The sequence below is a fragment of the Thalassospira povalilytica genome, from assembly GCF_002844235.1.
Taxonomy (GTDB): Bacteria; Pseudomonadota; Alphaproteobacteria; order Rhodospirillales; family Thalassospiraceae; genus Thalassospira; species Thalassospira povalilytica.
Window position 1 is genome coordinate 115,344 of the sequence record NZ_PGTS01000004.1, and the last position, 115,343, is coordinate 230,686.

Here is a 115,343-nt window from a genome sequence, read left to right on the forward strand (position 1 = left end):
AGGCGGGTCAACTGCGGGACAACATCGACGTCATTTGATTCAAACTTTTCGATCCCGGCATGGGTCATGCCACGTTTTTCCAGCGCCTTGAGCAAGCCCTTCTCGTTGGACTCCCCCCACGGGTTGTTGATCAGGATCATGCCCGGTTTTTTGGCACCGTAATTTGCAATCAGATATTCGGTGATTGCTTCGTCGACATATTCATCAACGGCCGAAACGCGGAACACATAGTTTTCTTCGGCACCGTTTTTGGTGATGCCGGTGCCAGCAGCCCAAGGGCCGATGAACGGAATTTTCTGCTGATTGGCATACGGGACAATGGCAAAGGATACCGGCGTATCAAGACCGCCAATGATCGCAGCAACGCCTTCGCGCTGTGCCAGTTCACGGGCCGCGACCAGACCTTTGCCCGGGTTGCTTTCATCGTCGCGCGATACAAGTTCAAGCGGCTTGCCAAGAACGCCGCCCTCGGCATTGATCTTGTCAATCGCAAGAGTAATGCCGCGCGTGATTGCTTCGCCGGATTTGGCCGACTGGCCACTCAGCGCAGCAACAAGGCCAAGCTTCACGGTGTCTTCGGCACGGGCGTTATGGATGGGCAAGGTGGCAGCGAACATCATCGCAGCAGCGGCCCCCAAAAGGGCGGCACGGCGCGTCAGTTTCGGAATAGGCGAAGAAATAGGCATGTGAGACTCCCTGATTATGTGACTTTCGTATTCCGGTCGCATTCGGTCGTCGCAGTTTCACGATACGCGCCGAACAACCACCGCACTGCAGCAAGGCCCGTGCCAAGAATAAGAATTGATAAGTTTCAGATACTTACGGGAATACAGGTCAATTAACGAAGCGCATTTGCCTCATGTATACGCAAATTGCATGCAATTATTGCATAAAATTAGTGCATGCAAATTTTCTGCCTGCGTATTATGCTGATCACAAATCAATTGCAGTGAATGAGGAATTCCAGATGACCGATCAGACTGCGGTAAATGTGCTTGCTACACTGCCGCCCGAAGCCCGGACCGTGCGCGATTTTCTTGATGCATCCATGAAGCCCGACCCCGAACTGGCGGCGACTTTCATGTCTGATGATGTCGTCATCACCTTTACCGATGGTCAGAAATACGACCATCCGTCGGGGACCACGGCCTTTAACGCCGCGCGCTATAAATGGGTGAAAAAGAAGTTCGGCCAGTTTGATGTCGCCAATACCAACGGCCAGACCGTGGTTTACAGCACCGGCTGGCTTTATGGCGAATGGCCCGACGGAACGCCGTTTGAAGGCAATCGTTATGTCGACCGTTTCGTGATTGAAAACGGCAAGATCGTCAAAATGGATGTCTGGAATGAAAGTGCCGAACGCATTCTGGTGCGCAAAGGCATCAAGGCCTGATCCCCGATGCATATCAGGCGATGCGGCGTACCAATCCTTGATCACATTTGCGGAACTGACCGCCTGTTCTTGCAGGCGGGCGGTTATGTCCGCGCACGTACTGTTGCGTTAGGCCCCGCCGTCACGCACCTTTTTGGCATAGGGTTCCAACGCATCCAGATACAAAAGCGGCCCGCCTTCTTCGGTCGTGAACAATGCACGGTCGGCCACGGCGGTCAGGTGATGCCGCATCAATTTGCGCGCGGTTTCTTCATCCCCGGTTTTCAGGGCTTCGATGATCTGTCGATGTTCCTGAATGCCGCAATCGGTCGAATGCGGCCTTGCATACAGCGACAGCGTCAAACCACAGCGATATCCGATTTCCTCGACATAGCGCAGCAAAACCGGGCTTCCCGAAAGCTTGGCCAGCAGGATATGGAACTCGGTGGCAAGCCGGATCGAAATCGGCTCGGACGCATGTTCGGCGGCGACTTCCTTGGCCAGATGGGCTTCGAGCTCGGCCAGAAGTTCCGGGCTCATATTCTTGATCACCCGGCTGATCACAAGGTCTTCGATCTGGGTGCGCAATTCAAAAAGATCGCGCGCTTCTTCAAGACTGGGCTTGGCGACCATGGCGCCCTTGTTGCGGCGAAGTTCAACCAGACCTTCGGCAGCAAGTCGTTCAAGGGATTGACGAATAAGCGTGCGACTGACACCGAAACGTTCGCCAAGGGAATCCTCGGGCAATTTCATGCCGGGCATCAAAACGCGTTCAAGGATTGCCGAACGCAATGCCGAACTGATCATGTCCGTGCGGTGTTTAACCTTGTCAGATGCCTTCATGCCTGCCCGCCACGTTTCCCGATGCATACAATAAACTGTTTGCGTTTGTATAATTGATTGCATGCAATTTCGCCACAGCTGATCCGAACTTTGCCTGATCCCGCCCCATCATTTGAAATCGCAGAAAGAAATCCGACCATGTCCGATCCCGCATCCATCCACCGCCATCGCGCCATGATCACAAGCCCAAGTACAGCCGCCAGCGAGGCCGGGGCAGAAGTCCTGCGCGATGGGGGCACCGCGATCGAGGCGGTGGTCGCAACAGCGGCAATGTTAGCGGTAACATACCCGCATTTCTGCGGCATTGGCGGGGACGCGGTCTGGATGGTGTCGGACGGATCGGGCAAGGTACAATCCTTTTTGGGCATCGGACAGGCCGTTCAAAATCCGGGCAGCTTTGCCGATGCGGGTAAACCGATCCCCCTGCGCGGTGCGGGTTCAACCCTGACCACTGCCTGCACGGTTGATTCCTGGCAACATGCGCTGGATCATTCGGCGCGTCATTGGGACGGCAAAAAGACGCTTTCCGATCTGATTGCGCCCGCCATTGATCTTGCCGAAAACGGCTTTCCGGTCAGTGCATCACAATGCTTCTGGCTTGATTTCCGCAAAGAAGACATCGCCAACTGGCCGGGCTTTATCGATATCTTTGCCCCCAACGGCAAAATGCCGGTAGCGGGCGAGATGTTTTATCAGCCGCAACTGGCCGAAAGCCTGAAACTGATCGCGCAAAACGGCGCGCGCGATTTCTATGAAGGCACCCTGTCGGATCGCATTGTTGCCGGGCTTTCCGCGGCCGGATCACCAATCACCAAGGCGGATCTTGCCAAAACCCGCACCCGCACGGTTGATGCGGTTTCCCTTGATTATGGTGATGTCACCCTGTTTGCCCCGCCTGCCCCGACACAGGGACTGGCAACGCTGATGACCATGGGGGTTTTGCGCGAACTCGGCCCCAAAAACTGGGCCGAAGGCAATGCCGATCATTTCCATCTGGTGGTTGAGGCCATCAAGCAGGCATTTCTCGAACGCGATCAGATCGGTGATCCCGATTTCGCCCAAACCGACTTTACCGCAATGCTAGATCCCGCAAATCTGGCACGCGCAGCCAGGTCCGTTTCGACTGAAACCGCCTTGGACTGGCCCCATCCGTTCCGACATGGCGATACGGTTTTCCTTGCCGCCAGGGACGCGCAGGGCAATTGCGCAAGCGTTCTGCAAAGTACGTATTTCGATTGGGGCAGCGGGGTGGTTGCCGGTGATACCGGCATCGTCTGGCAAAACCGGGGTGCGGCATTTACCACCAATACCGATCACCCAAACTGCTTTATTCCCGGCAAACGCCCGTTCTATACACTTAATCCCGGTTTGGCCATTAGGAACGGTAAACCGCATCTGCTGTATGGGACCCAGGGGGCGGATGGACAGCCGCAAACATTGGCGATGTTGCTGACCCGTGTTTTTGATTTCGGCCTGTCACCAGCCGACGCCCTTGCAAAGCCACGCTTCCTGTTGGGCAAGACATTTTCCGACAGCAATGACAGCCTGAAACTGGAAGTCGATGCCGGCGATGACGTGTTTGATACGCTGTCAAAGCGTGGTCACATCCTGCGCGCGATTGAAGCACAAAGTGCGCTTGCCGGTCAGGCCGGGATCATTCGCATTGACGAAAACGGCTTTGTTGACGGCGCCCATGATCCGCGAAGCGACGGCATGGCAATCGGGGTTTAAGCCCAGAACCGGCAGGATTTAAGCACCCGCGCCATTAGCGCGGGCACTTGTCAGGATGGGCATTGGCAAAGGCGTCTATGGCGAGACAGCTTTGTTCGATCGCCCTGATTCGCGGAAAGTGAGAAAGGCTCACATTCCAGCGGCGTGCGTTGTAAAGCTGCGGGATCAGGCAGATATCGGCCATGGACGGGCGATTGCCATGGCAAAATTTGCCACCGTCTGTCTTGTTGCCATCGCCGCCTTCATTGGTGCTCGTTGCCAGCATGGCCTCGAGCGCGGCCAGGCCACCGCCGATATATTTCTCCATCCAGTCATGCCGGAACATATCGGCGTCTTCGCCACTGGCGGATGCCAAATCCATGACATGACGCACCACCCCCAGATTGCAAATGGGATGAATATCCATGGCAATAACATGTGTCAGGGCGCGCACGCGTTGCCGGGCAAGGGTTTCGGATGGAAGCAATCCCTGCCCCGGCCTTGTTTCATCAAGATATTCGATGATTGATACCGACTGGGTCATCATGATCCCGTCAATCTCAAGGGCTGGCACCAGCCCCTGGGGATTGCGTTTGAGATAGTCCGGGACTTTGTGAATCCCGGCCAGAAGATCAATCGGCACCGTCCGATAGGGAATATTCATCAGCCCCAACGCAATCCGCACCCGGTAACTTGCCGATGATCGCCAGTAATCATACAGGACGACTTCGCCCATATTCGGTCCTTATGGCTTGTATTGACGAACGGTCTGATCAATCGCACCAAAGATTGACCGGCCATGATCATCAAGCATTTCAATTTTGACCCGGTCGCCAAATTGCAGGAACGGGGTTATCGCCGCACCGGTTTCAATCGTTTCGATCATGCGGATTTCAGCAATACAGGAATACCCCGCCCCGCCTTGATCGACCGGCTTGCCTGGTCCGCCATCAAGTTTGTTTGATACCGTCCCCGACCCGATAACAGTGCCTGCCGCCAGCGGGCGTGTGCGTGCAGCATGGGCAATAAGCTGGGCAAAATCAAATGTCATGTCGATCCCGGCATTGGCCCGTCCAAACGGCTTGCCATTAAGATCAACATGAAGCGGCAGATGAAGCTTCGCCCCATCCCAGGCATCACCCAATTCATCTGGCGTTACCGCAACCGGCGAAAATGCCGAAGACGGTTTGGACTGGAAAAACCCGAACCCCTTGGCCAGTTCGCCGGGAATAAGACCGCGCAGCGATACGTCATTGACCAGCATGATCAGCCGAATGGCAGAACGGGCCTGATCAAGGCTTGCGCCCATCGGAACATCATCGGTGATGACCGCAATCTCGCCTTCCATATCGATGCCCCAGGCGGTATCGGCCATCAGGATATCGTCGCGCGGCCCAAGGAAACTGTCAGACCCGCCCTGATACATCAGCGGATCGGTCCAGAAGCTTTGCGGCATTTCGGCCCCGCGGGCCTTGCGCACCAGTTCCACGTGATTGACATAGGCCGATCCGTCCGCCCACTGATAAGCGCGCGGCAATGGGGAATGAAGGTCTGCCATATCAAGCGTGACGCGCCTGGCAATCGTGGAACCGGCTTCGATTTCATCGGACAGTTCGCGCAAACGCGGTGCGATCACCGACCAGTTATCAAGGGCGGCCTGAAGGGTTGGCGCGATCGCGCTGGCATCGACATAGGATTCCAGATCACGGGTTACCAGAACCAGCTGACCATCACGGGTGCCGTTTTTAAGGGATGCAAGTTTCATCTTATCGTTTTGCCTTTATTTCCGGCCTTCGGGTGTGCCATCAAATTTGCGTTCAAGCCCGGACCAGCAATCAAGATAATCATCCTGAAGGGTTTCAAGTTCGGCGGCGAATTTGGTCAATTGCTGCGGAAAGCGGGTTTCGAACATAAACGCCATGGTGCCATCAAGTTTCTGCGGGCCGAGTTCGGCATTTGATGCCTTGTCAAAGCCGAATGCATCGGGACCATGGGCAAGCATCATGTTGTGCAAACTCATGCCGCCCGGAACAAATCCCTTTTCCTTGGCATCATATTGCCCGCAAATCAGGCCCATGAATTCCGACATGATGTTGCGGTGATACCATGGCGGGCGGAATGTATGTTCGGCCACCATCCAGCGCGGCGGGAAAATCACGAAATCGACATTTGCCGTGCCTTCCTCGCCCGAAGGTGCGGTCAGAACCGTAAAGATCGACGGATCGGGATGATCAAACAGGATCGCGCCAACCGGCGAGAATGTCCGAAGATCATATTTGAACGGTGTGTAATTGCCATGCCACGCCACCACGTCGAGTGGCGAATGACCAATCGACGTTTCGTGAAACTGCCCACACCATTTCACCCGCACCCGACACGGGGTTTCCTTATCCTCGTAGGCGGCAACGGGTGTTTTGAAATCACGCGGATTGGCCAAACAGTTCGCCCCGATCGGCCCGCGGTCGGGCAGCGTGAATTTGGCACCGTAATTTTCACAGACATAACCGCGCGCCCCGCCATCAATCCCGGCATCAAGGATGCTGACCTTGAACATCATGCCGCGCGGGATCAGGGCGATTTCAAGGGGACCCACATCCATGATGCCAAGTTCGGTAAATATCCGAAGCGTGCCGGATTCCGGCACGATCAGAAGTTCACCATCAGCATCAAAGAAATAGTCATCAACCATGTCGGCATTGCAAACATAGGCATGGCTTGCCATGCCCGATTGCGACATCGCATCGCCCGCCGTCGTGATGGTGCGCATGCCCGAAATGAAATCGGTTGTGTCCTTTGGCAACGGCACCGGATCCCAGCGCAATTGCCCAAGGGCAAGACTGTGATCATTCAGGCACGGGGCGGTTTTCCAATGCGGGTGATCAAGGGCGGTAAATCGCCCGTTATGTTTGACACTGGGCCGGATACGATACAGCCATGACCGTTCATTGGTGCCGCGCGGCGCGGTAAAGGGCGAACCGGAAAGCTGTTCGGCATAAAGCCCATAGGCGCATTTTTGCGGGCTGTTTTGCCCCTGTGGCAGGGCACCGGGCAGGCTTTCGGTTTCGAAATCATTGCCGAAACCGGGCATATATTTCAGATCGGTTTGATCCACGGCCGGATTGGCCGGGTCACGGGTCGGTTTATCAAGCATGGCGGTCAATCCAACTGCGATAACAACAAACCGTCAGGGCCGCGTACCACACGGCCCTGAACTGGATATGGGGTTGGCGGACCTATTCCGCAGCATCAACTTTCAAAACGCCACGGCGGATCTGGTCTTCTTCGATGCTTTCAAACAGAGCACGGAAATTGCCCTCGCCAAAGCCTTCGTCGCCTTTGCGCTGGATAAATTCAAAGAAGATCGGCCCGATCACGGTTTTTGAGAAAATCTGGAGCAGGATCTTGGTCATGCCGCCATCAACGACCCCTTCGCCGTCGATCAGGATGCCATGCTTTTTCATCCGTTCGATCGGTTCGTCATGCCCATTCACACGGTCATGGGATTTCTCGTAATAGGTTTCCGGCGGACCGGGCATGAATTTCAGATCATTGGCCGCAAGCTTGTCGGTGGCGTCATAGATACCATCCGTACCGACTGCGATATGCTGAATGCCTTCGCCTTTGTATTTGCGAAGATATTCTTCGATCTGGCTTTTATCGTCAGTCGATTCATTCAGCGGAATGCGGATTTTGCCGCAGGGCGATGTGATCGCACGGCTGACCAGGCCGGTGATTTTACCGGCAATGTCAAAGAAGTGGATTTGCTTGAACCCGAACAGATCGCGATAGAAGTCCCACCATTTATCCATATTGCCGCGATAGACGTTATGGGTCAGGTGGTCGAGATAATAGAAACCGACACCTTCGGGCTTGGGATCGCGTTCACCCAGCCAGTCAAATTCCGCGTCATAGGCCGATCCGGTATCGCCATACTTATCGACGAAATACAAAAGCGACCCACCAATCCCGACAATCGCCGGGACATCAATGGCTTTGTCATCACCCAGATACGGTTCCGCCCCCTTGGACACCGCATGATCAAAGGCATGTTTGGCATCAACCACACGCCATGCCATCGACGGTGCGCAGGGGCCGTGTTTTTCAACGAACTTCATCCCATGCGAGCCTGGTTCGGCATTAAGGATGTAGTTGATATCGCCCTGACGCCAGACGGTGATGTTTTTGGTCTTGTGTTTGGCCACCGGGCAATAGCCCATGCGGGCAAACAGGGTTTCGAGTTTTTCGGCATCCTCATGGGCGAATTCGACAAATTCGAACCCGTCGGTTCCGGCAGGGTTATCATCACTGATGGTGGCACGGGGGGCATCATGCGGGAACGGACCCATCGGAAGTCTCCTTTGATTGAAACATTCGAATTTCTGGAACTGTTCGAATTCTTGTTATGTCCCAATCGTGCGCCAAACCGCATGCAACGTGCATGCATTTTGGGTTGATTTCCGCCAGCTAATGCACACATCATGCATGATTGTGTAAATGGACGCGGACATCATGCAACTTGACCGACTTGACCTTAAACTGCTTGCGGAATTGCAGCGCGACGGGCGTCTGACCAATAACGATCTGTCAGAACGGATCGGGCTGTCGCCGTCGCAATGTTCGCGCCGTCGTGCCCGGCTTGAAGAAGACAAGGTCATTCGCGGATATCGTGCCGATATCGACCGTCAGAAGATGGGTCTGGGGTTGCTGGTGGTGATTTCGGTGACCCTTGCCACCCATAACCGCGACAATGCCAAACGGTTTGCCCGTCTTCTGGCCGATTTACCCGAAGTCCTTGAAGCCTTTTCCCTGACCGGGGAAATGGACTATCACCTGAAAGTCGCGACCAAAGACCTGGCCGCACTGTCGCATTTCGTCAACGAGGTGCTGCTGCCCCATGATTCCGTGCAACATGTCAAAACATCGATTGTTTTAAATGTGTTAAAGGATTTCGAAGGGCTGGCCGTCAGCCCCGATCTTTAGGATCAAAATGGCAAAGGCCGCACCTGCTGGCGCGGCCTTACCTGTCCCGAAGCCCCCCTTACAACAAAGCCTCGGCGACACCCCCCTATTTTTCGGAAATCAGATGGCCAGATACTGGTCACGCAATTCCGCATCATCAAGAACAGCCTGGGCTGTTCCGTCAAAGACGATTTCGCCGCTATCCATGATGATGGCGCGATCGGCAAGCTTCAGGGCCGCGATTGCATTCTGTTCAACGATGATGGTGGTGATGCCCAGTTTCTTGACGTTTTGAAGCGTCTTTTCGATTTCCTGAACAATCACCGGTGCCAGACCTTCGTACGGTTCATCAAGCAGCAATATCTTGATATCGCGTGCCAAAGCCCGCCCGATCGCCAGCATCTGCTGTTCACCACCCGAAAGCGTGATGGCTTCCTGTTCCGCCCTTTCGCCAAGGCGCGGGAACAGCTCATAGATGCGTTCGACCGACCAGCCGATCGGTTCGGCAATCTGGGCCAGCTCAAGGTTTTGCTGAACCGTCATGCCCGGAATGATCCGGCGGTCTTCGGGGACAAGCTGCAATCCGAGACGGGCGGCCTGCCACGCCTTCATGGTGTGCAATGGCTGATGATCAAGCCAGATTTCCCCATGTTTGACTTCCGGGTCGGACATGCGGGCCAGCGCACGCAAGGTCGATGTTTTCCCCGCCCCGTTTCGGCCAAGAAGAGCCAGAATTTCGCCTTCGCGGATGTCAAAGGACACCCCCTGAACGATATAGCTTTCACCATAATAGGCATGCAGGTCATAGACCGAGAAAAAGGCCGGGTCGCCGCCCTGTTTGCGGACAGGTTCCTGTTTTGGCAGCGCGTTCATACTGCTTCCCCTCCGAGATAGGCTTCTTTTACTCTGGGATCATTGCGGACTTCTTCGGGCGTGCCTTCGCAAATGATCGCCCCCTGTGCCAGCACACTGATACGGTCAGCCAGACTGAAGACAACATGCATGTCATGTTCAATGATCACTTTGGTCATGCCGCGTTCCTTGATCCGTTTGAGCAGATCAATCGTGCGGTTGGTATCATGACGCGACATACCCGCCGTCGGTTCATCAAGCAGGAACAGCTTGGGATGCTGTCCCAGACACATGGCCAGTTCGAGACGCCGTTTGTCACCACGCGACATCGATCCCGCAACATTGTCCTTTTGCGAAATCAGCCCGACATCTTCCAGCAGATGTTCGGCATGTTCGCGGATCTCGTTTTCGGCAAACAGGCTTTTGAGGAAGCCCAGCTTGAACTCGCCATCGCGCTTGGCAAAGGCAGGAACCATCACATTTTGCAAAAGCGAGAGTTCCGGGAAAATTTCCGGGGTCTGGAACACACGCGCCACACCAAGCTGGTTGATTTCGTGTGGCTGCTTGCCGGTCAGAACCTGATCGCCAAGCAGTACCCGCCCGCGATTGGGGGCAAGGCGCCCGACAATCACGTTCAGCAAGGTCGATTTCCCGGCACCGTTCGGTCCGATAATGGCGTGAACCGTACCTTCCTTGACCCGAAGATTGATGTCGGAAAGCGCACGCAAACCGCCAAAATTCTTGTCTACATCGGTTACATCAAGAATGTATTCAGACATTGATCAGACCTCCCCCGCCGATGCTTGTTCTTTTTCTTTGTTTTCATGTGCGCCGGATTTCGGTTCGGCCTTGTTGCGGTTGGTGATCAGTCGTGCAAGACGGCTGATCCCTTCCATGATACCACCTGGCAGGAAGATCACGATTAGCATGAAGACCAGACCAAGGGTCAGGTGCCAGCCTTCGCCAACGAACAACCCGACCACAGCCGCAACCGGATGCGCCAGCCAGTCCGGCAGGAACGAAAAGGCATTCAGAAGCACCGTCTCGTTAAAGGCCGAAAAGATGTTTTCGAAATACTTGATGATACCCGCACCAAGCAGCGGACCGATCAGGGTGCCGACGCCGCCAAGAATGGTGATCAGAACCACCTCGCCCGAGGCCGTCCACTGCATGCGTTCCGCACCGGCAAGCGGATCGGTCACCGCCAGAAGGGACCCGGCAAGCCCGGCATACATCCCCGAAATGACAAAGGCCGTCATCAGATAGGGTCGGGTATTGTACCCGGTATAGCCCATGCGGTTCTGGTTGGACTTGATCGCGCGCAGTTTAAGCCCGAAGGGCGAACGGAAAATGCGCAGATAGATAAAGAACGAAATCAGCATCAGGGCCGCACAGATATAAAAGCCCGAATAGCCGATCCCTTCGATCCCGAACAGGTTCGGGGTCGGAAGCGACGCATCGGCTTCGATCCCGGCCATCCGGTCGAGAACACGCGCATCACCCTGGGTCAATTGCAGACCGGTTTCACCATTGGTGATCGGGGTCAGCACCGAATAGGCCAGGTTATAGGACATCTGCGCAAAGGCCAGCGTCAGGATCGAGAAGTAAATCCCCGACCGGCGCAAGCTGACAAACCCGATGGCAAGAGCAAACAGACCCGAAAGGATGGTGCCAAAGATCAAAGCCGGAATGACATTCATCGACAGCAGCTTGAACGACCAGACAGCGGTGTAGGACCCCACCCCGAGAAAGGCCGCATGCCCGAATGACAGATAACCGGTCAACCCGAACAGAATGTTATAGCCGATGGCAAAAATGCCAAAGATCATGAATTTCTGCATCAGATCGGGATAGGCCGCACCAAATGGCTGCAACCAGATCGGCATGGTCAGGACCACCACCGACAGGATCGCCATGTAAAGAAGGTCCTGCTTGGGGGAGACGATTTTTGTGTTTGTCATTTTAGCTCTCCATCACGCCCCGACGACCCATCAGACCACGCGGGCGGGTCAGCAGAATGACGACGGCAACAAGGTAAATGATGATCTGGTCAATGCCCGGGAAGATGTCTTTCACTTCGGTCATGGACGAGAAGGATTGCAGAATGCCAAGCAGGAAGCCTGCAAGCACCGCACCGGGCAAGGAGCCCATACCCCCGACAACCACCACAACAAATGACAGCACAAGGAAGTCCATGCCCAGATGATAATCCGGTGGCAGGACAGGCGTGTACATCACCCCGGCAAGACCGGCGACCACCGCCGCGATGCCAAACACAATCGTAAATCGCCGTTCGATATTGATGCCAAGAAGTTCGACCGTTTCACGGTCTGCCATGCCCGCACGCACCACCATCCCATAGGTGGTGAAATGCAGGAACGAAAAGACAAGCCCGATGGTCAGAAGCGAGAAGGCCAGATAAATCAGACGCCACCACGGATAGACAACCGACTCACCCAATCCGAAAACCGCACCAATTGCCGCAGAACCCGCCACAATATCAGGGGCACCTTGCGGGATCGGGTTGGCCCCGAAGAAGGATTTGACCAGTTCCTGCAACACAATGGCCAGACCAAAAGTCACAAGGATCTGTTCGGCGTGCGGACGCTTGTAGAAATACCGGATCAGACTGCGTTCCATCACAATACCGATCAACAGCATCACGGGTATCGCCAGTATGATCGAAAGCGGCACGGACCAGTCAATGATAGCCTTGCCGGTTTCACCGAACCAGACTTCGAGATAAGGGGTTTCCTTATAGGCATCAAAGAAGGTCACGGACTCATCCTTGACCCGCACAGACAGGGTCAGGATTTTTTCGAGCGTAACAGCACAAAAGGCGCCCATCATGAAAATGGCGCCATGGGCAAAGTTCACCACGCCAAGCGTGCCGAACACCAAAGTCAGGCCAAGTGCAATCAGCGCATAGGCCCCGCCCTTGTCCAGACCGTTGAGAATTTGAAGAAATATAGCGTCCATCAGTTATCCGCCGCGTATTCGTAAAGGACTTAATGAAAAGACCGTTGGGACATCTTGAGGGGCAAAATGGGCCGACCACTGGGAAATGGCCGGCCCTGCTTGCATCACTTGGGCTGTATCAGACCTGATACGGGCCAAGCTCCCCACCGAACATGTCGGCCGGATACTCAACCTGCGAACGCGGTACCTGTTTGACGACTTCAAGAAGGTCAAAGTTGGACTGCGGTTCCTGTTTACCACGCACCACAAGAACATCCTTGAAGCACTGGTGATCTTCCGCACGGTACAGGGTCGGGCCATTGCCCGCGCCATCGAACTCGAACCCTTCGAGCTGCTTGATGACTTCCCAGGGTGCGAACGTACCGGCCATTTCACAGGCGTTTGCATAAAGCAGCGTCTGGACATAGCAGGTGTGTGCAGCCTGGGACGGCGGGAAGCCGTATTCCTGACCGAAGGATTTGACAAAGGCCTGCGAACCCGGATCGGTCAGCGACCAGTGCCAGTTGGTGGTCCCCAGAATGCCCTTGGCGGCATCACCGGCACCCTGTGCCATCAGGCGCGAATACAGCGGAACAACGATTTCGAAGTTCTTGCCATTGACCTGCTTGTCACGCAGACCGAACTGAACCGCCTGGGTCAGGGAGTTGACCATGTCCTTGCCATAGTGGTTCAGGATCAGAACATCCGCACCCGAGTTCAGAACCGGCGTGATATACTGCGAGAAGTCACCCGCACCAACCGGGGTCCGGACGGTGTTGACGGTTTCCCAACCGATATTCTCGGTCGCGGCCTTGATCGATTCTTCCTGGGTCCAGCCCCAGGTATAATCTGCCGTCAGGTGATAGGCGCGGCGATCGGTGCCATATTCATCCTTGAGCACCGGCGCAATTGCCTGACCGGACATATAAGCGTTGAAGAAGTGGCGGAAGCCATAACGCTTTCTGTCCTTGCCCGTGGTGTCGTTGGAGTGGGTAAGACCCGCCATGAAGATGACGCCCATTTCCTGGCAAAGACCCTGAACGGCAATCGCAACACCCGATGACGAACCACCGGTAACCATTGCGACATTGTCTTTTTCGATCATGCGCTTGGCAGATGCACGTGCGGCATCGGACTTGGTCTGGGTATCGCCGGTCACGAACTCGACCTTCTTGCCGAGAATACCGTTTCCTTTGAGTTCAAGCGGCTTGATGGTGTTGAGCATGCCGCCGTCACCTTCACCATTCAGGTGCTTGACCGCAAGCTGATAGGCACGCAATTCGTCAGCGCCTTCGTCGGCATACGGACCGGTCTGCGGTACGTTGAAGCCGAGTTTCACACTGCCTGAACTACCCGGATCGCCACGGAAAGTCTGGGCGTGGGCATTCTTGATGAAATGCATCGGGAACGTGCCACCGATCAGCGCCGCACCGGTCGTCGCAGCTGTCCCCTTCAGGATCGTACGACGAGTTACATTTCGGGTATTTTTAGTCTCCGACATGGTTTTCCTCCCCAATGTCTTGGGATCTGTTTCAGAGAAATCTGAGGTCTGTTTTCTGGTTGGTTTTTTTCACGACCTGTCAAAACAATGGGCACGTTCTGAAAACTAATCAACACTGAGTTGATATATAACGATTTTTTTGTAAATATATCGGCGAGAGAGATGAAAATTTGTAAATTTTGTCAAGATTGAGGTTGCCACATGTCCCGCCAGGCCCCCATCGGACACCGCATTCGCGGCCGCCGCAAAGATATCGGCATGACGCAAAATGCCCTGGCAAAAGCCGCCGGGATTTCGCCGAGCTATCTGAACCTGATTGAACATAACCGCCGATCAATCGGCGGCGGGTTGCTGATGCGGATCGCAGCCATTCTCGACATCCATCCCCACACCTTGTCGGGATCAGAAGAAGGCCGCCTGCTTGCAGATCTGAGCGAAGCCGCATCCGATCCGGTTTTTTACAATACCCCGATCGAAAGCCGCGAATTCCCTGCGATGATTGCAGCCGCACCGGGAATGATCAGCGCGTTTCTTGCCCTGTACCGTGCCTATCGCAGCGGCCTTGACGAGGTCGACGCCCTGTCGGAACGCCTGAGCCATGATCCGTTCCTGACCGAGGCCAGCCATTCGATCCTGACGCGGATCACATCGATCCGCACAGTTGCCGAGATTTTTGATGATTATGACAACCTGTCACCGCAACAGCGCGCCCGGTTCAACGCGACACTGGTCAAGGAATCCCATCGGCTGGCGGAATCCGCGACCGAGATTTTCAACTTTCTTGAACGCGGAAATGCCGGACGCCCGGCCAACAACCCGGCCGAAGAAGTCGATGATCTGCTTTATGACAATGCCAACTACTTTCCCGCCCTCGAAGACAGTGCCGCCAGACTGCGCCCCGAGATTGATCCCGATGGCGGGCTTTATCTGACCGATTTGATCAATTACCTTGAAAGCGCGCATAATATCCGGGTCGAACGCCTGCCGTCCGAAGACTTTGCCACCAACGGATATCACTGGGACACAGAACAAAAAACGCTGCGCATTTCGCGCGCCCTTCCCATCACATCGGCCCGGTTTCAGGCCGCCCGCACCATCTGCAAACTTGAAGCAGGCGATACGGTCAATGCGGTTCTTGCCACCGCCAATATCAGCAGCGATGCCGGACGCATGCGCGCCTATGAGGCGTTGATATCCTATTGCGCGGCGGCACTTATCCTGCCCTATGATGCGTTTCTGGCCGATGCGCACGACCTGCGCCACGACATCGAATTGCTTCAGCAACGCTATGCGGCAAGCTGGGAGCAAATCTGCCACCGGCTGACCACATTGCGACGCCCCGGCGCAGAAGGCGTGCCTTTTCACCTGATCCGCACCGACATTGCCGGCAATATTTCCAAACGGTTTTCAGCATCCGGCCTGCAATTGCCACGATATGGCGGCGCCTGCCCGCGATGGGCCGTGCATGAGGCATATCTGGCGCCGGAACGGGTGATTTCGCAATTCGTGCGCCTGCCTGACAACAGCGAATATCTGTTTGTGGCCCGGGCCTTGCGCACCGGGGCTGGTGGCTATGGCACGCCGCAATCGGTTCATTCGGTCATGATCGGCTGCGACACGGCATTTGCCAATGAAGTGATCTATGCCGATGCCTTGCCGCTTGAACGTCCGGAATCCGCCGTTCCGGTCGGCATTGCCTGTCGCCAGTGCCCGCGTGAAGATTGCGCACAGCGCGCCTATGAAATGTCTGACACCGCCGATGGCCGGTCCAGTCGGGCGTAATGGCGCGCACGGTCGGAACCGCGGGTTGTTTTCACCGGCATTTTCCCGGCTGGCAACCGCACAAACCCGCCAGATTTGCCCCCACCCAAAGTAGCATTATAATTCCTTAAATTAACAGATAGGATTACCATCATAAGAATCAGAAAAATCGGGGAGAATGTCCTTGAATGAGAGACCAAAGGTCCTGATTGCTGAAGATGAGGAAACCATTGTCGAATCCCTAAGCTTTCTTATGGAAAAGGAAGGCTATGACGTGCGTGTGGCCACCGACGGCCAGACCGCGATTTCCATGATCGCCCGCGATGCGCCAGACATGGTTTTGCTTGATGTCATGATGCCCGGCTGTGACGGGTTCGAAGTCGTGCGCGCGGTGCGCAGTGATGCCAATACCAAACTGATCCCGATCATGATGCTGACGGCCAAGACCCGCGAAGTCGACCGGCGCAAGGGGCTGGAACTTGGCGTTGACGATTTTGTCACCAAGCCGTTTTCGACCCGCGATGTGGTGTCGCGGGTGCGCGCCCTGCTTGAACGGGCAGATAACTGAAAACACCGCAAAAAGACCGTTTTCCGACCGACAATCAGGAGACATTCCCATCACGCCACCCCGCAGACTGACAGAACGTGCGCTTGCCTTGATGCTGGTCGCCCTGTTTCTCTGGATACCACCACTTGTCGGGATGTTTTCCCTTGATGGCATGGTATTCGGGTTGCCGATCCTGTTTGTCTATTTCTTTGCCGGCTGGGGAATTCTGATCATATTTTGCGCGCTGTTGACGCGGGCCTTGCGCAACGCGGCACAATCCGAGGGGCGATAAAAAATGCTGTCCTCGGAACTGGTGATTTTCGTTTCGCTGTTTTATGTCGGGCTGCTTTACACCATTGCCTGGTGGGGCGACAAACGGGCCCGTGATGGGCATTCCTGGGTCCGGAATCCGACGGTCTATACCCTGTCGATTGCGGTTTACTGCACATCCTGGACATTTTATGGCGCGGTCGGAACGGCGGCACGCAACGGGCTGGAATATCTGACGATCTATCTTGGTCCGACAGTGATTTTCCTGGGCTGGTGGTTTTTGTTGCGCAAGATGCTGCGCATTTCCAAGGCCCATCGCATCACCTCCATCGCCGACTTCATTTCATCGCGTTACGGCAAAAGCACCCAGCTTTCCGTGCTTGTCACCCTGATCGCTGTTGTTGGCACCACGCCCTATATCGCGCTTCAGCTCAAGGCGATTGCAACCAGCTATACGGTTTTGACCGTCTGGGACCATGGTATGGTCGATACCGCGCAGCACAGTCTTTCGATCTTTTCCGATAGCGGCTTCTGGGCGGCCCTTGGTCTCGCGCTATTTGGCATTCTGTTTGGCACGCGCTTCATTGATGCCGACGAACATCACGAAGGCATGGTTGCCGCCATCGCCTTTGAAAGCCTGGTAAAGATGTTCGCCCTTCTTGCGGTCGGTATTTTTGTCTGCTTTGTGATGTATGGCGGGATCGGTGATCTGTTTGCACAGGCCGCGGCCAATCCCGATACGGCGCAATTGCTGCTTTTGCGCGAAGACAGCGCGCCGCGCTGGCTGACGCTTATGATGCTGTCGATGGCGGCAATCCTGTGTCTGCCCCGCCAGTTTCAGGTGATCATTGTTGAAAATGTCGATGAACGCCATCTTGCCACGGCCAGCTGGGCCTTTCCGCTTTATCTGTTGTTGATGAACCTGTTTGTGTTGCCCATCGCCCTTGCCGGGCTTGGCGCCCTGCCCGCCTGGGCGGACCCGGACTTTTTCGTCATTTCCGTGCCACTGTTTGAAAACCAGTCGATGCTGGCATTGCTGGCCTATGTCGGCGGGCTTTCGGCCAGCACAAGCATGGTGATTGTTGCCACCATCGCATTGTCGACCATGGTTTGTAATGACCTGATTGTCCCCGCACTTTTGCGCATCAAGCCGCTGCGTCTGACCGAACGCGATGATCTGACCGGACTTTTGATTTTCATCCGCCGCGCATCGATTGTTGTCGTGGTGTTTTTGGGCTTTGCCTATTACCGGTCGGCGGGCGCCACCGATGCACTGGCCGAAATCGGACTGATTTCCTTTGCTGCCACCGCGCAATTCATTCCGATCATGATTGGTGGCCTTTACTGGAAAGGCGGCACCAAAACCGGCGCACAGGTCGGGCTTGTCGTCGGCTTTGCGCTGTGGGGATATACCCTGTTGCTGCCATCCCTTGCCGATAGTGGCTGGATGGACCCGGCCCTGATCCAGAACGGCGCATTCGGGCATCCGTGGTTGCGGCCCGAAAACCTGCTGGGCCTGACCGGATTTGCCCCGCTGACCCATGCGCTGATCTGGTCGATTTCACTTAATACCGCCTTTTACGTGCTGATCAGCCTGTTCACCCAGCCAAGCGCGCTTGAACGTATTCAGGCGACCCTGTTTGTCGATGCCTTTTCGCGCAAAGGCCAGGATACGGTGATCTGGCGGTCATCGGCATCGATTGATGATCTGTATGAGCTGGTTGAACGGTTTCTGGGACGCGAACGCGCCTTTCATTCGTTCCGCGAATTTGGTTGGGAAAAAGACACATCCTGGCGCGGCAAGGGCGAAGCAGATGCCGATATGATCGCCTTTACCGAACGATTGCTTGCCGGGTCCATCGGGGCGGCATCGGCGCGCGTGATGGTGTCATCGGTTGCCAAGGGCGAAATGGTCAGCCTTGAAGAAGTCCTTGAGATCCTTGAAGAAACATCGCATGTGATCGAATATTCCCAACGGCTTGAACAAAAATCCCATGAACTGGAAAAAGCCGCCGCCGAATTGCGGGCCGCCAATGACCGGCTCAAGGAGCTTGACCGGCTCAAGGATGAATTCCTGACCATGGTCAGCCATGAATTCCGGACACCTTTGACATCGATCCGGTCATTTTCGGAAATTCTGGTCGATACCCCCAACCTTGAACATGACAAGGTCGAACATTTCCTGTCGATCATTGTCCGCGAAAGCGAACGCCTGACCCGTCTGATTGATGACCATCTTGATCTGGCCCGGCTTGAAGCCGGACATTCAGACTGGCGCGCAGTTGATGTCGATCCGCGTACCGTGCTTGATGAAAGTGTCGAAGCGGTCAAGGGACTGTTTGACAGTCGCGCCGTGCAGCTGACGACCGAGTTTTCACGTCAGTCGGTATTGCTGCATGTTGATCGCGACCGTCTGACACAGGTGTTTATCAATCTTCTGTCCAATGCCGCCAAATTTGCCGATCCCGACCATCCCAGCGTGACCGTACGCGGCGAGGCCATGGATGGCGGATATCTGGTGTCGATTACCGATAATGGCCGCGGGGTTGCCCAGACTGAACTTGAAACCATCTTCGACAAGTTTTCACGCAGCGGCAAATATGCCGATGATCAGCCCAAACCATCCGGGTCGGGCCTTGGACTGGCGATTGCCCGCCATGTTGTCGAACATTGCCAGGGCAAAATATGGGCTGAAAGCCCGCCAGGTCAGGGCGCGACTTTCCGGGTATTCATTCCCGGCCAGATCATGGAGGCCATCGATGCGGTCCGCCCGGGCGTTTTCCGCACGGACAGTTTTGGCACCTGACCCAGCGTCCGTCTTCCCGATAGCGCCGATCAGCTGACCTTTTCTGGATCAAAAACCGTATTATCAAGGAAACTGTCGGGCCCGACAAAGGACCGGTCATCGGCATCATTTGCGCCTTCGACCCGCCAGTCATGTTTGGGCACTGCGACATCAAGATCAGCCACCGCCGCGCGATACAGATCGGGGCGATAAACCTGGCGCACCACGGAATTAAGATCGGAATCTGCGGGCACCTGTCCCCAGCGTTTCATCTGTGTCCCCACCCAGCTTCCCTGTGACAGCCACGGGAAAGTAGCGGTATAGCGATAAAACACATGGCGATCGGGGATATCGGTCGGGGCTTCGCCCGGGCGCAGAACCGGCCGCCCGCCCAGCGACGCCTTAAGAATTTCATAGGGCGCGCCGACATTGGATTCTTCGGACAACATTTGCGCCAGCTCGGAACGGTTGCCCGGCTGATCGGCCCATTCGGCGGCACGCACAAGGGCCCGGACAAGACCCGATACCGTTTCCGGGCTGGAATTCACCCAGTCTTCGCGAATGCCCAGAACCTTTTCCGGGCTGCGCGGCCAGATATCATCCTTAAGCGCGACAATCACGCCATCGCCATGAAATACCGCGCGCTGGTTCCAGGGCTCACCCACGCAATAACCATCGACCCAGCCATTGCGCAGACTGTCAAACATGCGCGGCGGGGCAATCACACCGATATTCACATCCCGATCCGGATCGATCCCGGCCGCCGCCATCCAGTAGCGCAGCTCGTAATTATGGCTGGAGAACGGAAATACCGTCGCAAAGGACATGACCGGCCGACCCGCGGCGCGATCTTCATCAATCACCTTTTTAAGGGCGCGGCCTGAAAGTCCGCGCGGGCCATGCATTGCCGCCGGGTCGGCTTCAAGCATGCGCTGATACAATCTGGTTGAAACCGTGATCGCATTTCCCCCGCGCCCCAATGCCATCGGCACGACAATATGCTGAACCGGGACCCCGCCAAGGCCAAGACGGGCGGCAATCGGGATGCCTGCCAGAAGATGGGCTGCTTCGAACACGCCATAGGAAAGCTTGTCGCGAATGGCCGCCCATGACATTTCACGGACCAGTTCCAGATCAATATTTTCCTGCTCGGCAAAGCCCATCGCGCGCGCGACAACCGGTATGGCGCAATCAACAAGCGGGACAAAACCAAGACGAACCTTTTCAGCCATTCCTCAAAACTCCAACTGAAACGCCGTGATGACGCTTTGGGCGATCTCGTAAATCTTGCGATTCTGTTTCATGGCGTTCTTGCGCAGCAGCGCATAAGAATCTTCTTCGGACAGGCCTTTTTCCTTCATCAGGATGCCTTTGGCCCGTTCGATCAGTTTGCGTTCATTGAGTTTTGCCTGCGCCTCGTCGCGTTCGCGTCTGAGCTGATCAAAAACATTGAAGCGCGATATCGCCATTTCGACGATGGGGCGAATGCGGTCCTGTCGCAGACCGTCCACCACATAGGCACTGACCCCGGCCGATACGGCTTCCTGGATCATTGAGGCGTCGCTTTGATCAACAAACATCGCGATCGGGCGGGCAATGGCGCGCGACACCTGAAACATCTGTTCAAGCGTGTCACGGTCCGGGTTTTCCAGATCAATAATGATGATATCAGGCGCCAGCGCCTGAATGCGTTCGACCAGATTATGTGACGTCCCGATACGGGCGACGCGGGCATATCCGCTTTCGACCAGGCCACGTTCGACAATGGCTGCGCGATCGGGATTCTCGTCAATTACCAGAATGTTATATTCTTCCAGCTTTACCAAAATTAACTCTAACTCCCTGACAACCCGGGTGGTCGCGTCTCTCTTTTGTTTTTAATTTCCGTCCCGTTTTCGGATCCGGATTGGTGTCCGGGATGCGATATCCACCGCATCCCGAAAAGATCTGATTGGCGGAAACCTTATTCCGCCGGTACTGCCTGTGCCGGTGATGACGCAGCAAGGCGTTCGGCCTGTGCGCTTTCAAACCGTGCTTTTTCCTCGGCCTGGGTCGCAGCTGAGAACCGCACCGCCAGAGCCGCGAACGAGCAAACGATCACGGCACAGCCCAGATACAGAAGCCCTTCCTGATAGGTAAGTTCTTCGGACTTGAACAGGAAGCCCGCCGCAACCGCACCGGCATTGCCACCGGCACCAACGATACCGGCAACCGAACCCAGTGCCTTGCGATTGACAAACGGTACGATCCCGAAAGTTGCACCTTCGGACATCTGCACAAACAGCGAGAAGACGATCATCACGGCAACCGCAACAGCCAGTGCTTCCATCTGGGAGAAGGCAACAAGTGCGACACCTTCGATGAACAGCGCCATGAACAGGAATTTGACGCGACCAGAAAGGCCACCCTTGGCGGCAAACTTATCGGAAAACACCCCGCCCAGCGTGCGGGCAAAGATGTTCATCAGACCAAACAGACCGGCAATCATGCCCGCCGTTGCCAGCGACAGTTCAAACTTGTCGAAGAAATAGATCGCCGCAATGTTGTTGATGGTCAGTTCAACGCCAAAGCAGGCAGCATAGACCAGGAACAATGCCCAAACGCGATAATCGGAAACCGCGGCCATCATGCCCTTGGCAGCACCGGCTGTATCATCTTCGGGTTTGAGCGCGCCGCTTTTGCGCATCTCGTCATAGTTACCTTCCGGGCAATCCGTGGTGAATTTCCAGTACAGGGCGGCAACCACCAGCATGATCGCACCCGGGAACACCATCGCCAAACGCCAGCCCATGGTTTCCGCAACCCCGAAACCGAGCACCATGGCAAGGATCAGCGGCATGACCATCTGGGTGACACCACCGCCAAGGTTACCCCAGCCGGCCGTCGTGGCATTTGCCGTGCCGACGACATTGGGGGCAAACATCATGGATGTATGATACTGGGTAATCACAAAGGATGCCCCGATCGCCCCGATGGCAAGACGCGCCAAAAGGAAGGTTTCATAGCTGTCAGCAAGACCGATCAGCATGACCGGAAGCGACCCCAGAACCAGAAGCCCGGTATAGGTCTTGCGCGGGCCGATCTTGTCGCAAAGCGGCCCGATCAAAAGCCGCACCAGAACCGTGATGGCAACCGATGCAATGATGGTGCTGCCGATTTCGCTTTTGGTAAGTCCAAGATCATCGCGCACCAGCGGCATCAACGGCGCGATCCCGAACCAGCCAAAGAAGCACAGGAAGAATGAAAGCCAGGTCAGGTGAAAAGTCCGCATCTGAACAGTCTTGAGACTGAAAAGATTTATGCGTGTAGCCTTGTTCTTGATTTCCATAATGTGAAGCCCTTCGTTTAGGTCGCGCAGAGCTTGCGAGATGCTGTGTACGACCGACGGTTTTTCCCCATGGGCCTCTTGCTTCATCTGATGGATTCCGCAGGCGACCCGTCATTCGTATCGGAAAGGCTGCGCGTCCATCGCGCTGCTGTTCCAAACGTCTGATCGTCCGCCGTTGGACGAAGAACTGTGAGCCACCCGTCGTTGGGCCTGCTTTCGTCAAAGCTGCTCACACAGGATGACATGCTGCAAACAGCGCGCCAGTTTTTTCGCGATGCGGGATAAAATCTGCAAATTGCTGGAATCCAATGGTTTTGGACGAACGCGCCTGCAAACAGCGATTTTGGATTTTTGCAAATTTCGCAATTTTGCACATTTTTTAATCTTATCAATTTTGCACTGTTTATTTTTTAATCAGATACGATTATTCCCCGCATCACAACTCAACCATCCGGATTGCAATCCCCGTTAAATTACAGACGGTTGCAAGATAATTTTCCCCGTTTTCCATTCTGGCACGGGACTTGAATATATCGAAGTATGAGCGCGGGCAGTGTCGCCTGCGGCTCCGGCCGAAAAGCCGATTGCATATATAAAGAATCCAAAGACGGGTTCACCGGATAACGACGTCCGTTGCGAAATGCCTTTTAAAAGAGCAGGCCGCATCGGGCGTTTTTTTTGTGCCAACTTCGCATCCCGCGACGAGGAGCCAGAGACAAATGAACCACGTCCCTGCAAACATAAAAGCCGCAAAATCCCGCCTGATTGTCATTGGCAACGGCATGGCCGGTATGAGAACGGTCGAAGAAATCCTGAACCGCGCACCGGACAAATACGACATCACGGTTTTCGGTGCCGAACCGCGCGTGAACTATAACCGCATCATGCTTTCGCCCCTGCTGTCGGGCGAAAAGAATTTTGACGAAATCGTCATCAACACCCCGGAATGGTATCGCGAAAACAACATCCATCTTTATTCCGGCGACCCGGTTGTTGAAATTGACCGTATCCGCAAGGTCGTCATTTCCAAAAGCGGTACGGAAACCGAATATGACCGCCTGTTGCTTGCAACCGGTTCGGACCCGATCATCATTCCGGTTCCCGGCCACAAACTTTCTGGCGTTGTTACCTTCCGCGATGTCGATGATGTTGACGTCATGCTGGGTGCTGCGGCCAAGGGCGGTCCAGCCGTTGTGATTGGCGGCGGGCTTTTGGGTCTTGAAGCCGCGGTCGGGCTTCAGGCACGCGGCATGGATGTGACGGTTTTGCATCTGGCAGGGCACGTCATGGAACGCCAGCTTGATCCGTCGGCGGGTTACCTTTTGGCACAGGAACTTGAACGGCGCGGCATCACTGTAATTACCGAGGCGGACACCGCCGAAATCGTCGGAACGGAAACCGTAACCGGCGTGCGTCTTAAGGACGGACGCATGATCCCGGCTGATCTGGTGGTCATGGCTGTTGGCATTCGCCCCAACGGGCGCCTTGCCGCAGACACCGGCATCGCAGTCGAACGTGGCATTGTCGTTGACGATGTCATGACCACCAGTGATCCGGCGATCTTTGCGGTTGGCGAATGCGTACAGCATCGCGGCCAGTGTTATGGCCTTGTCGCACCGCTGTTTGAAATGGCGAAATCCTGTGCCGATCATTTGACAGAGATTGAGACCGATGGCTACGCCGGGTCGGTCACCTCGACCAAACTTAAGGTCACGGGTGTTGATGTCTTTTCCGCCGGTGATTTTTCAGGTGGCGGCAATACAGAAGAAATCGTGTTCCGCGATGCCGGACGCGGTGTTTACAAACGCATCGTCCTTGAAGACGGCAAGATCAAGGGCGCGGTTCTTTACGGCGATACCACCGATGGCGGCTGGTATTTCCAGCTGATGAAGGACGGACAGGATGTTACGGAACTGCGTGACACCCTTGCCTTTGGTCAGGCGTTTGCCGGGGGATCTGCCGGAAACCCTCTTGACGCCGTTGCAGCCCTGCCAGATGACGCAGAAATTTGTGGCTGTAACGGCGTTTGCAAAGGTTCCATCGTTTCTGCCATCACCGAAAAGGGCCTGACGACCCTTGATGAAGTCAAAGGCCACACCAAGGCGTCGGCGTCCTGCGGATCATGTGCAGGGCTGGTTGAAAACCTGCTTGCGGCGACCCTTGGCGGTGAGTATCAGGCCGCAACGGTCAAGCCGATCTGCACCTGTACCGATCATGATCATGACAGCGTGCGCCGCCTGATCATTGCCAAGGGTCTTAAATCGATGCCGGCAATCATGCAGGAACTGGAATGGAAATCATCCGATGGGTGCCATGTTTGCCGCCCGGCATTGAACTATTACCTTCTGGCTGCATGGCCGGGGGAATATGTCGATCATGGCGCATCACGTTTCATCAATGAACGCGTGCATGCCAACATCCAGAAAGACGGCACCTATTCCGTGGTGCCGCGCATGTGGGGTGGCCTGACCAACCCGCGCGAATTGCGCGCAATTGCCGATGTCGCCGATAAATTCGACATCCCGACGGTCAAGGTTACCGGCGGTCAGCGCATTGATCTTTTGGGTGTGAAAAAGGAAGACCTGCCGGCGGTCTGGGCCGATCTTAATGCCGCAGGCATGGTATCGGGTCATGCCTATGGCAAATCGCTTCGGACTGTCAAAACATGCGTCGGACAGGAATGGTGTCGTTTCGGCACCCAGATGTCGATGAGCATGGGGGTCGAACTTGAAAAAATGACCTGGGGATCCTGGATGCCCCACAAGTTCAAAATGGCTGTATCGGGCTGTCCGCGCAACTGTGCCGAAGCAACCATCAAGGATTTCGGCGTGGTGGCAACCGATGGCGGCTGGGATTTGCATGTTGGCGGCAATGGCGGCATCCATGTCCGCGCGACCGAACTTCTGTGCAAGGTCACAACCGATGAAGAGGTCAAGGAATATTGCGGTGCCTTCATCCAGCTTTACCGCGAAGAGGCCCGTTATCTGGAACGCACCGCACCGTGGATCGAACGCGTTGGTCTGAAACATGTTCAGGAACGCGTTGTGGATGATGCCGAAAACCGCAAGGCCCTGTTTGATCGCTTCATGATCAGTCAGCAAACCGCCCAGAAAGACCCATGGGCCGAACGCGCATCCGAGGGCGTTGACGCCCACGAATTCAAACCCCTTTCGATGGTCGCAGCGGAGTAAGACAGATGACGAACAATCTGACATGGGTAGAAGTCGGACCCGCTGCCAATATCCCGCAGCAAGGCGCGCGTACCCTGCAAACCCAAACCGATCGCATCGCGATTTTCAGAACCCTTGACGATCAGATCTTTGCCCTGCTTGATCGCTGCCCGCATAAGCAAGGCCCCCTGGCACAAGGCATCGTGCATGGCCATTTCGTCACCTGCCCGCTTCATAACATGGTGTTTTCGCTTGAAACCGGCGAGGCACAGGGCCCCGATGACGGCTGTGCCGCCAAGGTCGAATGCAAGGTCATTGACGGCATGGTGCGGGTTGGCCTGACCGAACTGCAAGCTGGATTGCGCCATGCGGGATGAGGTCAAAACAACCTGCCCCTATTGCGGTGTTGGCTGTGGCCTGATCATTTCGCCAACCCGTGACGGATGGGCTGTGGGCGGCGACCCCGACCACCCCGCCAACCTTGGGCGCATTTGTTCCAAGGGTGCGGCCCTGATCGATACGATCATGGCCGAGACCAAACGCGATTTTCGCCTGCTTGAACCCGAAGTCGACGGCAAACAGGTTGGCTGGAAAACCGCCATTGCCGAAACCGCAAATCGCCTGCGCGACACCATTGAAAAACATGGTCCGAAATCGGTGGCCTTTTACGTGTCAGGGCAGCTCCTGACCGAGGATTATTATGTCGCCAACAAACTGATCAAGGGCTTTATCGGATCGCCCCATATCGATACCAATTCACGTCTTTGCATGGCATCGACCGTGGTCGGGCACAAGCGCGCCTTTGGCGCCGATGTGGTGCCCGGATGTTACGAAGACCTTGAAATCGCCGATCTGGTCATTCTGACCGGGTCAAATCTGGCATGGTGCCACCCGGTGCTTAATCAGCGCCTGCGTGCGGCCAGGGAAAAGCACGGCACAAAGATTGTTGTGATTGATCCAAGACGGACGGCAAGTTGCGATATTGCCGATTTGCACCTTGCCATCAAGCCGGGCAGCGACGTTGCCCTGTTTAACGGTTTGCTGGCCTGGCTTGACCAGACGGGCAATACCGATCTTCGTTATGTAGCCCGCCATGTGAGTGGCTATGAACAAGCCGTGGCAGAGGCGCGTGCCGACTGCCCGGATATCGAGACAACCGCACAAAAATGCGGGCTCGACCTGCAAGACAGCGCCGATGAAACCGGCTCAGGTCTGGGAAAACTGGAAACGTTGTTTAACTGGTTTGCGGCTTTTGATCGTACCGTCACGGTCTTTTCACAAGGCGTGAACCAGTCATCTAGCGGGTCGGATAAGGTCAATGCGATCCTTAATTGCCATCTGGCAACCGGTCGTGTCGGAAAACCGGGTTCAAGCCCGTTTTCCGTCACCGGCCAACCCAATGCCATGGGCGGGCGCGAAGTTGGCGGCCTCGCCAATCAGCTTGCCGCCCACATGAACCCCAATGATCCGGTCGATATTGATCGTGTCAGACGGTTCTGGAAATCCGACGCCCTTGAACCGGGCGAAGGATACAAGGCCGTCGACATGTTTCGCGCCATTGAAACCGGTGAAATCAAGGCCGTCTGGATCATGGCAACCAACCCGGCAGTCAGCCTTCCGGATGCGGATCGAGTGCGCCTTGCACTGTCGCGTTGTCCGCTTGTGATTGCATCCGATGTCGTCAATGACACCGACACATTGCGCCACGCCCATATCAAACTGCCCGCCACCGGCTGGGCAGAAAAATCGGGCACCGTCACCAATTCCGAACGGCGCATATCGCGCCAACGCCCGTTCCGCGAGGCCCAGGGCAATGCCAAGCCCGACTGGTGGATCATGACCCAAGTCGCGCGTGCCATGGGATATGGCAAGGCTTTCAAATACAAGGATCCCGCCGATATCTTTGCCGAACATGCCGCCCTTTCGGAATTTGAAAATGACGGCATGCGGGCCTTTGATATCGGCATCTGGCACAAGGCCAGGAAATCGGCCTATGACGCGATGGAACCGTTTCAGTGGCCGGCTTCTCGCAAACATCAACCGGCCAGCGGTTCCCAACGGCTTTATGGTGATGGCATATTCACCACATCAAGCGGTCGGGCCAAAATGCTGGCTGTTGCGCATATTCCACCGCAATCCCGAACCAGTCGCGACTTCCCGCTGATTGCCAATAGCGGCCGGTACCGCGATCAATGGCACACCATGACGCGCACCGGAACAGCGGCACGTCTTTCGGCCCATCGTCCGGAACCGCTGCTTGAAATCCACCCAAAGGACGCCGCCAAATTCGGGCTTTCGGATGGTGGCATTGCCCGGATCAAAAGCAGCCATGGTACGTCCCTGATGCGGGTTCTGGTCACAGATGCGCAAATGCCCGGACAGGTTTTCATTCCCATGCACTGGAACGATATCTTTTCGGCAGCAGGCGGGATCGGTCGGCTTTTGCCCCCCAATGTTGATCCCCATTCCGGCCAGCCCGAAAGCAAACATGTCCCCGTTGCCCTCGAACCATTTGCCCCGAAATGGCAGGGATTGCTGTTTTCAAGCACCCCGGTTGATCTTGGCAGCCTGCCCTATTGGGTGGCGGCGACCGGACCGGGCAGCATGATTTATGAAATCGCCGGCTCCGAACCGATGATGTTCAAGTCCCTTTTGCCGATTGCGGCCAATGAGGATGACGAACAGGTCATTGAATATAGCGACAGCAAAAAGGGCGTTCATCGTTATGCCCGATTGAACGGTGATCGCGTTACCGGCGCCCTTTTCATCGGCCCGGACCGCCCGGCCCTTGGCCGGGATTGGGTTTCAAACCTGCTGGCAACCGATCAGGTCGCCCCTCTCGAACGCAATGCCCTTCTGGCCGGGCGGATGCCCGATGCGGGCGCAATCAATGATCGCCTGATCTGTTCATGTTTCTCGGTCGGGCTGGCGGCCATCAGCCGTGCCATTTCTGATCAGAATGCCGTAACCGCCGCCGATATTGGCCGTTTGCTTCAGGCCGGGACCGGGTGCGGTTCGTGCCTGCCGGAAATAAAGGAGATTCTCGATGACGCATTACCGCGCGCCGCAGAATAATCGCGGGCTTACGCCAGATGTTGCTGCCCATGCTGCGACATCTGAAAACTTCGCCTATTTTCCCGCCTTCATACATGTGACCGGCAAAAAGGTATTGGTGCTGGGCGGCGGCGAAGTCGCACTTGGCAAGCTGCGCCTGCTTGTGCGCAGTCAGGCAAAGATCACGGTCGTCGCACCCGAAATCTGCGACGACATTGCCGTGATGGTGGACGAAGGGCGGATCGTTTGGGAAAGCGCGCCCTTCGTCGACACCATGATCAACCGGGCGGTCATGGTATTTGATGCCGCCGATGATCCGCATTTGACCGCACGGGTGCAGGCCGCGACCAGACGGCGCAACATCCTTTTGAATGTGGTCGACAAGACCCCGCATTGCGATTTCATCGTGCCGGCAATCCTTGATCGCGCACCGGTAATGATCACGATATCAACCGGTGCCTGTGCCCCGGCCCTTGCACGCATCATCCGGCAGCGCCTTGAGACTGTTCTTCCGGCATCCATGGCACAACTGGCCCGCATTGCCCGCGATGCGCGGCAAAAGGTCGCCGAACACCTTCATGACAATGTGTCACGCCAGCGGTTCTGGACCCATTTTTTCCAGCGCGGACTGCAAGAATCCCCGACCGGCACCGCACGCGACAGCGATATTGACCATGCCCTGCGCCAGTTCGTTCCCGATGGCAGCAGCGCGACCGTCCCCGGCGGGCAGATCATGAATGCCGAAATCCATGCTGATACTGCCTTTGATCTTCCGCACGGCATCGCGCGCGCGATTGAAACCGCCGATATCGTCTTTCACGAAGACCACATTGCCGAAGATATCCTGACGCTTGCCCGGCGCGATGCCACCCTGATCCCGATTGGCTGCATCAGCCTTGATCACGACCCCGACGCCAAACGTGACAGCATCGAACAGCAAACCAGAATTTTCGCCCGACAGGGTTTCAATATCGTCACCCTGACCCAGGCAATCACGCACTAGATCATCCTGACGTCCTTCCGGTTCACCCTGTGGATTATGGCTCCCCGTATTCCACAAAAACTAAAGGCGCGCAAAGTACCCCCTGCGCGCCTTTCTTTTTGCCAGAATGGCAAAAGTTATTTCATCGTCGGCATGACGAATTCCGCACCTTTGCGAATACCGGTTGGCCAGCGCGAAGTGATGGTTTTCAGCTTGGTGTAGAAACGCACACCTTCCGGACCATGCATGTGATGATCGCCAAACAGAGATGCTTTCCAGCCGCCAAACGAATGGAACGCCATCGGAACCGGGATCGGAACGTTAATGCCGACCATGCCGGTCTGGGTACGTGCGGCAAATTCACGCGCCGTATCGCCATCACGGGTAAAGATCGCAGTACCGTTGCCATATTCGTGGCTATCGACAAGGTTGGCAGCGGTTTCGTAATCATCGGCGCGAACAACCGACAGAACCGGGCCAAAGATTTCTTCCTTGTAGATGCTCATATCCGGGGTGACGTCATCAAACAGGGTGCCCCCGACAAAGTAGCCTTCTTCATAGCCCTGGAGCTTGATATCGCGGCCATCAACAACAAGCTTGGCACCTTCTTCGACACCCTTGTTGATATAGCCGACCACCTTGTCACGGTGTGCTGCCGTTACCAGCGGCCCCATTTCAGCCGCCGGATCGGTTCCCGGCGCAACGCGCAGTTCATTGATACGCGGTACCAGCTTTTCAATCAGGGTATCTGCCGTTGCCTTGCCAACCGGCACGGCAACCGAAATTGCCATGCAACGTTCGCCAGCCGACCCGTATGCAGCCCCCATCAGGGCATCGACCGCCTGATCCATGTCGGCATCCGGCATAATGATCATGTGGTTTTTCGCACCACCAAGGGCCTGACAACGTTTGCCCTGCGCGGTTGCGGTTTCATAGATGTATTTGGCAATCGGGGTCGATCCGACAAAGCTGATCGCGGTGACGTCCGGATCAAACAGAAGCGCATCAACTGCTTCCTTGTCGCCCTGAACAATGTTGAATACGCCATCAGGAAGACCGGCCTCGGTCAGCCATTCCGCCAGCAGAAGGGATGCGGACGGATCGCGTTCGGACGGTTTGAGGATAAAGCAGTTACCGCATGCAAGTGCTACCGGGAACATCCACATCGGCACCATGGCCGGGAAGTTGAACGGCGTGATACCGGCAACGATCCCCAAGGGCTGACGCACCGAATGGCTGTCGACCTTGGTACCGACATTTTCAGTAAATTCACCCTTAAGCAACTGCGGCGCGCCGGTTGCAAATTCGACAACTTCGATCCCGCGGGTGACTTCGCCCAGCGCATCGGACAGAACCTTGCCATGTTCGGCGGTGATTGCCGCGGCCAGTTCTTCGGAGCGGTCTTCAAGAATGCCAAGAAACTTGTTGAGGATACGCGAACGGCGAAGTGGTGTGGTATTGGCCCATTCATCACGAACAGCCGCAGCCGATTCAACTGCCGCACGCACTTCGGCCTTGGATGCAAGATCAACCGTGCCGCTTTGTACGCCGGTTGCCGGATTAAAGACAGCAGCAGAACGACCGGATTTACCGGCGACGCGCTTGCCATTGATGTAATGGGTGATCTGGGTCGACATGGGGTTCCTCCCGACTAAACCTGATTTCGGATTGCCTGATTTCATCACCGGCAAACTGGACCCATTATGACTATGCACTGCAATGCACATCAATTATCATTCCTGCAAATTCGATGTGCAAAAATTAAAGTCATCAGAGGTCATTCACCGTAATGGATTGGGATCGCTTCCGCATTTTCCTTGCCGTCGCCAGGCAGGGCCAAATCCTGGCCGCTGCACGCCAGCTTGGCCTGAACCATGCAACGGTCGGACGGCAATTGGCCGCCCTTGAACAGGAACTTGGCACCAAGCTGATTGACCGGCGCACCACCGGATCGGAATTGACCACGGCGGGGCGCGAATTGATGGCTGCGGCGGAGGCCGCTGAATCTGCCTTTCTGCGGGCCGGGACCGCTGTTTCGAACCAGTCCGAAGTCATCAGCGGCACGGTCCGGGTTGGTGTGCCCGATGGATTGGGGAATTATTTTCTGGCAAGTGAGTTGGCTCACTTTGCGGCAAATCATCCGGATCTGGTTATCCAGATTGTGCCGCTGCCACGCACATTTTCCCTGTCACAACGCGAAGCCGACATCGCCATTACCCTTGATCGCCCCAAACAGGGACGGCTGGTGATCAAGAAGCTGACCGACTATACGCTCAGCGTCTATGCCAGCCGGAATTACATTGAGCGTTACGGGGATGTTCGGACAGAGGCCGACCTGTCAGACCGGCTGTTTGTCACCCATATCGAAGACCTGATTTACAGCCGTGCGCTTGATTATGCTGCCCGGCTTGGCAAATTGATGAAACGTCGCTTTGAATGCGGCAGCGTGGTCGCCCAGATGGAAGCCGTACGCAACGGACATGGCATCGGCATCCTGCATGATTATGCCACCGATGGTGTGCCTGATCTTGTGCGTTTGCTGCCTGAAATCCGCTTTACCCGCAATTACTGGATGCTTCAGCACCCTGACACGAAGGATACGCGCAGCGTTGCGTCGGTCGCGGAATATATCACGCGGGTTGTCCGCGCAGCGCGCGACCAGTTCGTCATGAGCTAGCCCACCAACCCCGAACCCGAACCCATGGCGATAAACCCTTGCCCGAAACGACATCAGGCACAAAGACAGGATCTGTCCTTGTGCCTGGATGGGGTCCGCTTTTGCGGGCGGATCTGACAGTCAAAGACCGGTCAGATCAAATATTAATGACCAATGGTCAATGTTTACGCCAGTCAAATTCGATCACTTGCTGATCGGACAGGCTCCGCAATTTTTCTTCGAAATAACCGCGGATCTGATCAAGACCCTTACCGTCGGAAGCCGACATCGCGACAGTCAGGAAAGATGAGCTGGCAGAGATTTCACAAACCCCGTCCTCAAAGGCCAGAAGACCCTTGTTTGCATCGCGCAGTTCACCATGAACCGGTTCCTGCACAGAACCAAGAAAGCCTTCAAGATAGCGGGGGGCGTTGCGTAGATAGATATCCGCAAAACAATAATTGGCGTCCATATCCTGATCCAATTCCATATCCGGATGGTTTGTCATTTCCGATGATTCCGCCGGGGCATCATCATCCTTATCTTGGCCGGTACCCTGTGCCTTGATTATCCGGTCAGACATGCACAAACCCATTTCTTCCAATGGCGCATATAATGCACCAAACGAATCCCCATTACCCCTATCACCTGCATAGCACAGAATACATGCACGCGACAATAGTGACCAGTGGTCACTAAAATGTGAGCTTTAATGTAAAGACCACATTTTCTAAAGCGGAAAATGTCTCAAAATCGTCGAAGCGCAACCCGTCATGGCGATTTTTTTCATGAAAATCTTATTTTCTGCCAATTCGATGACGATCAAAAATCGAAAATGTCATAAAAATCCCATGAAACCAGCGACCTGCACCTTGGGACGCAGCCGCAAAAAATTCACGAAATGGCGACTCCATGCACGAAACTTACGGCTCTTGGGACCAGCTTTCACCACATCGGAACAGGGCCAAACCAGATATTTCCACGACGGCGCGACACCCCGGCAAGACAAACCAAACCGTCGGGATCACCAACCAGCCGCGCAGATACATCCGCAGTCATGGCTTGGACATACCCAAGGCATGCCATTTCGCCATGAAGGACAACCGGCCTGTGCTAAACACGTGACCATGTAAGACAGCGCGCCAACCAACGTGTTTCTGGATGCTTAACCGCGCGATATCGCGATCGGTCAGGACGCCGTCACGACAAGGTGGCCTGCAAAACCCGCTGGCAGTTTCGGTACATGTTCTTCGATTGGCGACACCCTTTTCTGTGCCTGCGGGTCGATAATTCCCGTGGCCTTGAAAACCGCTTCATAGCGGCACCACGCCTGATAGAAATCATCAAGGCTGATTGATCGCGGCAACAACAATTGTTCTGCCATGTCGGCAACCGGTCGGCGGGCGTCCTTATATTCAATGTCGATACCGACCGAAATGCCCGGTCGTGTCGCCAGCGCGACCGCAATCACGTGCCGGGAATGGCTGATCGAGGCCGATCGATTTGCCCCATCCCGACCTGTCCCCCGCACCCAGGGCCGCCCATCGGCATCCTTGAAAACAAGTCCCTGTCCGTCGCCGAGATCATGACCAATGTCATCATGCGGCCCCGCATCCTGTATCCCGGCACGGGGAAAATCACCACTTTCCGAAACGACTTTTCTGGCAAGAAGCCCCAGCAATTCATGTGCGAGCGCGGACATTTCCCGGCGTGATGAGCGGGCAGTCGGCAGCTCGGCCCCATGGGTGCGGATCGCGTAAACAACCCCTTCATCCAAAGCTGAACAATGCGCCATTCCCGGCAAACGGTCGATCCCAAAAGTGGTACTTGTCGCCACCAGCACAATCCATTATTGCTGAACTCTGGTCACACGAGCACGGTCAGAAGCAATGAAAAATCATGTTTCCCGGCCAATCATGACTGCGATCAATTGAATTCGTTTTCACCAAAGAATCAAGGCAGATCAAAATGCGTAGCTTGAAACTTGCAGCAGTTGCCATCGTTTTTGCGGCACTCAGTGCCTGCACGGCAACTGTTCAGAACTTTTCGAACCAGCCCTTCCCGAGCGATGTCGAAAAGCTCAGCATGGAAGAAATTGAAGCAACCATCATCGAAGCCGCATCTGCACGCGACTGGATTGTTCAGCGCGAAGGCGAAGGACATCTCAAGGCAACCTATGCACCGCGTTCGCACAGCGCGGAAGTTGCCATCTCCTTTGATAAAAAGAACTATTCGATCATTTATGTCGACAGCACCAATCTGAACTATAATGGCACCCAGATTCACCGGAACTATAACCGTTGGGTCAATAACCTGAGACAGGATATCCTGCGTGCGGTCTCTGCCCGCGCCGCACTTGCCAACTAGGACTTCAGATGACGCTGCTTTGCGCCTGCCTACCCTGCTGGGCTTTTTGGGAAAATACCGATGGTCAGGCCACCCTGACCACAAAGCGTGACGGGGATCCCCGGATCACAACCGAACCATCGGATCCCGCCCAACTGGCGCGCAGCATCAAACCAGCCTGGCGGCGGCGACTGGACCTGTTTGGTCGCGCCGCCGCCGAGGTGCTGTCCCACACACTCCAGACCACCGAAAATCCGCGCATCGTTTTCTGTTCGCGCCACGGCAATATCGACCGCACGGTCAAACTCCTTCATCAGGTTGCCACCGATGATGCCGTTTCCCCCGCCGATTTCAGCATGTCGGTCCATAATGCCTTTATCGGGGTGGCATCCATCAACTGGTCGATCACCGAAAGCCATACGGCCATTTCCGCCGGGGATGACAGCCTGATTGCCGCACTGACCGAAACACTTGCGCAACTTGCATCAGATGCACGGCCGGTCATTCTGTGTTTTGTCGATCTTCCCCTGCCGGAAATCTATAATGATCAAACTACACAGTCCGATCAGGGCATGGCACTTGCCATCCGTTTTGATCCGCAAAATGGCGATCGCAATAGCGATCATGATGGCGAGCTGTACCGTTTCAAAAGCCTGACCACAGACGAACGCAGCATGCTTTCGCCCGCAAGCGCCATTGACCATGGCAAGGCACTGGTTGATCTTTTATCGTCACGTCAGAACGATATTCGCATTGCCGGAAAATCAAGCGCCTGGACCATCACACGCCATGACTAAACCCGCCCTGGCCCAGCGCCCCGACGCCCCGGATCATCCCCGCACGCAAGCGCCCGAACAAACGGTGGCAGGCGCCAGACCCGCGCGCGACACACACGCGGACAAGCCCCGCAATACCAGCAAACCCCGCAAAACCCCGCCCCGTCAGGCCCGTGGCCTTAACTGGTACTGGCGGTTATTTGCCACCGGATTTGCCTTTTGCAGTTTCGGGCTTGGCGGGCTGTTGATGGCACTTACGATTTTTCCGGCCATGATGGTGGTTCTGCAAAACCGCGCCAGACGCCGCAAATACGCGCAATTTGTCATTTGCCGCGGATTTCGGCTGTTTACCTGGATGCTCGATATCACCGGGGTCGCCGGTGTAGAAGCACACAATGTCGACCGTTTGCGCACTGCGCGCGGCGCACTGATCATTGCCAATCACCCGACCCTGCTTGATGTGGTGATGATCCTGTCACGGATGGACAGATGCCAGTGCGTGGTCAAGCACGAGCTATTTCGCAACCCGTTTCTGTTCGGGGTGGTGCGCGCGGCGGGTTTCATCCGCAATGACGACAATCCGGAAAACCTGATTGTTCAGGCCCGTCATCATCTGGCCGCCGGGGCGAATATCATGATCTTTCCCGAAGGCACCCGAACCCCGCCGAAATGCAAGCTCGGCAAGCTTCAGCGCGGGGCTGCAAACATCGCGATAGAGACACAAGCCGACTTGATTCCTGTGGTTGTACACTGTAATCACGATACGTTGAAAAAAGGGGTCCCGTGGTATCGTATTCCGCCGTCCAAAATCCAATTCCGGCTGGAAGTTGATCCCCCCATCTTATTTAACGACATACATGATCCCGGGTTGCCGCGGGCGAAGCAATCGCGCGCGCTGACACGGTTCATCAAAGAATATATCTTGAGCAGATTGAAACATGACTTCGCTGGAAACAGAACTTAAAGCCTTCATCATCGAGACCCTTAATCTTGAAGATGTGCAGGTCGACGATATCGACAGCACCGAAGCCCTGTTTGTTGATGGGCTGGGCCTTGATTCCATCGATGCCCTGGAACTTGGCGTCGCGCTTCAGAAAAAATACGATGTGCGCATTGATGCCAAAGACGAAAACGTCAAAACGCATTTTGCCTCTGTACGCAATCTGGCGACCTTCATCCAGTCAGAGAAAGGGGCGTAAACATGCATAGTCGCGACGAAATCTATAACCAGTTGCACGCCTATCTGGTCGAGTTGTTCGAAGTTCCGGCCGAAGACATTTCCCCGGATGCTCATTTGATGGATGACCTTGATCTCGACAGCATCGATGCGGTTGATCTGATTGTGAAATTCCAGGAACTGACCGGCAAGAAAATCCCGGCAACTGAATTCAAATCGGTCCGAACCGTCGATGACGTGGTCGAGAAAATTCATGACCTGGTCAGTTCCTAATCGCATTGGTGCCATACTGCTTGCGATACTGGGTATTGCCTATCCGGTACTGGTCTATTTCGGATTATCGGTCTTTTCACCGCGCCTGATTCTGATTGTGCTGATTGTGGCTGTGTTGCTGCGTGCGGCGCTGTTTCTTGGCAGTGGCAAGCGCGTGCAGGCAATCACCTTTCTGTTGGTTGCGGCGATCCTTGCCTGTGCGGGTATCGCCAGCGAACTGGTGGCAATCCGGTTTTATCCGGTCATTGTTTCAGCAACGCTTGCGGCGTTGTTCGGGGTATCTCTTTTTGTCGGACGTCCGATGATTGAACGCTTTGCGCGGTTGCGCACCCCCGAACTTGACGATTATGCCATCGGCTATACCCGCATACTGACAGCGGTCTGGGTCGGCTTTTTTATTGCAAATGGCAGCATTGCGGCCTGGACGGCCCTTTATGCCAGTATCAAGACATGGACCCTTTATAACGGGCTGATATCCTATGTGCTGATTGCGGTCCTGTTCGTCGGTGAATGGCCGGTGCGCCGTATTCTGCGTGCCCGCCATGATCGCAAAACACAAGACAGCACCGGTCAGGAGAACGCATGAGCGTTTTTTTCACAAATCTCGGCAATCCGCAAAATGCCCATACCGGACTGTGTTTTGAAAATGACACCACGCTTTCGGTTGGGGCGATCAATGCGGATATTGACCGCCTGACCACACAGCTTGATGCGGGCAAACGCATTTCAATTTATTGCCAGTCGACACGCCTGTTCATGATCGCGCTGGCCGCCGTCTGGCGGGCCGGTTCAACCGCGATCCTGCCGGCAACCGACAAAAGCGGGTATCTTGATGAAATCGGCCAACAGTTCGATACCCACCTTGATGATGCCAGAATTCAGCAATTGCTGATCGCCGCGAACACCAAGCCCGTCCCGACAACACCCGGCATTCCGCCCGCAACATCATGCCAGGCGATCTTCTTTACATCCGGATCCAGCGGCACACCGAAACCGGTGATCAAAACCCTGGCCCAGATCGAAGATGAAATCACAATCCAGTCGCCCCTTTGGCGGCCGCTTATGGGCGATGATGCCCGCATCATCGGTCTTGTGTCCCATCAACATATTTACGGTCTGATCTTTCGGGTGATCTGGCCGGTCATGACCAAACAGATCACCTGCGCCCAGCAGGCCCAGTTCTGGGACATGGTTCTTGGCGAAATGCAGACCGGGGATATGCTGGTCGCAAGCCCGGCACAGCTTAAAAACCTGCATCCTGATCTGGCAACAGCGCCGCGCCCGGCATTGGTGCTGAGTTCCGGTGGCCCGCTTGATTTCGCAGCAGCACAGTCGGCGACGGCCATGCTTGGCGTCTGCCCGACCGAGATTTATGGCAGCACGGAAACCGGCGGCATTGCTTGGCGTCAACAGCATCAAGAAAACGCCCCCTGGCACCCATTGCCACAACTTGAAACCGGGCTGAACGATGTCGGATGTTTGCGGGTCCGCGCCCCCCATATTGCCGGGACCGACTGGTATCAGACCGAAGACCGCGCGATGCTTGATCGGGAAAAGAACTGCTTTGTCCTTAAGGGGCGCGCGGATCGTGTCGTCAAGATCGGTGGCAAGCGGGTGTCGCTTGGCGCGGTCGAAGAACATCTGCGCCGTAATGAACTTATCGAGGATGCGGTTGCCTTGCTGGCACGCGAAGATGATCCGCGGCTTGCCGTCGTTGCCGTCCTGACACCGGATGGAAAGGCTGAACTGGAAAAGCGTGGCCGCTTTCGCATGGGGCGGCTGTTGCGCCGCGAACTTTCAAAATTCGAAGAAGACGCCGCCTTGCCGCAACGCTGGCGGTTTGTCGATCGCCTGCCCACCGACAGCCAGGGCAAGAAGCCGCTTCATCTGTTGCGTGCCCTGTTTGATGACAATGGCAATGCCTTGCCCGAGGTTACCGAACATGTGCGCAATCACGAACGCGATGCCGTATCGCTGACGCTTAAACTTGACGGCGACATGACCTGTTTCAAGGGTCATTTTCCCGGGCAGCCGATCTTACCCGGCGTCATTCAGCTGCATTGGGCCGCCCTGTTCGGGGCATCGGTTTTTGGGTCTTCGCGCAATGTTGCCGAAGTCAGCCAGCTGAAATTCCGCAAACCCATCACGCCATCCGACGTGATCCGGCTTGAACTTGATCTCGATGCGTCTGCCCATCGCCTTAAATTCAGCTACCGTTCCGATCAGGACGATCTGCACAGTTCGGGAACACTGAAATTGCGGGTGCCGCAAGATGACGGGGCAAAGGACGAAGGGGAAAAGATCGCGTGAAAATCTGTGCGCTGATCCCGACCTATAATCACCACACCGTTCTGGCTGATGTCGTCGCCAAGGCGCGATCCTTTGATCTGAGCGTTTTCATCATTGATGACGGATCGAACGCGCAAACCCGTCAGGTAGTCGCAAACCTTCATGATCCCGATCATGGCGTATTTTGCCATCGTCTTGCGCACAATGGCGGCAAGGGTGTTGCTGTCATGACCGGCATGAAACTGGCCCATCAGGCCGGGTTCACCCACGCCATTCAGATCGATGCCGATGGTCAGCATGATCTTGATCGAATTCCCGAAATGCTACGCGCTGCGCGAAATGCACCGGATGCACTTGTCACCGGGCTTCCGGTTTATGATGACAGCATCCCGACCGGCCGCAAAATCGGGCGCTGGGTCACCCATTTCTGGGTCTGGATCGAAACATTGTCCTTTGCCATCCGCGACAGCATGTGCGGCTTTCGCGTTTATCCACTTGCGCAAAGTCTTGCCGTCTGGCGCAGCGAAGGTCTTGGCAAAAAGATGGATTTCGACACCGAACTGATGGTGCGGCTTTACTGGCGGGGTGTTCCGGTGATCCACATCCCGACAAAGGTGACCTATCCCGACGGCAACATATCGAATTTCCGGATGTGGAAAGACAATGTCCTGATCAGTGCGATGCATACGCGTCTGGTCTTTGGCATGATCTGGCGACTGCCCGGTTATTTCCGGCGCGGGGCGACCTTTGCCCCGCGACAACGCGATTTTGCACCTGACAACCCGCCCGTCTCGTCCGAACACTGGTCGGAAATCGACGAACGCGGCATGTATTTGGGCATGCGTTTTCTGGGGGCTGTGTACCGTTATTTCGGTCGCCGGTTCTGTCTGGCTGTGATGATGCCCATCATCTTCTATTTCTATCTGACCGGAAAAAATGCGCGCCGGGCATCGCATGATTTTCTGATCCGCGCCCAAAAGGCCGGTGCCAATATCACCCCGACCAGAATGAATGTTTTTCGGCATTTCATGCGGTTCGGGGAAAGTGCACTCGACAAGATTGCGGCATGGTGCGGCAAGCTGGGCGAAGGCAATCTTGACCTTCCTGATGATGCCGAAAGCCTGTTTGACTATCTTCCGCGCGATCAGGCGGTCGTGCTGCTGGTGTCGCATTTCGGCAATATGGAACTGGTCCGCGCGATTGCCAGCCGCGACCGCGACTTTCGCGTCAATGTTTTGCTTCATCAAAAAAACGCGGCCCGGTTTGGCCGGGTTCTTCGGAAATTTGCCCCTGAAAGCCAGGTCGACCTGATTGAAGTAACCGACATCGGCCCGGACACCGCCATCATGTTGCGCGAACGGGTTGATCGCGGCGAATGGGTGGTGATTGCGGCTGATCGCATTGCTATTGGCGCGCGCGACAAGACTGTGCTGACGCCATTTCTGGGCGAAGATGCTCAATTCCCGCAAGGCCCGTTCATTCTGGCCTATTTGCTGCAATGTCCGGTTTATGCGGCGGCGGCATGGCGATCGGGCAAGACATTCCGGATTGCCTGGCACAAACTGGCCGATCAGATGATCCTGCCACGCGCCAACCGGCAGGCCGAGATCACGAAATATGCCAGTGCCTATGCGCAATGGCTTGAAAAGATTGTTGTTAACGAACCGCTGCAATGGTTCAATTTCTATGACTTCTGGGCGAAGAAAAAGGCTGATAATGACCAATAATCACATCAACATCATTTTTGGCGAAAACGATCTGACGATCGAAGATGTGATTGCCCTGTCCGAGCAACGCGCCCGCCCTGTCCTGTCCGGAAGCAGCGAATTTCGCGCCCGCATCCAGAAGGGGGCCGATTTCCTTGATCAGGAACTGCGCGAACATGGTCATATCTATGGGGTGACAACCGGATATGGCGATTCCGTTTCACGCCGTGTGCCCCCCGAACTGGTGGCCGAACTTCCCCTGCATCTTAGCCGCTTTCACGGTTGCGGACTGGGCAATATCCTACCCGCGGATCAGGCGCGCGCCGTTCTTGCCGTCCGGCTGGCATCACTTTGCAGCGGCTATTCCGCGGTAAGTGTCGATCTGCTTGATCAACTGACCGGGCTTCTGGCCCATGACATCACGCCGCTGATCCCCGAAGAAGGATCGGTCGGCGCATCAGGCGATCTGACCCCGCTTTCCTATGTCGCCGCCGCCCTGATCGGGGAACGTGACGTGCTTTATCGCGGTACCAGAACCACCGCGCGCGACGCCCTTGATAAGGCGGGGCTTCCCCCGCTTGTCCTGCGCCCGAAAGAAGCCCTGGCGATCATGAATGGTACGGCGGTGATGACCGCATTGATGTGTCAGGCCTTTGTCCGGGCGCAATATCTTTGCAAACTGACCAGCCGCATTACCGCAATGGCCAGCATCGGCTTGCTTGGCAATCCGGCGCATTTTGACAAACGGCTTTTTGCTGCCAAACCCCATCCGGGACAGGCGCAAATCGCGGCATGGATCGAAGGGGACCTTGGCCATCTTGGCGATGATTTCGAGCCGGCCCGCTTGCAGGACCGGTATTCATTGCGCTGTGCGCCCCATGTGATTGGTGTGCTGGCCGATATGATGCCGACATTCCGCAAAACACTGGAAATCGAACTCAATAGCGCCAATGATAATCCGTTGCTTGATGTCGGGGAAAACACCATCCTGCATGGCGGGCATTTTTATGGCGGGCATGTTGCCTTTGTTGCCGATGGCATGAAAACGCTGGTTGCCAATCTTGCCGATCTGATGGATCGCCAGATGGCGCTTCTGGTTGATACCAAATTCAATCATGGTTTGCCGTCCAACCTGTCGGGATCGAATGCGGAACGCGCGTCAATCAATCACGGCCTTAAGGCTGTTCAGATCGGTGCATCTGCCTGGACGGCCGAAGCATTGAAACAAACCATGCCCGCCAGCGTCTTTTCGCGTTCCACCGAATGCCATAACCAGGACAAGGTCAGCATGGGCACGATTGCCGCGCGCGATTGCCTGCGCGTGCTGCAATTGACCGAACAGGTGGTCGCTGCCAACCTGATTGCCGCCCTTCAGGCCATCCGCCTGCGCGAAAAGTCGGGCGAAATCACGCAAAAGCAGCTTGGCCCGGATCTGGTGGCGTTCCTTGATCACCTGAAACAGGACATCGATTTCATCGACGAGGACAAGCCGCTTGAAGCCACCTTGCGTCTGGTGATTTCGCGCATCCAGAACCGCGACTGGACGCTTTATGACGGGGATATCGCATGATAGCCGCATCCGTCACCGAAACCATCCAGTTCTATCATCTTGATCCGATGAATGTGGTCTGGCACGGCAATTACGTGCAATTTTTCGAAAATGCCCGCTGCGCGCTTCTTGACCGGATTGACTATAATTATCCGCAAATGGATGAAAGCGGCTATCTGTGGCCGATCGTCGACATGCGGGTGAAATATGTCCGTCCCTGCCGGTTCGGGCAGAAAATCAAAATCACCGCCACGCTTAAGGAATATGAAAACCGTCTCAAGATCGACTATCTGATCAGCGATGCTGATAGCGGTGAAAAACTGACCAAGGGCTTTACCATTCAGGTTGCCGTTGAAAAGGCCACGGGCGAAATGCTGTTTGCCAGCCCGCAATGTCTGATCGACAAGCTGGAAGCCCGAAAATGACGCAGTTCCTGCCCGCATCAAAGCAGATCATTTTGCACATTGCCCTGATCGTGTTTTTCGCGATGACAGGCCATGTGGCATCGGCCCGCGCGGATGCCGCGCTGCCCGCCACCAAACTGCAACAGATCGGTGATGATCAGTATCTTGCCGGTGCATTTCGCCTTGATCGGTATCTTGCCGGGTTTGAACAGCCACTGATTTCAAAGGGGGCCTTTACCCTGTCGCCAGGCGACGGGCTGGTCTGGCAAAACCGTGAACCGTTTCCCGACGTCACCGTCATGACCGATCGCGGCATCACCCGTATCGGGGATGACGGAAGCCGTGAAACCATCGCCAATGGCGCGCAATTCAATCAGTTCATCACCCTGATTTCAGCCGTTCTTTCCGGTAACTGGGATGCACTTTCCCAACATTTCATAGTTACTGAACGGTCTGCTGAAACCGATGATGCAACTGACGGCGACAGTGCCAGCACCTGGCAGATCGAACTGACCCCGATTGCCGGGCGCCCGATTGCCGATCAGATCGCGCACATTACCGCATCAGGCCGTGATTTTGTCGATCATGTCCGGATTGACAAACCCACCGACGATCATGACGAAATCACCCTGTCAAACCAGACGGCTGCGTCCCTGCCACTTCCTGATGACATCGCAGCCCTTTTGGCCGGGCAGGTACAATAATGAATGTACGCGCCGTCATATGGGTTTTGTGCCTGATCGTTATGGGGGTTCTGACCTTCTGGCAGATCAATGCCCAAAACGCCAAGATTGACGGTGATATCCTGTCCCTGATCGGGCGCGAACATCATGACGGGGATGCCGACCAACAGGATCGGTCAAGCGACATCACTATTGTCCGGGATCTTTTGCGGCGTGATGCCAATCAGGTCATCATCATGATGTCCCATCCCGACCGCGACCAGCTTGAAAAAGCAAGCCGCACCCTTGCCCAACACTTCCGCGACATGGATGGTACCACATCGGTCAGTCTGCCCGGGTTTGAAACCGGCGATGCAAGTTCCCTTTATGGGTTTTATCTTGATCATGCCGGGGGGCTGTTATCGCAAAAAGACCGTGACATGCTGATTAATGGTGACGGGCAACGCATATACAAGCGTGCGGTCCAATCGCTCTATGCGCCGTCATCCATGATCTCTGCGCAATCGCTTGCCAGTGATCCGTTTTCATTGCTGCCAGGCTTTTTGGCTGAACTCGGTGACAAGATCGGGCAAAGCGGCCTTGTGCACAAAGATGACCGTCATGGAACGCCAATCATCATCACTCTTGCCCCGCATGTCAGGACAAGCGGGTTTGAAGCCGACTGGGTCAACCATGCCAATGACCTGATTGCCACCGCGACGGCATCGGATGACGCGCTTTTGATTGCCAAAACCGGACAAATTTTCTTTGCTGTGTCCGAAGCCAGCCACGCAAAATCAGACGTCCAGCGCATTGCCGTGATTGCAACACTCGGGGTGATTGCGATGGTGGTTTGGGTATTCATGTCACCACTTCCGATCCTGGCAGCCTTGTTGACCGTCGGAAGCGGTCTTCTTGCCGGTATCACCGCCCTTGTTCTGATCTTTGACAGCATCCATGCCATTGCGCTGGTTTTTGGCGCCAGCCTGATCGGGATTTCCATCGACTATGCACTGCATTATCTGGTTTTACCCGGATCAGACAGAACGGATGACACACGGCTTTCGCATGTTCGACCGGGGCTTCGACTGGGTCTTTTGACCACGGTTTGCGGATTTTCCGCATTGGCCTTCACACCGACGATCCTGCTTGCGCAAATATCGGTTTATTCGATTGCCGGTTTGATTGCCGCCTATGTCACTGTGGTGACCATTTTGCCATGTCTGCCGGCCCGCAATATCCGCGACCGCGCCGCCATCAGAGTGATCTATCAGAAAATCGATACTGTTCTTTTGGCTGTTCGGCCATCGAACGGACTGCGTCATGTCATGCTGGCTCTGGCGACTGTTGCGTTGATTGGGGCGGCATTTTATCTGCCCGCCAACGATGATATCGCCGCCCTTGGCCATGGGGATGACGCCCTGATTGCCGATGCACGGATGATTGGTGAGACCCTTGGCATGGGCGGGAACCCTCAATTCATCCGGGTGGATGGCGATGACATTCAGGACCGCCTTGAAACCGGCGAAGCCATCCGCGATGCAGTGCGTCCGCTGATCGCCGATGGACGTATCGGCAGTTTGTTTGGTCTGTCCGATGTCATACCGTCCATCAGCCGCCAGAACGCCAACCGCGCCCTGATCACATCGCAATTGATTGCGCCATTTGGCCCGCAATTGCAGGCCGTCATTCCGGTGGACATTTCCAGCACACAAGACACCAAAACCCCGCTTGAACCCGCCCCGGAAATTCTTGCAGCCATTCCCGGATTATCCGGCCTGCAACGCGGTGAAACCGATATCATCCGCCTTAATGCGGTAAAGGACGTCGATGCCGTGCGCGATGCGATATCGCATATCGGGCAGGCCCGCCTGATCAATCCGCGCGAAACCATCACCGGTCAGTTTGCCCGATACCGTGTCTGGGCCAGCATCGCGCTTGGCGTGTCGCTGCTTGTTGCGGGACTGGTTGCGGTGTTGCGATACGGGTTTCCTGACGGACTGCATGTCGTGGCCGCACCGCTGATTGCCATCCTTTGTGCTGTAAGCGGGGCCTTTGTGCTTGGTGTGACGATCAATTTCTTTGCCATTATGGCGCTGTTTCTGGTGTTTGCCATTGGCGCGGATTACGCGATCTTTACATCCGAAAGCCACCAGCACGGCACACAGGATGCAACCCGATTTGCCGTGTTCCTGTCACTGATCAGCAGTGTTCTGGCATTCGGGCTTCTGGCGACAAGTTCGGTTCCGGTGGTCAATGCCATCGGAACCATCATTTCGATCGGGCTGATATCGGCGTGGGTGCTGTCATACTGGATGTGCGCCGGACATAACGGCAACGATCACCACACCACCCACCCGCAATCCAGGGGACACCAATAATGCACGATTGCGACATTGCGATCATCGGCGCCGGACCGGCCGGGGCCGTGGCGGCAAAATTGCTTCATGATGCGGGCATGCATGTCACCGTGCTTGAGGCACAGACATTTCCGCGCTTTGTCATTGGCGAAAGCCTGTTGCCCAACTGCATGAATATCCTTGAACGCGCGGGCCTTCTTGATGCGGTTCAAAAGGCCGGGTTTCAATTCAAGAACGGTGCGGTTTTCGAACGTGGCCCGCTGTATCAGTCCATCGATTTTCGCAAGAATTTCGAACCATCAGGCTGGGGCACCACATTCCAGGTCCAGCGCGCGCGATTTGACAAAATCCTGACCGATACCGCCATTGCCGCGGGCATTGATATCCGGTTTGCGCACAAGGTTACCGAAGCCAGCCTGACCGATGGCGACTGCCAGCTGACATTCCAGAATGACCGTGGCGAAACCGGCAAACTGCGCGCGTCATTTGTCCTTGATGCCAGCGGATATGGCCGCGTCCTGCCCCGGATGCTCGGCATTGCGCGGTCCGGCCAATCCATCGAACGGCGCGCACTGTTTACCCATGTTCAAGATAACATGTCGCCAACCGATCACGACCGGAACAAAATCCTGATCACGGTTCACCCGACCCATCAGGAAGTCTGGTACTGGCTGATTCCGTTTTCGGATGGCACATCATCCGTCGGCGTGATTTTCCCCGATCAGGATCCCCGATGGTCATCAATGGATGAACAGGCGATCTTTGATCAACTGATTGCCGATACCCGCCTTGGAACCATCCTTGCCGATGCCAGACCGATCCGTCCGCTTAATGCGATTGCCGGATACAGCGCCCAGTCCGATCAGCTGTTCGGCGACGGATATGCGTTGCTTGGCAATTCGGCGGGCTTCCTTGATCCGGTCTTTTCATCGGGTGTCACCATTGCCATGCAGTCGGCCGAAATGGCGGCCAACGTTCTGATCAATCGTCACAATGCCAAGAATGTCGATTGGCAAAACGATTATGCCATTCCGCTTGAACGTGGTGTTGCGACCTTTCGTTCCTATGTCGACGCGTGGTATGACGGGCGGCTTCAGACCATCATTTTCAATCAGCCGACCGAAGACACCAAGGTCAAGCGCATGGTTGTTTCGATCCTTGCCGGATATGCCTGGAATCTCGACAATCCGCTTGTAAGCAAAACCGATCATTACCTTAAGATGTTGCACGACCTATGCGATCCGTCCTGACCATCATGGTTGCCGCAATCCTCGGTGCCTGCAGCCCGCAATTTGCCGATCGCCCGGATGGCGATCCGGTGAATGCGTCTGTCCGTGATCTGGTGGTGCCCGATGGTGAGAACGATGTTTTCCTGACCCTGCCTGCCAATCCATGGAAGGCTGCCGACCCGATCAATATCGCCCAACAGGTCAGCGCAACCTGGACCGACCCGGAAGCGGCAGAAACCAGGGAACGCACAACCTTTATCGCCCGCATTGCCATCACCACCAACCACGTTATGGTTACGGTGCTTGACGGTTTGGGACGGCGTGCCCTTGATATCGACTGGACGGAAAACGCACTGAATGTCACACGCGCGGACTGGTTGCCCGACCGGATCGATGCGCGCCGTCTGCTGGCTGACATGTTTGTCACCTATTGGCCGCTTGACGATGTTAAAAATGCACTTGGTCACGGCATGACGATCCAACAGACCCCGTCAGGCAGGATCATCCATGCCGATCATACCCAAAATGCCCTGATCACGGTCACCCGTCCCGCAACCGATCCCTGGCAGGGAACGGCAACATTGCATAACGCGCGCCATGGATACACACTGACCATCAATTCACAGCGGATGGCACCATGACAGCGACCGGAAAACCCGCCTTTCTGTCGGCCCTTGGTGTTGTATCGGCACTGGGATCGGGCAAGGTACAATCATCAGAAACCCTGTTTGGCGACCGCCCCGCCGACATGATCCTGCATGACGATTATCTGGTCGATGCCAGCACCATCCTTGGCACCGTCACAAGCCCGCCCGATGCCCTGCCCGACCATCTTGGCCACTATGATACGCGCAACAATCGCCTGTTATGGACGGCGGCCAACCAGATCGCCGATGAAATTTCCGATGTCATTGCAACATTCGGTAAGGATCGGGTGGCGATCATTCTGGGCACCAGCACATCGGGGATCGAAGAAGGCACATCGGGATATCGTGAAAAACTTGCGACCGGGAAATGGTCGGACACCTTCCGCTATGAACATCAGGAAATCGGATCACCGGCAGATTTCCTGCGCGATGCCCTTGGTCTGCAAAATCAGGCCTATGTGATTTCAACAGCCTGTTCTTCAAGTGCCAAGGCCTTTGCCGCGGCAAGACGCCTGATGAATGCCGGGTTTTGCGATGCCGTGCTGGTCGGGGGTGTGGACAGCCTTTGCCGACTGACCGTTCGGGGTTTTCATTCGCTGAGCTCGGTTGCAACGGGGATTTGCAATCCACTGAGCATCAATCGCGACGGCATCAATATCGGCGAAGGTGCGGCCCTGTTTGTCATGCGCCCGGACCGGGGGGATATTTCGGTGCTCGGCGTTGGGGAAACATCCGATGCCCATCACCCCAACGCCCCCCATCCCGATGGCATCGGTGCGACCGCGGCCATGCGGGCCGCCCTGGATCAGGCGGGCCTGCCCCCGACGGCAGTGTCCTATGTCAATATGCATGGCACTGCGACCCCGCTTAATGACAGCATGGAAGCACGCGCCATTCATCAGGTTTTTGATCATGACATTGCCGTCAGTTCGACCAAACCCATGACCGGTCATACACTTGGTGCCGCTGGCGCGATTGAGGCCGCCATTCTTTGGCTGTCCCTGACCGAAATGGAAAACGGCACCCCGCTGCCCCGTCATATCTGGGACGGCGCAGCCGACCCGGACATCCCGGAAATCAATCTTGTCAAAACAGTCGGCCAACGACTTGCACCGGCTGAACAATCTGCAATGATGAGCAACTCCTTCGCCTTTGGCGGCAGCAATGTATCCGTCATTCTGGGGCGGGGATTTAACCGTATTGGTCCGTCATCATGACTGCACATAACACCCCGTCCTTGATGCCACCGGTTGACGAGCTTGTCCTGCATGCAGCCCCGATGTTGCTGATTGATGAAGTATGTTCTGCCGACCCAGACCGGCTGCATGCCCGTGTTCGCATTCATAAAAACAGCATCTTCTTCGAAGACGGCATCGGGGTTCCGGCCTATGTCGGCATTGAATATATTGCCCAGGCCGTCGCCGCCTATAGTGGCTGGCGCGGCAAACAGGCCGACCCGACCACGCCGCCGCGCATCGGCTATTTGTTGGGGACACGCAAGATGACCCTGGCCTGCGACGGCTTTACGGTGGGCAGTTGCCTTGATGTCTTTGTTAAAAACATTTTCGAAGATGACCAGATGGGCGTCTTTGAAGGCGAGGTCAGAAACGGTGGAACCGTTCTGGTCAAAGCCCAGATCAATGTCTTCCAGCCGGCATCTGCCCCGGATCAGTCGGAAGACACCATGACGACCACCAACCAAGAAACGACACAGCCATGACACAGACCATTCTGGTAACCGGTGCCAGCAAGGGCATTGGTGCCGCCACTGCAAGACGCCTTGCCCGTGACGGATTTGACATCATCGTGCATTACAATTCGGACCGCGATGGTGCGCAATCGGTACTTGATGATGTCATGGCCGCGGGACGCAGCGGGCGTCTGATCAGTTTTGATATCGCCAATCGTGATGCGACACGCACCGCCATCGAAGACGATATTGCGCAACATGGTGCACCATACGGGGTTGTCCTGAATGCGGGCCTGACGCGCGATGCCGCGTTTCCGGCCCTTGAAGATGATGATTGGGACAGTGTGCTGCACACCAATCTGGACGGATTTTACAATGTGATCAAACCCGTGATCATGCCAATCATCCAGCGCCGCAAAGGCGGGCGCATTGTCGCATTGACGTCAATTGCCGGACTGGCGGGCAATCGCGGACAGGTCAATTATGCCGCCTCCAAGGCCGGGATTATCGGCGCGGTGAAATCATTGGCGCTGGAACTGGCCAAACGCAAGATCACGGTCAATGCCGTGGCACCGGGCGTCATCGAAACCCGGATGACCGAAGACCTGCCGGAAGACGAGGTCAAGGCAATGATCCCGATGCGCCGTTATGGCACGGTTGACGAAATCGCCGCCGCTGTGGCGTTCCTGTGCAGTGACGATGCGTCCTATATCACCCGCCAGGTCATCAGTGTGAACGGGGGGATGCTATGACCAGACGGGTTGTTGTAACCGGCATGGCCGGGATCACCGCACTTGGTGATGACTGGCAAACCATTTCTGCACGTATGAATGCCGGGGAAACCGGCATCCGGCGCATGGATGAATGGGACGGGAAATATGATCTTCGTACCCGGCTTGCCGGCCCGGTAGAAGGCTTTAACCTGAAAGGCAAGTTCACCCGCAAACAGTTGCGCAGCATGGGCCGCGTTGCCCAGATGTCGGTTGCTGCCACGGATAAGGCACTTGAAATCGCCGGTCTTCGCGATGAAAAGTCGATTTTGCAGGGCGGACGCCTTGGGATTGCCTATGGGTCGTCATTTGGCAGCACCCCGCCGGTGCTGGGTTTCACCCGGTTGATGGAAACCGGTGACAGCAACGCCATCACCGCCACCAGCTATATCCAGATGATGAGCCATACATCAGCGGTCAATATCGGGGTTCTGTATGGCATTTGCGGGCGCATCATCCCGACATCGACCGCCTGCACATCGGGCAGCATGGGAATCGGTTATGCCTACGAAGCCATCAAATACGGCATGCAGGATGTCATGATTGCCGGTGGGGCAGAAGAACTCTGTCCGACCATGGTTGCGGTGTTCGACACCCTGTTTGCCACCAGCGACAATAACGATCAGCCCGATGTTACCCCGCGCCCCTATGACCAGAACCGCGATGGTCTGGTAATTGGCGAAGGTGCTGGAACCCTGATCCTTGAAGAATACGAACATGCGGTTGCCCGGGGTGCGACCATCTTTGGCGAAATTGTCGGGTTTGCCTCAAACTCCGACGGCGCACATATCACCCAGCCACAGGCCGACAAGATGGAAATTGCCCTGCGCAAATCACTTGAAGATGCGCGACTGTCGCCGGCCGATATCGATATCGTCAATGGTCACGGCACCGCGACCGATCATGGTGACCTTGCCGAAAGCAAGGCAACCCGTGCCGTATTCGACCGCGCCATTCCGATCCACACCCTTAAGGGGCATTTCGGCCATACGCTGGGGGCGTGCGGTGCGATCGAAGCATGGCTTGGTCTGGAAATGATGCGGGACGAAACCTTTGTACCGACCGCAAATCTTGTTTCGCCCGACCCGGAATGCGCCGATCTTGATTATATCCGATCCGAACCGCGTACCATTTCCGCCGAATATCTGATGAGCAACAATTTCGCCTTTGGCGGCATCAATACATCGCTGATTTTCGCCAGAATATAAATGCTTTGACCTTATCCCATACAGGACACCCGACCATGCGTATTGCCATCCTTGACGACTACCAAAAACTTGCCCTGCAATCGGCTGACTGGTCTGCTGTCAAGGCACATGGCGAGATTACGGTCTTTCATGACACCATCACTGACAAGAATGCGTTGCGTGACCGGTTGATGCCGTTTGACATCCTGTGTGTCATGCGCGAACGCACACCGATTTCGGGCGACCTGATCCGCAGCCTGCCCAATCTGAAACTGATCGTCACGTCGGGCAAACGCAATGCGGCAATTGATGTGGCAACCGCCCATGAATGCGGGATTACGGTCTGCGGAACGGAATCCCCTTCGACTGCGACACCGGAACTGGCATTTGCCCTTATGCTGGGACTTGCACGCAATATTGTGGGTGAAAATGCCTCGATGCGCAGTGGCGGCTGGCAGATCGGGCTGGGTCAGGATCTTGCCGGATCGACATTGGGTATTATCGGCCTTGGCCGGCTTGGGGCGCAAATCGCCAAAATCGCCCAGGCCTTTGACATGCACATCACCGCATGGAGCACCAACCTGACACCGGAACGCTGTCAGGAAGTCGGTGTTGAATACAAACCCAGCAAGGAAGCCCTGTTGCGCGATGCCGATTTCGTCACCATCCATCAGCGTCTTTCAGACCGCACACGCGGCCTGATCGGCAGCGAAGAATTCCGGCAGATGAAGAAAACCGCGTTTCTGATCAATACATCACGCGGGCCGATTGTCGATGACGCGGCCCTGATTGATGCCGTCAACGAGGGCGAAATCGCAGGCGCAGGTATTGATGTCTATGATCAGGAACCGCTGCCGGCTGCCCATCCGCTGCGCAAATGCGACAAGCTGTTGCTGACCCCGCATCTGGGCTATGTCACCCGCCATACCTGGGATGTGTTTTATGGCCAGACGGTTGAGGCGGTGCTGGCCTGGATCAATGGTGATCCGATCCGGGTTCTTCCATCATAGCATCATCGCAAACGATATCTGCCGTCGCTTGCCCGGACGGATCGGGATCTTGATGTGACCACGGTTACTTTTTGACCGTGATAGCGCGTTTGTGACTTGTGAAAAAATCAGGATAGATGACAATCATTCGCACGCAGGGGCCAGGACGCAAAACAGCGCCCCCTGATGCGACGTGCGTTGATCTGATTTGTCTTTGTTACCGTCACCACCAGCCCCCCAATCCCCGTGTCACTCAGGACAGGAGCGCATGATGGAACGTCTGACTGCCAAGGATTTTTCGCCCGAACTGCTTGAACTATATGATTTTTACGCGCATGGGATGATTGACCGGCGCGAATTTCTTGATCGTGCGGGCCGCTATGCGGTTGGCGGCATGACGGCACTGGCCATCCTTAATGCCATGAGCCCGAATTACGCAATGGCCCATCAGGTTGATTTCACCGATCCCGACATTGTTGCGGAATATATCACCTATCCGTCCCCCAATGGCCATGGCGAGGTCCGCGCCTATCTGGTCAAACCGGCCAATGTCACGGGCAAGGTTCCCGGTGTGGTTGTTGTTCACGAAAACCGCGGGCTTAACCCCTATATCGAAGATGTCGCACGCCGGGTCGCCAAGGCGGGCTTTATCGCCCTTGCGCCGGATGGTCTGACATCGGTTGGCGGTTATCCCGGCAATGATGACAAGGGTCGCGAATTGCAACGTACCGTCGATCCGACCAAACTGATGAATGACTTCTTTGCGGCCATTGAATTCCTGACCGCCCACGAAGCCACCACCGGGAAAACCGGCATTACCGGTTTTTGCTATGGTGGCGGGGTCGCCAATGCGGCTGCGGTTGCCTATCCCGATCTTGGTGCTGCTGTCCCGTTCTATGGCCGTCAGGCCGATGCCGACGATGTTCCGCGCATTCAGGCACCGATCCTTTTGCAATATGGCGAACTTGATGAACGGATCAATGCCGGATGGCCGGCCTATGAAGAAGCCCTGAAAGCCAATAACAAGGTGTATGAAGCCTATATCTATCCCGGTGCCAATCATGGTTTCCACAATGATTCCACACCGCGCTATGACAAGGAAGCCGCCGAATTGGCATGGCAACGCACCATCGACTGGTTCAACAAATACCTGAAATAGGCCGGTCCATTTGACGGATCAACCAGACCCGACACAGACAAAAAAAACACCGTGACCGATATGAACCGGTCACGGTGTTTCATCATGTGCGCATTGGGAAATTTCGGGCGGCTTAGTCGCCTGCCCTGTTATGCAGGGCCCAGTCGCCGTCGCTGAATCTGTCGCGGGCAAACTGGCCCTGATGCCAGTAGGGATAGATCAAAGGTGGCTGGCTGACCTTGTCCAGACGGGTCAGGTCATCTTCATCAAGTTTAAGGTCAATCGCGCGGAAATTGTTGATGAATTGCTGTTCGGAACTGCCACCGACAACCAGCGAAGATACCGCCGGGCGCGTCAGCAACCAGGCCAGTGCGACCTGGGCGGCTTCAACGCCGTGTTTTTCACCCACCGAGATCAGGACGTCAACTATATCCCACAAACGTCCTTGATCCCGGATGGGTGGTTCGGTCCAGCCCGCCTCTTGCCTTGACCCTTTTGCAACAGGATTTTGGCGGGTGTGTTTACCGCTCAGCAAACCGGCCGCCAACGGGCTCCAGACCAGAACACCTAACCCCTGATCGACCGAAACCGGAAGCAATTCATATTCCGCTTCGCGGGCTTCAAGGGTGTAATGGATTTGCTGCGTGACGAACCGGACACGACGGTCGCGTTCGGATGCCTGCAACGATTTCATGATGTGCCAACCCGAATAGTTCGAACAGCCGACATAGCGTACCTTGCCCTGTGTCACGAGGGTATCAAGGGCCGCCATCTTTTCTTCGACCGGTGTGACACCATCCCATTCATGCATGTAATAGATATCGATATGATCGGTTCTGAGATTGCGCAGCGACTTTTCGCATTCACGGATCAGGTGATAACGGCTGACACCTTCGTCATTTGGGCCGTCGCCAATGCGCATGCGCGCCTTTGAAGTCACCAGAACCTGATCACGCCGCCCGTCAAGAACTTCGCCAAGAATCTGTTCGGACAGGCCGGTCGAATACATGTTGGCGGTATCAAAAACATTCACGCCGTGATCAATGCAGCAATCGACAAGACGTCGTGCTTCGGGCACGCCCTGCTTGCCGACCATGGCAAACGGCCCCTGCCCGCCAAAGGTGAATGTGCCCATTGAAATGGCTGAGACTTTCAAGCCGGATCGGCCAAGGGTTCTGTATTCCATGGTGGGTTCCTGCATTTATCAAAGACGAAAACTTTTGATGGCACGGCATGCGACCAGATCAGAGGGAGAGGCCAATCTGAACCGCATGCCGCCGCATCAGCGGTTACAAAATTCTGCAACCGTTTCGATCAAAAGGGCCGCGACCGTGCTGCCGGCATCCTGAAGACCTTTGCTTTTTTCGGCAAAGGCGGCTGCCTTGCCATGTTGCGCAACAAGGTTCTTGGTAGCTTCAAGCGCGGCCTTGGCATCGCTGGATGCTTTGCTTGTGGATTCTGCCAGTGACAATCCCGCTGCAACCGATGCTTCGAGGCTTTCGGCAATCGGTACCAGAACATCGAGAACCGTCTTGTCCCCCAGCTTGGCCTTGCCGCGTTCGGCAATACCATCGGCATAGGCCCGCCAGAATGCGGCCATCTCGGTCGCACCGATTGCATCGGCATCGCCAAGCGCCTTGCCACCGCGCATGAAACCGGTCGCGGTCAGCGTCCCCATGGTTGACGGGGCTGCCTTTGCCATTGCCGCACCGGCCAGCATGAACTGTTTGCCCATCGGGGTATCGGTCTGGGCGGTGACTGTTGCCGCCGCGGCTTCGAAGGCAGCATTCATCGTAATGCCCAGATCGCTGTCACCGACCTTGGCATCAAGGGCGATCAGTTCATCGCGTTTGTCACGGAACGTCGCGTGCAGGGCTTCGAACAATGCGGTGATGTCACCACTGGTAATCTTGTCCATCTTGGCCTCGGCTTACTTGGCAAAATGTTTGAAGAACGGGGTGTCGGCCTTGGCCGCCATCAGACGATCAAGTTCGTCATCAAGATGCAGCACCGAAACAGATGCCCCGGCCATTTCCATTGATGTCGCGAACTCGCCGATCCAGACATGCTTGACGTTGACCTTGCGTTCGCTCATCAGCTGATGGACGCGACGGAACAGGATATAAAGTTCTTCAAGCGGGGTGCCGCCAAGACCGTTGACCAGGATGGCAACGCCGTCACCGGCCTTGTAATCCTGTTCGGCAAAGATCTTGTCCATCATCTCGTCAACCAGCGGGTCGGCGGCGGTCAGTTTTTTGCGACTGATGCCGTTTTCGCCGTGGATACCCATGCCGATTTCCATTTCATCGGCACCGATTTCAAAGGACGGCTTGCCGATTTCCGGGATCACGCAACTGCTTAGCGCGACACCGATGGTGCGCGTGCGGTCCTTTGCCTTTTCGGCAACGCGGGCGACTTCTTCAAGCGACATGCCTTCTTCGGATGCAGCACCGGCGGCCTTATACAGGAAGAAGATCCCGGCAACGCCACGGCGCTTGTGTTCTTCGCCAACCACGGACGATGCAACATCGTCATTGCCGACCACCGAAAGAACCTTGATGTCTTCCATGTCGGCCAGTTCGGTCGCCATATCGAAATTGATGATGTCGCCGGTATAGTTGCCATAGATATAAAGAACGCCCGCACCCTGATCGATATATTTGGTGACTTCGAGCATCTGCTCGGCACTGGGTGACTGGAACACACCGCCTACGGCCGCACCATCAAGCATGCCCTCACCAACATAGCCCAGAAACAGCGGAAGGTGACCCGAACCGCCACCGGTCGCAATGCCGACCTTGCCCGGTTTCGGGGATGCCTTCACATAGCAGCGCTTGTCATCATTGACATAGGTGACATCGCTGTTGGCGAGATAGATACCCTCAAGCATCTCATCGACGAAATTCTTGGGATCATTCAGAAACTTTTTCATGATTTTCTCTTTTATTTCGCAGGTTTGAATTTGCGCTGTCGGGTGACAAAGAAGGCCGCGGCAAGCAGGATGAACGCGCCGACAAACACACGCTGCCAGGTGCTGGGAATGCCGACCATCACCAGAACGTTGTCGACAACAACCACCAGCAAAACACCCAGCATGGTGCCGATAACCGACCCGGTTCCCCCGGTGATCCGCGCCCCGCCAAGTACCACGGCTGCGATCACGGAAATCTCGGTCCCGACAAGATCAAACGGGTTGGCAAGCCGGTTCGCGGTGATATGGACAATCCCCGCCAGACCGGCCAATGCACCGGCATATCCAAAAACAAACAGGTGAACGATTTTGACGTTGTAACCCAGGCGTGCGGTAACTTCCGGATTGCCGCCCAGCGAAAAGATCGCCCGCCCCATCAGGGTACGCCGCATGATCCACCAGGTCAGAACCGCAACCACCGGCAGGATCAGGAAATAAACCGGAAGACTGACGATCGCGCCATTTGCGGTTTCAAATTCCAGAAGCGACAAACGTCCGAATGTCGCCATCTCCCCGGGCAGTTCCATGATCCAGGTTGTCCCGATAAAGGCCAGCAACCCGCCCCGGAAGAAATATTGCGTCCCGATGGTCACAATCAGCGATGGCACGCGCAGCGTATAAACCAGAAAACCGTTCACAACGCCCAGAAACACACCGCCGGCAATCGCAATGGCAAACACCACAACAATCGACAGATCCGGCGCATATTTCTGAACCAGAAGCGTGATCGAATACATCGTCAATGCGGCAATGGCGGTAAAGGAAACATCAATCCCGCCCGCCGCAAGAATGACAAACACGCCCAGCGCAAACAGCCCGGTCACGACACTTGCCCGCCCGATATCAATCAGGGTGGAGGGCTGCAAAAATGCCGGATTGGCAATCGTCACGGCGATACAGATCGCCATCAGCAAAACAAGGGTGACAAATTCCGGTCGTTTGGCGATCAGACCGCTCAATCCGCCGCCCGGCCCGGCATTTGCCGCGGCCTGATTATGCGAGGTTCCAGCCGCACTCATGCTGCACCTTCCTGTACTGAACCAAGCATCGCCTGGTAGATCTCGTCTTCATTTGCGCCCGCGCCATTCAGATCGGCGACGATTTCACCGGCACTCATCACAAGAATGCGGTCGCAATTCTGCAAAAGTTCGGGAAGGTCATCACTGACGATGACAAGTCCGATGCCCTGTTCGGCCATTTTCTGGATGGTCTGGTAAATCGCATCCTTTGATCCGACATCAACACCGACCGTCGGCCCGTGCAGCACCAGAATTTCCGGATCGATGCTCAGCCAGCGGCCAATCAGAACGCGCTGCTGGTTACCGCCCGAAAGCGCCGATACCGGCAATTCGATATCTGCGGTATTCAGGCGCATCTTTTCGGAAATGTCGCGGGCAATTTCCTTGCCCTTTTTCATGTCGAGAATGCCGAACTTGCTGGCAAGTTTGCGCAGGATCAGCGCGATTTCATTCTGATAGATCGACTTGTCCAGAAACAGACCTTCGGACAGGCGGTCTTCGGGGACATAGCCGATCCCGGCATCAATTGATTCCGACGCGCTATGGATGCGCACCGGCTTGCCATTGACCGAAATCGAACCACCGGCCGCCGGTTTGATCCCGGCAATCGCCAGTGCCAGTTCGTTCCTGCCGGAATCCGAAAGGCCAGTAATGCCAAGAACCTCGCCCTTATGCAGTTTGAAGCTGACATCGCGAAAACGCCCGGGTACTTCAAGACGATCCAGCACCATCAGGGTTTCGGCCGATGGCGCCCCGGTGCGATAGCGTTTTTCACTGATCTTGCGTCCCGTCATCAGTTCGGCAAGATCCGTGCGGCTGTAATTATTGATCGGCCCCTGGGCAACGCATTGGCCGTCACGGAAGACGATGGCATGGCCACCGATCCGGTAACATTCTTCGAGTTTGTGAGTAACGAACAGTACGGCCACATTTCGCGACCGCAGTTTTGACACCACATCAATCAGGTTTTCGACCTCGCGCCGGGTCAGCGACGTGGTCGGTTCATCCATGATCACAAGGCGCGCTTCGCACGCAATGGCGCGCGCAATCGCCACAAGCTGACGAATGGCAAGCGGAAGGTCAGACACAATGGTCGACAACAATTCCGCCGTAACATTCAGCCCGACCTGCGACAGGGCCTTGGTTGCGGTTTCTTTCAAACGTGCGCGGTCAAGTGTACGCAAAAGGCGACCATGGCCTTCGACAAGCTGCTCGCCAAGCGCAACATTTTCCATCACGGTCAGATTGGGGATCAGCGACAGGTCCTGATAAACCGTCTCGATCCCGAAATCGAGTGACTGGATCGGCGTCAGTTCATCATGAACCTCGCCATCAAGAATGATCTGTCCTTCGCTGGGCGGATGCGCACCAGCCATGATCTTGATTACGGTACTTTTGCCACATCCGTTTTCACCAAGCAGGTGATAGACCTCACCAGCCTGAAGCGACATGTCCACCCCTCTGAGGGCATGCACACCGCCAAACCGTTTGTGGATGTTTCGCAGCTCAAGGAAGCAGCGATTTTGCGGATCTTGCTTGGTCACCAGTTATTCCCTTTCTGCTGACGTTTCTGTCAGGCACAGCCATGCAGTCCGGCGCATTGTGCGTTGCGCCGGACCACTGGCATCAGGTGATCTTAGAAAAGGTAGTCCTTGTAGGTGTCCTTGTCGGCCAGCACCATGCCGTTACCAACAATCAGAAGACCCTTGCCGGCACCCGGTTTGACGGTGACGCTTTCATAGCCTTCAACACCAAGATCCATACCGTCGGTAATTTCCTTGCCTTCGAGCATGAATTTCGCGACCGCATTCATCGCCATGCCGGCTTTCTGCGGATCCCAGAAACCGATCGCGGTGATGGCACCGGAATCCAGATACGCTGCCGACGGGTTCGGAAGACCGGTACCGACCAGGCAAACCTTGCCAGCCAGACCTGCTTCTTCGATTGCACGACCTACACCCAGAACATCGTTACCAGCCGAGGTCTGGAACCCTTTGATATCGGGATGTTTGCGCAGGATTTCCTTGGCCTTTTCATAGGTGCCGTTGGCGTCATCGAACGATTCATTGTTCGGATCGACCAGTTCCATGCCCGGATATTTCTTGGCATTTTCTTCACCGGCACCAACCCACTGCATGTGGGTACGGCTGCCCAGCGAACCGACAAAGGTGGTCCATTTGCCTTCGCCGCCCATGCACTGGGCCAGACGTTCGTTCAGTGCCGCACCGTAATCGGCATTGTCAAAGGCCTCGATATCGGCATGGGTGTTGGCCTGGTTGTCGGCTTCGTGGGTGACGATGATCGTGCCACGATCCATCGCACGGCCCAGAATACCTTCAAGAATATCCGGATCCATCGGCACAACCGCCAGCGCATCCACACCGGTTGCCACCAGATCCTGAACGATCTGAAGCTGCTGTGCGGAATCCGCAGTTGCCGGACCGACCTGGCGAATGTCCATTTCCGGGTTCTGTTCGGCGAATTTGTTTACGCCGGTTTCCATACGGTCAAACCACGGAATACCGCTGATTTTAACAACCGTGGTGATGGCCTTGCCATCCTGTGCCGATGCCGGTGCGGCAACGCCGACCATGGACAGGGCAGCAACCGCAAAGGCAGAGCTTTTCAAAAGTGTCGAAATTTTCATTGTTTTCCTCCCGAATTGGAAAATTCTGTTAGGCAGACAGTGCCCTCGTTCCTTGTTTTTATTTCCGTGCTTGAGGGCGTTGCACAGATGCCGTGACCGCGCGAAATTGCGGACTGAAGAAGTCCGTCAGACGGAACCGTCCGATGGCCAGGAAACCAAGAAGCAAGGCACCCCAGGCAAAATCGCGGACAAAGTTGGAAAGCCCCATGAAGTTGAGCATGCTCGACATCATCTGAAGGGCGATGGCAGACAGGACCACACAGACAACACGTCCATATCCGCCTTCCGGACGCACCCCGGCCATGACGGCAATCAGGATGGCCACCAGAAGATAGGATGTGCCGTAGTCCCATTTCACATTGATGGTTCGTGCCGCGATGATGATACCGGCCAGCGATGACAGAACGCCGCTGACGGTATAGGTCGCGATAATCACCTTGTTCTGCGGGAAACCTGCATATTCGGACGCCTTGGGGTTCGATCCGTTAAGCATCAGCCACAGACCAAACGGCGTATAGCGCAGAACAAAGCCGATCAGACCGGCAACCGCGATGAACAGAAGAAAGCTGATCGGGATTTCAAACAGGAACCCGTTGCCGATTTCATAAAGCGGGCCCGGCGCACCAACACGCACCGACCGCCCGTCGGACAGAACCACCGCCAGTCCGATAAAGAACATCTGCGTACCAAGGGTGCAAAGGATCGCCGTGATTTTCAGATAGGCGATCAGCAATCCATTCAGCAAACCGCCCAGCAGCCCGACCGCCAGCGCAACCAGAATGAAGAACAGCGAAAACATGCCCGGGTCGCTTGATGCCGAAAAGTGACCGGCAACAAGCGTTGCCGCAGCAACGCCGGACAGATTGGCAAGCGCAATACCCGAAAGTTCGATACCGCCATTGCCCACCGACATTGCCAGCATGACACCGATCGCCAGCAACCCGATTTCCGGCACCTGACCGGCCATCGACTGCAAGTTAAACAATGAGAGATAGTTCCCACCAGATACAATGGCGCCAGCTGTCATGAGCACCACAATAAGTGCAACCAGGACAGTGAAATGCCCGTCTTTGGTACGCATAAATCCTCCCTTATGCGTTTAGTAAATTTTTTGTTTTGTTGACTAAAACTACCAACTCATTTTTATGTTGGCAAGCAGGCACTTTCACTAAAATACTCAGTGCAAGGTTGCATTGCGCCGTGCAGAATGTTTATTAAACAAACTAAACAAGAAAAATTCAGGGACGGGACCCCGGGGACAACCATATGAAAAAAAACAATAAAACCACGATCAAAGAGATTGCCGAACGTGCAGGCGTTTCGCCGTCTACCGTGTCGCTCGTGCTGAATGGAAAAGGCGAAATTTCCGGAACCACCCGTTCGCGGGTTCTCGAGGTCGTGTCATCCCTGAACTACACGCCGCGCACACCGAAAAAACGCGCAACAACCCAGAAAACCATCAAGTTTCTCAAGATTGCCAAGCACGGTCATACGGTTAACCGCGACCACAGCCACTTCATTTCCGATTACATTGATGGCATGTCGCAAGAAGCGACGAGTCGGGGCTACAAATTACAGGTCCTGAGCTACGAGAATGTCACCGCAGACGACATTACCGACATTCTCGCGACCTCGGATGCGACCGCCGTCATCATCCTGGGCACGGAATTAAGCCGCGAAGACATTCAGAAAATCCAGGATCTGCACTTACCGATTGTTTTTATTGATACTTTCTATGATCTGGTCGAAGCCAATTTTGTCGATATGAACAATGGCGACGCGGTTTATACCGTTCTTGAGCACCTAAAAAGTCTTGGTTTTACTAAAATTGGCTATGTCGGCAGTGAAACCCAGACCCGGAACTTTGCCCTGCGCAAGGACGCCTTTATCAGCAATATGGCGACCCTTGGCCTGCCGGTGGCCCCTGAACATGTACTGTCGATCGGATCAACGCTGTCATCGGCCTATGAGGACAGCGTTGATGCCCTGGGCAATGACATCGCCGAGGCCTATTTTTGTGCCAATGACATCATGGCCTATGGCTTTACCAAGGCGCTGAAGGAAAAAGGCTACAAGGTGCCCGAAGATGTCTCGGTGATCGGTTTTGACAACCTTCCCATGAGCATCACACTCGACCCGCCATTGACCACCATTGATGTGTCCAAACGCAAAATCGGCAGCATGGCGATCACAGTACTTGATGAGCTGATCAATGCCGACACCATGCCCCCTGCGGTCAAGGTGCTGGTTGGTGCGCAACTGATCAAACGCGCCAGCACGCGCCCCAAAAACGGATAGCAGCACCCCCAAACCTGTTTGGGCCATCGGCGCGGATGCAGCAGGCGGCGTGACCGGATGATCGGGCCCACTGGACCTTCTGGGGCGTCTCTGGCCCAGCCCCCTCTGTCCTGCATGCCCCCGCCAACACCCGCCATCCAAGCCCGTTTGACCCCAGTTAGCCCACCAACCGACAAGACGGTCAGGAACTTTCACGCATCCGGGTTCTGAACTGGCGCGGTGTTTCCCCGGCCTGGGCGGAAAAGAACCGGGTGAAATAGGACGGGCTTGAAAATTCAAGCATATAGGCGACCTCGGAAATCGGTAGATCGGAAAAAACCAGCTTGCGCTTGGCAGCCAGCAACAGGCGATCACTGATCATTTCCCCGGCTGTTTTGCCGGTAACCGTCTTGACCGTGCGGCTCAGATGGGTGGTGGTGACCGACAACATGCCGGCATAATCGGCCACCGAAAACTTGTCGGTTTCGTGCTGTTCAAGCAGAGTCTGGAACCGGTTGACCAGTTGCTGTTGGCGGCCCGATGACTGATCATTGAAATCGGGGTTGGCCGACAATCCGCGATTAAGCGAAATCAGCAACAACATGAACAGGGATTCGAGTGCGACATTGCGCTCCTCGCCCAGTTTTTTATGTTCCTTTTCAACCTGCTGAACCAGTCCGAGCGTCTCGGTCAAAAGATCACGATGCAACGCCCCGACAACCAGTTGCGGCCGCCCGATCCAGTTCTGGCACCAGCTGTTATGTTTGCCAATCCGCATCACATCAATGGTCGGAACCGTGATCACCCAGCCATTCATGCCAACCTGATAGTCAAAGGCATGACTGCAAAGTGCGGGCAACCACACGATGGCCGGCCCGACGATATCGCGTGACAGGTAATCGATTTGCCCCTTCACCCGTCCGTCGCCAAACACAAACATCTGGGCCAGACCTTCGTGATAATGCGGCTCGACCGACCAGCCGTGAATATGGCTGCGCTCGACAATACGTTCGCAATTCAAAAAGCCGACATGATCGGACGGATCCCCCAAAACATAGCGTTCCCGATCAAGATGCGTCTGGGTCATCGGCCATCCAAATGTTGAAATATTGAAATTTTAAATCCGTTGCGTGGCTTGTTCGAAACCCCGTGTCGCGGAACAATCACCGCAACATGGCGCACGGAAGACTTTGCACTCTTTCGTCAGAAAAACAAGGCATACCAAGCTAAATCGGGAGAACATCCATGACAACCATTGCAATTGCGGGCGCTGGCATTGGCGGACTGACGGCGGCACTTTATCTACATCGCAAGGGCTTCGATGTGAAAGTTTTCGAAGCGGTAAAGGAAATCAAACCGCTGGGGGTCGGCATCAATGTCATGCCCCATTCGTCGAAATTGCTGCATGACCTTGGCTTGGGTGACAAACTTGACTTCACCGGCATTCGCACCCGCTGCATCGAATATCGCACCAAATTCGGGCATGTGATCCAGTCCGACCCGCGTTGCGTCGAAGCAGGCTTCCCCGCCCCGCAATATTCAATCCATCGCGGCGCCTTGCAGTTTCTGTTGCTGTCCGAAGTCCATAACCGCGTCGGCCCCGGATCGGTACAGACCGGCAACCCGGTTACCGGTTATCGTCAGAATGACGACGGGGTGACCGTTCTGTTTCAGGACGGATCGGAATTTGCCGCCGATTTCCTGATCGGCGCAGAAGGACTGCGTTCCCAAATTCGCCGGCAAATGCATCCCGACGAAGGCCCGCTGAAATATGAAGGCACCATGATGTTCCGCGGTGCTGTTGAAATGGACATGATCGGCGATGGCAAAACCATGGTGATTGCCGGGGATCACGATGTGAAATTCGTCACCTACCCGATCAGTGAAAAACTGCGCAAACAGGGCAAGGCACTGACAAACTGGGTGGCAGAACTGCGCCACAGCAGCCCGCGCCACATTGACGATGCCGACTGGACCCGCGGGGCAACGATTGATTACATCACGCCGTTTCGCGAATTCCAGATGTGGGACATGAATTGCGCCGCCATCATGGAAGCAACCGACATCGTCACCGAATTCCCGATGGTTGATCGCGACCCGCTGGATTTCTGGACCGATGGGCGGGTGACCCTTTTGGGGGATGCGGCCCATCCGATGTATCCGATCGGCGCCAACGGGGCCAGCCAGGCCATTCTTGATGCCCATATGCTGGCCGAATGTCTGGGGCAACAAAACAGTCCCGACGGACTTATCGCCTATGAAAACAACCGTCGTCCCGCCACGGCCAATGTCGTTCTCAGCAACCGTCAGGGCGGCCCTGAACGGGTTCTTGATATCGCGGCATCGCGTGTCACCGGCCCCGATGACCGGATCGAAGACCTGATCACGCCCGAAGAACTCGAACAGGTCGCAGCCGGGTATCGCAATGTCGCCGGTTTCCAGAAAAAGGCGGTGTGATCCATGTCGATTTTCAATGTGGGCTTTGACCGCCAAGGCACCGCCGTCCAGGTCCGTTTCCAAAAGGGCGGGCGTTCCGACCTTGGCCCCGAACTTGATGCCATCAAGGCAAAACGGCCACTGGTTCTGACCACTCCGGAACAGGTTGATCAGGGCGAAGCCCTTCTGGACACGCTTGCCGGTCGCGCAGCCGGTCTTTATACCCGCGCCACCATGCACACGCCGGTTGATATCACCCGGGATGCGCTGGAAACGGTCAAGAAATCCAAAGCAGATTGCGTGATTGCCATTGGCGGCGGATCGACGATCGGACTGGGCAAGGCGATTGCCTATCACACCGATCTGCCACAAATCGTGTTGCCCACCACCTATGCCGGGTCCGAAGCAACCCCGGTTCTGGGGCAGACCGAAAACGGGGTCAAATCGACCCTGAAATCCGAACGCGTCCAGCCCGAAGCCATCCTTTATGATGCGGAACTTGTGCGCAGCCTGCCGGTTCCGATGTCGGTCACGAGCGGTCTGAACGCCATGGCGCATGCGGTCGAAGCCCTTTACGCCCGCGATGCCAACCGCCTTTCAAGTGAACTTGCACTTTCGGGTTTGCGGGCCTTTGTCACCGGTCTTCCGGTGGTGGTGTCATCGCCTGATGATCTGGATGCCCGTGAAGACACCCTGTTCGGGGCCTGGACATGCGGGGCGGTGCTGGCACAGGTTGGCATGGCCTTGCATCACAAACTTTGTCACACTCTTGGCGGTACCCTGAACTTACCGCACGCGGCGACCCATGCGATCATACTTCCGCATGCCACCGCCTATAACGAAGCCGCTGCACCTGAAAAACTCGCCCCGCTTGCTGCCATTCTTGGCAGCGATACCGCTGGCGGCGGGCTTTTTGATTTTGCCGGAAAACTTGGCGCACCGACGGATTTGAAGTCCCTTGGCGTTGCCGAGCGTGATCTGGACCGGGTTGCTGATCTGGCTGTGCAAAATCCCTACTGGAATCCTGTCGCAATCGAACGCCGGGCCATTCGGGCCCTGCTGCAAAATGCCTATGACGGGGTTCGTCCAGAAACGGGAGTCACATCATGACCGGCTTTTTCACCGAAGAAAATTCAGCCCAGACCGTCAATGCCCGGATGGGCGATGACATTGACCCGCGTCTGAAAACCATCATGGCCGCACTGGTCAAACATTTGCACGCCTTCGTCAAGGACGTCGAACTGACCGAAGACGAATGGAACAGCGCCATCGCGTTTCTGACCAAAACCGGTCAGATCTGTAGCACCGAACGCCAGGAATACATTCTTCTAAGCGACGTTCTGGGTGTCTCTATGCTGGTCGATGCGATCAATAACCGGCGCCCGGACGGTGCCACCGAAAACACTGTGTTTGGTCCCTTCCACGTCAAGGACGCACCGGTCCGCCAGATGGGCGACAGCATCTCGCTTGATGGCAAAGGCGAGCCCTGCCTGTTTACCGGCCGGGTTCTTGATCTGGATGGCAATCCGGTCAAAGGGGCTAAAATTGATGTCTGGTCGGACAATGCCGATGGCTATTACGACGTCCAGCAACCTGACAGTCAGCCCAAATGGAACAATCGCGGCATCTTCGTCACCGGTTCGGACGGCGCATACAGTTTCGTCGGCATCAAGCCGGTCAGCTACCCGATCCCTGATGACGGCCCGGTTGGCAAGATGCTGGCAGCCCTTGGACGCCATCCGTTTCGCCCGGCCCATACCCATTTTCTGGTTACCGCACCGGGATATCAGAAACTGGTGACTCACACCTTTGTCGGGGACGACCCGTATCTGGCATCCGACACGGTATTTGGCGTCAAGGAAACCCTTGTTGCCCCGTTCGAACCCAACCCGGATGGCGTCACAAAATGGGTATCGAAATTTGACTTCATTCTGGTGCCCGAAACCTGACCGGGATGGCGCACCGCATGAAACACCCGGCACAACAACCATCATAAAACGCTGCAACACCGAATTTGCGCAGCACAGGGAAGGAAATCGCAATGAATATCGACATGCTTATCGGGGGCACCCCGACCCAATCGATCAGCAATGAAATGTTTGATCGCAAGAACCCCGTCACCGGCGAGGTCGTGACAACCGCACCCGCAGCCAAAAGTGGCGATGTCGACCTTGCAGTCAAGGCCGCGGCCGACGCGTTCAAGACCTGGTCGAAAACTGGCCCGTCGGAACGGCGCGCCATCCTGCTTAAGGTTGCCGAAGAATTTCAGGCAGCGGTTGCCGACTTCATGCAGATCGCCGCACAGGAAACCGGCGCAACCAAGGTCTGGCTTGGCTTCAATGTCAAAGTTGCATCGGGCATGATCCGCGAAGCTGCCGCCATGACCACCCAGCTCAAGGGTGAAGTCATTCCGACCGACAAGCCGGGATCGCTTGCCATGTCGGTGCGCCGCCCGGTTGGCGTACTGGTGGGCATGGCACCCTGGAACGCGCCGATTATTCTGGCGGTGCGTGCGGTTGTCATGGCGATTGCCTGTGGCAATACCGTGGTGCTCAAGGCATCCGAACGCTGCCCGCATACCCACCGCCTGATTGCCGAAGTTTTCCAACGCGGCGGCCTGCCCAAGGGGGTGCTTAATGTCATTACCCATTCCGCCGATGACGCGCCCGAGGTTGTCTCGGCCCTGATTGCCCATCCCGATGTCAAACGGATCAATTTCACCGGATCGACCCGGGTCGGGCGCATCATTGCCGAACAGGCCGGCAAGCATCTTAAACCCGTGTTGCTTGAACTGGGTGGCAAGGCACCGCTGATTGTTCTTGAAGATGCCGATCTTGATGCCGCGGTTAATGCCTCCGCATTCGGGGCCTTCCTTAATCAGGGGCAAATCTGCATGTCGACCGAACGTATCATTGTCGATGACAGTATTGCTGATGAATTTGTCCGCCGCTTCGCCCAAAAGGCCAAATCCCTGACCTGCGGGGATGCCAACAAGCAGGATGTCATTCTGGGATCAGTCGTTGATCGCGACATCATCGATCGGGTGCGTCATCTGGTTGATGATGCGACGGGCAAGGGGGCTGTCATTGCATCGGGCGGCGTTCCTGATGACAGCACCATCATGCCGGCAACCATTGTCGACAAAGTCACACCGGATATGGACATCTACCGGGATGAAAGTTTCGGTCCGGTTGTCGCGGTGCTGCGTGCCCGCGATGCCGATCACGCCATCGAACTGGCCAATGACAATGCGTATGGTTTGTCGGCATCGGTTTTCGGATCGGATATCACCCGGGCGATGCGTGTTGCCGATGCCATTGAATCGGGTATCTGCCATATCAATGGCCCGACGGTTGCGGACGAAGCCCAGATGCCATTTGGCGGGGTGAAGGCATCGGGCTATGGCAAGTTCGGCAGCTTGCAGGGCATGGAACAGTTCACCGAACTGCGCTGGATCACCATCGAAGATCCCCACCAGCATTATCCGTTCTGACCTGACCGGGCCTTATCGCCATGCTTCTGATTGGGCCAGGCACGTCTTGATCTGACCCGATCGATCCAGTTTGCCGGTTGCCGATCCGTATGGGCAACCGGCCCCTTTTCGCCACCTCATCGCAGCCAAGGATGCCAACGCATGACATCTTCACTTAACGCCCGAAAATCCGGTGACTGGACAACTGTTCGCGAAGCAACGTTCGATTTCTTCCGTTCTGTCGGGGTCGATACGTTTTTTGGCAATCCGGGATCAACCGAACTGGCCATGCTCGATCGCTGGCCTGAGGATATTCGCTATGTGCTGGGCCTGCATGAAGCATCGGTTGTTGGCATGGCTGACGGTTATGCGCGTGCCACCGGCAAGGCGGCCTTTGTCAATGTCCATTCGGCCGCCGGCCTTGGGCATGCACTTGGCAATGTCTATACGGCCTATCGCAACCGGGCACCGATGGTGATCATTGCCGGTCAGCAATCGCGTGAACTGCTTCCCAATCAGTCGTTTCTTGGTGCCAGCAATGCCGCCGATTTTCCGAAACCCTATGTGAAATACAGCATCGAACCCGCCCGGGCCGAAGATGTGCCCGCCGCCATTGCCCATGCCTACCGGATTGCGATGCAGCGCCCTTATGGTCCGACCTTTGTTTCGGTTCCTGCCGATGACTGGAACGTGCGGTGCAAACCGCTTGTCCCGCGCCAGATATCGTCGAAGACCGCGCCTGATCCGCGCATGATTTCCGATGCGGCCACTACCATTTCATCTGCAAAATCGATTGCCTTTGTGGTTGGCGCTGAAGTCGACGAAGAAGGTGCGGGTGATGCGCTGGTTCGTCTGGTCGAACGTCTTCAGGCCCCGGTTTATGCCGCCCCCTTTGCTGCACGGGTTACATTCCCCGAACATCACGATCTGTTTGCCGGGTTCCTGCCCGCCGCCCCGGCCAAGGTTTCAAGCACCCTTACCAAATATGATCTGGTGATTGCTGTCGGGGCACCGGTCTTTACCTATCATGTGCCCGGTCCGTCCGATCTGCTCGACAGTGACACCACGATCATTCATTTGACCACCGACCCCGATGCCGCATCTTCGGCCCCGCTTGGTACCAGTATCGTCGGAAGTCTTGCATTCGGGTTACCGATGCTGGCTGATCTGGTTGATGTCCGCCCGGCACGCAGCGAACCTTTTGCCCGCCCGAAACCGGTTGTTCCGGATCGCGGCACGCATATTTCACCTGATTATTTCCTGCATCGCCTTGGGCGGGAAATGACCGACGATACGGTTCTGTTTGAAGAAACCCCATCCGTGCGCCCTGCCTTGCAGGATCATGTCCGCATTGCGAACTGGAACCGCTTCTTTACCATGGCCAGCGGCGGGCTTGGTTATGGCCTGCCCGGTGCGGTCGGCTTCGGGCTTGCCCAACCCGATCAAAAGGTCATTTGCCTGATCGGTGATGGATCATTCATGTATTCCCCCCAGGCCCTTTGGACCGCAGTTCAGCATGATCAGGATCTTGCGGTGATTATCCTTAATAACGGGGGCTATGGCGCGATGCGATCCTTTAGCAAGGTTTTGCAGGTGCGCGATGTGCCGGGGATCGAACTTCGGGGACTTGATTTTGTCGAACTTGCACGCGGCATGGGCTGCCCGGCCGACCGTGTAACGTCATCTGATGAGCTTGATGCCCGGTTTGCGTCCTTCATGGCGCAAAGCGGTCCGCGGCTTCTTGAAGTCGTGATCGATCCGGAAATCCAGATTTTGTATTAGCCCCGCGTCACAATGCCACCCAAACCGTTCAACCATTCCCCATGTTAAAACCGCCGGTAACCCCATGCCCAATGCCAAACTTTATGTCGATCACAGCGTCTGGACCGAAAATCAGGCCGAACTGCACGGATCATTGCCCAAACTTCGCGATATCCTGTGCCAGCGGCTGAATGTTGCCCCGAACGCCTGTCAGCTGGCGCTGATCCCGGTTTACGGCCTTGCCGATCAGCCCGCCATCAATATCGAACTGCATATCATGCCCCATCCCAAGCGCACCCGGGATCTGCTTGAAACCCTTGGCGGGGATCTTCAAGCCATGATCGGGGATCTGGCCGGTTGCCCGTGTGCTGTACGCATCGCGACCCTTGATCGGCAAACCTATGTTGCGTTGAAATAGCACCAAACCCGCCGTAATGCACATCTGATAACCGCCTGCTGTCCCGGTGATGGCAGGCGGTTATTTCAGGAATCCCGGCCATTGCGCGATCATCAGGGTTTCGCACAGTTTAACTATGAAAATGCGAAGCATTCCTATATGAAGAAGGGGCCACTTTTTCCTTGGAATCCCCTTGATGATCAAAGAATTCTTTTCCTATTACCTGCCCCATAAACGCCTGTTCATGCTTGATTTCGGCTGCGCGGTTCTGTCGGGCGTCCTTGCGCTTGGTTTTCCGGTCGCGGTTGCCGGTTTCGTCGACGTGTTGCTGCCCAAACAGGACTGGTTTCTGATTGTTCTTGCCGCAATCGGCTTGCTGATTGTCTATGTCATCAATACCGGTCTGATGGCGGTTGTCACCTATTGGGGGCATGTGCTGGGCATTACCATTGAAACGGAAATGCGCCGACGTGCCTTTGATCATCTGCAAAAGCTGTCTTTCCGGTTCTATGACAACCAGAAAACCGGCCATCTGGTCGCCCGTGTGACCAAGGATCTCGAAGAAATCGGTGAAGTCGCCCATCACGGTCCCGAGGACCTGTTTGTCGCGGTAATGACCTTTATCGGTGCGCTGATCCTGATGTTCATGGTGCATGTGCCACTTGCACTGATTGCCATGACCATTGCCCCGTTGATCATGTGGCTGGTGGTGCGGTTTGGCGGCGATATGACCCGCAACTGGCAAAGCCAGTTTGGCCGGGTGCGCGCCTTTAACGCCCGGATCGAGGAAAATGTCGGCGGTGTCCGCGTTGTGCGTGCCTTTGCCAACGAAGAACATGAACGCGCCCTGTTCCACAAGGACAACGAACAATATCGCACCGTCAAACTTCAGGCATATGCCATCATGGCGATCAGCCTTGCCATCAATTATTTGGGCATGCGCATTGTTCAGGTGGTGATCCTGCTGGCCGGGACCTATTACGTCGTGACCGGCGGGCTGAGCATCGGCGGTTTTGTCGGGTTCCTGCTGCTGGTCAATGTGTTTTATCAGCCGCTTGAAAAGATCGCAGCCGTTGTTGAAACCTATCCCAAGGGCATTGCCGGTTTCCGCAATTATCAGGAATTGATGGCAACCGAGCCCGACATTATCGACCGGCCGACCGCGCGTGATGATATCGTTTTGCGGGGCAATCTGGTGTTTGAAAATGTCGATTTCGGCTATAGCCCCGATCGCACCATCCTCAACAATATCAATATCGCGATCGAAGCCGGCGAAACCGTGGCCTTTGTCGGCCCGTCCGGGGCGGGGAAAACCACCCTGTGTTCGCTGGTGCCGCGCTTTTACGATGTCACTGGTGGTTGCATCATGATTGATGGCTGCGATATCCGTGACATCACCATGAAATCCCTGCGTCAACAGATCGGCATCGTACAACAGGATGTCTTCCTGTTTGCCGGAACCCTGCGCGAAAATATCGCCTATGGCCGCCTGACAGCCAGCGATGATGAAATCGTCGATGCGGCACGCCGGGCCCGTCTTGATGATCTGATTGCGACCCTGCCCGACGGGATTGATACCATTATTGGTGAACGCGGGGTCAAGCTATCCGGCGGTCAGAAACAGCGCGTTGCGATTGCGCGGATTTTCCTTAAAAACCCGCCGATCCTGATCCTGGACGAAGCAACTTCGGCCCTTGATACCGAAACCGAACGCGCCATCCAGCAATCGCTTGATGAACTGGCACAGGGGCGCACGACCCTGGTCATTGCCCATCGCCTTGCCACCATCCGCAATGCCAATCGCATCGTTGTCATCACCCAAGACGGTATCGCCGAACAGGGTAGCCACGATGCCCTTCTGGCCAAAGACGGGGCCTATCGCCGCCTGCATGATGCACAGTCCCTGACGACCGGCGGCGACAGCACCCTTAAACGGGCATAAAACCCGAAAAGACCGATCCGATCAGGCCGCTTCACCATCCCGAAGCGGCCTGATGACCTGCACCAGCGGTCGTCCGTCGCAATCAAGGGTCACACGTGTTTCCACCCGGTAAACCCGTGCCAGGTTCGCAGGCGTCAGAACATGTTGCGGACCGCCAGATGCAATGATCTTTCCGCCATGCAACAGCACGATCTGGTCGCAATAGCGCGCCGCAAGATCAAGATCATGCAACGCCGCAACAACCACACCGCCCCGATCCGAAAGCCGTTCACGCACCAGATCAAGCACCACCATCCGCCAGTGCAGATCAAGTGCCGATGTCGGTTCATCAAGCAACAAGACATCCGGATCACGCATCAGCGCAAGCGCCAATCCAACCAGCTGCCGCTTGCCGCCGGACAAGGTATGCAAAGGCGACAACGCAAATTCCGAAAGCCCGAGCCGCGCAAAAATGCCTTCGATCTGATCGGCCAGTTCGCGGTCCGAAACATCAAGATCAAGCGCGCGTGCCGTACTCCACATCAGTTCGGTTGGCAAAAGCGCCGACGGATTCGGCGGCGATTGCGGCATGCTTGCCAACCGGTGATGCCATCCGTCATGCCCCATGTCGGCACGGGTTCGGCCATCGATCGTGATGTGCCCGGTCGTGCTTTTTTCTCCGGAAAGACACCGCATCAGGGTCGATTTCCCCGACGCGTTCGGTCCCAAAAGACCAAGAACCTCGTTATCATTCAGGATCGGAAGATCAACCTGATCAAGAACCGTGACTTGACCATATTTTGCGGTGATACCGGTTGCGCCAAATACCGTCATGCCCGATGTCTCCGCCCGGATAAAAGACCAAGAAACACCGGAACCCCGACAACCGCTGTCAGAATACCGACCGGAATGATCACACCGGGGATCAGCGCCTTTGACAGGAATGACGCACATGACAGGATCAAGGCCCCGCACAATGCCGAACCGGGCACCAGCATCCGGTGATCTTCGCCCAGCAACAGTCGCGCAATATGGGGCCCGACCAAGCCGATAAAACCGATTGCACCCACAAAACAAACCGCGAATGCCGCCAGTACCGACACCCGCAAAATCACCCACATCCGCAATCGACCGACATTGATCCCCATGCTGCGTGCGTGGGCCTCACCACCGCGCAACAATGTCATCACCCAGACATGGCGCAATGAAAATGGCAGGACACACACAAAACACGCACTGACAAGCCCGACCTCAATCCAGCCCGCCCGCGTAAGGTTTCCGATGGTCCAGAAAACGATCTGTGCAATCGCTTCTGCACTGGCCAGATATTGCAAACCCGCGGTCAGTGCATTGCACAGAAACACCAGCGCAATCCCGAACAGAACCACCGTTTCGCGTGCCCCGTTCGCCCATCGCACAATCATCAGGATCAAGGCCCCCGATCCAAGCGCAAAGACCATCGCCATCACCGGAAGAACCGCCGTCTCGCCCACCAATGGCACGACCGGAACCACAACAATCGCAAGACTTGCGCCCAACACCGCAGCAGATGACACGCCAAGCGTGAACGGACTGGCCAGCGGGTTATCGAGAATGGTCTGGGTTTCAATCCCCGCCAGTCCAAGGGCCGCCCCAACCGCAAGCGCAATCAACGCATCGGGCAGGCGCACATCCCACAAAATGATGCGCGGCCTCAGATCAAGCTGATCGGGCCAGAAAAGCCCGGTCACAATATCGCCAAAGCCAAGCCCCGCCGGGCCCGCCCACAGATCCAGCGCAAGCATGGCCACGAGCCCGATTGCAAGCCCCGTTACCGTCAGAACCCGCCGTTTCTGGATGGTTCCGAAACGCTGATAAAGCGACGTTTCCCCGACACTCATTTCTGATGATCAACCGTTGCGCTGTAAACGCCGTTCAATTCGAATGGCAGCCACTTCTCATAGATTTCGGTCAAGGTATCGACCGGATCGATATCGGTAAAAAGATCGGGATGGATCCATTTGGCAAAGGCTTCGAGTGCGACGATATTGAACGGAGAATTATAGAAATTGTGCCATATGCTGTGTGCCCGGCCGTTTCGAACCGCATCAAGGGCGGCAAATTCCGGTGCGGACAAATAGCGCGTCAAGCTTTCAGACGCCGTTTCGCGCGTCATGCCCGGGCCAAGTGCGACCGGTTCTGCGCCAGCAATGAATTCCTCATAGATGCCCGACGCCGTCCCGATCCACACATCGGGATTTTCAACCAGAAGAAACTCGGCTGTATGTTGTGCTGTGGGTCCGGGGGCAACCGCATCGGCAATATTAAGCCCGCCTGCAATCCCGACAAACGGACCAAGCATCCCGTCAGCCATCCCCCAGCAGCATTCATACCGCCCCGGATGGGCTTGCAAAAACACGGTTGGCCGGGTTTTGGCCGTCGCGACACGCTGTTTGATCAGGTCAAAGCGTTGCTGATAAAATGCATTATATTCCGCGGCCCGCTTTTCCGCGCCCAAAAGTTGTCCCAGCAATTTGACCGACGGCAATGTGTTATGCAGCGGGTCGGCCCGGAAATCGATGAAAACGATCTTCGTTCCCGCTGCGGTCAGCTGATCAATCAGTTCGGCATTCTTTGCACCGGGCCCATGATCATTCAGGCCGAAAATCGCAAGTTCCGGGGCAAGATCAATGATCTTTTCCACCGAAATGCTGTCTTCATTGCGCCCCCCGAACAACGGAATGTCAGCAGCCCGCGGAAAGCGTTCATAAAGCTGTGTTTCAAGTCCGGGGTGGGTCCAGCTCAGCGGTGTCATCATGCCGACAATCCCGGCAACCGGATCATCGGGGCGCAACAATGCCAGCAACGGAATATAGCGTCCCTCGCTGATTACCAGGCGCGTGACCGGCAATTCGATACTGACCTTGCGCCCGGCAAGATCGGTGACCTCGATCGTTTCGGCGCGCGCAGTCGTCATCGCCACGATCAAGAAGAACAGAACAGATAAGGATTTCAGAACAACTGTCATGACCCACCCTTGAAATAGCAAAATCCGGGGCAGCAAACGCTGCCCCGGCAAGACCGGTTATCTTTTGGCAAGATCAGAACTGTGCTTTTGCCATCAGCAGGAACGAACGACCCGGCTCATAAAGCGGGACCACATTGGTGAAGTCCTGCCCATAGCTTCCGCGATCGGCATATTCTTCATCAAAGATGTTGTTGGCTTCGATCCGGAGTGTCAGGTAATCGGCCTCTTCGGGCTTGTATTCGGCATAAAGCCCGACAACTTCATAGGCTTCCTGGGCTGTGCCACCGGCATCGGCGGTATCGGTGTTTTTCAACGCCGCATCAATCGTGCCCCCGATGGTCAGATTAATGCCTTCGATCATATGGGCTGCTTCAAGGGCAATGACCCGACCCAGCGGCGCACCAAGATACTGTGTGCCATCTGAATCCGCCGGGCTGCCATTCAGGGTGATTTCACTGTCGGTATAGGTTACCCGCGCAAAGCCCGGACCCCAGTTATATCCGGCACCAAGGTTATAGCCCCGGGTTTCGAAATCCACGACGACCGACGGCCCGGTGCTCCAGCCCGGATCACGCGCATTGTCAAATGTGCTGCGGAAAATGCCGGCATTGAACGAAAACCCTTCGTGCTGAACTTCAAATCCGGTGGTGTAGTTTTCCGCACGGACCGGTTTGACACCCTTGCTGTAATCCCAGGCCGGGTTCATCACATAGTTTTCCGCCAGTGCAATACCGCCCCAGACATTGGAATAACCGGCATTGATGGTCAGGAACTCGGTGACATCAACCGCGGCGGCGACATTGCCGCTCAGCCCTTCATTTTCAATTTCGGTGCCGTCAAGACCGACAAATTTCTGGCTGTCGCCCCGCAAACCAAAGGACAGACGCAGGGGATCAAGCGGCTGAAGACGTGCCTGGGCATATCCACCGAAATTGGTTGCCTCTTCCTCGCGGTCTGACGTCGGGCCGTCATATTCGGCCGTGTCGTGATAGAAATCGACACCGGCCGTAATCGTATCGCGTTCCGACAGATTGAAATCATTTTCAAACTTGCCAGAAAAACTGCTGGTGGTGCCACGACCCTGTTCGGTCAGCGGCGCGTACAGATAGGTCTCGCTATAGGCAAGAACCGCCTTGGGATCCCAAAGACCATCTGCACCGTTTTGCCCGTAATTGAAGGTAAAGTTGCGCCGGCGCATGTCATAGCCAAGCTCGTCTGGCTGATTGCGGTTGGTCAGATCCGTCATGTTCGCACGGTACGGACGACGTGCACGGTCGCGTACCTGTTCGCCGGAAAATTCAAACCGGTGACCGCTTTGTGCTTCATAGGCCGACTTGATCAGCCCGGATCGCATATCGGCTTCTGTACCGGGAACCTGATCGCCGTTACCTGCCTCGTAATCATCGCCCTTGGCCCATTTGAAATAGCCAAGAAGCTCAAAACCACCGGCACGGCCATAGGACGCCAGATCGTTGGTAAAGGTTTCACCATTGGTGTCGTAGCTGGCCTTTGCAAACCCGCCAAGCGAACGACCCGGTTCCAGTACATCGGCAACATCAACGGTCTCATAGACAATCGCACCGCCAAGTGCTGCCGGTCCGGCATCTGCCGGGGCAACGCCGGGATCAACACGTGCGGCCTTAAGCAGGCTTGGGTCAATCAGGTTGGTACCGCTGTGGTGGAAAACCTTGTTGTTCTGACGCGCACCATCAATGCTGATGGCAAGATTGGTTTCCTCGATCGCGTTGACATAAAGTTTCTGGTTCAACGGCACCGATCCCCCAACCGACACGGCGGACTGCCCGGCAAACACGTCCTTGACGTCTTGGGGATTGCGGCGTTCAAAATCCTCGGGCGTGACATAGATCGACTGTGCGCGGTCTGCCGCGCCAATGTGGTCATCGGTATGGGTATTTGCCTCAACCAGGATCGGGCTGAGCGATGTCGTACCATCCGCATCACCTTGTGCGGTACTGACGATGGTGATCGCCCCATTCGATCCGATCCGATAGGAAAGCCCGGTTCCGGCCAAAAGCCGTTGCAACGCATCTTCGGTACGCAAATCCCCCGAAACACCCGGCGTTTGCACACCGCGTACCAGATCACCATTTGCAGAAACCTGGACACCGGCCTGCTGGCCGAACATTGCCAGTGCATCGGCAAGCAATTGACGTTCGATGTCAAAGCTGCGAATGGCGTCGGCCTGTGCGATTTCCTGGTTTGAAATTTCCTGATTTTTCTCCGTCGCTGGCAGACCGGATGCTTTTGCCTCTGTGGCCATCCCCTGAAGTGCCAGCATTGACAGCGCGGTCGTCACCGCAAGGCGATTTCGCCAGTTCCCCTTAACGACCGACAACTGAACCCCCATCATCAATATTCTCCGCTTGGTATGTTTTACATTCCGGTGAAATGCAAATGCGACTTAAATTCACCATCTAACCAAGCAACGATGCGGGCGTTCTCGATTTTCAAATTTATTTTCGCCTTTTTACGAAAAAAACGCGCAAGCCCCTGTTTTATCGGCGGGAAACCACCATCAGCCACGGCGAAATTTCGCGAATTTCCGCCCCCTGGGCATCGGCCATGACCTGCAGGGCGGCCTTCGGATTTTGCAGATCGTAAATCCCGGTCAGCGGCTTTTGCGCCAAATCGGCATCCGAAATCACCACCCATCCATCATAATAGCGGTCAACCGTTTCAACCATTTCGGCAAAGGCGCGATCCTTGGCGATCAACTGACCGTTTCGCCATGCCCCAACCAGTGCCGGCGACAGCGATTGCCGCGTGACATCGCCGGCAGGGCCAATATGGGCAACATCCCCGGCCAGCAATTCAGCCCCGTCCCCCAGCGCGTCGCCATCAACGCGCACACGCCCATGTTCGACGGCAACATCAACACCATAATCGCTGCTGCGCACATTGAACGCGGTTCCCAGAACCGTGGTCCTAATACCTTGTGCCTGTACCGTAAACGGGCGTTCCGTCATCGGGACAACCTCAAAGAACGCCTCCCCGTCAAGCAAGGTCACCTGACGATCAGTTGAAAAATCAAATGCCACCGCACTTTCCGGCCCAAGATGCAGCCTTGATCCATCGGGCAGGGTATAAATCCCGGTTTCGTAGGTTGCGGTCGCATAATCCGCTTCAAACTGCGTCAGCCAGCCGGGCATCAGCACCACCAGCAAACAGGCCGCCAATGCCGCCGCTACCGACATGCCGATTAACGTACGTGCCCGCGCAAATGACCGCCGCGCGCGCTCCGGCGATGCTAGGCTGATCCGGGCCGACCTATCCCCGGTGACGACACCGGCGTGATCTGCCGGGCGCAACTGGCGCGCGGGTGAAATTCTGTCTTGTTGCGGGGTTTTGTCCTGCTGATGCAGTTCCCATTCCGCGCTATGGACCGGTACTGTCATTTCAAGCATCTGCCAGACGCGCAGGGTCTCATCCCAGTCGGCACGGTTTTGCGCACTGGCTTTTAGCCATTCATCATGTTCGCGGCGCAAGGTCGCGTTGTCCGGATCCTCGGACAGGCGGGCGATCCATTCACTTGCAGAACCGGGATGGGTCAATTCCGTCATGGCGTTGTGTCTCTCCATGTGTCAACAGGACACAAGGCACCTTTTTGGTGCTGTTTGCGGGTATCTTTCATGTCCTGGCACATTTTTATTTCTCTCCTGTCCAATAAACGAATGGCACCCGTCGGATTTTCAAATTTTCCGACAGATTTTCCTCGTCTATCTCCCTTTTGCCAGAAACAGTTTGCAGTGCTCGATCGCATCAACAACAAGCGAATGCGCAGTTCCGATAGAAACATCAAGGCGTTGGGCGATTTCCGCATATTTGCATCCGCCAAAACGATGCATCTCAAGTGCGATGCGCGATTTTTCCGGCAACTCGGCCAATGCCTTTTCCAGAAGACGCAATTCACCGCGTGCAATTGCCTTTTCTTCGGGATCGGGGGTGTCTTCGGCGACCATTTCCGCTGATGCTGTGCCATCCCCGTGGATCAGGGCATTTTCACGACCGATCCGGCGACGGCCATCAATGGCAAGATTGCGAACAATACGGAAAATATAACCAACCGGCTCGTCCAGCTTGGCATCGAGTTTGACCTGCTGGGCGCGTTCGAGCCGAAAATAGGCATCTTGCACGATGTCTTCGGCCAAGGCCTGATCACCAACGATTGCGCGCGCATACTTCACCAGTTCATGCCGACGGGCAATGAACACGGTCAGAAGTTCGTTATCGCACAGGGTCGCAACCATTCCACAAACCAGTCAAACATCGCGATCAAAAGCGATTGCGAATTGTTTGCATTTACGCGGAATATGCAGGACTGTCAAATCGCCAATATCGGGCAATGCTGATTAATCGATCCGGATTTTCAGATTTTCTGTCTGCTGAACGGGCCCTGCATCACCCGCCAACCGGGCGCGCAAAGCCACTATCCAAGCCACGGAAACCGTCAATGATCCGGCATCTTGGCACTATTTCAGTGCCCCGGCATTTCACGGACCGATGGCATCACGATCAGCACACCTGACACATGACGATTGTCACGCACCCGACCTGCAACGCTTTGCCATTGTCGGAAATCAAACGGGCCGTCGCACCACCCCCAACGAGCAAAGAAACTGATACCGGCATTTGCAGCAAATCAGATAGCCGAATGCATCCGGTAGCCCGGCGCAAAAAGCAATCTGGCCGACGTGATCCCGGCGTCATTTTCCCAGGTGGTCCGCTCCATCAGAAACAGGGGTGCACCGGCATGGGTGCGCAAAATCTTTGCTTCCAGTTCGGATGCCAGCACGGCGGAAAATGATATATCCCCCTTGGTGTAAGGGGCATGCAGAACCAACCATTCATTGGCACTGATCTTTGACAGATCGGCATCGACGATTTCCGGAACGGTGTCGATCGATACCCAGCGTTCTTCGAACATATAGGGTTTGCCATCGGCCAGATGCAGCGACGAAATATGGAGCATGTCGCTTTTGGCACTGACGCCAAGATTGGCGCAGATTTCCGGTGTCGGCGTACGGCGTTCAGTGAGCAACAGGCCATAACCGTATTTCTGTCCACGGCCTTCGATCTCAAGACGGATGACCGGAATATCAAGCTTTGCACGGCGGACCGGATGGGTGGCCACCCGTGTGCCTGCCTTGCGCCTGCGATCAAGGAATCCTTCGGCTGCCAGTTCGCGCAATGCACGGTTTACCGTGGCACGCGCGCAACCCAGCTGTTCGGCAAGCTCTACTTCCTTGGGGATCTGATCGCCGGGCTTCCATTCGCGTGTATGGATGCGGCGCAAAACCTCATCATGGACCGATTGCCAGTTTGTCTGTTCCGAAGCGCTCACACCACTTCCTTGAGTTGTTCCATCACCTTGCGATACCGGTTGGTGATCGTGTCATGGGCGATGTGGCGGCCTTCGGTCACGACATGGCGACCGGCCGACCAGACATCACGCACCATGCGATCATCTCCGGCAAAGATATATGTATCGAGGATCGTATCGCCTTTCCGGCCGATCAGGTCAACAGCCGAGCCATCCAGCGCCATCAGATCGGCCAGTGCACCAATCTCGATCCGTCCGCAATCGCGCCCGGCGGCACGTGCGCCGCCCTGTGCCACCGCATCATACAAACGCCGTCCGGTGGATTTTTCCGGTGTTGCCAGGGCCGCACGGGATTTGTCGCGCAGGCGCTGACTGTAATCGAGTGTCCGCAATTCTTCCGAAAGCGAAATCCGGATATTGGAATCCGATCCGATCCCAATCACCCCGCCGACCCCCAGATAACGCACACCGTCAAAGATACCGTCGCCAAGGCTGCTTTCAGTGATCGGGCAAAGCCCCGCCACAGCACCGGTCTTTGCCAGGCCAAGGGTTTCATGTTCCTGCATCTGGGTGCAATGGATCAGGCACCAGTTTTCATTCACATCGGCATTTTCCAGAAGCCACTCGACCGGGCGCTTGCCCCAGGATGCCTCGACTTCTTCGACCTCGGCCACCTGTTCGGCCAGATGCATATGGATCGGGCCATCCTTGGACAGCTTGGTGGTCGCAATCAGGTCTTCACGCCCGACCGCGCGCAGGGAATGGGGGGCCACACCGATACGGGTATCGGCGGGCAGACCTTTAACCGCGCGAACCGATTCCTCATACAATTTGGCGAACTGTTCGGGATCGTTGCCAAACCGGATCTGTCCCGGTCCCAACGGGCGCTTGTCACAGCCCCCGAACTGATAGTGAACCGGCAAAAGCGTCAGACCGATACCAGTAATATTTGCAGCCGCGGCAATGCGTTCGGCCATCTCGCCGATATTGTCATACAAATACCCGCCCGGACGGTGATGCAGATAATGGAATTCAGTATTATTGGCGTAACCGGCTTCCAGCATCTCCATCTGCACAAAGGCTGCAATGGCTTCGACATGATCAGGCGTTAGCTGGTCAAGGAAGCGGAACATCAATTGTCGCCACGTCCAGAAGGTATCGCGCGGGTCCGGCCCGCGTTTTTCGGTCAGGCCCGCCATCGAGCGTTGAAAGGCATGGCTATGAAGGTTGGCGACAGCGGGCAACAAAACCCCGACGCGATGATCGGCGGTCGATGCCAGTTCGGGTGAATCGGCTTTAATATTGCTGATTTTGCCCGATTGATCGACCTCTACCGCGACGTCCTGCGCCCAGCCATTACTGGTAAGTGCCTGATTTGCCCAAAGAAGCGTCATAATCCATACCCGTCTTGACAGAAATATTATGTGCAGACATATTATCGTTAATAACGGACTTATCAAGGGGTGATCCTTCGCATGCTGCTCAGAAATGCAAAAGTCGTCACAATCACGGATGATAATCGCTACGGACTGATTGAATGTGGTGCGATTGCCATTCAGGACGGCTTGATCGACTGGGCCGGCAGCAATGATGAAATCCCCGCCAAATATCTTGAGCAAGCATCCCGCGACCTTGAAGGCCGTCTGATTACCCCGGCCCTGATTGATTGCCATACCCATGTGGTTTATGGCGGCAACCGAGCGGTTGAATTTGAAATGCGCCTTGAAGGGGCAAGCTACGAAGAAATCGCGCGCGCTGGCGGCGGCATTGTTTCAACCGTCACCGCCACCCGCCAGGCCGATGTGGACCAGCTCGTAAAAACCGCGCTGCCACGGGTTGATGCACTGCTGGCCGAGGGGGTATCGGTTATCGAAGTCAAATCGGGCTATGGCCTTGATCGTGACACCGAACTCAACATGCTGCGTGCGGCCCGCAAAATCGCGACATTGCGTCCGGTCCGGATCAAAACCACCTTCCTTGGCGCCCATGCGACCCCGGCCGAATTCAAGGGCGAACCCGATCGCTATATTGACGAGGTCTGCATCCCCACCCTGCGCGCCGCCCACGCAGAAGGACTGGTTGATGCGGTTGACGGGTTCTGTGAAGGCATTGCCTTTAACCCCGATCAGATCAAACGCGTATTTGACGTTGCGCGCGAACTTGGCGTTCCGGTCAAGCTCCATGCCGAACAGCTTTCCAATATCGGTGGCACCAGACTGGCCGCCGAATATGGTGCGATTTCAATCGACCATGTTGAATATGCCAACGAAGACGACGCCAGGGCGATGGCAAAATCGGGATCGGTTGCCGTCCTGTTGCCCGGTGCATTTTACACCCTGCATGAAACCCGGTTGCCGCCGATTGCCGATTTTCGCAAGCACGGCGTGCCGATGGCAGTTGCCACCGACTGCAATCCGGGCACATCGCCATTGATGTCGATCCTTCTGACCATGAACATGACCTGCACCCTGTTCCGCCTGACCCCGGAAGAGGCACTTTGCGGTACGACCAAACATGCCGCAACCGCACTTGGCCTCTCCGATACCGGACAGATCAAGGCGGGTCTTCGTGCCGATCTTGCGATCTGGGATATAGAACACCCGGCCGAGCTTTCCTATCGCATCGGGTTCAACCCGCTGTTTGAACGAATTTTCGGCGGCGAGACCGTCGCCCGCAAAGCAAAATAAGACAACGAAACGCCCCACAACCTGTATTCGACAAGGATGCAAAATGACCGTAACCCTGACGCCCGCCGCAGCAACGCTTGCCGATCTTGAAAATATCTGGCGCAACCAGATAGCCGTCAAACTTGATCCGTCGGCAAAGGCCGGTGTCGAGGCTGCCAGCGACATGGTCCGTGCCGCTGCCGAAGGCGAGGATGCGGTTTACGGGGTCAATACCGGGTTTGGCAAACTGGCATCGGTCAAGATTGCCGCCAAGGATACCGAAACCCTTCAACGCAACCTGATCCTGAGCCATTGCTGCGGCGTGGGTGAACCACTTGATATCGCCACGACACGCTTGATGATGGCGTTGAAATTGCTGTCACTTGGGCGTGGTGCATCGGGTGTGCGCTGGGACCTGATCGAACTGATCGAAGGCATGCTGGCAAGCGGTGTGACCCCGGTTGTCCCGTCGCAAGGATCGGTTGGCGCATCGGGCGATCTGGCCCCGCTGGCCCATATGGCAGCTGTCATGATCGGTGCGGGCGAAGCGGTCTATGATGGCCAAACCATGCCCGGTGCCGAAGCCCTTGCCAAAGCTGGCCTGACCCCGGTTGTTCTGGGTGCGAAAGAAGGCCTTGCCCTGATCAACGGGACACAGTTTTCAACCGCCTGTGCGTTGGTCGGGCTGTTTTCGGCATGGCGCAATGCCGCAAGCTCCATCGTCACCGCGTCACTTTCGACCGATGCGATCATGGGCTCAACCGCCCCGCTGGTTGATGAAATCCATACTCTTCGCGGTCATCCCGGCCAGATCAATGTGGCGCGTGCGATGCGCGGTCTGATGGAAGGTTCGGAAATCCGCGAAAGCCACCGCGAAGGCGATACCCGCGTTCAGGACCCCTATTGCATCCGTTGCCAGCCGCAAGTCACCGGCGCTGCGATGGATCTGCTGCGCTTTGCCGGTCAGACGCTTGAGATCGAAGCCAATGCGGTTACCGATAATCCGCTGGTCCTGAAAGAAGACGGGCGCATTGTTTCGGGTGGGAACTTCCACGCCGAACCGGTGGCCTTTGCCGCCGATCAGATCGCCCTTGCCGTTGCCGAGATTGGCGCAATTGCCCAGCGTCGCGTGGCCTTGATGGTTGATCCGACGCTTTCGCACGATCTGCCGCCGTTCCTGACCCCGGAGCCGGGCCTGAATTCCGGCCTGATGATTGCCGAGGTCACAACGGCCGCCCTGATGAGTGAAAACAAGCATCTTGCCAATCCGTGCTCGACCGACAGCACACCGACCAGTGCCAATCAGGAAGACCATGTATCGATGGCCGCCCACGGCGCACGCCGTCTGGCAAAAATGAATGCCAATCTATCCTATATCCTTGGCGTTGAGCTGATCTGTGCCGCACAGGGTGTTGAATTCCGAGCCCCGCTTAAAACCAGTCCCGGGCTTCAGAACGTCCTTAAAACCGTGCGCAAGGATATCCCGACCGTCAAGGAAGACCGCTATATGGCGCCTGATCTTGCCAAGGCGGCCGACCTTGTGACCGGGGGCGCGCTGGTTGCCGCAGCCAAACTGTCGGGTTTCGTGGTCGGGGAAGGTGCATAACATGACCAATCCCGTTGAAATCAAACGCGGCGATGGCCCCATTGTTCTGGGACTGCCCCATACCGGCACCCATGTTCCCGATGATATTGCCGCCAAACTGAATGATCGCGGGCGCGCGCTTGCCGATACCGACTGGCATATCCACACGCTGTATGACGGGCTGATCGATAATGTCACGACGGTTCGTGCAACCTTTCACCGTTATGTGATTGATGCCAACCGCGATCCCGAAGGCGTCAGTCTTTATCCCGGTCAGAACACCACGACCCTGGTGCCGCTGACCGATTTTGATGGGGAAAACATCTGGGATATTGCCCCGACCGAGGCCGATATTGCCGCCCGTGCGGCCAATTTCCACGCCCCCTATCACGCGGCACTGGCAGCCGAACTTGAACGGGTGCGCGCCAAACATGGTGTGGCGATCCTGTATGATTGCCATTCGATCCGGTCAAACATCCCGTTCCTGTTTGACGGTACCCTGCCCGATTTCAATATCGGCACCAATCTGGGCACCACCTGTGATCCGATGATTGAGACCCTGACGTCCGAAATCTGTTCGCAGGCCGAGGGATATAGCACCGTTTTGAACGGGCGTTTCAGAGGTGGCTGGACCACCCGCCATTACGGTCGCCCCGACATCAATCAGCACGCCATCCAGATGGAACTGGCACAGTCAACATACCTTTCGGCCGAGGAAGCACCCTGGGCCTATGACCAAAGCCGTGCGGCAAAACTGCGCACGCATCTTACCGACATTCTAAAGACACTGGCCGATTTGGCCCCATCACTAAGAGGCAAGTCATGACCAACAATCCGCGTCACAACCAGCGTGATATCTATCCGGCAACCGGAACCGACATCACCGCCAAAAGTTGGCTGACCGAAGCGCCGATGCGCATGCTGATGAACAATCTGCATCCCGACGTTGCCGAAAATCCGCACGAACTGGTGGTGTATGGCGGTATTGGCCGTGCGGCGCGCACCTGGAAGGATTTCGACCAGATTGTTGCCAGCCTCAAGGAACTTGAAGACGACCAGACCCTTTTGGTGCAGTCGGGCAAACCGGTTGGCGTTTTCCGCACCCACAAGGATGCGCCGCGCGTTCTGATTGCCAACTCCAACCTTGTGCCGCATTGGGCCAATTGGGATCATTTCAACGAACTCGATAAAAAAGGTCTGGCAATGTACGGCCAGATGACGGCCGGTTCGTGGATCTATATCGGATCGCAGGGCATCGTTCAGGGCACCTATGAAACCTTTGTCGAGGCCGGTCGTCAGCATTATGGCGGCAACCTTAAGGGCAAATGGATCCTGACCGGTGGTCTTGGCGGCATGGGGGGCGCACAGCCGCTGGCAGCCGTGATGGCCGGTGCGTGCTGTCTTGCGGTTGAATGCGATGAAACGCGTGCGGATTTCCGTCTACGTACCCGCTATGTCGATGAAAAGACCCATTCCCTTGACGAAGCGCTTGAAATGATCGACCGCTGGACCAAGGCGGGCGAGGCAAAATCGGTTGCCCTGATCGGCAATGCGGCCGACGTCTTCCCGGAACTGGTCAAACGTGGCATTCGCCCCGATATCGTCACCGATCAGACATCGGCCCATGACCCGGTTCATGGGTATCTGCCGCAAGGCTGGACCGTTGCCGAATGGCGTGAAAAACAGGAATCCGATCCCAAGGCGGTTGCCAAAGCCGCCCGCGCATCAATGCGCGTTCAGGTCGAAGCCATGGTTGCCTTCCACGAAGCCGGTATTCCGACGGTGGATTACGGCAACAATATCCGCCAGATGGCGCTCGAAGAAGGCTTGGAAAACGCCTTTGCCTTCCCGGGCTTTGTTCCGGCCTATATCCGCCCGCTATTCTGCAAGGGCATCGGCCCGTTCCGCTGGGCGGCCCTTTCGGGTGATCCGGAAGACATTTACAAAACCGACCAGAAGGTCAAGGAACTGATCCCCGACGACAAACACCTTCATAACTGGCTGGATATGGCGCGTGATCGCATTTCCTTCCAGGGCCTGCCCGCACGTATCTGCTGGGTCGGGCTGGGTCAGCGCCATCGCCTGGGTCTGGCATTTAACGAGATGGTCAAGAATGGTGAACTGAAAGCCCCGGTGGTGATCGGTCGTGACCATCTTGACAGCGGATCGGTCGCAAGCCCGAACCGCGAAACCGAAGCCATGAAAGATGGCTCGGATGCGGTCAGTGACTGGCCGTTGCTTAATGCGCTGCTTAATACCGCATCGGGGGCCACCTGGGTCTCGTTGCATCATGGCGGCGGTGTCGGAATGGGCTTTTCGCAGCATTCCGGCATGGTGATTTGCTGTGACGGCACGGAAGATGCCGCACGCAGGGTTGAACGCGTCCTTTGGAACGATCCGGCAACCGGTGTGATGCGTCACGCCGATGCGGGATATGACATTGCACTGGATTGCGCACGGGAACACGGGCTGAACCTGCCCGGTATTCTCGGCAAGTAATCAAAAACCTTAATGCGGGGGCAATGACGATTGCCCCTTCAAAACCTTTCAGGGTTCAATCAAGGAGGCTCCTTAACATGAAAAGACGTGAATTTCTGACGGCCGGTGTTGCCGGCGTTGGTGCAGCGGCGGCGGCAACCTTTGCCACCCCGGCAATCGCACAGGACAAGCGCCAGTGGAACATGGTTACCGCTTGGCCGAAAAACCTGCCCGGGCCGGGGGTTGCGGCCCAGAAACTGGCCGATCGTATCACCACCCTTTCGGGCGGCCGGATCGAGGTCAAACTGCATGCTGCCGGTGAACTTGTACCGGGCAATGGCGTATTTGATGCAGTTGCCGAAGGCACGGCTGATATCTATCACGCGGTTCCTGCCTATTGGGGTTCGAAATCCAAAGGCATCCTTCTGTTCGGTTCGCAGCCCTTTGGTCTGCGTGCAGACGAACAGGTTGGCTGGCTGACCCATGGTGGCGGTCAGGAACTCTATGATGAAATCTATGGCCAGTTCGGGCTGAAGCCGTTCCTGTGCGGCAACTCCGGTCCGCAATGGGCTGGCTGGTTCCGTAATGAAATCAAATCGGTTGACGACCTTAAGGGTCTCAAATTCCGGACCACCGGTCTGGCGTCTGAAATGTGCTCGAAACTGGGCATGGCCGTTCAGGCCATGGGGGGTCGCGACATGTTCCAGGCGCTGCAAAGCGGTGCGCTTGATGCCGGCGAATTCATCGGCCCGTGGAGCGACAGCGCCCTCGGCTTCTATCAGGTTGCCAAGAACTACTACTGGCCGGGTGTCGGCGAGCCGTCCTCGGCCGAGGAATGCGCGGTCAATGCCAAGGCATATGCCGACCTTCCGGACGATTTGAAGGCCGTGGTCAAGTTTGCCTGTGACAGTCTTTATAACGAAGTCTGGACCGAGTACGAGACCAAGCACGCCATGGCGTTGCAGAAACTGGTGGCAGAACAGGACGTCAAGGTCCGTATGCTTCCCGATGATGTGGTTGAAGCCATGGGCAAGGCCGGTGCGGAAGTCATCGCCGAACTGCGCGAAAGCGACGATGCCCTGACCCGCAAGGTCACCGAAAGCTTTGTCGCATATCGTGATCTGATCGGTGGTTATATGACCTATGCCGATAACGGTCAGATGAATGCACGCGCCAAGGTGCTCGGCTTCTGATAAACATGATACCCGGCGCAAGGATACCGATCCTTGCGCCGGTTCTTTTCGTATCCGGGGGGATGTGATGCAACGCCTTGCTGATCGGCTTGATCTGATCAATCACTGGACCGGGATGACAGTGCGCTGGTTTGCGCTGATCATGGTTCTTTTGCAATTTGCCGTGGTTTTGCTGCGCTATGTTTTCGGTTTCAGTTCAATTGCACTGAATGAAAGTGTTCTGTACCTGCATGCCGGGCTTTTCATGCTTGGCGCGGGATACACGCTTTTGGTCGACGGGCATGTGCGGGTCGATATTTTCTATGCCGGGGCCGAAAACCGCACCAAGGCCCGCATTGACGCATTTGGCTATACCATTCTTGCAATTCCGTCGATGATGGCGCTGCTATACTGGACATGGCCATCCGTGATCAATTCGATCTCGATGATGGAAGGGGCGATTTCGGTGGGCGGCATTCCGGCCGTGTGGCTTTTGAAATCCCTGATCCCCGCATTTTGTATTCTTTTGATTATTCAGTCGGTTGCCTGTTTGCTCAGGCAGATCATTGCCCTGCGCGATGGTGTTGACGATCAGGGTGCGCAAAGCTGATGGAATATCTTGATCTTTTGATGTTCGCCGCCCTGATGGGCTGCATCCTTCTGGGTTTCCCCGTTTCGTTTTCGATCGCCGGTGTGGCAATCATTTTCGGTTATATCGGCTGGGCCACCGATGCGATGAATATCGGGCTGATGGGTGCATTCGGGCAGCGGGTATTCGGGACGCTGACCAATGATGTTCTGATCGCCATTCCGCTTTTTGTCGTGATGGGTGTGATCCTTGAACGGTCACGCATTGCCGAGGATCTGCTTCATACCATGGGCCGTCTGTTTGGTCAGCTGCGCGGCGGGCTTGGCATTTCGGTCGTTCTGGTTGGCGCGTTGCTTGCGGCGTCGACCGGGATTGTCGGCGCGACAGTGATTGCCATGGGCATGATCGCACTTCCGACCATGTTGCGCACGGGATACAACCCGAAACTGGCATCGGGGCTTGTCTGTACGGCCGGGACGCTGGGCCAGATTATCCCGCCTTCGACGCTTTTGATCATTCTGTCTGACGTCATGTCATCGGCCTATCAGCAGGCCCAGTATGAACAGGGCAAATTCACCATCGAAACCATTTCGGTTGGTCAGATTTTTGCCGGGGCGCTGGTGCCGGGACTGACGCTGGTGGCGATTTACATCCTTTATATCCTGCTGCGCGGGGTGTTTCGCCCCGATGACATGCCGCCAGTGCAAAGCGATGATGGCCACCCCGATATCGGCGAGGTTTTCCGCGCTGTTTTGCCGCCGATCCTTTTGATCATTGCGGTTCTGGGCGCGATCCTTGGCGGGGTTGCCACCCCGACCGAGGCCGCATCGGTGGGCGCAATTGGCGCGATCCTGATGGCTGGTGCCCGTCAGGGGGCCAATCGCACACTGGTGCTTACCGGGACGATATCGCTTCTGGTTCTTGCCGTAATGGCGGGGATTGCCCCGGTGCGTTTCCAGCGCAGTGACCTTACCGGTGTCGATTATATGCTGGGCGGGGTTTATGTGGTGCTGGCAATTATTGGCATTGCTGCGATCTTTGCCTGCCTGCGTCAGGCGTGGAAGGCAGATATCCTGAAATCGGCCCTGACATCGACCATGACGGTAACATCGATGATCTTTGCCACCATTCTGACCGCCAGCATGTTCTCGCTGGTGTTTATCGGACTGGGGGGCGAGGACCATGTGGCCGAAATCCTTGAAGCCATGCCAGGCGGACCGACCGGAGCGCTCCTGTTTTGCATGGCACTGATCTTTATCCTTGGCTTCTTCCTTGATTTCGTTGAAATCACGGTGATCCTGTTGCCGCTGATTGCGCCGGGCTTGATCATGATGGGCCATGATCCGGTGTGGCTGGCGATCTTGATTGCCATCAACCTTCAGACATCATTCCTGACCCCGCCGTTTGGCTTCTCGCTCTTTTACCTGCGCAGCGCGGCCCCGCCGGAAATTACGACGGGTCAGATTTACAAGGGTGTCGTGCCGTTTATCGCGCTTCAGGTCTTTGGCATCTTTGTCATCTGGCTGTGGCCGTCACTGGCCCGCTGGTTGCCAAGCGTCGTGTTCTAAGCACGCACAACAAAAAACGCCCCGGTACGCCGCGGGCGTTTTTTGTTGTGCGGTTCGGGTCAGGAGCCAGCCACAACAAGCTTTGACTTGCTGCCATGCAACATTTGCGTCAGAACTGTCATAATAAAAAAACAAACGTTGAGCATTCAGCGTAAGGGAGCCAGTTTGTGTCCGGTTTTCATTGGTCACGAAATCAACGTCTGAGCCTTGTGGGCCGATATACATTGCTATCGGTAGGCGTTGTTGTATGCGCACTACTTGCCCTTAGCCTGTTCTACCAGCGTTTTTCCAACGAACTGATTGACCGGCTTACAGGGGAGAGGCTTAGCGCGCAGGTCGCGGCTACGTCAAACAAGCTCTCCGCTTTTCTCGATACGCGCATCTATCAGCTGGTAACATTGTCAAACCATCCAGCCATGCCCGCATTCATTGAGGCTCCAAACTCTCCACAGGCCGAAGAAGCTCTGACCCTGCTTCGGGTCGAGGCGGATTCTCCCGACCTTTATGGTGTCCTGTTTTTTGACTGGTACGATAATCTTGATCGACTGGTCGCCGGGCAAGCTGCATCGGGTCCACCATACTGGTCCAAAAACGGCTGGGATATTTCCGGCCTTCCGCGGGTCGAACATGAAGGCATTGAATTCATCGGTCCCAAATTGCCTGAGAATGGAAATTCCGGCTGGATTTTGATGCGGGCCCACATCCGTGATACCGGTTTGGGGCAGAACACCTCTGTCGGCCTGCATGTCCGTTTGGCATCACTGACTGAACTGTTGGCAAGTGCCGGGGTATCGGGCGTGATTGATCCGCTTTTGCGCACGCCGGGTGGCATTGTTCTTGATGCAACCGGACGCCCCACCGAAGTCAATGGCGAGCTGATCGAAGGTCCAAGCATCCTTCCGGGCTGGAACCTTGTGATGAGTGTTAGACCGGGCACTATCCTGCAACCTATTGACGAAACGCGTTTCTGGCTCGCGGTGACTGCGGCCGTAATCATTGTGGTTATACTGGCAATCTTTTTTGCCTTGTCACGCAGCCTGCGTCGACGGGTCGATACGCTTGTTCAGGGGGCACATAGTATTGCGTCGGGTGATCTCTATTATCGTCTGCCCGAAGGTCGCCGGCGCGATGAAATCAGCACAGTCGCCAAGGCCTTCAACACCATGGCCTGGCAACTTAAGGACCTGATTGATCGTACGGTGCGGGCTGAAAAGCTTGCCGTTCTGGGCCAGTTTGCCACCGGCGTTGCCCATGAAGTCCGCAATCCTCTGGCCACCATGAAAACCACTGTTCAGGCCCTTGTTCGCAAGGAACCTGATGGAGAGCGCAAGACGCTTCTGGATGATATGGGTCATCAGATTGATCGCCTGTCACGCGTGGTGAATGACCTTCTGGCCTATGGCCGACCGGGGGAAGCATGCCCCCAGGTAACAGAAATACGTGATTTGTTCCGCCAATCATCGCGGGTACTGATCCCGGTCGCAAAAGAGGCTCATGTCCGATTTTATACCAGTGGCGATTCCCGTCTGACGATCTTTGTCGACCCGGATCAGATGTTACAGATCCTGCTTAATATCGGGATCAACGCCATTCAGGCATGCCAGCCCGACGGCACGGTTAGCCTGCGAGCAGAACGCCACAAGGACCAGGTAGAAATACGCATCACCGACGATGGTGCCGGCATCCCCAAAGAGCATTTGCTTGACGTCGTGCAGCCATTTTTTACCATGAAAAGCAAAGGAACCGGACTTGGCCTGACAATCAGCCAACAACTGGTCGAGTCAAATAACGGTACCATCAATATTGAAAGTGCCCCGCAAGAGGGCACGACAATCACATTGAAGTTCCCGGCAACGAAACCGGAAACTTCAAAGGAGGAAACATCGAAAAATGCCTCGCAAGATCAGGATTCTGATCGTTGATGATGAAGAATCATTCGTCCGATCACTAAGCTTTGCGCTTCGCACCGAAGGCATGGATGTCACCGGCGTCCATTCCGGAGAAGATGCGTTTTTGCAAGTCCGTGCAAACAAATTCGATATCATCCTGCTTGATCTGCGCCTGCCCGGTGCGGATGGAATGGAGGTGCTTGATAGCATCCGCAAACTTGATATCGACGTGCCCGTCATCATGATTTCGGCTCATGGCGATACCCGTGCGGCGGTGAAAGCCGTCAAACTCGGTGCGGCGGATTACCTAAGCAAGCCGTTTGAACTCGATGAGTTGATCCATACGATCAACACTACCCTTGATCAAAACCGCACTGCACTTGAGCTTGATTACCACCGCAAGCGCAATGTCCCGACCAACGGACTGATCGGTGAATGTGCGCCGATGCGCGAATTGCGCACGACAATCGGCCGCGTTGCACAAAGCAGTGCCAGCCGTATCCTGCTGCAAGGGGAGTCCGGGACTGGCAAGGCGCTGGTTGCGCGCGCCATTCACGGCGAAAGCCCGCGCGCTTCAAACGCCTTTATCGAAGTCAACTGTGCCGCGCTGCCAGAACAGCTGATTGAAAGCGAATTGTTTGGTGCGGAAAAGGGCTCCTACACCGGAGCGCATCAGAAACGTACCGGCCTTGTCCGGCTTGCTGATGGCGGCAGTCTGTTTCTCGATGAAATCGGCGAATTGCCCCTGGCCCTACAGGCGAAGTTTCTGCACTTCCTTGAAAACGGAGACTATCGCCCGGTAGGAAGCGAGCATTCCGCATCGGCTGATGTGCGGGTGATTGCCGCGACCAACCGCGACCTTGCGGAAGAAGTCCGTCAGGGAAATTTCCGTGAAGACCTGTTTTACCGACTGAACGTCATCACCATTGATATTCCCGCACTGCGCCACCGCGGCGAGGACATTATCAGTTTGGTCGATCATTTCGCCGATCATCAGGCCAAAGCCGAAGGTTGCCATCCAATCCACTTTGACGATGCGACCCTTGAACTGCTACGCCATCATCGCTGGCGCGGCAATGTGCGCGAACTTAAAAACCTGATTGAGCGTCTGACCATTCTTTATCCGTCCAAACAGATTTCGCCGGACCTGTTGCCGGCCGAATTCCACGTCACGGATGATAACCCGGATGATCTGCATGCCGGAGTTTCGGATGGTAATGCGCAATTGCAGGACCGCATGGACAACACCGAGCGTCATCTGGTCCAAGATGCGCTTGATCAGGCCGACGGTCACAAAGGCCGTGCGGCAGAAATACTTGGTATTTCACGTCATGCCCTGAAACGTCGTCTGCAACGGCTGGGCCTGCAATAACTTATCCCCAACCCGAAGCATTTTCGACGCACCCTTGAGCGGTTTCCGCTCAAGGGTGTTTTACTGTTTGAGCGCCTAACGCTCAAATTCGCGCTCAAGACCGCTCCATGAATTTGACCCAAACCGGTCAATCGCGCGGCTTCCCTGACTTTGCGCCGAAATTTCGCAACTGGCACAGCCTTTGCGGAATAGCGAGACAAAGGTACAAACGCGAATGGAACAACCATTCGCAGGGAGGAAAGTCATGGAGATGCTCAAACACCCGCTTTCCGGGTGCATCACCATTATTGTTGCCACGTTAGTACTGTTTGCGGCCAACACCGCACAGGCGGAACGTTTTGAGCTGGGCGCATCTGCACAGAACGCAGATGCTGTCATCGGCTGTTTGTACCCAATGACCGGACGGTCGGCCACATATGGCCGCGACAGTATTTCCGGAATCAAAATCGCACTTCAGGACCTTGAAGCCGAAGCCAAATCCGGCCTTGATGTACCCAATCTTCGCGTCATCGCAGATGATCCGCGATCAAAGGCATCCTACGCGGTTCGTCTGGCGCAGGATTTTATCACCAATGACAATGCCAAATTCTTCTGCGGCATAGTGTCATCTGGTGTTGCCCACGCCGTAAGCGACCTGGCCCGGACTGAAAAAATCATTATGGTCGGAACCGATCATGCATCATCACGGCTAAGCATCGAGGCAGGCCACGATTATTACTTCCGCGTCACCAATGACAGCTGGACATCGATGGCAGCCGGTGCCCGTTATTTACGTGATCTGCAAAAGGAAACCGGGTGGAAACGTCTTGCCTTTGTCGGACCGGATTATGATTACGGCCATGTTTCCTGGACGGATCTGCAACTTGCCCTTGATGAATTGGGTGTCGAATATGAAACCGTCGGCGACCTGTGGCCAAAGCTCTATGAGCCGGACTATTCGATCTACATCAATGCCCTGCAATCAGCAAAAGCCGACGTGGTCGTAACCGCCCTTTGGGGCGGGGATTTCATCGCCTTTATCAAACAGGCAGCCTCAACCCGGTTCTTTGAAACCACCCGTCTGGCCAATTTCGACACAGGCGCCAATTATGATGTGATGATGGCCCTTGGTGATCAACCCTATCCGGGATTGATCCTTTCGGCTCGCCATCACAATAACTGGCCCGAAACGGGCCGGAACAAGCGGTTCGTAAAACAGTTTCACGACATGACCGGGCGTTATCCGACTTATGCGGCCGAAGGCGCCTATACCGGGATCATCGCCATTGCACGCGCCATTGAAAAGGCAGGCAGCGTGGATGATGACCGCGCGCTGATTACCGCCCTTGAAGGATTGCAACTGGCCCTGCCCGAAGATCCGCCGGGCTTTGCATCCTACATCGATCCCGAAACTCACCAGATTGTCCAGGCGCAAGCCGTGGGCACGGTCGTCCACAACGAAGACTTTCCACCATCGAAACTGATGGTCGGGAATTGGGCGATCTACGATGCCGAAGACCTCAAGCCATCCAAAGAGATGGTCAAACGTCGCCGCGATGCCGTGGCAGGCGGGTCGGAGGCAGTTCCACCGCCAACTCCATGACCTTTCCCAAGGGAGGAAATAGTGAAGAACAATAAATCAAAATTCAGCAAACATCTTGTATCGGGCGTCGCAGCGCTTGCCCTTGCAGCAGGCGCAGCCGGTTCTGCATCGGCCGCTGAAAACGGCAAATTCCGCGTCGGGATCGTGACCTTCCTGTCCGGTCCGGCAGCTGGCCCGTTCGGCGTTCCGTCGGCTAACGCCGCCAAGGTTCTTGTTGAAGAACTGAACAAGGGCAACCTGCCTGCACCTTACGACAAGATCGGTATCAATGGCGCCGAAATCGAAGCCGTCATCATCGACGAGGCTGGCGGTGCGACCAAGCAGGTTGAAGAATACCGCAACCTTGTTCAGCGGCAAAAAGTCGATGCTGTCATTGGCTATGTTTCGTCGGGCGACTGCCTGGCAATCGCACCAGTTGCCGAAGAACTGAAAACCTTCACCATCGCATATGATTGCGGTACTCCCCGTCTGTTTGCCGATAACCCGGATGCACAATACATGTTCCGGACCGGTCTTGACGCATCGGTCGATAATATCGGCGCAGTTCGTTATCTGGCCGCGACCCGCCCGGACGTTACCCGTCTTGCCGGCATCCAGCAGAACTATTCGTGGGGTCAGGACAGCTGGGCTGACTTCACCGCGGCCGCATCTGCGCTCCTGCCCGAAGCCGAAATCGTCGAAGAACAGTTCCCGAAAATCTATCAGGGCCAGTACGGCGCTGAAATCTCTGCCCTGTCCGTGAAGCGCCCGGAAATCGTTCACAGCTCCTTCTGGGGTGGCGACATGGAAGCGCTGGTTCTTCAGGCAAATGCCCGTGGCCTGCTTGAAGATGCAACCGGTCTTCTGACTTGCGGCGAAGCATCGTTTGCCACCTACAAAGATCAGGCCCCGAACGGCATGATCATCGGTGCTCGTGGCCCGTTCGGCCAGTTTGCCCCGGATAACGAACTGAACACCTGGTTCAAGGGTGTCTATCAAAACGCCTATGACATTGAGCCTGTCTATCCGGCAACCAAGATGGCACAAGCGATCCTTGGTCTGAAATATGCCGCCGAGAACGCCGGTGTCGCCGACAAGGAAATCCCGTCAGCAGAGCAACTTTCTGCTGCGATGAAAGGTGCAACCTTTGAATCGGTTTCAGGCACGGTTGAGATGGCGCGCGGCAATGGCCATCAGGCCATGCAGGGTATTACCTATGGTGAATATCACTACGAAGACGGCGTTGCATCAATCAAGAACGCTGTTTCGTTTGATGGCGAATGCGTAACTCCGCCCGAAGGTGTTGCGGCTGCGGACTGGATCGCAGACGGTTTCCCGGGCGCGAAGTGTAACTAAGCTGCACGCACTGTTTCACTGAGCTTCCTGATCCAGCGGGCATCCCTTTTCCCTTGGGATGTCCGCCCCTTTCCCTGCACACTGGATATTTGTGATGACAAGTCTTCTTGCCGTCCTGATTGATGGCTCGATCTATGCATCGTGGCTGTTTCTTGTGGCTGCCGGCCTGACCGTGATTTACGGGGTGATGCGCATCCTGAACATGGCGCATGGCAGCTTTTATGCCATCGGCGCCTATTCAGCAGCGTCACTGGTTGGCTGGTATTTCAACAACGGCATCGGCCCGGCATGGGTCAGTTATTTGATGCTTGTTGGTGCCGCGCTGGTTGCCGGCCTGATTGTCGGTGTGATTATCGAACGCGGATTGCTGCGCCTCATGTATGGCCGCGACGAAATCCTGATGGTGATCATTACCTATGCCCTTCTTCTGATCCTTGAAGACGGTATGAAAATCGTCTGGGGTGTCAGCCCGTATTTCGCATACCAGCCTTATTCCGAACTTGGGCGCACTTCGCTCGGTTTGCTTAAGGTTTCAAATTACGACGTCGCCCTGGTCGGAGTATCCGCACTTCTTGGGCTTGGCCTGTGGGCATGGCTTGAACGCACCAACCAGGGCAAAGTCCTGCGTGCGGTGATCCATGACCGCGAAATCGCGGTTGCCATGGGCGTAAACGTGAAGCTGATGTTCACCATCACCTTTGTTCTGGGCACCACGCTGGGCGCACTTGCCGGTGCATTGACCGCACCTGCGATCTCGGTAGTACCGGGCATAGGTATTGAAGTGATTGTTCTGGCCTTTGCTGTGGTGGTGATTGGCGGCCTTGGCAGCATTGGTGGTGCTGCAGTCGGCGCCCTTCTGGTCGGACTGAGTCGTGCGGCCGCTGTTCACTACGCTCCTGAATTCGAACTATTCGTCATTTATGGCGTGATGTCGCTGGTTCTGGCGTTCCGTCCCGAAGGCCTGTTTGGCCGTACTTTGGCGAGGAAAATCTGACATGCGTCTTGATAAAACTGAAATCTCGCTCGGGCTGATCGCGCTTGGCTGCGTTCTGTTCGGCTTCGTTTCGCCGGGTTGGCTGATCTTCCTTTTGACCATCGCACTGGCCAAGGCACTTGTCGTGCAGGGTGTCGTCATGCAGATGCGTTCCGGCCTTGTATCCTTCGGCCAGGGGCTTTTCTATTGCATCGGCGGCTATACTGTCGGCATGGGCGGCCAGTTCTTTGGCATTCATGATGCGGTTGCCGCCCTGTCACTTGGCATGTTTGTCGCGATTATCATCGCAATGCTGTTGGGTCTGTTACTAACGCGCTATCGCGAAATCTTTTTTGCCATGCTGTCGCTGGCATTTTCGATGATCCTGTTTGGCATCCTTGTCAAAAGCCAGGAACTGGGAAGCACGGACGGCTTTAACGTTCATGACTGGACCCTGTTTGGCTGGGCTCCCGAAGCCGGTGCTGGCAGCCAGTACACCGTCTTTACCATGACTGTGGTCTCTGGTCTGATCGTTGCTGTTCTGATCCATCGTTACACCAAGGCAGGCATTGGCGTCATTTGCGAAGCCGTTCGAGAAAACGAAGTTCGTGTGGAATATCTCGGTCTGTCACCGCGCTGGTTGCTTTATGGCAACTATGTTGCTGCGGCGGCGGTATCGGCCCTTGGTGGCGGTCTGACGGCCCTGGCGACCGGCCACGTTGATCCGGAGATGGCTTATTGGACCACGTCGGGCGAATTTGTCTTCATCGCGCTTTTGGGGGGGCTGGGCCACGTGGCGGCACCGTTTATTGCGGCAATCGTGTTCTCGTTCGTGCGGACCTACGCCATCGAATTCGTTCCCCATACCTGGCAGATGATCCTCGGTTTCACGCTGCTTGCGGTCATTATCTTCCTGCCCAAAGGGCTGTGGAGCCTGGTCAGCCGTGAAAAAACAGGAGAACGGGCATGACCTGCATTCTTGAAACACGTTCGCTGAACAAGGAATTCGGCGCGGTCATCGCCGCAAAGGATTTGAACGTTCAGATCCACAAGGGTGAAGTCGTCGGTGTGATCGGCTCCAACGGAGCCGGCAAGACGACCTTCATCAACATGGTAACGGGCTATCTCAAGCCGACCCGGGGCGAGATCCTATTTAATGGCAAGTCGATCATGGGGCATTCTCCGCGTGCCATCACACGTGCTGGAATGGCACGTTCCTTCCAGGTCGCTCAGCTGTTCCCGGAAATGACCGTGCTCGACAATCTGATTGTCGCGCTGGCTGCGGCCGAAAGCGCCCGACCGAGTTTCCTAAGCCCGCTTCGCAGCGATGCACGCATCGCAAGGGCTGAGGAAGTCCTCAAGGAATTCGGTGTCGCAAACTATCGCGATTCAATGGTGACCGCCGTCCCGCAGGGGGCGCGTAAACTGGTTGATATCGCTATGGCATTGATCGGCAATCCACAGATGCTGTTGCTTGATGAGCCAACCAGCGGCGTCAGCATGGATGAAAAAACCGGCCTGATGGATACGGTCATGAACGCCGTGCGTCAGCATGGCGTTACGGTTCTGTTTGTCGAACATGACATGGATGTGGTCGAACGCTATGTCTCGCGCGTTCTGGCGTTCTATAGCGGCGAAATCATTGCTGATGGCAAACCTGCGGCAGTTCTCGCCGATCAGCAGGTCCGCGATCTTGTGACCGGCCATCGTCCCACCATCAAACAAGGGAATGGCGCATCATGACCCTGGAAATCAGTAATCTCGATGTATCGATCGGCAATATTCCGATCCTGCGTGATGTCTCGCTTTCAGTACCGTCCGGCAAGATGTTTGGCCTGATCGGCCATAACGGGGCGGGCAAGACCACCCTGATGCGCGCCATCATGGGCCTTCTGGATGCAGATCAGGGCACCATCACCTTTGATGGTCAGGACCTGCGCAAGCAGCCTGATTTCGCCCGTGCCAAAACCGGCATCAGCTACATGCCCGAAGATCGCCGCCTGATACCGTCACTGACGGTTGAGGAAAACATTCTTCTTCCGGCATGGACCAACGGTATTGCGGACGCCGGGGAACGGCTGAAATGGGTCTATGACCTGTTGCCCGAAATCGCCCAGTTCCGGGATCGCCGTGCGCTGCAACTTTCCGGTGGTCAGCAGAAACTGGTCTCGCTCGGGCGCGCACTGATGCCTGGTCGTAATCTTCTGTTGCTTGATGAACCGTTCGAAGGGGTCGCACCGGTGCTGTCACGCCGTTTGTCGGAAGTCATTTCCGATCTCGGCAGCAGTGGCCTTTGTGTCCTGATTTCTGAGTCCGATGACACCCACTCTGCCGATTTGGTGGCGGGCAGTTATCGCATCGAACGTGGCACCGTTTCCAAGGCTGAACAGGAAACCGCTTAATCCCAATGACAGCCACCACAACAGACAAGTCAAAAGACGAGGTTCCCCATGTCAGACTTTGTGTTTGAAACCACCCCTCGCGTCATCTGCGAGTTCGACGGTGCCTTGCAACTCGGCACCCTGTGCAAGGAGTTCGGCGCGAAACGCGCCGTTCTCCTGTCCGATCCGGGCTTGCAGAAGGTTGGCCTGATCGACGCCCCTTACGCAGCACTTAAAGAAGCCGGGATTGAAACCCTGCTCTGGACTGATGTTCAGGCAGACCCGCCCGAGGAAAGCATTCTTGCCGCGGTCAAAGGTGCCCGTGACTTCAAGGCCGATATCGTCATCGGCCTAGGTGGCGGTTCATCGCTTGATACCGCAAAACTGGTCGCCCTTCTGTGTGGCAAGGATCAGAAACTTGACGAGATCTACGGCATCGGTCTGGCGACGGGTCCGCGCCTGCCGCTTATTCAGGTGCCGACCACGGCTGGCACCGGTTCGGAAGTCACCCCGATTTCGATTGTCACCACACCGACGCACGAGAAAAAGGGTGTCGTGTCCAGCCTGCTTTATCCCGATGTTGCACTGCTTGATGCCAAACTGACCATGGGCCTTCCGGCCTCGATCACGGGCATGACCGGCATCGACGCAATGGTGCACGCCATCGAGGCCTACACCACCAAGCACAAGAAAAACGCCCTGTCGGACGGACTTGCCATCCGCGCGATGCAGCTGATGACCGCCCATATCGATGATGCGGTTTCTGCCACCCCGTCACGCGAAGCGCGTGAAGCCATGCTTCAGGGGTCCATGCTGGCCGGAATGGCCTTTGCCAATGCCCCGGTCGCGGCTGTTCATGCCCTTGCCTATCCTCTAGGCGGGCATTTCCATGTTCCGCATGGACACAGTAATGCGCTGGTCCTGATCGAAGTTTTGAAATTCAACCGGGATGCGGCCGTATCTCAATATGCCGAACTCGCCCGCGCCATTCTGCCGGATGAAAAGTTCGCAAATGACGATGCTGCCTGTGATCGCTTCATTACTTTCATGACCGACATGGTCGAACGCATGCCGTTCAGCCGCACCTTGCGCGCAGTCGGCGTGGCGGAAAGCGATCTCGACATGCTGGCAACCGATGCGATGAAGGTGGAACGCCTTTTGATCAACAATCCGCGTGAAATGACGTTCGACGCCGCACGCGCGATCTATGCCGCCGTGCTGTAACGAAAAGGAATAGCCACCATGACCATCCAGCTAAATGATACTGGCCTTTGGCAAACCCAGGGGCATATCGACGGCCAATGGGTCGCATCCGACAGCGGCAAGACCTTTGCGGTTGTTGACCCGGCCACCGGCGAACATCTTGCCGATGTGCCCGATATGGGTGCCGCCGAAACCAATCGTGCGATTGATGCCGCCAATGCCGCCCTTCCGGCATGGCGGGCCAAAACCGCCAAGGAACGCGCAAATGTGCTGCGCAAATGGTTTGACCTCTGCATGGCGGCCCAGGCCGACCTTGCATTGCTGATGACCCGCGAACAGGGCAAACCCCTGGCAGAGGCATCCGGCGAAGTCGCCTATGGTGCGTCCTTCCTTGAATGGTTTGCCGAAGAAGGCAAACGCATTTATGGCGATGTTATCCCGTCGCATGGGGCGGACAAACGCATCATCACCGTCAAACAGCCGATTGGTGTTGTTGCCGCGATCACGCCATGGAACTTTCCGATGGCCATGATCACGCGCAAATGCGCCCCGGCCCTTGCCGCGGGTTGCACGGTCGTCATCAAACCGGCAGAAGATACCCCGCTGACCGCGCTTGCACTGGTCGAACTGGCCAAACGCGCCGGGTTCCCCGATGGCGTAGTCAATATCGTCACCGCGTCACATGGTGCTGAAATCGGTGGTGAACTGACTGCCAACCCGATCGTGCGCAAACTGTCCTTCACCGGCTCCACGCAGGTCGGCAAACTTTTGATGCGTCAATGTTCTGATACCGTCAAAAAAGTCAGCCTGGAGCTTGGCGGTAACGCGCCGTTTATTGTCTTTGACGATGCAGATCTGGATGCGGCGGTTGCAGGCGCAATTGCCTCGAAATACCGCAATGCCGGGCAGACCTGTGTCTGTGCCAACCGCATTCTGGTTCAGGAAGGTGTCTATGACGTCTTTGCCGCCAAACTGGCCGAGGCCGTTGGTAAACTGCGTGTCGGTTTGGGCACCGAAGAAGGAGTTACCCAAGGTCCGCTGATCAATGCCAAGGCAATCGAAAAGGTCGAAGCACTGGTCGAAGACGCGGTTTCTCGTGGGGCAAAGGCTATTCTGGGTGGTGATCGGGCCAAGCCCGACAGCAACTTCTTTACTCCGACCATTCTGACCGGGGTTACGTCGGATATGCGGATTTTCTCCGAAGAAATCTTTGGCCCGGTCGCGCCGTTGTTCAAATTCAGCAGCGAAGAAGACGCCATTCGGATGGCCAATGACACTCCATTTGGTCTGGCGGCCTATTTCTATGCCCGTGATATCGGCCGCATCTGGCGGGTTGGCGAGGCGCTTGAATACGGCATCGTCGGCATCAACGAAGGCATCATTTCGACCGAATCAGCACCGTTTGGCGGGGTCAAGGAATCCGGCATCGGCCGCGAAGGGTCAAAATACGGCGTCGATGATTTCGTCGAGATTAAATATATGTGCCTCGGCGGTCTCGCCGGGAATGCCAACTGATCCCGGATAAGGAGACACATCATGAGTTTCATGTTCCGAAGCGCGCCGCGCATCGTCTGCAAAGCCGGTGGCATTGCCAAGACCGGCAGCCTGATGAAGGAACTCGGCGCCAGCCGTGTCACCATTGTCTGCGATCCCGGCATCGTCAAACTGGGCTTTGCGCAAAAGGCGCAAGATGCGCTTGAGGCCGTCGGTATCGCGGTTCAGGTCTTTTCTGACGTCGAAGCCGACCCGCCCCAGAAAATTGTCGAAGCCGCCATTGCGAGGGCACGTGACTGGAAGGCGGATGGCGTAATCGGTCTTGGCGGCGGCAGCTCGCTTGATAGTGCGAAGCTGGTTGCATTGCTCGCCAACAGCGATCAGACCATCGAAGAAATCTATGGGGTGGACAAGGCAAGCGGTGATCGCCTGCCGTTGATCCAGATCCCGACCACCGCCGGGACCGGATCGGAAGTTACATGGGTGTCCGTGATTACCGATAACGACCACCTCAAACAGGTTGTCTACACCCCGCAACTGATGCCCGATATCGCCCTTCTTGATGCGGAACTGACCTATGGCCTGCCGCAAAAGGTCACAGCGGCCACCGGCCTTGATGCCATGGTCCATGCGATCGAAGGCTATACCAGCCGCACACGTAAAAACCCGATTGCCGATGGCATGGCGGTCACCGCCCTTTCGCTGCTTGGCAAGAACCTGATGAAGGTGATTGAAAATCCGGGTGACAAGGAAGCACGCTCTGCCATGTTGCAGGGATCGCTGATTGCCGGGATGGCGTTTGCCAATGCATCGGTTGCCGCCATTCATGGATTGGCCTATCCTCTGGGCGCACGCTTCCACATCCCGCATGGTCATGCCAATGCGCTAGTCATGGCGCAGGTGATCCGCTTTAACCTGCCAGCCGCGAAAAAGCTGTATGCCGAACTCGCCCCGTGCCTGATCGAAGGGGTCGATTTCGACAACGAAGACGCCGCCGCCGAGGCATTCGTGAAACGTATCGAAGAAATGGTTCCAGCCAGCGGTCTTGAAATCCGCCTGCGCGATCTTGGCGTCACCGAAGAGTCCCTGCCGGAAATGGCCGAGGAAGTCTTTACAAAAATCCATCGCCTGATCGACAGTAATCCGCGCGACATGACCGCCAAGGAGATCGAGGCGATTTATCGCAGCGTTTATTAATTTGCCCGTCTGCAAACTTCGGTTTGTATCGTGGCACAAGAACCGGCGGCCTGTTTGGTCGCTTGGCCGCCGGTTCTAAAGTTATCAAAATGATCAGACCGGCTTAGCGAATGGCAACCGGGTTGATGATCATCTGTACAGCGCCCTTGAGCTTGGCCTGCCCGAGAACGAACAGGAACTCGTGTGCCCGGTCTGCGGCCAGGTCCCTCGTGACGATATTTTCAAGAATATAGACACCGTTTTCTGCCAGAAGCTTCACATGGACCGGGAAGAAAGCACTGGGATCTTCATGGGGAACAGCTTCAAGCCCCCATGTATCGGCACCAACGGCGACAACACCCTGATTTGCCAACCATTCCGCTGCTTCCAGACCAAGGCCCGGTTCGGTCGTTCCGTAAAGCTCATTGTCCTTCCCGACCAAATCAAGCCATCCGGTATGGATCAGAACCACATCTCCCTTGCGAATTTCGGTACCGGCCGCTTTTTGAGCCGCCATGATGTCCTCAAGGGTGATGACATAGCCGCCTTCAAGACGATCAGTCCCCTTGATCGCAGCAACGTCCAGCAAGACTCCACGCGTTGCCATTGGCGGCACGTTTTCAATGCCAAGCTTGGTCAGGCCGGTGGCTGCGACCATGTCTTCGGCGTGGTTATTGTTATAATAGGTATGATGATCACCCAGATGACCCAGACCATCAATCTGTGTCCCGACACCGAGCCAGCCGGTGAACATGTCATCGTTATAGGTTCCAGCATTGCTGCCGATTGTTTTGTTACCGCTTTGTCCGGGCGAAAAAACCGTCACAGCGACACCACGTGGTGCAAAGGCCGGCGTATCACGTGAAACTTCCATCCCCAGTGAATAGACCTTGCCTTCGGAAATCAGCTTGCTGGCTGCAAGTGTTACTTCCGAAGTCAGATAGTTCGCAGCCCCGATTTGATCATCAGGTCCAAACGGTGATGTGAACCGGTCATCGGCCGAAGCGGTACCGATTGCGCCGATAAGACCAAGCATCATGGATGCAGAGACAAGCATTTTTGCTTTTTGCATTTCTTCCTCCCTAAGTTGATAAGGATTCAGAGAACAGCAATTATAATGCCAATCAAAAGTGGTGAAAAACCTAGACAAAATGAAGAGACTGGAGCGGAATCCGATCCACCCAGAGTGTAAAATGATCGGTTACCGCTCCGGCAAAACACGCAGCCGATCGGCCTGTCTCACCAAACTGGCAATCTTTGTCATTCTAAATTTTGAGATAAAGCGATGGTGCCCCCGGGGAGAATCGAACTCCCACTCACTAGGTGAAACAGATTTTGAGTCTGCCGCGTCTACCAATTCCGCCACAGGGGCAGGCAATACAGGTGCTGTTGCGCACCGTCCATCGACGGGCGGGATAATAGCTGTAAATTTCGCGGGGTCAATGGGGCTTTGTGCAAAAATGTTACTGATTTTGCGATCCCGAACTGCGTCATTGCGATCATCGGGAAAATGCGCTTTGATCGCGCCAAGTTTCAAGGCCAAGCGCCACCCGTCAAACGATCGTCAAACAAGATAAGGCGCATTTGCCGTGATCCGCAGTCTTTATGATTGGACCATGAATCTGGCCAGCCATCGCCATGCCGGATGGGCATTGTTTTTTATTGCCGTCATTGAAAGTTCGGTTTTTCCGATCCCGCCGGACATCCTTTTGATCCCCATGATCATTGCCGCCCCGACCCGGGCGTGGCGCTATGCGCTGATTTGCCTTGTCGGGTCCGTCCTTGGTGGCGTGATCGGTTATGGCATCGGGTATTTTCTGTTTGAAACGGTCGGGCGCCCGGTGCTTGAGCTTTATGGCTATGGTGCCAAGTTCGACCAGTTCCGGGACTATTATAATGACTGGGGGGCCTGGGCTGTATTTATCGCCGGGGTCACACCATTCCCCTATAAGGTGATTACGATCCTGTCTGGCGTAACCGCCCTTGATCCGCTGGTCTTTACCGTGGCATCGATTGCCGCGCGCGGTTTGCGGTTCTTTGTCATTGCGGCATTGATCTGGAAATTCGGCCCGGCGATCCGCGATTTCATCGAAAAACGTCTGGGCCTCGTTTTCACCATATTTATCGTGGTTCTTGTTGGTGGATTTGCCGCAATCAAACTGATTCCGCACGGCTAGTTCGATGAAGACATTTCAAGGAAGACGGGATTCGGATCTACTGATGTTAAAATTGCTTCGCCCGCACTACATGCCGGCCTTTGCGCCGATTATTCTGTTTCTGGTGTCCGTCGGAAGCATCGGCTTTGCCCTATATGCCCAATATGTGCAGAAATTGCTGCCCTGCATCCTGTGCCTTTATCAACGCAAGCCGTTCTATATCGTGATCGGGCTTTCTGTTCTGGCGCTCCTTCTGATCCGCTTTCCCAAGGCAGCACGTGCCATCGTCTATCTTTGCGGGCTGACCTTTGCGGTCGGTACCGGCATTGCGATTTACCATGTCGGGGTACAGGAACTGTGGTGGCAGGGCCCGGCCATGTGTGGTGGCGTGCAAAGTGGTGCAAGCTCCCTTGCCGAGCTCAAAGCGCAGCTTCTCGCCCAGCCGATCATTCGCTGTGACAAGATCGACTGGACCCTGTTTGGCATCACCATGCCAACGGTCAATGTGTTCTTTTCAGCAGCCCTGACGGTATTTTGCCTGATCGCACCGTCGCGCTGGATGAAAAAGTAACCACATAGCTTAGTCCGAAATCACATCAGACCGCCGGTATTGAAACTGGCGGTATTGAACCGCCCTCATAAACACCGCTTGAACCCGCCCACATCCTGGGCGGGTTTGTTTTTGATCGCAAACCCGCATAACGCGATCATTTGACCACAAAATGAACGATTCTTTATTTGATAATGAGAATTGTTATTGTTTGCACGAAATTCCCGGTTATATTTGCGCAGCGATTCCCTATGCAGAATCGCCATCAGACATCATGGACCACTCGCAGATCAAAGGACCGACCCAGGATTGCCCGACATGACGTTCCATCCGCAAATGACCAGCAGGATCGAAGGTATTTCACTCCTTGATGATTTGCGTTTCCGTCGCTGGAACGCGGCCATCACGGATTTGTGGCATGTCGAATGCGAACAGGAGGCCGGTGGCACCTATGTTTCGCGTGCGCCAAGGCTTGTTGCCATTCTCGACTGCATTGGCGACGGAAATGTCGAAGTTCGGGCATCAAGCGATACAATACAGCGTGGTCACCGTGGACAAGGATGCCTGTCCTATGTCCCGGCCGGGATGGAAGTATCTTCTGAAGTGCTTGGAAAGTGCCGGCTACGCCATCTTGATATTCATCTTGATGTCAATGCGCTTGAACAAAGTATCGGCAATGCATTTGACCGGATCGCGCTTGAAAGACCGCGCATCGGTTTTTGCGATCCGCGGATCAATGCACTGGTCCGGCTTCTGGCCGATGAACTCGAGAACGGTCAGCCAAGTCCGCAAATCTATGGCGAGGGTCTGATAACAGCATTGGTATCAGCTCTTCTAACACCAACTCAGACTGAAGAGCCCCAACGCAAACGCGGCAAGCTTGCCCCTTATCAGTTGCGCAAGACCGTTGATTATATTGAACAGAATTGCGGCCGCACGATCCGCCTTGATGAATTGGCGCAACTGACCGGGTTGTCACAATCCTATTTCTGCTCGGCCTTCCGGGAATCAACCGGCATGCCACCCCAGCAATGGCAAATGAAAGCCCGGGTCGAGCGGGCAAAAAACCTTCTGAAAAAGGGTGACACACCGTTGGCATCCGTCGCCGTCGGTCTCGGCTTCGCCGATCAGGCACACCTGACCCGGGTATTTCGCAAAATCGTTGGCACAACCCCTGGCGCCTGGCGCAAGGAACAACTTGCCTAATTTTTGCCAAATTCCGTTCAATCCACCGAAATCCGGTTCAATATTCCACACCCGCGCGCGTGGTATCGAATTCTCATCATGAAAGATGACCCGCCGGTTCCCGCCCTGCTGGTCGTCGCAAAGACAACCTATACAGGGAATCCACAATGCGTTTTACAGGACAGAAACTGTCTTCGACCCTTTTGCTCGGCACGGCGCTTGCGCTGGTTTGTGCCGCTCCTCATTTTGCACTGGCGCAGTCCGCAGATGATGCGACAGCAAGCGAAGGCGAAACCACTAAAGCAGTGATCATCGAAAGCGAAGCCACAGTCGAGGCCGGTGACCCAACCCCGCCGGTTTATGCCGGTGGACAGGTTGCCACCGGGACGCGCCTTGGTGCCTTTGGCAATAAAGACACCATGGACACACCGATTGCTGCAACCGGCTACACCAGCGAACTGATCAAAAACCAGCAGGCACGGGACATTTCCGACGTGATGGATAACGATCCGTCGGTAATTAACACCAACGGGTTTGGCACCTTTGCCAACCGTTTCACCATTCGCGGCTTTGACCTGACGGCCGATGACGTCTCGATTGACGGGCTTTACGGCACAGCACCGCGTCAGTCGGTTGCCCTTGAAATGTTCGACCGCGTCGAGGTGATCAAAGGCGCCTCGGGCTTCTTGAATGGCATGGCACCTTCTTCTGGTGGCTTGGGTGGCAACATCAACCTTGTCCCGAAACGTGCCGGTGATAATCCGGTGACCAGCTTCACCGGCAGCTATGGCGCCACCAGCGAAGTCGGCGGACATTTTGATTTTGGCCGCCGCTTTGGTTCCGAAGATCAGTTCGGGGTGCGCACAAACGTCATGCACCGGGTCGGAGAAGCGTCCATCGAGGATGAAGATCGCGAAACGTCACTAGGTTCCATCGCCCTTGATTATCGCGGCAATGATACACGAATCACCTTTGATGCCGCGATCAACAAGCTCCGTGTTGAAGAAGGGCGCCCGACAGTTGCAGCAGGATCGCTGACGTCTCTTCCAAGCGCACCGTCCGGCTCGCACAACTTTGCCGCAGACGGTACCTATAGCGATCTCGAAGACAAATTTGCACAGCTTCGTTTTGAATATGACGCCACCGACAGCACCATGCTTTACACCGCGATTGGCGCACATAATTCAGATGAGATCGGCGATTATTCGTCTGTCACCCTGACCGGTACGGACGGCTCCGGCAACTTTGGCAGCCTTGCTACTGTTTATGAACGTGACGATGTCAGCGGTGTTGCCGGTATCCGTCAGGAATTCGAAACCGGCCCGGTCAAGCACGAGATCAATGCCGGAACCACAGCGATGTGGCAGGAAGCGCGTCAGAACTACAACTCGGGCTCCAACGTGGCTGGCAATATCTATAACAGCGGTCCATCAACCGTGGCCTTTGGTGACGCCGGGGACGCCAAGCTGAATGCCCACACAATCCTGACCAGCTATTTCATCGCCGATACCCTGAGCTTCATGGATGATAAAATCCACCTCACCGGCGGTGTACGTCGTCAAAATGTCAAATCGCGTGGTTATGACATTTCAACCGGTGCAAAAAATTCCAATTACGATTCTTCGGCCAACTCGCCAATGGCAGGCATCGTTGGCAACGTCACCGATCAAATTTCGGTCTATGCCAACTATATCGAAGGTCTGGCGAAGGGTGAAACCGTCACCAATGCGTCGGCGACCAACCGTGGCGAAACACTTGCTCCGTTCAAGACCGAACAGATGGAAGTCGGTGCAAAGTTTGACTTTGGCACCTTTGGCGGTAGCATTGCTCTGTTCCAGGCTGAAAAGCCTTCTGCCTTTCTTAATTCCAGCAACGTTTACACAACCGATGGCGAACAGCGTAACCGTGGCCTTGAACTGACGGCATTCGGTGAACCGGTTATTGGCACGCGCATTCTGGGTGGCATCACCTTTGTTGATGCCGAACTGACCAAAACCCAGAACGGCACCAACGATGGCAACACCGCACCGGGTGTACCGGAATATCAGGCAACGCTGGGTGCAGAATATGACCTGCCATTCCTTAACGGTGCAACAGTCGGTGGACGTCTGATCCATACTGCCTCGCAATACGTCAATACCGGCAACACGGTCGAAATTCCGTCCTGGACGCGATTTGACATGAGCGCGCGTTACGTAACCGAGCTTTATGATTATCCGGTCACCTTCCGCGCCAATATCGAAAACCTGACCGATAATGACTATTGGGAAACGGCCAGCACCCAGTGGAGCTATATGACCGTGGGCAAGCCGCTAACTGCAACCTTCTCTCTGACGGCCGACTTCTGATCGTCTGAGCTCTCTCATCACGGAGAAGCTCTGTAACAGCAAAGCCGGCGGAATTTCCGTCGGCTTTTTTGTTGAGCGTATCGCAAAACCCGCGATCAGAAGTCGTATTCCAGTTCGGTATCCCAGTACAAAAAATCCCGCCAACTTTCGTGAAGATAGTTTGGCGGGAAGCGGCGTCCTGTTGACTGGAGTTCGTGCATGGTGGGCTGTCCCGGCGTCCTGCGCAGTCGCAGGCCCGCCTCGCGGACCGATCGGCTGCCCTTGAACAGGTTGCAGTCAGAACAGGCCGTGACAATGTTTTCCCAGTTTGTACGCCCGCCCCGCGCCCGCGGGATCACGTGATCAAAGGTCAGCTCGTTTGTCGGCAAACGATCACCGCAATACTGGCACGAAAATTCATCGCGCAGGAACACGTTGAACCGGGTGAAAGCCGGGCTGCTTTTAAGCGGGACATATTCCTTGAGCGATATGACGCTGGGCAGCTTCATTTTAAAGGATGGGGAACGTACTTCGCGGTCATATTCGGAAAGAACATCGACGCGTTCAAGAAAGACCGCCTTGAGCGTATCCTGCCAGGACCAAAGAGACAGCGGGAAGTAGCTCAACGGCCGGAAGTCGGCGTTAAGAACAAGTGCCGGACACGCATTGGGCGATAAATGCATATCATCCGCTCCACCGTGTTTACCGAGTCGCTTGCCTTATTTAGCAGGTTCGGGAATCGCTGGTGATGAACATATCATGACGTTTCACCAAACCGGGCGACGCGGCGACGTAAACCACTGATAGAGCAAAGTATAGACCAATTTAGCAAAAGCGCAAAGCTCGTGTTCCGCCGAGTCGCGTTTTATCGATGTCATGCCGCACCATCACCCCAGAACAGCGCGGAAACCATGCTTGTGCGCGGCACAAAAAAAGCTGCACCACCGGTGATGGTACAGCTTATTCTGTGGCCGTTTGACAAGCCAGCGATCAGAAAAACGAAAGGCCCGCCAGAAGCGAGCCCTCGTAAAATCTGTCTGTAAAGCAGAAGCCTGAATTAGGCAGCTTTTGCTTCAACAGCTTTGGCGACCTGGCGTTTGATTTTCACCAAATCTGCCGGCAGCTTTGCATTTGCAGTGCTGAGCAGATATGCATCCAGACCACCACGTTTTTCGATGGTGCGGACAGCATTGGTGGTCAGACGCAGACGCACCGAACGACCGAGCGACTCACTAAGCAGCGAGGTCGGCTGCAGGTTCGGGAGGAAACGACGTTTGGTACGATTGTGGGCGTGGCTCACATTCATGCCGACCAAAACGCCTTTGCCGGATACCGGGCAGCGACGTGCCATGACCTGATCTCCTGGTCTATAAATTCGCAAAAGGACGCTTGGCCTGAACATGCAGGCCCGCGCTTGGAAGCGGGTTAATACTGCCTATGACCAATGTCGTCAAGCCTTCATCAACCGAAAACCGCGACAAAAACGCTTATCAGAGCGGATTTGACGATAATCCGTGGTTTGGGTCGGTTTTTACCCAACTCAACCGCACGGAATCTGCGTCTTTTCAAACCGGCGCGACAATATCAAAGGCCACAAAAAGCAGCAATCCCCCCATATTCCAGGCACAAATCAACCGATTCCCCCATGACCTGCAACCGATACCCGCCAGAATCGTGTTTTTTAACGCCCGTACACAGTTTCGATTCCACATTCCGTCCGCAACGGTGCCAAACGGCCCCAAATGGCACCACTGGCGGATCAATGGTCGATATGGACAGCTGATTGACACGGATCAAAACGCAAAGCTGCAAAGAATGGTAGCTTCAGCACCATGAGTTAAGAAATCCGTTTGGGGAGCATGACGGAACATGAAAACAGATAGCAAAGTATCACTGCCCCTTCTGGGCATTCTGCTGGTCGCGGTCGCAGGCCTGGCTCTTTATCTTGCCGGCTACGTTCTGGCGCATTTCGGCGTGCCTGTCGCTTCCTTCTGGATTTATGTCGCCCTGGCACTTGTTCCGGTTTGCTTCCTTGTACTGATTGATTTCAGTCGCTGATCTGCCCCCAAGACAGAACAGCACAAAAACGGCCGATCACATGATGTGACAGGCCGTTTTTTTATGCACACAGAGACATTATGCCCGCACTCAGGGCACCTGTGATATCAGCCGCCCCCTAACGGTCAGAAAGGGATTTCAGCGTCGGGCTATCTTCGACCTGCCAATGGCAATCCAGACAGGGAAGCGCGCCCGGACGGGCAAAGAAATACCCCTGATAGGCATCAACCCCCAATGATTGCAGAAGGTTTCGCTGCTGGTCGGTTTCCACACCTTCGGCAATCACCTGCAAACCGAAACGATGCGCAATCAGGATCGCGCCTTCGATCACCACACGGGCATTCTCGTCCATTTCAAGGATAAAGGATTTGTCGATCTTGACCGCATCGATCTGAATTTGATGCAGACGCGACAGGGATGAATATCCGGTCCCGAAATCGTCGATGTGAATGCCGATCCCCATATCGAACAAATCATCAATCACCCGGGAAATCATTGATCGCTGGCGTTCTTCAAAGATTGATTCGGTAACTTCGAGAATAAGCCGCGTTGGTACCAATCCCGTTTCACTCAGGATTTGCGCCACCATTTCGGTAAATCCGGGTGCCACAAGCTGACGGATCGAGACATTGACGGCGATCTTTGTTTCGTCGTCTCCGTCCGCTGCAGCACAGATTTCCCGACAAGCTGTCCGCATGCACCATTCGCCAATTTCAACGATCAAGGCACTTTCTTCGGCAATCGGGATGAATTCGTCAGGCGGCACAAGGCCAAGCTCATTGCTGTTCCAGCGCAGCAGGGCCTCGTAAGAGACGATCTGGCCATCATCGGCATCGATGACCGGCTGATATTCAAGATAGAACTCACCAATGCCAAGGGCACGACGAAGGGCCTGATTGATGGCAAGGCGGCGTTCCTGTTCGGTCAGAAGCGTTTTGTCATAGTTGCGCACACTGCCACGCCCGGATCGCTTGACCTCGGCCGCGGCAAGGTCGGCCCAATGGATCAGTTCGGAAATTCCCGGGTTTTTGGCCGCAGCAAACGCCACACCGGTGCTGAACCCGACATGAAGCGAATGCCCGCAGATCATGATGGGCTGACTGATTGAAGCACGCGCCTTTTCAATCGTATTTTCAACCAGCCCATGCAGCTCGTCATGCGGGGCTGCAAGCACCATCAGGAATTCATCCCCGCCCCAGCGCCCCACCGCGTGCCGATCATCGACATAAGCCTTCAGACGGTCACTGACAATACGCAGGACCTCGTCGCCGATGGCATGACTAAGCCCGTCATTGATCTGTTTGAAGCGATCAAGATCGATGAACAGAACCGCGTAATCAAGGTCGTCGGATGATTGGCGTTTGTGATTGAACCAGGCCGCAATGCCATCGCGGTTCAGAATGCCGGTCAGAGCGTCATGTTCGACCAGATTTCTGAGTTCCTCGGTCCGTTCTTCGACCCGCGCTTCGAGCGTCGCATTCCAGTTTTCCATGATGCGGTTCTTCTGGCGCAAATCTTCGACCAGACCGTCATTTCGGTGTTTCAACACCAGTGACCGGAACAGGACAACGTGATTGTTCCGATGCGTAATCAGCATCACCATCAAAAAGATGATGGTCATGATGGCAAGAACATAGTTGGCATCGGCCATAACCGTAAAAATGATCACCGGCGGAAACAGGAGCGCCGTCAGATAGAGCCGCCCGACCAGAAATATCGGCGCAAGAATCCCCGTGGCACCGCCCGCCAGACCGGCAAACATGATCAATGTCATGAACTGGCTTTCACCGCGCACGATCGGAATTTCAATAATACCGATCACAGCCCACAAGATGGCAGCTGACAGGACACCAAGCGCATATCGCCGCTGCCAGATATAAAAGGCATCGGCATCGAGCTCCGCGACCTTTGTGCGTTCACGATGATAAAGATACCCGCCCCACAGACGAACAGCGCATAAAACAGCAAGGATAACAGACCACCAAACGGTGATCGCAACCAGATCCCCCAGCAACCCCAGAATGATCACAAGGCCGCCTGCTGCGGCAAGATTGACAATGATATTTGCCCAGTTGTTGCGATAGGCCAGATCCAGCAGGTCACGGCGGACCTTGCCGGTGATCTCGTCATCGGCTTGTAGTGCAATTTGGGGATCAACAAATCGGCTTGCGATCTTTTTGACCAAACCGGCACATTTTTCCATCTGGTCTGGTTGCCTCTGACATCGTCGCTTGAACTTACAATCCTATAGATAGGTACTATTCAACGACAACGAGAATATCGACAACAACAAAGATCGGATAAATCCGCCCCCTGATTTGGCCATCAAAAGAACGGGATCAGGGGCTTCAATCCCCGATCCCGTTGGTTCACATCAGAAAATCAAAATATTTCAAAGACCTGACCGGTCTGAAG

At 55.6% G+C, this 115,343-nt stretch carries 103 protein-coding genes and 1 tRNA gene (2 of these 104 cut by a window edge); 64 read left to right on the top strand and 40 right to left on the bottom strand.

Annotated elements, in window-relative coordinates:
- Positions 1-686 carry the 5' portion of an ABC transporter substrate-binding protein gene (locus CU041_RS11980; RefSeq protein ID WP_170310213.1) on the bottom strand. It extends 502 nt beyond the left edge of the window, so only the first 686 of its 1,188 coding nucleotides appear in the window; it begins with the start codon at positions 684-686; its stop codon lies off the left edge, out of view.
- Positions 687-967: 281 nt separating this feature from the next.
- Between CU041_RS11980 and CU041_RS11985 the strand changes: the two genes are divergently transcribed.
- Positions 968-1,393: a nuclear transport factor 2 family protein gene (locus tag CU041_RS11985; RefSeq protein ID WP_101247340.1), complete on the top strand. Its 426-nt coding sequence runs from the start codon at positions 968-970 to the stop codon at positions 1,391-1,393.
- A 108-nt stretch (positions 1,394-1,501) separates the two neighbouring features.
- On the opposite strand, the gene CU041_RS11990 is transcribed toward CU041_RS11985, so the two are convergent.
- Complete coding sequence (locus CU041_RS11990) at positions 1,502-2,215, bottom strand: GntR family transcriptional regulator (RefSeq protein WP_101247119.1); 714 nt, start codon at positions 2,213-2,215, stop codon at positions 1,502-1,504.
- A gap of 138 nt (positions 2,216-2,353) precedes the next feature.
- Here CU041_RS11990 and CU041_RS11995 point away from each other — a divergent pair, with 138 nt between their 5' ends.
- Positions 2,354-3,946: a gamma-glutamyltransferase family protein gene (locus CU041_RS11995; RefSeq protein ID WP_212733797.1), complete on the top strand. Its 1,593-nt coding sequence runs from the start codon at positions 2,354-2,356 to the stop codon at positions 3,944-3,946.
- A gap of 34 nt (positions 3,947-3,980) precedes the next feature.
- On the opposite strand, the gene maiA is transcribed toward CU041_RS11995, so the two are convergent.
- The 4 genes from maiA to hppD all read right to left on the bottom strand — a co-directional run bounded on the left by maiA (position 3,981) and on the right by hppD (position 8,271).
- A complete protein-coding gene (maiA, locus tag CU041_RS12000) occupies positions 3,981-4,661 on the bottom strand; it encodes a maleylacetoacetate isomerase (RefSeq protein ID WP_101247120.1) in 681 nt (226 codons plus the stop codon).
- Between the two features lie 9 nt (positions 4,662-4,670).
- Positions 4,671-5,690 (bottom strand): fumarylacetoacetate hydrolase family protein, encoded by a 1,020-nt coding sequence (locus CU041_RS12005; RefSeq protein WP_101247121.1) that lies wholly within the window; start codon positions 5,688-5,690, stop codon positions 4,671-4,673.
- Between the two features lie 15 nt (positions 5,691-5,705).
- Positions 5,706-7,076 carry a homogentisate 1,2-dioxygenase gene (gene hmgA, locus CU041_RS12010; protein ID WP_101247122.1) on the bottom strand — a complete coding sequence of 457 codons (1,371 nt, stop codon included), beginning with the start codon at positions 7,074-7,076 and terminating at the stop codon, positions 5,706-5,708.
- Between the two features lie 82 nt (positions 7,077-7,158).
- Positions 7,159-8,271, bottom strand: a complete 1,113-nt coding sequence (gene hppD / locus CU041_RS12015; protein ID WP_101247123.1) for a 4-hydroxyphenylpyruvate dioxygenase — start codon at positions 8,269-8,271, stop codon at positions 7,159-7,161.
- A gap of 163 nt (positions 8,272-8,434) precedes the next feature.
- Between hppD and CU041_RS12020 the strand changes: the two genes are divergently transcribed.
- Complete coding sequence (locus CU041_RS12020) at positions 8,435-8,905, top strand: Lrp/AsnC family transcriptional regulator (protein WP_068517022.1); 471 nt, start codon at positions 8,435-8,437, stop codon at positions 8,903-8,905.
- A gap of 99 nt (positions 8,906-9,004) precedes the next feature.
- Here the strand turns inward: CU041_RS12020 and CU041_RS12025 are convergent, their stop codons facing one another.
- The 5 genes from CU041_RS12025 to CU041_RS12045 form a co-directional block, all read right to left on the bottom strand.
- On the bottom strand, positions 9,005-9,757 hold the full coding sequence (locus CU041_RS12025) for an ABC transporter ATP-binding protein (protein ID WP_068516972.1): 753 nt from the start codon (positions 9,755-9,757) through the stop codon (positions 9,005-9,007).
- Entirely contained in the window at positions 9,754-10,515 is a 762-nt protein-coding gene (locus CU041_RS12030) for an ABC transporter ATP-binding protein (protein WP_101247124.1), read from the bottom strand. Before CU041_RS12030 ends, CU041_RS12025 begins: the two co-directional genes overlap by 4 nt.
- 3 nt (positions 10,516-10,518) lie before the next feature.
- Positions 10,519-11,697, bottom strand: coding sequence for a branched-chain amino acid ABC transporter permease (locus CU041_RS12035; RefSeq protein WP_101247125.1), 1,179 nt, complete (start codon positions 11,695-11,697; stop codon positions 10,519-10,521).
- Between the two features lies 1 nt (position 11,698).
- Complete coding sequence (locus CU041_RS12040; RefSeq protein WP_068516975.1) at positions 11,699-12,715, bottom strand: branched-chain amino acid ABC transporter permease; 1,017 nt, start codon at positions 12,713-12,715, stop codon at positions 11,699-11,701.
- A gap of 118 nt (positions 12,716-12,833) precedes the next feature.
- On the bottom strand, positions 12,834-14,195 hold the full coding sequence (locus tag CU041_RS12045; RefSeq protein WP_114113046.1) for an ABC transporter substrate-binding protein: 1,362 nt from the start codon (positions 14,193-14,195) through the stop codon (positions 12,834-12,836).
- Positions 14,196-14,396: 201 nt separating this feature from the next.
- Here CU041_RS12045 and CU041_RS12050 point away from each other — a divergent pair, with 201 nt between their 5' ends.
- The 4 genes from CU041_RS12050 to CU041_RS12060 all read left to right on the top strand — a co-directional run bounded on the left by CU041_RS12050 (position 14,397) and on the right by CU041_RS12060 (position 19,579).
- Complete coding sequence (locus CU041_RS12050) at positions 14,397-15,977, top strand: helix-turn-helix domain-containing protein (RefSeq protein WP_101247126.1); 1,581 nt, start codon at positions 14,397-14,399, stop codon at positions 15,975-15,977.
- 163 nt (positions 15,978-16,140) lie between these two features.
- Entirely contained in the window at positions 16,141-16,524 is a 384-nt protein-coding gene (locus CU041_RS12055) for a response regulator transcription factor (RefSeq protein ID WP_369813515.1), read from the top strand.
- Between the two features lie 91 nt (positions 16,525-16,615).
- Positions 16,616-16,795, top strand: coding sequence for a hypothetical protein (locus CU041_RS20620; protein WP_068516978.1), 180 nt, complete (start codon positions 16,616-16,618; stop codon positions 16,793-16,795).
- 3 nt (positions 16,796-16,798) lie between these two features.
- Positions 16,799-19,579, top strand: coding sequence for a sensor histidine kinase (locus CU041_RS12060; RefSeq protein WP_101247127.1), 2,781 nt, complete (start codon positions 16,799-16,801; stop codon positions 19,577-19,579).
- 29 nt (positions 19,580-19,608) lie between these two features.
- On the opposite strand, the gene CU041_RS12065 is transcribed toward CU041_RS12060, so the two are convergent.
- The 3 genes from CU041_RS12065 to CU041_RS12075 all read right to left on the bottom strand — a co-directional run bounded on the left by CU041_RS12065 (position 19,609) and on the right by CU041_RS12075 (position 22,973).
- On the bottom strand, positions 19,609-20,790 hold the full coding sequence (locus tag CU041_RS12065) for a CmpA/NrtA family ABC transporter substrate-binding protein (RefSeq protein WP_068516980.1): 1,182 nt from the start codon (positions 20,788-20,790) through the stop codon (positions 19,609-19,611).
- A 3-nt stretch (positions 20,791-20,793) separates the two neighbouring features.
- Positions 20,794-21,384 carry an ANTAR domain-containing response regulator gene (locus tag CU041_RS12070; protein WP_068516981.1) on the bottom strand — a complete coding sequence of 197 codons (591 nt, stop codon included), beginning with the start codon at positions 21,382-21,384 and terminating at the stop codon, positions 20,794-20,796.
- 137 nt (positions 21,385-21,521) lie between these two features.
- Positions 21,522-22,973 carry an MFS transporter gene (locus CU041_RS12075; RefSeq protein WP_233433096.1) on the bottom strand — a complete coding sequence of 484 codons (1,452 nt, stop codon included), beginning with the start codon at positions 22,971-22,973 and terminating at the stop codon, positions 21,522-21,524.
- A 632-nt stretch (positions 22,974-23,605) separates the two neighbouring features.
- Between CU041_RS12075 and nirB the strand changes: the two genes are divergently transcribed.
- From nirB to CU041_RS12095, 4 genes are read left to right on the top strand one after another with little or no spacing between them, the layout of a single operon-like run.
- The gene (nirB, locus tag CU041_RS12080) at positions 23,606-26,077 is read left to right on the top strand and encodes a nitrite reductase large subunit NirB (protein ID WP_101247129.1); all 2,472 of its coding nucleotides are present in this window, start codon (positions 23,606-23,608) and stop codon (positions 26,075-26,077) included.
- 5 nt (positions 26,078-26,082) lie between these two features.
- On the top strand, positions 26,083-26,433 hold the full coding sequence (gene nirD, locus CU041_RS12085; protein WP_068516984.1) for a nitrite reductase small subunit NirD: 351 nt from the start codon (positions 26,083-26,085) through the stop codon (positions 26,431-26,433).
- Positions 26,423-29,131, top strand: a complete 2,709-nt coding sequence (locus CU041_RS12090) for a nitrate reductase (protein ID WP_101247130.1) — start codon at positions 26,423-26,425, stop codon at positions 29,129-29,131. The genes nirD and CU041_RS12090 overlap by 11 nt, the downstream gene beginning before the upstream one ends.
- Positions 29,103-30,113 carry a siroheme synthase gene (locus tag CU041_RS12095; protein ID WP_101247131.1) on the top strand — a complete coding sequence of 337 codons (1,011 nt, stop codon included), beginning with the start codon at positions 29,103-29,105 and terminating at the stop codon, positions 30,111-30,113. Before CU041_RS12090 ends, CU041_RS12095 begins: the two co-directional genes overlap by 29 nt.
- 116 nt (positions 30,114-30,229) lie before the next feature.
- On the opposite strand, the gene CU041_RS12100 is transcribed toward CU041_RS12095, so the two are convergent.
- Positions 30,230-31,729: a CoA-acylating methylmalonate-semialdehyde dehydrogenase gene (locus CU041_RS12100; protein WP_101247132.1), complete on the bottom strand. Its 1,500-nt coding sequence runs from the start codon at positions 31,727-31,729 to the stop codon at positions 30,230-30,232.
- Between the two features lie 152 nt (positions 31,730-31,881).
- Between CU041_RS12100 and CU041_RS12105 the strand changes: the two genes are divergently transcribed.
- The gene (locus CU041_RS12105; protein ID WP_101247133.1) at positions 31,882-32,769 is read left to right on the top strand and encodes a LysR family transcriptional regulator; all 888 of its coding nucleotides are present in this window, start codon (positions 31,882-31,884) and stop codon (positions 32,767-32,769) included.
- Positions 32,770-32,926: 157 nt separating this feature from the next.
- Here the strand turns inward: CU041_RS12105 and CU041_RS12110 are convergent, their stop codons facing one another.
- Complete coding sequence (locus CU041_RS12110; RefSeq protein WP_068516989.1) at positions 32,927-33,331, bottom strand: DUF2218 domain-containing protein; 405 nt, start codon at positions 33,329-33,331, stop codon at positions 32,927-32,929.
- Positions 33,332-33,937: 606 nt separating this feature from the next.
- Positions 33,938-34,585: a 4'-phosphopantetheinyl transferase family protein gene (locus CU041_RS12115; RefSeq protein ID WP_170310214.1), complete on the bottom strand. Its 648-nt coding sequence runs from the start codon at positions 34,583-34,585 to the stop codon at positions 33,938-33,940.
- Between the two features lie 131 nt (positions 34,586-34,716).
- On the opposite strand from CU041_RS12115, the gene CU041_RS12120 reads away from it, so the two are divergent.
- The 20 genes from CU041_RS12120 (at position 34,717) to yghX (ending at position 53,961) form a co-directional block, all read left to right on the top strand.
- Entirely contained in the window at positions 34,717-35,115 is a 399-nt protein-coding gene (locus CU041_RS12120) for a hypothetical protein (RefSeq protein WP_068516991.1), read from the top strand.
- A gap of 8 nt (positions 35,116-35,123) precedes the next feature.
- The gene (locus CU041_RS12125) at positions 35,124-35,891 is read left to right on the top strand and encodes a beta-ketoacyl synthase chain length factor (protein WP_101247136.1); all 768 of its coding nucleotides are present in this window, start codon (positions 35,124-35,126) and stop codon (positions 35,889-35,891) included.
- Between the two features lie 334 nt (positions 35,892-36,225).
- The gene (locus CU041_RS20625; RefSeq protein ID WP_170310215.1) at positions 36,226-36,834 is read left to right on the top strand and encodes a lysophospholipid acyltransferase family protein; all 609 of its coding nucleotides are present in this window, start codon (positions 36,226-36,228) and stop codon (positions 36,832-36,834) included.
- Entirely contained in the window at positions 36,809-37,069 is a 261-nt protein-coding gene (locus CU041_RS12135) for a phosphopantetheine-binding protein (protein WP_068516994.1), read from the top strand. Before CU041_RS20625 ends, CU041_RS12135 begins: the two co-directional genes overlap by 26 nt.
- Before the next feature lie 2 nt (positions 37,070-37,071).
- Positions 37,072-37,320 carry an acyl carrier protein gene (locus CU041_RS12140; RefSeq protein WP_068516995.1) on the top strand — a complete coding sequence of 83 codons (249 nt, stop codon included), beginning with the start codon at positions 37,072-37,074 and terminating at the stop codon, positions 37,318-37,320.
- The gene (locus CU041_RS12145; RefSeq protein WP_101247138.1) at positions 37,301-37,906 is read left to right on the top strand and encodes a COG4648 family protein; all 606 of its coding nucleotides are present in this window, start codon (positions 37,301-37,303) and stop codon (positions 37,904-37,906) included. The genes CU041_RS12140 and CU041_RS12145 overlap by 20 nt, the downstream gene beginning before the upstream one ends.
- Positions 37,903-39,630, top strand: a complete 1,728-nt coding sequence (locus CU041_RS12150; protein ID WP_101247139.1) for an ApeI family dehydratase — start codon at positions 37,903-37,905, stop codon at positions 39,628-39,630. The genes CU041_RS12145 and CU041_RS12150 overlap by 4 nt, the downstream gene beginning before the upstream one ends.
- Entirely contained in the window at positions 39,627-41,336 is a 1,710-nt protein-coding gene (locus CU041_RS12155) for a glycosyltransferase family 2 protein (protein WP_101247140.1), read from the top strand. The genes CU041_RS12150 and CU041_RS12155 overlap by 4 nt, the downstream gene beginning before the upstream one ends.
- Positions 41,326-42,885, top strand: a complete 1,560-nt coding sequence (locus CU041_RS12160) for an HAL/PAL/TAL family ammonia-lyase (protein ID WP_101247141.1) — start codon at positions 41,326-41,328, stop codon at positions 42,883-42,885. Before CU041_RS12155 ends, CU041_RS12160 begins: the two co-directional genes overlap by 11 nt.
- Entirely contained in the window at positions 42,882-43,289 is a 408-nt protein-coding gene (locus CU041_RS12165; protein ID WP_101247142.1) for an acyl-CoA thioesterase, read from the top strand. The genes CU041_RS12160 and CU041_RS12165 overlap by 4 nt, the downstream gene beginning before the upstream one ends.
- The gene (locus tag CU041_RS12170) at positions 43,286-43,972 is read left to right on the top strand and encodes a LolA family protein (protein WP_101247143.1); all 687 of its coding nucleotides are present in this window, start codon (positions 43,286-43,288) and stop codon (positions 43,970-43,972) included. The genes CU041_RS12165 and CU041_RS12170 overlap by 4 nt, the downstream gene beginning before the upstream one ends.
- Positions 43,972-46,311: an MMPL family transporter gene (locus CU041_RS12175; protein WP_101247144.1), complete on the top strand. Its 2,340-nt coding sequence runs from the start codon at positions 43,972-43,974 to the stop codon at positions 46,309-46,311. The genes CU041_RS12170 and CU041_RS12175 overlap by 1 nt, the downstream gene beginning before the upstream one ends.
- Positions 46,311-47,540 carry an NAD(P)/FAD-dependent oxidoreductase gene (locus CU041_RS12180; protein WP_101247145.1) on the top strand — a complete coding sequence of 410 codons (1,230 nt, stop codon included), beginning with the start codon at positions 46,311-46,313 and terminating at the stop codon, positions 47,538-47,540. The genes CU041_RS12175 and CU041_RS12180 overlap by 1 nt, the downstream gene beginning before the upstream one ends.
- Complete coding sequence (locus CU041_RS12185; RefSeq protein WP_101247146.1) at positions 47,525-48,160, top strand: DUF3261 domain-containing protein; 636 nt, start codon at positions 47,525-47,527, stop codon at positions 48,158-48,160. The genes CU041_RS12180 and CU041_RS12185 overlap by 16 nt, the downstream gene beginning before the upstream one ends.
- The gene (locus CU041_RS12190) at positions 48,157-49,383 is read left to right on the top strand and encodes a beta-ketoacyl-ACP synthase (protein WP_101247147.1); all 1,227 of its coding nucleotides are present in this window, start codon (positions 48,157-48,159) and stop codon (positions 49,381-49,383) included. Before CU041_RS12185 ends, CU041_RS12190 begins: the two co-directional genes overlap by 4 nt.
- Complete coding sequence (locus CU041_RS12195) at positions 49,380-49,886, top strand: ApeP family dehydratase (RefSeq protein ID WP_101247148.1); 507 nt, start codon at positions 49,380-49,382, stop codon at positions 49,884-49,886. The genes CU041_RS12190 and CU041_RS12195 overlap by 4 nt, the downstream gene beginning before the upstream one ends.
- Positions 49,883-50,608 carry a 3-oxoacyl-ACP reductase FabG gene (fabG, locus tag CU041_RS12200; RefSeq protein WP_101247149.1) on the top strand — a complete coding sequence of 242 codons (726 nt, stop codon included), beginning with the start codon at positions 49,883-49,885 and terminating at the stop codon, positions 50,606-50,608. Before CU041_RS12195 ends, fabG begins: the two co-directional genes overlap by 4 nt.
- On the top strand, positions 50,605-51,834 hold the full coding sequence (locus tag CU041_RS12205; protein WP_068517008.1) for a beta-ketoacyl-ACP synthase: 1,230 nt from the start codon (positions 50,605-50,607) through the stop codon (positions 51,832-51,834). The genes fabG and CU041_RS12205 overlap by 4 nt, the downstream gene beginning before the upstream one ends.
- A gap of 35 nt (positions 51,835-51,869) precedes the next feature.
- The gene (locus CU041_RS12210; protein WP_101247150.1) at positions 51,870-52,823 is read left to right on the top strand and encodes a D-2-hydroxyacid dehydrogenase family protein; all 954 of its coding nucleotides are present in this window, start codon (positions 51,870-51,872) and stop codon (positions 52,821-52,823) included.
- Between the two features lie 250 nt (positions 52,824-53,073).
- The gene (gene yghX / locus CU041_RS12215) at positions 53,074-53,961 is read left to right on the top strand and encodes a YghX family hydrolase (RefSeq protein WP_101247343.1); all 888 of its coding nucleotides are present in this window, start codon (positions 53,074-53,076) and stop codon (positions 53,959-53,961) included.
- 112 nt (positions 53,962-54,073) lie between these two features.
- On the opposite strand, the gene CU041_RS12220 is transcribed toward yghX, so the two are convergent.
- The 7 genes from CU041_RS12220 to CU041_RS12250 form a co-directional block, all read right to left on the bottom strand.
- Positions 54,074-55,126 (bottom strand): aldo/keto reductase, encoded by a 1,053-nt coding sequence (locus CU041_RS12220; RefSeq protein WP_068518409.1) that lies wholly within the window; start codon positions 55,124-55,126, stop codon positions 54,074-54,076.
- Positions 55,127-55,222: 96 nt separating this feature from the next.
- Positions 55,223-55,858: a DAK2 domain-containing protein gene (locus CU041_RS12225; RefSeq protein ID WP_101247151.1), complete on the bottom strand. Its 636-nt coding sequence runs from the start codon at positions 55,856-55,858 to the stop codon at positions 55,223-55,225.
- Between the two features lie 12 nt (positions 55,859-55,870).
- Positions 55,871-56,872: a dihydroxyacetone kinase subunit DhaK gene (locus CU041_RS12230; protein ID WP_068518404.1), complete on the bottom strand. Its 1,002-nt coding sequence runs from the start codon at positions 56,870-56,872 to the stop codon at positions 55,871-55,873.
- 11 nt (positions 56,873-56,883) lie between these two features.
- Complete coding sequence (locus CU041_RS12235; RefSeq protein WP_082817772.1) at positions 56,884-57,930, bottom strand: ABC transporter permease; 1,047 nt, start codon at positions 57,928-57,930, stop codon at positions 56,884-56,886.
- Positions 57,927-59,474 carry a sugar ABC transporter ATP-binding protein gene (locus CU041_RS12240; protein WP_170310216.1) on the bottom strand — a complete coding sequence of 516 codons (1,548 nt, stop codon included), beginning with the start codon at positions 59,472-59,474 and terminating at the stop codon, positions 57,927-57,929. The genes CU041_RS12235 and CU041_RS12240 overlap by 4 nt, the downstream gene beginning before the upstream one ends.
- 92 nt (positions 59,475-59,566) lie before the next feature.
- The gene (locus CU041_RS12245; protein WP_068518402.1) at positions 59,567-60,577 is read right to left on the bottom strand and encodes a substrate-binding domain-containing protein; all 1,011 of its coding nucleotides are present in this window, start codon (positions 60,575-60,577) and stop codon (positions 59,567-59,569) included.
- A 58-nt stretch (positions 60,578-60,635) separates the two neighbouring features.
- Complete coding sequence (locus CU041_RS12250) at positions 60,636-61,658, bottom strand: ABC transporter permease (RefSeq protein WP_101247152.1); 1,023 nt, start codon at positions 61,656-61,658, stop codon at positions 60,636-60,638.
- Positions 61,659-61,843: 185 nt separating this feature from the next.
- Here CU041_RS12250 and CU041_RS12255 point away from each other — a divergent pair, with 185 nt between their 5' ends.
- Complete coding sequence (locus CU041_RS12255; protein ID WP_101247153.1) at positions 61,844-62,875, top strand: LacI family DNA-binding transcriptional regulator; 1,032 nt, start codon at positions 61,844-61,846, stop codon at positions 62,873-62,875.
- A gap of 181 nt (positions 62,876-63,056) precedes the next feature.
- Here CU041_RS12255 and CU041_RS12260 read toward each other — a convergent pair whose 3' ends face one another.
- Positions 63,057-63,941, bottom strand: a complete 885-nt coding sequence (locus CU041_RS12260; protein WP_101247154.1) for an AraC family transcriptional regulator — start codon at positions 63,939-63,941, stop codon at positions 63,057-63,059.
- A 158-nt stretch (positions 63,942-64,099) separates the two neighbouring features.
- Between CU041_RS12260 and CU041_RS12265 the strand changes: the two genes are divergently transcribed.
- The 7 genes from CU041_RS12265 (at position 64,100) to CU041_RS12295 (ending at position 72,862) form a co-directional block, all read left to right on the top strand.
- Positions 64,100-65,311: an FAD-dependent monooxygenase gene (locus CU041_RS12265; protein ID WP_101247155.1), complete on the top strand. Its 1,212-nt coding sequence runs from the start codon at positions 64,100-64,102 to the stop codon at positions 65,309-65,311.
- A gap of 3 nt (positions 65,312-65,314) precedes the next feature.
- Positions 65,315-66,400: a maleylacetate reductase gene (locus CU041_RS12270; RefSeq protein WP_101247156.1), complete on the top strand. Its 1,086-nt coding sequence runs from the start codon at positions 65,315-65,317 to the stop codon at positions 66,398-66,400.
- Positions 66,397-67,239, top strand: coding sequence for an intradiol ring-cleavage dioxygenase (locus tag CU041_RS12275; RefSeq protein ID WP_101247157.1), 843 nt, complete (start codon positions 66,397-66,399; stop codon positions 67,237-67,239). Before CU041_RS12270 ends, CU041_RS12275 begins: the two co-directional genes overlap by 4 nt.
- Before the next feature lie 92 nt (positions 67,240-67,331).
- The gene (locus CU041_RS12280; RefSeq protein ID WP_101247158.1) at positions 67,332-68,783 is read left to right on the top strand and encodes an aldehyde dehydrogenase; all 1,452 of its coding nucleotides are present in this window, start codon (positions 67,332-67,334) and stop codon (positions 68,781-68,783) included.
- A 141-nt stretch (positions 68,784-68,924) separates the two neighbouring features.
- Entirely contained in the window at positions 68,925-70,544 is a 1,620-nt protein-coding gene (gene mdlC / locus CU041_RS12285) for a benzoylformate decarboxylase (RefSeq protein ID WP_101247159.1), read from the top strand.
- Between the two features lie 64 nt (positions 70,545-70,608).
- A complete protein-coding gene (locus tag CU041_RS12290) occupies positions 70,609-70,941 on the top strand; it encodes a hypothetical protein (RefSeq protein WP_101247160.1) in 333 nt (110 codons plus the stop codon).
- A 175-nt stretch (positions 70,942-71,116) separates the two neighbouring features.
- Complete coding sequence (locus CU041_RS12295) at positions 71,117-72,862, top strand: ABC transporter ATP-binding protein (protein ID WP_101247161.1); 1,746 nt, start codon at positions 71,117-71,119, stop codon at positions 72,860-72,862.
- A 21-nt stretch (positions 72,863-72,883) separates the two neighbouring features.
- On the opposite strand, the gene CU041_RS12300 is transcribed toward CU041_RS12295, so the two are convergent.
- The 9 genes from CU041_RS12300 to CU041_RS12335 all read right to left on the bottom strand — a co-directional run bounded on the left by CU041_RS12300 (position 72,884) and on the right by CU041_RS12335 (position 82,583).
- Positions 72,884-73,675: an ABC transporter ATP-binding protein gene (locus tag CU041_RS12300; RefSeq protein ID WP_101247162.1), complete on the bottom strand. Its 792-nt coding sequence runs from the start codon at positions 73,673-73,675 to the stop codon at positions 72,884-72,886.
- Positions 73,672-74,721, bottom strand: a complete 1,050-nt coding sequence (locus CU041_RS12305) for a FecCD family ABC transporter permease (protein ID WP_101247163.1) — start codon at positions 74,719-74,721, stop codon at positions 73,672-73,674. Before CU041_RS12305 ends, CU041_RS12300 begins: the two co-directional genes overlap by 4 nt.
- Positions 74,718-75,848 carry an ABC transporter substrate-binding protein gene (locus tag CU041_RS12310; protein WP_101247164.1) on the bottom strand — a complete coding sequence of 377 codons (1,131 nt, stop codon included), beginning with the start codon at positions 75,846-75,848 and terminating at the stop codon, positions 74,718-74,720. Before CU041_RS12310 ends, CU041_RS12305 begins: the two co-directional genes overlap by 4 nt.
- A 73-nt stretch (positions 75,849-75,921) precedes the next feature.
- Positions 75,922-78,219: a TonB-dependent receptor gene (locus CU041_RS12315; protein WP_101247165.1), complete on the bottom strand. Its 2,298-nt coding sequence runs from the start codon at positions 78,217-78,219 to the stop codon at positions 75,922-75,924.
- A gap of 23 nt (positions 78,220-78,242) precedes the next feature.
- Entirely contained in the window at positions 78,243-78,392 is a 150-nt protein-coding gene (locus tag CU041_RS20630; protein ID WP_170310209.1) for a hypothetical protein, read from the bottom strand.
- Positions 78,365-79,429, bottom strand: a complete 1,065-nt coding sequence (locus CU041_RS12320) for a FecR family protein (protein WP_170310217.1) — start codon at positions 79,427-79,429, stop codon at positions 78,365-78,367. The genes CU041_RS20630 and CU041_RS12320 overlap by 28 nt, the downstream gene beginning before the upstream one ends.
- Positions 79,430-79,585: 156 nt before the next feature.
- Positions 79,586-80,116 (bottom strand): sigma-70 family RNA polymerase sigma factor, encoded by a 531-nt coding sequence (locus CU041_RS12325; RefSeq protein ID WP_068518387.1) that lies wholly within the window; start codon positions 80,114-80,116, stop codon positions 79,586-79,588.
- A gap of 392 nt (positions 80,117-80,508) precedes the next feature.
- Positions 80,509-81,210, bottom strand: coding sequence for a GntR family transcriptional regulator (locus CU041_RS12330; RefSeq protein WP_101247167.1), 702 nt, complete (start codon positions 81,208-81,210; stop codon positions 80,509-80,511).
- A complete protein-coding gene (locus tag CU041_RS12335; RefSeq protein WP_101247168.1) occupies positions 81,207-82,583 on the bottom strand; it encodes a formimidoylglutamate deiminase in 1,377 nt (458 codons plus the stop codon). The genes CU041_RS12330 and CU041_RS12335 overlap by 4 nt, the downstream gene beginning before the upstream one ends.
- 81 nt (positions 82,584-82,664) lie before the next feature.
- Here CU041_RS12335 and hutI point away from each other — a divergent pair, with 81 nt between their 5' ends.
- The 18 genes from hutI to CU041_RS12425 all read left to right on the top strand — a co-directional run bounded on the left by hutI (position 82,665) and on the right by CU041_RS12425 (position 104,673).
- Entirely contained in the window at positions 82,665-83,876 is a 1,212-nt protein-coding gene (hutI, locus tag CU041_RS12340) for an imidazolonepropionase (RefSeq protein WP_101247169.1), read from the top strand.
- Between the two features lie 43 nt (positions 83,877-83,919).
- Entirely contained in the window at positions 83,920-85,461 is a 1,542-nt protein-coding gene (gene hutH, locus CU041_RS12345; protein ID WP_101247170.1) for a histidine ammonia-lyase, read from the top strand.
- A 1-nt stretch (position 85,462) separates the two neighbouring features.
- The gene (gene hutG, locus CU041_RS12350) at positions 85,463-86,266 is read left to right on the top strand and encodes an N-formylglutamate deformylase (protein WP_101247171.1); all 804 of its coding nucleotides are present in this window, start codon (positions 85,463-85,465) and stop codon (positions 86,264-86,266) included.
- Positions 86,263-87,939, top strand: a complete 1,677-nt coding sequence (hutU, locus tag CU041_RS12355; protein ID WP_101247172.1) for a urocanate hydratase — start codon at positions 86,263-86,265, stop codon at positions 87,937-87,939. The genes hutG and hutU overlap by 4 nt, the downstream gene beginning before the upstream one ends.
- A gap of 77 nt (positions 87,940-88,016) precedes the next feature.
- Positions 88,017-89,111, top strand: coding sequence for a TRAP transporter substrate-binding protein (locus CU041_RS12360; protein ID WP_101247173.1), 1,095 nt, complete (start codon positions 88,017-88,019; stop codon positions 89,109-89,111).
- A 67-nt stretch (positions 89,112-89,178) separates the two neighbouring features.
- On the top strand, positions 89,179-89,700 hold the full coding sequence (locus CU041_RS12365; RefSeq protein WP_101247174.1) for a TRAP transporter small permease subunit: 522 nt from the start codon (positions 89,179-89,181) through the stop codon (positions 89,698-89,700).
- Entirely contained in the window at positions 89,700-91,247 is a 1,548-nt protein-coding gene (locus CU041_RS12370) for a TRAP transporter large permease (protein ID WP_101247175.1), read from the top strand. The genes CU041_RS12365 and CU041_RS12370 overlap by 1 nt, the downstream gene beginning before the upstream one ends.
- Positions 91,248-91,663: 416 nt before the next feature.
- Positions 91,664-93,169, top strand: coding sequence for a sensor histidine kinase (locus CU041_RS12375; protein WP_233433097.1), 1,506 nt, complete (start codon positions 91,664-91,666; stop codon positions 93,167-93,169).
- Positions 93,138-94,508 carry a sigma-54-dependent transcriptional regulator gene (locus CU041_RS12380; protein ID WP_101247177.1) on the top strand — a complete coding sequence of 457 codons (1,371 nt, stop codon included), beginning with the start codon at positions 93,138-93,140 and terminating at the stop codon, positions 94,506-94,508. Before CU041_RS12375 ends, CU041_RS12380 begins: the two co-directional genes overlap by 32 nt.
- 244 nt (positions 94,509-94,752) lie before the next feature.
- Positions 94,753-96,090, top strand: a complete 1,338-nt coding sequence (locus CU041_RS12385; protein ID WP_101247178.1) for an ABC transporter substrate-binding protein — start codon at positions 94,753-94,755, stop codon at positions 96,088-96,090.
- 21 nt (positions 96,091-96,111) lie between these two features.
- Positions 96,112-97,425, top strand: coding sequence for an ABC transporter substrate-binding protein (locus CU041_RS12390; RefSeq protein WP_068518374.1), 1,314 nt, complete (start codon positions 96,112-96,114; stop codon positions 97,423-97,425).
- Between the two features lie 94 nt (positions 97,426-97,519).
- Complete coding sequence (locus tag CU041_RS12395) at positions 97,520-98,419, top strand: branched-chain amino acid ABC transporter permease (RefSeq protein ID WP_068518373.1); 900 nt, start codon at positions 97,520-97,522, stop codon at positions 98,417-98,419.
- Position 98,420: 1 nt separating this feature from the next.
- Positions 98,421-99,368, top strand: coding sequence for a branched-chain amino acid ABC transporter permease (locus CU041_RS12400; protein WP_101247179.1), 948 nt, complete (start codon positions 98,421-98,423; stop codon positions 99,366-99,368).
- Positions 99,365-100,141, top strand: a complete 777-nt coding sequence (locus CU041_RS12405) for an ABC transporter ATP-binding protein (protein WP_101247180.1) — start codon at positions 99,365-99,367, stop codon at positions 100,139-100,141. Before CU041_RS12400 ends, CU041_RS12405 begins: the two co-directional genes overlap by 4 nt.
- Complete coding sequence (locus CU041_RS12410) at positions 100,138-100,800, top strand: ABC transporter ATP-binding protein (RefSeq protein WP_101247181.1); 663 nt, start codon at positions 100,138-100,140, stop codon at positions 100,798-100,800. The genes CU041_RS12405 and CU041_RS12410 overlap by 4 nt, the downstream gene beginning before the upstream one ends.
- Before the next feature lie 48 nt (positions 100,801-100,848).
- Complete coding sequence (locus CU041_RS12415) at positions 100,849-102,003, top strand: iron-containing alcohol dehydrogenase (RefSeq protein ID WP_101247182.1); 1,155 nt, start codon at positions 100,849-100,851, stop codon at positions 102,001-102,003.
- A gap of 18 nt (positions 102,004-102,021) precedes the next feature.
- Positions 102,022-103,497 carry an NAD-dependent succinate-semialdehyde dehydrogenase gene (locus CU041_RS12420; RefSeq protein WP_170310218.1) on the top strand — a complete coding sequence of 492 codons (1,476 nt, stop codon included), beginning with the start codon at positions 102,022-102,024 and terminating at the stop codon, positions 103,495-103,497.
- A gap of 21 nt (positions 103,498-103,518) precedes the next feature.
- Positions 103,519-104,673 (top strand): iron-containing alcohol dehydrogenase, encoded by a 1,155-nt coding sequence (locus CU041_RS12425; RefSeq protein ID WP_101247183.1) that lies wholly within the window; start codon positions 103,519-103,521, stop codon positions 104,671-104,673.
- Between the two features lie 103 nt (positions 104,674-104,776).
- Here CU041_RS12425 and CU041_RS12430 read toward each other — a convergent pair whose 3' ends face one another.
- Both CU041_RS12430 and CU041_RS12435 read right to left on the bottom strand, forming a co-directional pair.
- The gene (locus CU041_RS12430) at positions 104,777-105,724 is read right to left on the bottom strand and encodes a cyclase family protein (protein WP_101247184.1); all 948 of its coding nucleotides are present in this window, start codon (positions 105,722-105,724) and stop codon (positions 104,777-104,779) included.
- Positions 105,725-105,938: 214 nt separating this feature from the next.
- Positions 105,939-106,024: transfer RNA gene (locus CU041_RS12435), tRNA-Leu, on the bottom strand.
- A gap of 217 nt (positions 106,025-106,241) precedes the next feature.
- Between CU041_RS12435 and CU041_RS12440 the strand changes: the two genes are divergently transcribed.
- The 4 genes from CU041_RS12440 (at position 106,242) to CU041_RS12455 (ending at position 110,891) form a co-directional block, all read left to right on the top strand.
- Positions 106,242-106,829: a YqaA family protein gene (locus tag CU041_RS12440; protein WP_068519748.1), complete on the top strand. Its 588-nt coding sequence runs from the start codon at positions 106,242-106,244 to the stop codon at positions 106,827-106,829.
- Between the two features lie 43 nt (positions 106,830-106,872).
- A complete protein-coding gene (locus CU041_RS12445) occupies positions 106,873-107,379 on the top strand; it encodes a disulfide bond formation protein B (RefSeq protein WP_101247185.1) in 507 nt (168 codons plus the stop codon).
- A gap of 297 nt (positions 107,380-107,676) precedes the next feature.
- Complete coding sequence (locus CU041_RS12450; protein ID WP_101247186.1) at positions 107,677-108,564, top strand: helix-turn-helix domain-containing protein; 888 nt, start codon at positions 107,677-107,679, stop codon at positions 108,562-108,564.
- A 146-nt stretch (positions 108,565-108,710) separates the two neighbouring features.
- Positions 108,711-110,891 (top strand): TonB-dependent receptor, encoded by a 2,181-nt coding sequence (locus tag CU041_RS12455; RefSeq protein WP_101247187.1) that lies wholly within the window; start codon positions 108,711-108,713, stop codon positions 110,889-110,891.
- Positions 110,892-110,986: 95 nt separating this feature from the next.
- Here the strand turns inward: CU041_RS12455 and CU041_RS12460 are convergent, their stop codons facing one another.
- Together CU041_RS12460 and rpmB are read right to left on the bottom strand one after the other, a co-directional pair.
- Positions 110,987-111,553: an HNH endonuclease gene (locus tag CU041_RS12460; protein WP_068519752.1), complete on the bottom strand. Its 567-nt coding sequence runs from the start codon at positions 111,551-111,553 to the stop codon at positions 110,987-110,989.
- Positions 111,554-111,927: 374 nt separating this feature from the next.
- Complete coding sequence (gene rpmB / locus CU041_RS12465; RefSeq protein WP_008889909.1) at positions 111,928-112,221, bottom strand: 50S ribosomal protein L28; 294 nt, start codon at positions 112,219-112,221, stop codon at positions 111,928-111,930.
- Between the two features lie 86 nt (positions 112,222-112,307).
- Here rpmB and CU041_RS20635 point away from each other — a divergent pair, with 86 nt between their 5' ends.
- Positions 112,308-112,706: a hypothetical protein gene (locus CU041_RS20635; RefSeq protein WP_170310219.1), complete on the top strand. Its 399-nt coding sequence runs from the start codon at positions 112,308-112,310 to the stop codon at positions 112,704-112,706.
- A gap of 33 nt (positions 112,707-112,739) precedes the next feature.
- The gene (locus CU041_RS12470; RefSeq protein ID WP_101247188.1) at positions 112,740-112,928 is read left to right on the top strand and encodes a hypothetical protein; all 189 of its coding nucleotides are present in this window, start codon (positions 112,740-112,742) and stop codon (positions 112,926-112,928) included.
- Positions 112,929-113,046: 118 nt separating this feature from the next.
- Here the strand turns inward: CU041_RS12470 and CU041_RS12475 are convergent, their stop codons facing one another.
- Both CU041_RS12475 and CU041_RS12480 read right to left on the bottom strand, forming a co-directional pair.
- Positions 113,047-115,131: a putative bifunctional diguanylate cyclase/phosphodiesterase gene (locus tag CU041_RS12475; RefSeq protein WP_101247189.1), complete on the bottom strand. Its 2,085-nt coding sequence runs from the start codon at positions 115,129-115,131 to the stop codon at positions 113,047-113,049.
- 179 nt (positions 115,132-115,310) lie between these two features.
- Positions 115,311-115,343 carry the 3' portion of a short chain dehydrogenase gene (locus CU041_RS12480; protein WP_101247346.1) on the bottom strand. 567 nt of this gene lie beyond the right edge of the window, so only the last 33 of its 600 coding nucleotides appear in the window; its start codon lies beyond the right edge, outside the window; it ends in the stop codon at positions 115,311-115,313.

Excerpts from the sequence above, each read along its gene's own strand:
- CU041_RS12150 (WP_101247139.1), top strand. The coding sequence starts at position 37,903 with ATGAGCGTTTTTTTCACAAATCTCGGCAATCCGCAAAATGCCCATACC.
- nirD (WP_068516984.1), top strand. The coding sequence starts at position 26,083 with ATGACGAACAATCTGACATGGGTAGAAGTCGGACCCGCTGCCAATATC.
- CU041_RS12165 (WP_101247142.1), top strand. The coding sequence starts at position 42,882 with ATGATAGCCGCATCCGTCACCGAAACCATCCAGTTCTATCATCTTGAT.
- CU041_RS12270 (WP_101247156.1), top strand. The coding sequence starts at position 65,315 with ATGTCGATTTTCAATGTGGGCTTTGACCGCCAAGGCACCGCCGTCCAG.
- CU041_RS12245 (WP_068518402.1), bottom strand. The coding sequence starts at position 60,577 with ATGAAAATTTCGACACTTTTGAAAAGCTCTGCCTTTGCGGTTGCTGCC.
- CU041_RS12255 (WP_101247153.1), top strand. The coding sequence starts at position 61,844 with ATGAAAAAAAACAATAAAACCACGATCAAAGAGATTGCCGAACGTGCA.
- CU041_RS12475 (WP_101247189.1), bottom strand. The coding sequence starts at position 115,131 with ATGGAAAAATGTGCCGGTTTGGTCAAAAAGATCGCAAGCCGATTTGTT.
- CU041_RS12170 (WP_101247143.1), top strand. The coding sequence starts at position 43,286 with ATGACGCAGTTCCTGCCCGCATCAAAGCAGATCATTTTGCACATTGCC.
- CU041_RS12095 (WP_101247131.1), top strand. The coding sequence starts at position 29,103 with ATGACGCATTACCGCGCGCCGCAGAATAATCGCGGGCTTACGCCAGAT.
- CU041_RS12385 (WP_101247178.1), top strand. The coding sequence starts at position 94,753 with ATGGAGATGCTCAAACACCCGCTTTCCGGGTGCATCACCATTATTGTT.
- CU041_RS12120 (WP_068516991.1), top strand. The coding sequence starts at position 34,717 with ATGCGTAGCTTGAAACTTGCAGCAGTTGCCATCGTTTTTGCGGCACTC.
- CU041_RS12005 (WP_101247121.1), bottom strand. The coding sequence starts at position 5,690 with ATGAAACTTGCATCCCTTAAAAACGGCACCCGTGATGGTCAGCTGGTT.
- CU041_RS12060 (WP_101247127.1), top strand. The coding sequence starts at position 16,799 with ATGCTGTCCTCGGAACTGGTGATTTTCGTTTCGCTGTTTTATGTCGGG.
- CU041_RS12450 (WP_101247186.1), top strand. The coding sequence starts at position 107,677 with ATGACGTTCCATCCGCAAATGACCAGCAGGATCGAAGGTATTTCACTC.
- hutU (WP_101247172.1), top strand. The coding sequence starts at position 86,263 with ATGACCAACAATCCGCGTCACAACCAGCGTGATATCTATCCGGCAACC.
- CU041_RS12180 (WP_101247145.1), top strand. The coding sequence starts at position 46,311 with ATGCACGATTGCGACATTGCGATCATCGGCGCCGGACCGGCCGGGGCC.
- rpmB (WP_008889909.1), bottom strand. The coding sequence starts at position 112,221 with ATGGCACGTCGCTGCCCGGTATCCGGCAAAGGCGTTTTGGTCGGCATG.
- CU041_RS12185 (WP_101247146.1), top strand. The coding sequence starts at position 47,525 with ATGCGATCCGTCCTGACCATCATGGTTGCCGCAATCCTCGGTGCCTGC.
- CU041_RS12105 (WP_101247133.1), top strand. The coding sequence starts at position 31,882 with ATGGATTGGGATCGCTTCCGCATTTTCCTTGCCGTCGCCAGGCAGGGC.
- maiA (WP_101247120.1), bottom strand. The coding sequence starts at position 4,661 with ATGGGCGAAGTCGTCCTGTATGATTACTGGCGATCATCGGCAAGTTAC.
- CU041_RS12325 (WP_068518387.1), bottom strand. The coding sequence starts at position 80,116 with ATGGTTGCGACCCTGTGCGATAACGAACTTCTGACCGTGTTCATTGCC.
- CU041_RS12090 (WP_101247130.1), top strand. The coding sequence starts at position 26,423 with ATGCGGGATGAGGTCAAAACAACCTGCCCCTATTGCGGTGTTGGCTGT.
- CU041_RS12075 (WP_233433096.1), bottom strand. The coding sequence starts at position 22,973 with ATGAAGCAAGAGGCCCATGGGGAAAAACCGTCGGTCGTACACAGCATC.
- CU041_RS12305 (WP_101247163.1), bottom strand. The coding sequence starts at position 74,721 with ATGAGTGTCGGGGAAACGTCGCTTTATCAGCGTTTCGGAACCATCCAG.
- CU041_RS12135 (WP_068516994.1), top strand. The coding sequence starts at position 36,809 with ATGACTTCGCTGGAAACAGAACTTAAAGCCTTCATCATCGAGACCCTT.
- CU041_RS12230 (WP_068518404.1), bottom strand. The coding sequence starts at position 56,872 with ATGAAAAAGTTTCTGAATGATCCCAAGAATTTCGTCGATGAGATGCTT.
- CU041_RS12430 (WP_101247184.1), bottom strand. The coding sequence starts at position 105,724 with ATGCAAAAAGCAAAAATGCTTGTCTCTGCATCCATGATGCTTGGTCTT.
- CU041_RS12460 (WP_068519752.1), bottom strand. The coding sequence starts at position 111,553 with ATGCATTTATCGCCCAATGCGTGTCCGGCACTTGTTCTTAACGCCGAC.
- CU041_RS11985 (WP_101247340.1), top strand. The coding sequence starts at position 968 with ATGACCGATCAGACTGCGGTAAATGTGCTTGCTACACTGCCGCCCGAA.
- CU041_RS12205 (WP_068517008.1), top strand. The coding sequence starts at position 50,605 with ATGACCAGACGGGTTGTTGTAACCGGCATGGCCGGGATCACCGCACTT.
- CU041_RS12445 (WP_101247185.1), top strand. The coding sequence starts at position 106,873 with ATGTTAAAATTGCTTCGCCCGCACTACATGCCGGCCTTTGCGCCGATT.
- hutH (WP_101247170.1), top strand. The coding sequence starts at position 83,920 with ATGACCGTAACCCTGACGCCCGCCGCAGCAACGCTTGCCGATCTTGAA.
- CU041_RS12140 (WP_068516995.1), top strand. The coding sequence starts at position 37,072 with ATGCATAGTCGCGACGAAATCTATAACCAGTTGCACGCCTATCTGGTC.
- CU041_RS12235 (WP_082817772.1), bottom strand. The coding sequence starts at position 57,930 with ATGAGTGCGGCTGGAACCTCGCATAATCAGGCCGCGGCAAATGCCGGG.
- CU041_RS12455 (WP_101247187.1), top strand. The coding sequence starts at position 108,711 with ATGCGTTTTACAGGACAGAAACTGTCTTCGACCCTTTTGCTCGGCACG.
- CU041_RS20635 (WP_170310219.1), top strand. The coding sequence starts at position 112,308 with ATGACCAATGTCGTCAAGCCTTCATCAACCGAAAACCGCGACAAAAAC.
- CU041_RS12315 (WP_101247165.1), bottom strand. The coding sequence starts at position 78,219 with ATGATGGGGGTTCAGTTGTCGGTCGTTAAGGGGAACTGGCGAAATCGC.
- CU041_RS12160 (WP_101247141.1), top strand. The coding sequence starts at position 41,326 with ATGACCAATAATCACATCAACATCATTTTTGGCGAAAACGATCTGACG.
- CU041_RS12360 (WP_101247173.1), top strand. The coding sequence starts at position 88,017 with ATGAAAAGACGTGAATTTCTGACGGCCGGTGTTGCCGGCGTTGGTGCA.
- CU041_RS12265 (WP_101247155.1), top strand. The coding sequence starts at position 64,100 with ATGACAACCATTGCAATTGCGGGCGCTGGCATTGGCGGACTGACGGCG.
- CU041_RS12310 (WP_101247164.1), bottom strand. The coding sequence starts at position 75,848 with ATGACAGTTGTTCTGAAATCCTTATCTGTTCTGTTCTTCTTGATCGTG.
- nirB (WP_101247129.1), top strand. The coding sequence starts at position 23,606 with ATGAACCACGTCCCTGCAAACATAAAAGCCGCAAAATCCCGCCTGATT.
- CU041_RS12050 (WP_101247126.1), top strand. The coding sequence starts at position 14,397 with ATGTCCCGCCAGGCCCCCATCGGACACCGCATTCGCGGCCGCCGCAAA.
- CU041_RS12125 (WP_101247136.1), top strand. The coding sequence starts at position 35,124 with ATGACGCTGCTTTGCGCCTGCCTACCCTGCTGGGCTTTTTGGGAAAAT.
- CU041_RS12210 (WP_101247150.1), top strand. The coding sequence starts at position 51,870 with ATGCGTATTGCCATCCTTGACGACTACCAAAAACTTGCCCTGCAATCG.
- CU041_RS12020 (WP_068517022.1), top strand. The coding sequence starts at position 8,435 with ATGCAACTTGACCGACTTGACCTTAAACTGCTTGCGGAATTGCAGCGC.
- CU041_RS12415 (WP_101247182.1), top strand. The coding sequence starts at position 100,849 with ATGTCAGACTTTGTGTTTGAAACCACCCCTCGCGTCATCTGCGAGTTC.
- hmgA (WP_101247122.1), bottom strand. The coding sequence starts at position 7,076 with ATGCTTGATAAACCGACCCGTGACCCGGCCAATCCGGCCGTGGATCAA.
- CU041_RS12025 (WP_068516972.1), bottom strand. The coding sequence starts at position 9,757 with ATGAACGCGCTGCCAAAACAGGAACCTGTCCGCAAACAGGGCGGCGAC.
- CU041_RS12260 (WP_101247154.1), bottom strand. The coding sequence starts at position 63,941 with ATGACCCAGACGCATCTTGATCGGGAACGCTATGTTTTGGGGGATCCG.
- CU041_RS12425 (WP_101247183.1), top strand. The coding sequence starts at position 103,519 with ATGAGTTTCATGTTCCGAAGCGCGCCGCGCATCGTCTGCAAAGCCGGT.
- CU041_RS12035 (WP_101247125.1), bottom strand. The coding sequence starts at position 11,697 with ATGACAAACACAAAAATCGTCTCCCCCAAGCAGGACCTTCTTTACATG.
- CU041_RS12225 (WP_101247151.1), bottom strand. The coding sequence starts at position 55,858 with ATGGACAAGATTACCAGTGGTGACATCACCGCATTGTTCGAAGCCCTG.
- CU041_RS12370 (WP_101247175.1), top strand. The coding sequence starts at position 89,700 with ATGGAATATCTTGATCTTTTGATGTTCGCCGCCCTGATGGGCTGCATC.
- fabG (WP_101247149.1), top strand. The coding sequence starts at position 49,883 with ATGACACAGACCATTCTGGTAACCGGTGCCAGCAAGGGCATTGGTGCC.
- CU041_RS12220 (WP_068518409.1), bottom strand. The coding sequence starts at position 55,126 with ATGGAATACAGAACCCTTGGCCGATCCGGCTTGAAAGTCTCAGCCATT.
- CU041_RS12040 (WP_068516975.1), bottom strand. The coding sequence starts at position 12,715 with ATGGACGCTATATTTCTTCAAATTCTCAACGGTCTGGACAAGGGCGGG.
- hppD (WP_101247123.1), bottom strand. The coding sequence starts at position 8,271 with ATGGGTCCGTTCCCGCATGATGCCCCCCGTGCCACCATCAGTGATGAT.
- CU041_RS12045 (WP_114113046.1), bottom strand. The coding sequence starts at position 14,195 with ATGTCGGAGACTAAAAATACCCGAAATGTAACTCGTCGTACGATCCTG.
- CU041_RS12190 (WP_101247147.1), top strand. The coding sequence starts at position 48,157 with ATGACAGCGACCGGAAAACCCGCCTTTCTGTCGGCCCTTGGTGTTGTA.
- CU041_RS11990 (WP_101247119.1), bottom strand. The coding sequence starts at position 2,215 with ATGAAGGCATCTGACAAGGTTAAACACCGCACGGACATGATCAGTTCG.
- CU041_RS12300 (WP_101247162.1), bottom strand. The coding sequence starts at position 73,675 with ATGACGGTATTTGGCGCAACCGGTATCACCGCAAAATATGGTCAAGTC.
- CU041_RS12250 (WP_101247152.1), bottom strand. The coding sequence starts at position 61,658 with ATGCGTACCAAAGACGGGCATTTCACTGTCCTGGTTGCACTTATTGTG.
- hutI (WP_101247169.1), top strand. The coding sequence starts at position 82,665 with ATGCTGCTCAGAAATGCAAAAGTCGTCACAATCACGGATGATAATCGC.
- CU041_RS12405 (WP_101247180.1), top strand. The coding sequence starts at position 99,365 with ATGACCTGCATTCTTGAAACACGTTCGCTGAACAAGGAATTCGGCGCG.
- CU041_RS12110 (WP_068516989.1), bottom strand. The coding sequence starts at position 33,331 with ATGTCTGACCGGATAATCAAGGCACAGGGTACCGGCCAAGATAAGGAT.
- CU041_RS12280 (WP_101247158.1), top strand. The coding sequence starts at position 67,332 with ATGAATATCGACATGCTTATCGGGGGCACCCCGACCCAATCGATCAGC.
- CU041_RS12030 (WP_101247124.1), bottom strand. The coding sequence starts at position 10,515 with ATGTCTGAATACATTCTTGATGTAACCGATGTAGACAAGAATTTTGGC.
- CU041_RS12145 (WP_101247138.1), top strand. The coding sequence starts at position 37,301 with ATGACCTGGTCAGTTCCTAATCGCATTGGTGCCATACTGCTTGCGATA.
- CU041_RS12335 (WP_101247168.1), bottom strand. The coding sequence starts at position 82,583 with ATGACGCTTCTTTGGGCAAATCAGGCACTTACCAGTAATGGCTGGGCG.
- mdlC (WP_101247159.1), top strand. The coding sequence starts at position 68,925 with ATGACATCTTCACTTAACGCCCGAAAATCCGGTGACTGGACAACTGTT.
- CU041_RS20625 (WP_170310215.1), top strand. The coding sequence starts at position 36,226 with ATGCTCGATATCACCGGGGTCGCCGGTGTAGAAGCACACAATGTCGAC.
- CU041_RS12175 (WP_101247144.1), top strand. The coding sequence starts at position 43,972 with ATGAATGTACGCGCCGTCATATGGGTTTTGTGCCTGATCGTTATGGGG.
- CU041_RS12375 (WP_233433097.1), top strand. The coding sequence starts at position 91,664 with ATGCCCGCATTCATTGAGGCTCCAAACTCTCCACAGGCCGAAGAAGCT.
- yghX (WP_101247343.1), top strand. The coding sequence starts at position 53,074 with ATGGAACGTCTGACTGCCAAGGATTTTTCGCCCGAACTGCTTGAACTA.
- CU041_RS12100 (WP_101247132.1), bottom strand. The coding sequence starts at position 31,729 with ATGTCGACCCAGATCACCCATTACATCAATGGCAAGCGCGTCGCCGGT.
- CU041_RS12395 (WP_068518373.1), top strand. The coding sequence starts at position 97,520 with ATGACAAGTCTTCTTGCCGTCCTGATTGATGGCTCGATCTATGCATCG.
- CU041_RS12295 (WP_101247161.1), top strand. The coding sequence starts at position 71,117 with ATGATCAAAGAATTCTTTTCCTATTACCTGCCCCATAAACGCCTGTTC.
- hutG (WP_101247171.1), top strand. The coding sequence starts at position 85,463 with ATGACCAATCCCGTTGAAATCAAACGCGGCGATGGCCCCATTGTTCTG.
- CU041_RS12410 (WP_101247181.1), top strand. The coding sequence starts at position 100,138 with ATGACCCTGGAAATCAGTAATCTCGATGTATCGATCGGCAATATTCCG.
- CU041_RS20620 (WP_068516978.1), top strand. The coding sequence starts at position 16,616 with ATGCTGGTCGCCCTGTTTCTCTGGATACCACCACTTGTCGGGATGTTT.
- CU041_RS12320 (WP_170310217.1), bottom strand. The coding sequence starts at position 79,429 with ATGACGGAATTGACCCATCCCGGTTCTGCAAGTGAATGGATCGCCCGC.
- CU041_RS12275 (WP_101247157.1), top strand. The coding sequence starts at position 66,397 with ATGACCGGCTTTTTCACCGAAGAAAATTCAGCCCAGACCGTCAATGCC.
- CU041_RS11995 (WP_212733797.1), top strand. The coding sequence starts at position 2,354 with ATGTCCGATCCCGCATCCATCCACCGCCATCGCGCCATGATCACAAGC.
- CU041_RS12195 (WP_101247148.1), top strand. The coding sequence starts at position 49,380 with ATGACTGCACATAACACCCCGTCCTTGATGCCACCGGTTGACGAGCTT.
- CU041_RS12365 (WP_101247174.1), top strand. The coding sequence starts at position 89,179 with ATGCAACGCCTTGCTGATCGGCTTGATCTGATCAATCACTGGACCGGG.
- CU041_RS12380 (WP_101247177.1), top strand. The coding sequence starts at position 93,138 with ATGCCTCGCAAGATCAGGATTCTGATCGTTGATGATGAAGAATCATTC.
- CU041_RS12470 (WP_101247188.1), top strand. The coding sequence starts at position 112,740 with ATGAAAACAGATAGCAAAGTATCACTGCCCCTTCTGGGCATTCTGCTG.
- CU041_RS12065 (WP_068516980.1), bottom strand. The coding sequence starts at position 20,790 with ATGGCTGAAAAGGTTCGTCTTGGTTTTGTCCCGCTTGTTGATTGCGCC.
- CU041_RS12400 (WP_101247179.1), top strand. The coding sequence starts at position 98,421 with ATGCGTCTTGATAAAACTGAAATCTCGCTCGGGCTGATCGCGCTTGGC.
- CU041_RS12290 (WP_101247160.1), top strand. The coding sequence starts at position 70,609 with ATGCCCAATGCCAAACTTTATGTCGATCACAGCGTCTGGACCGAAAAT.
- CU041_RS12420 (WP_170310218.1), top strand. The coding sequence starts at position 102,022 with ATGACCATCCAGCTAAATGATACTGGCCTTTGGCAAACCCAGGGGCAT.